We start from the raw sequence: 112995 nt of genomic DNA, 5'->3' as shown, positions 1-112995 counted from the left end.
TCCAAACGGCCGGGCTGAAGCCGAGCGGATCGTTCGCGATTCTGCGGCGGTGCTCGGCATCGTAGCTTTCGGCCACGAATCGTTCCGCGCTCTCGCGCAGCAACTTTTGCTCGTCACTGAGATTGAGATCCATCGCGTCTACTCCGCGGCGGCCGGCGGCTTGCGTACGGAGGGATGCAGGCCGGATGGATCGACGATCATGCCGAACTCCTGGAGATTGTGCGCGTGGCAGAGCTGATGCAGCGCGAAGGCCTGGTCGATCGCGGCCGGCTGGCCCATGACGTCGACCGAGCGGTTGACCGCCTCCTTGGTCAGCTTCAGCGCGAAGGACGGTTTTGTCGCGATCCTTCGCGCCAGCTCCAGCACGCGCGACGAGAGCTCGGCGCGCGGCACGATTTGGTTGACCATGCCGAGCTGGTGCGCCTCCTGCGCGCTCCAGCTGTCGGCGGTGAACAGGAACTCCTTGGCCTTGCGTGGCCCCAGCTCCCAGGGATGCACGAACCATTCGACGCCGCACACGCCCATGGTGACGACGGGATCGCAGAACTCCGCATCGTCGCTGGCGACGATGAGGTCACAGGCCCAGGCCAGCATCAAGCCGCCGGCGATGCACTTGCCGTGGACCTCGGCAACGGTGGGTTTTGCCAGATTGCGCCAGCGCCGGGTGATCTGGAGATAAATTTCCTGCTCGCGCGCGAAGCGTCCGTGGGCGTTCGGCTCGGCGAAACCGCCCCAATTTCCGATCGGCGGGAAATCGACCCCAGCGGTATTCTTGTCTCCGGGGCGCAGGTCGTGGCCGGAGGAGAAGTGCGGCCCGTTCCCGGCGAGAATGATCACCTTGACCGCATCGTCCTGCACCGCCGCGTCGAAGGCGGCGTTGAGGTCGTAGGTCATTTGCAGGTTCTGCGCGTTGCGCGCCTCGGGCCGGTTCATCACGACACGGGCGATCGCCGGCTCAGGCCGTTCCACGAGGATGGTCTCGAACGAGGACATCGCGTTCCCCCTGGTGTTTCCGCTCTTGTTTTGCCGGAGTTGACTATGTCGGCCGGTGCGAGGCAAGAGGCTTGCGTCAGCCGGCTGCTTTTCTCAGGCGCGCAATCTGATAGTTTGCGCCGGATTCCACCGGGAGAAATTTAATGCGCAAGATCCTGACCGTGCTGGCCGCCCTGGCCTCGCTGAGCCTGACCAATTGCGGCTACAACGCGATCCAGAGCGAGGACGAGCAGATCAAGGGCAATTGGTCCGAGGTCGTGAACCAGTATCAGCGCCGCGCCGATCTCGTGCCCAATCTCGTCAACTCGGTGAAAGGCTTTGCCCAGCAGGAGAAGGACGTGCTGCTCGGCGTCACCAATGCACGCGCCAAGGTCGGCAGCATCCAGGCGACGCCGGAGGTGCTGAACGATCCCGCCGCGTTCCAGAAATTCCAGGCCGCCCAAGGCGAGCTTTCCAGCGCGCTGTCGCGCCTCCTGGTCGTCACCGAGAACTATCCGCAGCTGAAGTCCGACGCCCTGTTCAAGGATCTGATGTCGCAGCTCGAGGGCACCGAGAACCGCATCACGGTGGCGCGCAACCGCTACATCAAGGCGGTGCAGGATTATAACGTCACCGTCCGCTCGTTTCCGACCAACCTCACCGCAATGGCGTTCGGTTACAAGGAGAAGCCGAACTTCACGGTCGAGAACGAGAAGGCGATCTCGACCGCACCGAAGGTGGACTTCAATCCGGCACCGTCGCCGTCGAAGTAGTCGCGTTCGGCCCCGATGCGCGTCCCACCCACCACGGTCATTCCCCGCGAAAGCGGGGAATCCAATATGCCGCGGCCTCTCCGTATCCCGCCGGCGTCTCTGGAATACTGGATCGCCCGGTCCCGGCTTCGCCAAGGCTACGCCGAGGCTCGCACGGGTGCTCGGCGCGCCGAAGCTTCAGCGAAGGCGGCAAGCCGGGGGATGACAGCGAGGGTGTGGTGCGCGGTGATCGTTGCAGCCCTCCTCCTCACCTTTGCCTTCCCCGCCCGCGCCGACGTCGCCGTCCCCCAGCTCAGCGGCCGTGTCGTCGATCAGACCGGCACGCTCTCCAGCAGCGACATCGCCACGCTGACGCAAAAGCTGCGCGAGTTCGAGAACCGCAAGGGCAGCCAGATCGCTGTCCTGATCGTCGCGACAACGCAGCCGGAGACGATCGAGCAATTCTCGATTCGGGTCGCCGAGGCCTGGAAGATCGGCCGCAAGAAGGTCGACGACGGCGCGATTCTCGTCGTCGCCAAGAACGACCGGCATTTGCGCATCGAGGTCGGCTACGGTCTCGAAGGCGTGCTCACCGACGTCACCTCCCGGCGCATCATCGACGAGGCTATCACCCCGAAATTCAGGAGCGGCGATTTCGCCGCGGGCATCGGCGCAGGCGTCGACCGCATGATGCGGGTGATCGACGGCGAGCCGTTGCCGGCACCCTCGCGCAGCGTCAACTTCGCCCACAATAATCTGGATGATCTGGTGCCGGTGTTTGCAGTGGCGCTGTTCGCCTCGATCGGCGTTGGCGGGTTCTTCCGCGCGGTCCTGGGGCGGCTGCTCGGCTCATTTGTGACGGGCGGCATCATCGCAGCCGTGACCTGGCTCATCCTCGGCTCCGCCGCGCTCGCGGCGGCTGTCGGCATCCTTGGCTTTATCGTCGGGTTTGTCGCCGATCTGTTTTCGGCGATCACGCCGGGCACGGGCCGTTCGCGCGGCGGTTCGTGGTCGAGCGGCTCCTCCGGCGGATGGAGCAGCGGATCGTCAAGCAGCGACAGCGGCGGCTTCAGCGGCGGCGGGGGTAGTTTCGGCGGCGGCGGCGCCTCGGGGAGCTGGTAGCGGTCATGAGCATCAAGCGCATTGCCAGACATCTCGTGCAGCATCATTGGCGCGCGAAGCAGATCTTTCCGCAAGCGGTGCTCGACCGCATCGAGCAGGCGATCAAGCGCGGCGAAGCCACCCATTCCGGCCAGGTCCGCTTCGTCGTCGAAGGGGCGCTCGACGGCCGTCCGCTGTTCCGCAACCAGCCGGCCCGCGAGCGCGCGCTCGACGTGTTCTCGCATCTGCGCGTCTGGGACACCGCCCACAACAATGGCGTTCTGATCTATCTCCTGCTCGCCGACCGCGACGTCGAGATCATCGCCGATCGCGGCATCGACGCGAAGGTCGGCGCGGAGGGTTGGGAGACGATCTGCCGCGCGATGGAGGCCGAGTTCAGATCGGGCCGGTTCGAACGCGGCGTGATCCATGGCATCGAGGCCGTCTCGCGCGAAATGGCAAAGCATTTTCCCAAGCAAGGGCCGCATGCGAACGAGCTGCCGGATGCTCCCGTCGTGATGTGACGGATAGTGATGTGGTCGGAGCGCGTGCGGCGCGCTCCGTCATTGCGAGGAGCCCTTGCGACGAAGCAATCCAGACTGCCTCCGCGGAGCTGCGCTCGCAATGACGCCATGGGGGGCCATTCCGCCCCCGTTCATCTTCCCCCGATTACGAACTGTTTCACGCCCGCCACACCGGTTCCACTTTCCCGGCCCAATTCGGCCCCGGATGAATTCCTAAAATTTCGGTAAGCGGGTCCCGAGGTAAGGATTTCGCAAGCAATGAAAGTTACCAAAAGGTCAACCGAGACTGGAGTATTTGAGCCGTGAGCGAACCAATGCCCGAGCAGGCTGCCCAGGATTCCGCTGCCGTCGACGCGGCAGCGCCGCAGGCCATCGAGGCTGCCGCGGGTATCGAGGCCCCCTCGATCGCCCCCGATCACGAAGCGCCGCCCAAGCCCGATCCGGTCAAGGCGGACGCCCCGAAGATTGAGCCGCCGCGGATCGAAGTGTCGAAGTTCGAAGCCACTGAGGCCAGGACCGAGGCAAAGGCTGAGCCGAAGCACGGCAAGCTCATCGTCATGCCCCCCGCCGACCGCGCCTGGGAGCGCGAGGAGTTCGCCCCGCATGGGAAGGCGGACGAGCCGCGCGAAGCCGGCAGCAAGCGCCGGCTGTCGGCGATGGCCGCGGTGGTGGCGATTGCCGCCAGCGTCGGCGCGATCAGCGGTGCGCTTGCGACCGCCGGCATGATGCGTTTCGCCGCACCCGCCCCGGCTCCTGTCCAGGTCGCCGACACCAGCGCGCTGGATGCGTCCGTCGCGCGGATCGATGCCGACCTCGTCGCACTCAAGGCCTCTGTCGAGCAGAGCTCGAAGACCGGCCTCACCCAGTTCAACCGGGCCAACGACCGCCTGGACAAGCTCGAGAAGGCGCAGGCCGAGCCGCTGGCCAGGATCGCAAAGCTGTCCGAGACCGTCGACAAGCTCCGCGCCACGCCGCCCGCCGCGCCCGCGCAGGCCGCAGCAGCGGTGCCCAAGGAGACCACCGGCTCGATCGCGCCGACCCAGCCCCAGACTCAGGTCGCGACCGCGGCGGCCGCACCGGCCCCGGTCGGCGCAGCGCCCAAGACCGAAGTCGGACGTCTGCCGACGATTGAAGGCTGGCGGCTGCGCAACGCCAGCAACGGCGGCGCGCTGATCGAGGGCCGCGACGGCCTCTACGAGGTCTATCCCGGCGACCCCATCCCCGGCGTCGGCCGTGTCGATGCGATCCGCCGCCAGGATGGCCGCTGGGTGGTCGTCACCTCAAGGGGGCTGATCGTCGGACGCTGAGCCTCCGATATCCGACTTTCGAAGAGGCGCTTCACCGCGATGTGAAGCGCCTTTTCGCTTGAATAGGCATGCTTGCGCGGTGTTACCTCAGGCATGGGCCGCGCCTTGCGAATTCTCGTTGCTGTTGCCGCATTGCTGGGCGGTGTCGTTTCGCTCCTAGCAGCGGAGAGCACTGCGCTGACGCGCGGTACCGCGATCACCGATCCCGCTCTCCTGCGCAAGCTCGACCAGAACAACACGCTGACGATCTCGCGTCTTTTGTCGCCGCAGCAGAGTTCGGACGTCCCGCTCACGACCGAGCGGATGTTCGCCGCGCTGCCGCAGCTGAAAGCGATTCTGCCCGCGATCGATGCGGAACTCGAACGCTACATCGCCTGGTACAAGACGACCTATCCGGGTGAGACCATCGGCGTCGGCGAGGGCTTCGACGCGCAATTGTTCGATCGGGCCAATCTGAAATCGCGCGAGGCGCGCTTCGTGCTGGCCGGCATCGTCAATCGCATGGACCGTGCCTATGTCTCGGAAGAGTCCTGTGGCGAGATCCGGCTGATCTATCGTCTCGCGCGGTTCGATGGCGGGCCGGATGGCGGCAAAACCGCAACGCGCCTGCCGATGACGTTCAACCTCGTGCTGAAGGCGCGCGACGCGCGCCAGACGGATGCGAGCGGCAAGCCGATCAACTGCGCCGAGATCGCGCGGCGCTGGCTCGACAACGGCGACTGGCAGGGCTTGATCGGCAGTCGCTTCCCGCCTGACGACGCCATGCTCGACAGCATCGAGACCAACATCCAGGTCTCGGTCGCGCCGAAATCGGCGCTGCACGATTTCCGCTCCGACTATCTTCTCAAGGTGTTCAAGTACGACGCCGCCACCAGGACGTTCGAGGAATCGACGCTGGAGAACCAGATCGACCGCGACCGCATTCTTGCCGACGATGCGCTGCGGCGCGACTTCAAGGCTTGGCTGCTCGCGCCGGAGAATTTGCGCGAGTTCGATCGCGGCACCGTGCTGATCCCGGAGAAGTTCCTGGCCAAGGTCGCAATTGTGCCGACCCCCGCCGGCCTCGACGCTTCAGCCTTGCAGCCGGAGTTCGGCTTGATGCAGGGGGAGGGCAAAGGCGATCCCGTCTTCACCGACAATGACGTGGTCGGCGCGCTGAAGCAGGCGGCGGCACGCGGCCTCGACATGCAGAACGTCCGTTCGGTCGCAGGCTTCCAGCGCCGTCTCAACGACATCACCTGCGCCGGCTGTCACCAGGCCCGTGGCATCGGCGGCTTCCATTTTCCGGGCGTCGATTGGCTTGCGGACAGACCGTCGAATGTCGCCATCGTGGCCGCCTCGCCGCACTTCTTCGGCGACCAGCTCCGCCGCCGCGACATCCTGACCGCGTTCGCGGCCGGAAAAACCCCTGATTTCTCACGCGGATTTGCCAGTCGGCCACAGACCCGCGGCAGCAGCGAACTGGCCGGCAGCGAATATCAGGACGGCTGGGGCGCGCATTGTTCCCTGCAAGATGCGGGATCGGGAGCGCCGGACAGGAGTTTTACGTCATGGAGCTGTGCTAACGGTCTGACCTGTCAGGCTGCCGCGGCCTCGCGCCGCATCGGCATGTGCTTCATCAAGACACGTTAGCGCGTGATCCAGGAAAAGTGTGGAGCGGTTCTCCGAAGGATCACGCGCAAGATAAAGTCTCAAGCGATTTGGATGACCCATGACGGATACCGGCGAAGCCAACAAGGCGCGCAATCGCGAGATCGCGCGGAACGAGGAAGCCAAGCAGGTTATCGGCAGCGCCCGCGTGAGCATCTGGGCCGTCGCGGTGGCCGTCATCGTCGGCGGAATTCTGTTCACGCTGGGCTGGCTGTCGCTGAGATAGCTCCGCAAACTCTTCGACCGAAGGCCCGGAGCGAGCCGCGGGTTTACCTCTCCCCGCTTGCGGGGAGAGGTCGAATTCGATCGCCGATCGAATTCGGGTGAGGGGGTACAGATCCCTCGACGAACTCACATGTGGAGAGAGGCCCCTCACCCCAACCCTCTCCCCGTAAGAACGGGGCGAGGGAGAAGAGAGAGTCCTCACGTCGCGTAATTCGTCATCCGTTTTCCCGGCAGCAGCTCGTAGGCCGGCTTCCAGCCGGGTAGCGCGGCCATGCGGCCGAGCCAGGCGTGGATGGCGGGATAGCTCGCCGCAAAATCGAAGCCGTGCTCGTCGCTGGGATAATGCAGATAGGCCATCATCGAGATGTCCGCGACCGTCGGCCTTGCGCCGATCGCGAAAGCATTGTGCTGGAGATGGCCGTCGAGGATGCCGAGAAAGTCCTCGAGCCGCCGGCGGAAATGCTTCAACACCTGCGGGTCGTTCTTCTCGGTGAAGGCGCGCATGAAGCGGTAGGTCGCCATATAGCCGGTGAGCTTGTGGTTGTCCCAGAACAGCCAGCGCAGCAGCTCGAACTTCTCGTCCTCCGTCTCGGCGCCGAAGCGGCCGTATTGCTCGGCCAGCTTCAGCAGCAGCGGTGCGGTCTGCGTCATCTTCACGCCGTCGATCTCGAGCACGGGAATCTCGCCCATCTCGTTGACGGCCTTGCGCCACTCCGCCGTGCGCGTGACGCCGCCGGCGAAATCGGTCCACACCGGCTCGAACGTCTCGCCGCAGAGCGTCAACATTAGCGCCAGCTTGTAGCTGTTGCCGGATTCGGGGAAGTAGTGCAGGCGGTAGCTGGGCATGGGACCTCGCGAAGCGTGTTGTTGCTGCGATTATAAGCGAGATCGCCCACGCCGTCATTGCGAGCGCAGCGAAGCAATCCAGCAATGCGTCCGCGGAGACACTCTGGATTGCTTCGCTGCGCTCGCAATGACGGGGTTAGAGCGCGCGCTCTTAACCGACCGCCCCCGAGCCCCGCAGCTGCTTGATCGCCGCCTCGTCAAATCCCGCCCCGCGCAGAATCTCGTCACTGTGCTCGCCCACCGCGGGCGGCTTGCGCGGCTGCACCTTCTTGGCGCCGTCGATCCAGATCGGACTGTTGATGGTGAGCATGGTGTCGTTCTCGAACGGCACCAGCACCTCGTTGTCGAGCATCTGCTTGTCGTTGGGGATGTCGTCCAGGATGGCGACGACGCCGAACACGAGGCCATTGCCGTCGAGGATTCTTCGCCATTCGGCGAGATCCCTGGTAGCGAAGGTCTCGTCCAGGATCTTGATCAGGTCGACCGAGCGGGCGTGACGGTCGGCCTTGGTGACGAAGCGGGGATCGTTGATCAGATCCTCCCGGCCCAGGCATTTGGCCAGTGTCGGAAACTGCTTCTCCTCGTTGAGCAGCGACAGGATTAGCCAGCGGCCGTCCTTGCATTGGTAGTGGTTAGCGACTGCGTTCAGCGCGCGCTCCCGCGGGCGCCGCTCGCCGAACTTGGCGCCGCAGAGTTTTGCTTGCGCCAGCACGCTCGCCGCCCACACCCCGTTCGCCATCAGGTTGGACGAAACATGCGAGCCCTTGCCGGTCTTCTCGCGCTGATACAGCGCGGTGACGATCGCGCCGTAGAACGCCATGGCGCAAGGGTGGTCGCCCATGCCCGCGACCGAGCGGGCCGGCGTGGTGTCGGTGTCGGCGCGGACGAGATCCATCAGGCCGGAGCGCGCCCAATAGGCATTGCTGTCGAAGCCAGGCTTGTTGGCTTCCTCGCCCTTTTCGCCATAGCCGGTGAAGGAGGCGTAGATCAGCCGGTCGTTGAGATGGGCGAGGTGGTCATAGGTGATGCCGAGCTTGGCGCGCACCGGCGGCGGCATGTTGGTGATGAAGACGTCGGCCTCCGCCACCAGTCTATAGAGCACGGCCTGCGCTTCCGGCTTCGACAGGTCGAGCGCGATGCTCTTCTTGTTGCGTGCCTCCAAGAGCCAGGCGAAATTGTGCTCGCCTGAGGGATAGCCCGGCAGGTTCGGCAGGTTGCGATAGGGGTCGCCAGTGCCGGGCGGCTCGATCTTGATGACGTCGGCGCCGAAATCCGACAGCACGGTCGCGGCCGCGGGCGCTGCGATGAAGCTCGCGCAGTCCAGAACCTTCAGGCCTGCAAAAATGCCCTTCTCCATCGCGGCGTCGCTCCCTTGCTTCAGTCGTTTCCCGCACGCTGGAATTGGCGCGGGCAGGTAGTGGGAGCATTAGACCGATGTTTTGCCGGGATGCAACGGCGCCTGGCGCAGGGCCTCACTCCTCCCCCGCAAGCAATGCGGCATTGCCGCCGGCCGCAGCCGTGTTGATCGTCACGGTCTGCTCGGTGGCAAAGCGCGCGAGGTAGTGCGGGCCGCCGGCCTTGGGGCCGGTTCCGGACAGGCCGCTGCCGCCGAACGGCTGCACGCCGACCACGGCGCCGATCATGTTGCGGTTGACGTAGATGTTGCCGACCTGGACGCGGTCGACGATGGCCTCGATGGTGTCGTCGATGCGCGAATGGATGCCGAGGGTGAGCCCGTAGCCGGTGCGCGCAATCGATTGCAACACACGTTCGAGGTTCTCCGCGCGATAGCGCACGACATGCAGGATCGGGCCGAACACCTCTTCGGTGAGCTGACCGGCCTCCTTGAGCTCGAAGATATGCGGGGCGACGAAACAGCCATCCGGCGCGGCGCCTGCAAAATGCAGCCGCGCCTCGCGCTTCATCCGCGCGATATGCGCATCGAGGCGCTGCTTGGCCTCGTCATCGATCACTGGACCGACATGAGTCGCGACATCCGCGGGATCGCCGATCTTCAGTTCGCGCGCGGCGCCCGCGATCATCTCGATCATGCGGTCGGCGACATCCTCCTGCGCGAACAGGAGCCGCAAGGCCGAGCAGCGCTGGCCTGCGGAGCGGAACGCAGAGGTCACGACATCGTCGGCGACCTGCTCGGGCAGTGCGGTCGCATCCGCGATCATGGCATTGATGCCGCCGGTCTCCGCGATCAGCGGCACGATCGGCCCGTCCTTGGCGGCCAGCGTCCGGTTGATCTGGCGCGCGACGTCGGTCGAGCCGGTGAAGACTACTCCGGCGACATCAGGATGCGCGGTGAGGACGCCGCCGATGCGGCCGTCGCCGGTGACGAGATGCAGCGCGCTTCTGGGGATGCCGGCCTCGTGCAGCAGGGCAACGGCGTCGCGCGCGATGCGCGGCGTCTGCTCGGCGGGTTTCGCCACCACGCTGTTGCCGGCCATCAGCGCCGCCGTGACCTGGCCAAGGAAGATTGCGAGCGGAAAATTCCACGGCGAGATCGCGACGAACACGCCGCGGCCGCGCAGGCCAAGCACATTGCTCTCGCCGGTCGGGCCGGGCATGGCGGCATCGTTTCCGAACAGCTTGCGGCCCTGCGCGGCATAGTAGCGGCAGAAGTCGGCGGCTTCGCGCAGCTCGGACAGAGCGTCGTCGAGCGTCTTGCCGCCCTCGGCTTGCAGCAGCGCGATGAAACGGGCGCCCCGGCTCTCCAGCAGATGCGCGGCCTGCTCCAGCGCCGCTGCGCGTGTGCCTGCAGGTGTCCGGCTCCAGCTGGTAAAGCCGGCGCGCGCAGCCGTCACCGCCGCGTTGGCCTGATCCGGTGTTGCGTCAGCGACAGGCTTAAGCTCGGCCGCCGCGGCCTTCACGTCCGTCAGCAGCCGGTCGAGTGCGGCACGCTCACCGAATTCGACGCCACGCGAATTGCGCCGTTCCGGCGCGAACAGATCTGCCGGCAACGGTATTTTGGCATGAGGCGCCTGTTGCGGCCGGCCAATGGCATCCGCCGGCCGCTGCAGCAGCGCCGTGACAGGCACGCGATAATCGGCCGCCTGCGCCACGAACGAGGAATTGGCGCCGTTCTCCAAAAGCCGCCGCACCAGATAAGCGAGCAGGTCGCGATGGCTGCCGACCGGCGCATAGGTGCGGTAGGCGATGTCAGGATGATCCTTTGCGAGTTGCTCGTAGAGCGCTTCGCCCATGCCGTGCAGGCGCTGGAACTCGAAGCCGCCGCCATCAGTTGCGAGCTCCAGCACGGTCGCGACCGTCAGCGCGTTGTGGGTGGCGAATTGCGGGAAGATGCGCGGCCGCAAGGCGAGAAGCTTCGTCGCGCAGGCGACGAAGTTCAGATCGGTCATCGCCTTGCGCGTGAACACGGGATAGCCGTCGAGCCCGCGCTCCTGCGCGCGCTTGATCTCGGTGTCCCAATAGGCGCCCTTGACGAGGCGCACCATCAGCTTGCGGTCATGCGCGCGGGCGAGTTCATCGACATAGTCAATCACCGCGCTGGCACGCTTCTGATAGGCCTGGATCGCGAGGCCAAATCCGTCCCAGCCGGAAAGCGATGGATCGGCGAGCGTCGCTGCGATCACGTCGAGCGACAGCTCCAGCCGGTCAGCCTCCTCGGCATCGACGGTGAAGTTGAGGTCATGCGCCTTGGCGCGCCGCGCAAGGTCCAGCAATAGCGGCACCAGCTCGGCCATCACGCGGCCGCGGCTGATCGCCTCGAAACGCGGATGCAGCGCCGAAAGCTTGACCGAGATGCCGGGGCGGTCGGGCAGGGGATGGTTGCCCGAAGCCTTGCCGATCGTGTCAATCGCGCTGGCATAGGCGTCGAAATAGCGCTTGGCATCGGCGGCCGTTCGTGCGCCTTCGCCGAGCATGTCGAAGGAATAGCGCGGCTTCTGGCCGGAGCGCGGCCGAGCCCGCTCCAGCGCCTGCCCGATGGTCTCCCCTAACACGAAATGGTTGCCCATCAACCGCATCGCCTGGCGCGTCGCGGTGCGCACCGCCGGTGCGCCGAGCCGCTTCACCAGCCGGCCGATGGTGCCGTCGGGCGTCTCGCCCGGCTGGATCACCCGCGCCGACAGGCCGAGCGCCCAGGCCGAAGCGTTGACCAGGAACGCGGTGGACTTGGTCTCGTGATGGATGAAATCGCCCTCGCCGAGCTTGTCCTCGATGAATTGGTCGGCGGTGCGTGCATCGGGCACGCGCAGCAGCGCTTCGGCCAGCACCATCAGCGCCAGCCCCTCCTTGGTCGAGAGCGCGAACTCCCGCAGCATGTCCTCGACCCCGCCGAGCCGGTCGTCGCGCTTGCGGATCGCCTCGATCAGCCGCGTCGCCGTGCGGTCGATCCGGGCCTCCTGGGCCGGGACGAGATGCGAGGCCGGCAGAAGCTTTGCGGCGATCTCGGGATCATCGGGAGCGTAGGGCGCGGAGAAGGGGGGCGGGATGTTCGGCATGGCGTGTCCTGTGGCTGAAATCCAGGATAAGGCCCGCGTGACCGTAGTTCGATAGACAATTTAGCCAATTTGCCTTAGAAAATGAAGAGCATTAGCCACTTGGCCACATAAGCTATGGAACTGGATCGAACAGACCGGAAAATCCTCTCGATCCTGCAGGAGGATGGGCGCATCGCCAATGTCGAGCTCGCCGAGCGCATCGGGCTGTCGCCGACCTCGATCGGCGAGCGGTTGAAGCGCCTGCAGCGCGAGGGCTTTGTCGAAGGCTATGGCGCGCGGCTCAACCCGCACCGGCTGGGCCTTGGGCTCCTGGTGTTCGTCGAGGTGCTGCTCGACAAGACGACGCCCGAGAATTTCGAGCGGTTCGCCCGAGCCGTGAGGCTCGCCCCTGAAGTGCTGGAGTGTCACATGGTTGCCGGCGGCTTCGACTATCTTGTGAAGGCGCGGCTTGCAGACATGACCGCCTATCGACGCTTTCTCGGCGAGACCCTGCTGTCGATGCCGGGCGTGCGCGAGACGCGAACTTATGCGGTGATGGAGGAGATCAAGCGCGACGCACCGCTGCCGGTGGGTTAGCGAAGTGCAGTCGCGATTGTCATTGCTGTGGTTCGATGAGCGGTCTTCGCAAGGAAAAAATAGCTATCCTTGTGCAATCGCAACGCCTGTCGTCGAATGCACCGGCCGTCTTCTTAAATTTTCTTGGCCCGCTCCCGGACAAATCCGGGAGGCAGCAAAGGCTGGCGCGGGCTTATACTTTGAGGTTTTCCGCGGAGGTCTTGCCCCGGTTTGCGATCTCTTCATATTCCACCGTCTGTCCCTCGTTGAGGGTCGACAGACCGGCCTTCTGCACTGCCGAGATATGCACGAACACATCCTTGCCACCCGACGCAGGCTGGATAAATCCATAACCCTTCGTCGGGTTGAACCACTTGACCGTACCTTTAGCCATCACGACTTCTCCGCGGGTCTTCCTCCGAGATCTCGAACCGCCAGTCCCCGCCAACCGGCCGGTTCGGTCCTAACAGGATACGCGGAATGTGGCAGGCTTGGTAGCTCAAACCACATCGCCATTTCGCCGAATTCCGCTCAACTTCGCGGCGTTTTTGCCGGTTTTGCCCGTTTCGCGGTCAAATGGCCGGCACGCGTGACGGCGTCCGTCAGTAGGTCGCAGCCAGATAATCGACGATCTTGCCGACATCGGCATCGTCGATCGGTGCGCCATAGACCTTGATCATCTTGGTCACCTCGGCCTGCCAGAACGCCCTTTTGTCCTTCATCGGCGGCTGCGTGGCGACGTAGTCGGACGAATGGCAGGCGCTGCAATTGCCCTGCACGACCTCGAGATTGGGACCGGGCTTGAAGGCGGCGACTTCGTCGGGGGTCTTGTAATTGACGGGCGCTGCAACTGACGAGCCCATTAATGCGGCCACGGCGAGCGTGATGGCGAGGCGAACGATGCGCTGCATGGTCAGTCTCCTTCAGGCCACGCTGACGCGGACGGTTTCGACGACGTTGTGTAAGTAACCGGCCGGGTTCCAGCGCGGCATGTCCGGCTGGGTCTCACCGCCATTGCCGGCGGCGCGGACCTTGAGCTCGTGGCTGCCGGCCGCGAGCTTCACCGGCAGCTTCCATTCGCGGAAGGCGTACTTGCCGAGGTCCTTGCCGAGCTTGGCACGGGCCCAGGTCCTGCCGCCGTCGGTGGAGACCTCGACCTGCTTGATGCCCTTGCCGCCATCGAACGCGATGCCGCGCAGGGTCACGGCTCCCGCCTTCAGCTTGGCGCCATCGGGGACGCTGGTGATGAAGGAGCGGATGGTGAAGCGGTTGATCGGAATCGTCGCCTTCGGCGCGGTGCCCGGCTCGACCGCATTGTTCGGCGTGTCGGGGATGCGGTAGGCCGACTTCATCCAGAAGCCGTCATAGACGTTGTCGATGACGATGATCTCGTTGAGGTGCTTGACCCAGTAGGTGCCGTAATAGCCGGGCACGACCAGGCGCAGCGGAAAGCCGTTGAGGAACGGCAGGTCCTCGCCGTTCATGCCATAAGCCAGCATCACCTCGCCGTCAGTGGCGTGATCGATGTCGAGTGCCTTGATGAAATCCGGCGTCTTGTCGTTGACCGGTCCGTCCATGCCGTTGAAGGTGACCTGCCTGGCGCCGCTTTGCACGCCGGCCATCTCCAGCACGTTCTTCAGCGGCACGCCGCGCCAGCGCGCGCAACCCATCGCACCGTTGGCGAGCTGGCCGCCGGCGACGCGCGGCTCGAAGAAGCCGCGGCTGTTGCCGGAGCACTGGTTGACGGCGACGATCTCCGTCGCCTTCATCTTGCGGATGTCCTTCAGCGACAATTTCAGCGGCTTGTCGACCTTGCCCTTGACCTCCAGCGTGAACTTGTCGGGGTCGAGATCGTAGGGCAGGTCGGAGAGGTGGTAGCGCACGAAGAACGCGTTGTTCGGCGTGATCGGGCCGTCATTGAACACCGCAAACGGCGTCTCGAGCTGCGGCGGCCGGCTGGTCAGGCCGATCATCGGCCTCTTCTGCGGATACTTCACCAGCGGCCGTTCGCCGTTGGCGAAGGGCAGGGTCACCGTGTCGAGAGCCAGCGCCTTGGTGGAATTCAGACTGGCCGCCATGGCGGCAAGGCCTGCTCCCTTGAGCAGGTCGCGTCGATCGAACATTCCTTCTCCTCCCGGAGCTTCTCGTTGGATCGGCGGTCATCACCACGATCCTGCGCTCATCTGTCGCAACCATTTGCGTGAAGTCAATTCGCGCTTTCGCGGCAAGCCCATGCCGCTGCGTTGCAGCAGGCCGGTGTTACGCATGTAGGAGATTGTGCCGAGCTGTGGCTGCGACGGCGGTGCGCTCCCTCGCCCCGTTCTTACGGGGAGAGGGTTGGGGTGAGGGGCCTCTCTCCACACCTTCGACTGCCGCGAGACCTGTACCCCCTCACCCGGAATCCGCGCAACGCGCGCATTCCGACCTCTCCCCGCAAGCGGGGAGAGGTGAACAATCACGCCGCCACCCGCTCGCTGCGATCGACCAGCGCCGACAGCTCCCTCGCATTCGCCACCACGCGCACCGCGAGCGGCTGGTCGCGGCCGCGGATGGCGACCTCCTGCTGCGGCAGCGCGTCCTCTGCAATATCAGCGGTACGGCGCACTTCATCCGAGACGACGGCCTCGCAAGCCAGCGTCTTCGTCATGTCCTGCAGGCGGGCGGCGACGTTGACGGCATCGCCGAGCGCTGTGAAGACGATGTGATCGCGATAGCCGATGTCGCCGATGATGACCTCGCCGCCGTGGATGCCGATGCCGAAGCGGATCGGCTGGCGCAGATCGTGGCTCAGGAGATCGTTGAGCTCGTCGATATGCGCAGCGATTCCCGCGGCTGCCTTCATCGCCTGCCGGCAGGCGGTTTGCGGGTCGGCCGCGAGTCCGAACAGCGCCAGCATGCCGTCGCCGACGAACTGGTTCGGCTGGCCGCCGTTCTCGATCACCGCTTGCGACACCGCGCCGAGGAAGCGGTTGACGATGAAGACCGTGTCGAACGGCAGGCGCTTCTCGGCCAGCTGCGTCGAGCCGCGCATGTCCACGAACAGGCTGACGAGATAGCGCTCCTGGCCGATACTGGCCGATGTCGAGGCTCCGTCCGTTGCATGCGTGTGAGCTGCGAAGAGCTGGAAGAAGGAGAGATCGGAGGTCGGACGCAGCTGACAGGCCAATCTGATCGAGGGATCGGCGGTGCCGACGCGGGTGAGCACGAAAGCCTCGCGCTGCGACGGAGTGGGCAGGGCATCATGATCGCCGATGATGCGGATGCGGCAGGTCGAGCAGCGGGCGCGGCCGCCGCAGACGCTGGCGTGCGGCACGTTGTGGCGCAGGCTCGCCTCCAGCACCGACAGGCCCTTGGGGACCCGCACCGTCTTGCCGTTGCCGTAGGACAGCGCGATCATGCCGCCGCGCCGTTCGCGCAAGGCGCGCACGCCGCGCGCCGCCAGCACCAGTCCCAACAGACCGAAATAGCCCATGGTGAGACCGCCCGCGATGCGCTCGAGCGTATCGCCTTCCGCGACCGTGCCGACCTGGCGGCGGGTGAGATGCTGCTTTCGCCATTCGGCATCGTCGCTGTCGACGGCGACGCTGCGGCCGCCCTGGTAGATGCCGAGCAGCGAGAGCGTCGGGATCAGCACGGCGGCCGCGAGCAGATAGGGCGCCGCGCGGGTGAAGAACGGCTTTAGCCGAAGCCAGAAATAGACGCCGATGCAGCCGTGCACCCAGGCAATGAGAAGCAGGATCGTCATCTGCCAGAGCAGACCCGGCGCCGCCACGAAGAACAAATAGAGCTCCTGCGGATAGAGCTTCTCGTGCCCGTACAGCGTCTGCGCGAGCCGCACGCCGATGATGTGGCCCATGACGAGGACGGGGATGCTTAAGCCGAGCACGAGCTGGAGCGGCTCAATCGTTCGCCAGCGGAACTGGCGGCGCTGATACAGCGCGTAGAGGCCGAGGCCCATATGGGTGAGGGCGGCCGTGTAGAACACGATCGCGACCGGGAGGAACTGCCAGAACAGCGTGTGGTAGTAGACCCCGGTCTCCATGGCATCGACCGAGATGTTGCCGAGCGCGTGGTTGAGGAAATGACTGACCACAAAGGCAAACAGGATGATGCCGCAAACGAGGCGCACCTGCCGCACGCCGGCGGCGCGGACGACTGACATCTGTGTGGGAGCGGTGGCCATGATTCGGTTGTGTCAGGTCATGGAGGAGACCAGCCAGCGTAACCTTTAATTCCGGCGGCGGACAGCCTGTCCGATATGCGTCGCAAGGCACCGCTGTCGTTCCCGGGCGAGAACCGTAGGGTGGGCAAAGGCGCGCACTTGCGCGCCGTGCCCACCATTTTTATCCCGATATGCTCACGGTGGGCACGCTTCGCTTTGCCCGCCCTACGACGTCTGCGCTTGTCCGGGACCACCCCCGGGGAGAGAGTTTGCCCCACATTGACTCCCCCTTCCAAGTCGGGGAAAAGCGCCGCCGTGACGATCGCTCCCGACATCTCTGCGAAGCCGGCCGGCGCCGAACGGCGTCTGATCCTCATGGCCGCAGCGATCATCGCCGCGATGACGCTGCTCCGCATCGTCTATGCCTCGGCCATCGAGCTGCGCACCGATGAAGCCTATTACTGGACCTGGTCCAAGGAGGCTGCGCTCAGCTTCCTCGATCATCCGCCCGGCATCGCCTGGCTGATCCGCTTCGGAACCGCGATCTTCGGCGACACCAATCTCGGCGTCCGCTTCGGCGGCATCGTCGCGATGCTGGTGACGCAGCTATTGCTCGCCGACATCGTCCGCCGCCTCACCCATGATGCGCGCGCGATCGTGTTCGCGGTGCTGATGCCGGAGGCCGCGCTTTATTACGGCCTGTTGATGGCCAAGGTTGCGCCCGATGTGGCGATGATCCCGTTCGCGGTGGCGATGATGTGGTCGCTGGTGCGGCTGGCGCAAAGCGGCGATGGCCGCTGGTGGCTGGCGGCCGGCCTGTTCGCGGGCCTCGCGATGCTGTCGAAATTCACCGTGATCTTGTTCGCGCCGGCGGTTGCCGCCTTTCTGCTGGTGCCGGATTGGCGCTGGCGCTGGCTGCGCAGTCCTTACCCCTGTCTCGCCGTGCTGGTCGCGCTAGCGGTGTTCTCGCCGGTGCTGATCTGGAACGCGCAGCACGACTGGGCCTCGTTCCGTTTCCAGGGCGTGCGCGCCACCGCCAATTACGGCGTCTCGCTGCGTACGATCGGCGATTACGTCGGCCTGCAATTCGGTCTGGTCGGTTTCGTCTTGCTGCCGGTGGTGCTGACGGGCCTGGTGCTGACGGCGTGGCGCGGCTATCGCACGCGCGAGCCGGTCGCGATCCTTTTGTCGACGGCGGTGCTGGTGCCGTTCGTCTACTTCTTCTTCAAGTCGCTGACGCTTCGCGTCGGCGACACCTGGCCGATGTTCATGTGGCCGGTCGGTTTTGCCGCCACCGCGGTCAACCTCGTCACGATGAGGAAAGAGGGATGGTCCGCCCGTTTGCTGAGGTCCTCGCTGTTCTGGGCCAGGGCAGCGATCGTCTCGGGCATTCCCTTCGTCGTCATCGTGTTCCTCTACTACGTTGCCGCGCCCTGGAATCTGCTCGGCAAGATCGACCCGATCGGCGCCGAGGCCGGCTACGAGCAGGTCGCCGCGCGGGCCCAGGCCGCCCTCGACGCAACAGGCGCGACCTGGATCGCAACCACGGACTACCGCACCTACGCCATGATGCGCTGGCTGTTCCGGGGCCGCGTGCCCGTGATTGAGATCAACGAGCGCGGCCGCTTCCAGGACTTCCGCGATCCCGGCATGGACCGGATCAAGGGTCATGCCGGCATCTATGTCGGGCGCGAGCCGGACAACCGCGCATCACTGTGGGAGCACATTCCGGCGCAGCGCGAGCAACTTGCCAGGGTCGAACGCCGCTGGCGCGGCGTGGTGATGGACACCTACGCGATCGAAAAGCTCACCGGCTGGACCCCGCAGCTCTCGCCGCCAAAGGACTCGCCGCTGTTCCAGTGGAAGGTGCTGGCGGACGCCGGCGGGCGCTTGCGTTCTCCCTCCGGGCAGCAGGGCAATCGCATATGACGTGTTGCGGCGGCCTGCGCGCACGCCTCGTCCTTCGAGACGGCGCTTACGCGCCTCCTCAGGACGAGGCTAATCAGCGCTTGTGCCCTTTGAAACTGCATCCGCGCGCTTCGTCCTCATCCTGAGGAGCCCGCCTAAGGCGGGCGTCTCGAAGGATGGCCGCACGGAAAACTCTCAAATGCGATAGCCGGCTCCTCCAGGAGCCTGGAGCGGGAGGTAAGCGCGAGCCTACTGCACGAGATCGGCGACGGTGGTTGCGGCCTTGAGGCCGGTGCCGGTGAGAACGGCGACCGTGGTCTCGTTCGCATTGATGGCGCCGGTTGCGGCGAGCTTGTCGAGCGCCGCAGCCGCGCTGGCGCTGGTCGGCTCGGCAAATAGGCCCTGGCGCGCGAGGCGGCGCAGGGCGGCGACGATCTCGTCCTCGGTGAGCGCGATGGTGCCGCCGCCGCTCTCGCGCAGGGCGGCGATGATCTCACGCAGGCGGAGGGGAGTCTTGATCGCGGTGCCCTCGGCAACGGTCTTGCTCACCTCGCGCGCGACCGGCGTATCGACACCGGCCTTGAAGCTTGCATCGATCGGCGAGCAATTGAGCGGCTGCGCCGCGAACAGGCGCGGCAGCTTCGAGATCTGCCCGGCCTTCAACAGCTCGCGGAAGCCGAAGGCGCAACCCAGCAGACTGCTGCCGGCGCCGACGGGAATGATGACGTTGTCGGGCGCGCGGAATCCCAGATCTTCCCAGATCTCGTAGGCCAGCGACTTGGTGCCTTCGAGGAAGAACGGCTGCCAATTGTGGCTGGCGTAGAAGGTCTGGCTCGACTGGCGGATGGCCTCGGCTTCGGATTCCTCGCGCGGGCCCTCCACGAGCTGCACGGTCGCGCCGTAGGCGCGCACCTGCGCGATCTTGGCCGGCGAGGTCGAGGCCGGCGCCAGAATCTTGACGCGCATGCCGCCGGCCGCACCCAGCCCCGCCATCGATGAGCCGCCGTTGCCGGAGGAATCCTCCAGAATGGCGTCGACGCCGATCTGTCGCAGGAACGACAGCATCACCGCCGAGCCGCGGTCCTTGAAGCTGCCGGTCGGGTTGAACCATTCGAGCTTGAACAGCGGGCGCAGCGCGCCCCAGTCCTGCTGGATCAGCGGCGTGCAGCCCTCGCCGAGCGTGATCGGGTCCTTGATCTCGACCGGCAGCGCCGCCCGGTAGCGCCACAGCGAGCGCGTCCGGCCATCGATGTCCTCGCGTGAGATGCCAGCCCCCGGCGTCACCAGCAGCGGCGTGCGCTCGTCCGAGCACCAGCGCGGCTGGTCCAGGGGATAGAGCTTTCCGTTGCGGGGATCGATGTAGCTGGCGGCAGGCATGGCAGTCTCCAAGGCAGGGCAGCACGGTGCGCCGAACTTGAAGCCCACCGCACGAAACGAAGCAACACCTTGAAAACACGAAAAACGGAACTATTTCAATTCCTTAAACTGGCCTCACCGGCAGGCGGCGAGCGCGATGAGCGGCGTCGGCAGGTCCGATGACGAGAATTTGGCCCCGAACGGCCCCTGCGCCCTGCCACGATTAACTTGTCTGTCGTCGCCGGCCGCTACAATATGTTGGATTGAGCTTGCGCCGCCGGTTCGGCGTCGCAAGTGAGCCAGGCCCGTCCGAGCGGCGGGCCGTTGGCTTTTTGGGAGCCTGGACATGAGCCGTGCCAACCGTACCGACCACATCCGCCTGACCTCCCATCCGGAGCCGGGCAGGAAGGCCGCCTTTCCCATCCATTGGGGCGCCGCTGATGCGCGCGCGCGCGGGCCGATCATCGGCACGGTGTCGCGCGCAGGGGATCGCAACGTGATTGGCAGCCATGGCGGGTCCTACGCGATGTACCGCGCGCTCGCGGTCTCCGCCGGCGCGCTTGATCCGATTCGCAGGCCTGACCTCACGAACACCTTTCCGGCCGCGACCATCGGTCCGTTCGAGCAATGGACCGATCCTACAAAAATCGTCGCGCTCGATCCCTGGGGGCATCTGGTCGCCGAGAATTTTCGCCAGGAGATCGCTGAGGGCGCGGACATCCGCCCGAGCATCGCGGTGACGCGGGCGCGGCTCGATCTGCCGGAGATCCGCGAAGCGCTCGCCGCAAAGCGGCTGCGCGCTGACGGCGAGGTCGTGCACGCCAATGGCAGCGTGTCGGTGGTGAAGATCGCGATCGATCCGGTGTGGCACCTGCCGGGCCTTGCGGCGCGATTCGGCACCGGAGAGACCGAGTTGCGGCGCACGCTGTTCGAGCAGACCGCCGGCATGTTCCCGGAGCTGGTGACGCGCCCGGACATGAAGGTGTTCCTGCCGCCGATCGGCGGCACCACGGTGTATCTGTTCGGCGACGTGACAAAACTGCCGGACCATCGCACCAGGATCACCTGCCGCGTGCATGACGAGTGCAACGGGTCCGACGTGTTCGGCTCCGACATCTGCACCTGCCGGCCCTATCTGATCCACGGCATCGAGGAATCCGCGCGCGGCGCACAGGAGGGCGGGCTCGGGCTCGTCGTCTACAACCGCAAAGAAGGCCGCGCGCTCGGCGAGGTTACCAAATTCCTGGTCTACAATGCGCGCAAGCGGCAGGAGGACGGCGATGCGGCCGCCGCTTATTTCGAGCGCACCGAGTGCGTGGCTGGCGTCCAGGACGCGCGCTTCCAGCAATTGATGCCGGATACGATCCACTGGCTCGGCCTCAAGCGCATCGATCGCTTCCTGTCGATGAGCGACATGAAATACGACGCGCTGACTTCGCAAGGCATCGACATCGTCGAGCGCGTGCCGATCCCGCTGGAGCTGATTCCGGCCGATGCCCATGTCGAGATCGCCGCCAAGAAGGCCGCCGGCTATTACTCCACCGACATCGCGCCGGAGCAGTCCGTGAACGGCGTCGTCGGGCGCTCGCTGGAGAAATACTGATCGCGATGGCGGACGCTTTGGACTCGCAGGCGCGCGCGTTGCTCACCGCAAGGGCGGTGCGCGCGCGCGCCGGGCAGATGCTCGAGCTCGGCCTTGCCGGCGGGCTCACTTATTTCACTGTCGATCTCGGCCGCATCGATGGCGTTGCCGATGCCGTGCTCGCGGTGACCCGTAAAGCCTATCCGACGCTCGACATTCCGTTCCATGCGCGCTGGCGGCACTTCGTGCTCGGCGGCGTCGACCGCTGGGCCCGGCTCGCCGATGCTGCGTCCTGGCCGGATCGCGCGGCGCGGGCGCGCGCCGAGTTCGACCTCGCCATCGTCAGCGTGCTGCTCGATGCAGGTGCCGGCGCAGCATGGCGCTATCGCGACAGCGTGACGGGAGCAGACGTAGGGCGATCGGAAGGGCTTGCGATCGCGAGCCTCGACATGTTCGCGAGCGGGCTGTTTTCACACGATGCGCGCGCGCCGTTCAGGGCCGATGCGGAGGTGCTTGAAAGACTGCCTCTTGGCTCACTCACCTCCGCCTTTCAGGTGACCGAGGCCAATCCGCTGCTCGGCCTGGAGGGACGCACCGACCTGCTGCAGCGTCTGGGCAGGCAGGTCTCGGAGCCTGGGGACGTGTTCGGCCTGCACGATACGCCGCGGCCGGGTGGTCTGTTCGATCACATCGCGGCGCAGGCTGTAGATGCCACCATCGCCGCGCCCGCGATCCTGTCCGCGGTGCTGAACCAGCTCGGGCCGATCTGGCCGTCGCGACTTGAGCTTGCGGGCGTGCCGCTCGGCGATTGCTGGCGGCATCCGGCGATCAAAGCGGACGACGGCACGGCAGGCCTCGTGCCGCTGCACAAGCTGTCGCAATGGCTGAGCTATTCGCTGATCGAGCCGCTGCAGCGCGCCGGCTTTGAGGTGACCGACATCGACGGCCTCACGGGCCTTGCCGAATATCGCAATGGCGGCCTGTTCGTCGATCATGACGTGCTGCGCCTGCGCGAGGCCGCCGACGCCGAGCGCGCGCATGCGGTGGATTCGCTGCTCGTCGTGGAGTGGCGCGCGCTCACAATTGCATTGCTCGACAGGTTGGCGGAGCGCATTCGCGCCAAGCTCGGCCGCACGCCCGAGACCTTGCCGCTTGCGAGCATCCTCGAAGGCGGCACCTGGGCGGCGGGCCGCGCCATCGCATTTGCACGCCGCCCCGATGGATCGCCGCCGCTCAAGGTGATCAGCGACGGCACGGTTTTTTAGAGAATGGATAGAGATTTTCGGCCAAGCGCGTCATTGTGAGCGCAGCGAAGCAATCCAGAGTCCCACCGCGGGCAGATTCTGGATTGCTTCGCTGCGCTCGCAATGACGTCTCGGTGATTTCAGGAGCATCCCATCATGGAAGGCGTCACGATCGTCGATCATCCGCTGGTGCAGCACAAGCTGACGCTGGTGCGGGACAAGTCCATCTCGACCAAGTCGTTCCGCGAGCTGATCAAGGAGATCGGCATGCTGCTGTGCTACGAGGTGACGCGCGACCTGCCGCTTACCGATACCGTGATCGAGACGCCGCTGGCGACGATGCACTCGGCCAAGATCGCCGGCAAGAAGCTGGTGTTCGTGCCGATGCTGCGCGCCGGCACCACCTTCGTCGACGGCATGATGGATCTGGTGCCGACCGCGCGCGTCGCCCATATCGGGCTCTACCGCGAGCCGCACAGCTTTGCCGCCGTGGAGTACTTCTTCAAATCGCCGTCCGACCTCAGCGAGCGCCTCGCCATCGTGGTGACGCCGGTGGTCGCCACCGCCAACACCGCCGTCGCCGCCATCGACCGGCTGAAGGAGCGCGGCGCCAGGGACATCCGCCTGGCTTGCCTGATCGCGGCACCGGAAGGGCTCGAGCGGCTGCGCGGATTGCATCCGGACGTGCCGATCTGGACCGCGGCGGTGGATGAAGGGCTCGACGACAACGGGTTCATCCTGCCGGGCCTCGGCGATGCCGGCGACCGCGCCTACGGAACGCGGTAAGTGCTGGGCGCGTTTTAGGAACAGCTTCCGCCGCGCGAGGTTCTCCTGCACCAACAGGGAGAGCACGATGACCTATCAGAATGATGACCCCAGGACTGACCGTGCACGCCGCAACAGCCCGGTCGGCTGGGCAGTCGGCGCGATCTTCGTGATCGCCGTGGTCGCGGCCGTCTTCTTCTACAATGGTCGCGAGTTCGGTCCCCAGACCACGACCTCGAACCCGAACACGGCGCCGAACGTCACCACCGGATCGAATCCACCGGCTGCGCCGGCGAAGTGATGCGCTAGGAGCGGGCCGTCACACCTTCCCGCTGCCGCAGATGCCCTTCAGTGCCTGCCATTCCTTGTCGGTCAGCAGCGGCGGGCCGCTGGCGGGCCGGTCCTCCTTCGTCATGCGCGCGAGGCGATCCTCGGTCAGCGGATGGCTGGCGAGGATATTTGTCAGGCCGGAGCCGCCCTCCTTGCCGGTGATGCGGAACATCAGTTCGGCCGCGGGCTTCGGCGAACGGCCGAGCGCATGCATGATCTCGATCGCGAAAGTGTCGGCGCCGGTCTCGGCTTCGCGCGAATAGGACGCTTCGACCAGACTGCGCGAGGCGAAGATCACGGCCGAGGAGCCGGTAATGTCGCCGAACAAGAGGCCGATCAGGAACGAGGTGCCGCCGTTGTAGATCAGGCCGCGCATGTTGTCGTAATGCTTGAGATGGCCGAGCTCGTGGGCGAGGATGCCGGCAAGCTCGTCGGGACTCTGGGCCTTGTCGAGCAGGCCCTTCAGCACGAACACCTTGCCGCCGGGCAGCGCGAAGGCATTCGGCACCGCGGTCGGCAGCACGCCGGCCGTCATGGTGTCGTCGAGGCCGGCCGCATCGCGCAGCCGGTTGACGAGCTTCGTGAACGCGGCCTTGCCCGCGGGGTCTTCGCACACGCTGCGGCCGAAGATGGTCTTCATCTGGACCTCGGCCGCGTCGCCGATGCGCCGTTCCACGGGCTTAGGCACCAGCGGCGCGAGCCGGTCGGCGGCGAGCGGCACGCCGAACAGGACGACGCAGACGATGGAGACGGCGGCGGCAACCGACCAGCCCACGATCTTCGCGACGCCGCTGCGCGTCGTCCGGTGCTCGTCGAGACGCGTGCAGCGGGCCGCCACGTCCGCGGCGAGCGCCGCATCGCGGATCTCCAGCCGAGCCAGAGGCGGTGCAGACGTCGCAGCCAAGCGCAGGATTCCGGGGGGACTGTCGGCGCGGCGAAGGTCGGCATAGGCCCAGCGAACTGGCGTTGCGCCGTCCTCGGCGATCTCGAGCGCATCACTGAGCGTCAGCGTCACCTGCCGTCTGCGGCTCGACACGCCGTCGAAGAAGATGGTCGGCCTCTCCGACTGCGCCGGGGTCTCGGCAAACACGTCACTCACAGCTCAGAATCCCGCGACATCGAGTCCGTCGGCAAAGCCTTCGCCGAGCGCGCCGGCAAGCTGACCGCTGCCGCGCACGTCCGCCGCGGCCCAGATGTTGTGTACCTCGACGGTCTCCAGCACCTTGGCCCAAAGATCGCGCTGAAGATAGACCCGCATGACGATGTTGATGGCAAGGGCGAGTGCGAAATAGCCGATCACCATCATCACCACCATCGGGATGCTCTTCGTCGCATTGTCGCCGGCGAAGATCTCCTCGGCGGAAACGCCGGTGAGCGAGACGACCAGGAAGGCGCCGCCGGCCATATAGGCCGTAAACGCGACCGTGAGCAGCATCCACCAGCCGATCACCTTCCAGTACAGGCCGTAGAATGCGTCATGCGGCAGCTTTGAGGACAGGCTGACGCCACCGATGCGGATGCCGTCGAGCCACCAGCGCCATTCGCGCGCCTTGAACTCGGCATAGAAGAACGGTGCGAGCGGGAAGACGACGAACGCGATCGGGCTGAGCAGCCACAGCCACCAGCCGCGCTTGAAGAAGGTCCAGCCGTCGGCTTCGAAATCGCCGCGGAGATCACCGTAATGGGTGTGCCGCATCTTGTAGCGTTCGAGCGCCGCCGCGCGCCAGGGCAGCGCAAGACCGAGCGTCAGGAGCACCAGCAAGCCCCACAGCATGGCGCGAAACGCGTAAGCCCAGCCCGAGCCGTCCATCCAGAAACGGACGCCGCGCCAGACCGTGCGCGTCAGGCGGTAGCGCCGCGCGCGAAAAATCGCGAACTGGCCGAAGGCGTAGAAGGCGATGAAGAGCGGCGTCGAGGCAAAGGCCTGCCAGCGCTCGAACTCAATGCCAATGAGAAAATAGGCGAGATAGATCGGCACCAGGATCGCGAGCGCGAACAGGAAGCCGACCAGGAGCTCCTTGGCCCGCCCGGTGTATTCGGCCGCGTCGCCGTCGATCGCGGTGTGCGTCCACAGGTGACGGCGGATGTCGGTGACGAGCCAGAACCGGTAGAAGCCGAAGGTGACGAGCTCGAGCATGGCACCCTTGGTGACCATTTTGCGGAACTCGGAGCGGCTGCCGGAGAAATCGACCCGCGTCGCCGGCAGCGGCGGGGGCAAGGGTTCGGACCCGATCGGGGTCCATTTCATGTCGTTCACGGGCGGCAACCTCGGGATGCGGATGTGTTCCGGCCAAACTATAGATCAGAGGTTAGTCGATCCCCAAGATGGGCGGGTTCGATTTGGCTCGATTCCAGCCGGTTTCTCGCACGATTCTCTGTCGTCCGGCGTGCGGGAGGTCACGTTCTCGTGGCGTCGTGACGATCGTGCGACGCGCTCGTGAAGGCTGGATATGGCAAAACTCTCCCTTGCCCCGGCGCAGACAACCGGCTGTAATTGCAAATCAAATACCGCAGCGCAGAATTCAACGACGCGCGGTTCATGTCCAGGGAGAACGGTCATGCATGGGACCATCGAAAGCGCGGCCAAGCTCGACGCCTTGCGCGAGCGCGCCATGTCGCTGCCGCTGGAGCAGTTCGATCCTGGCGACCCCGAATTGTTCAGGACCGATACGTTCTGGCCCTATTTCGATCGGCTGCGCCGCGAGGATCCCGTGCATTACTGCAAGGACTCGATGTTCGGGCCGTATTGGTCGGTGACGCGCTACAACGACATCATGGAGATCGAGACCAACCACGCGGTGTTCTCCTCGGCCTCCGCGCTCGGCGGCATCACCATCCGCGACATAGATCCGGATCTACGCCGTGAGAGTTTCATCTCGATGGACCCGCCGCGCCATGCCGCCCAGCGCAAGACCGTGGCGCCGATGTTCACGCCGACACACCTCGACAATCTCGCCATCAACATCCGGAAGCGCTCGGCCGAGTGCCTGGACAATCTTCCCCGTGGCGAGGTGTTCGACTGGGTCGATCGCGTCTCGATCGAGCTCACGACGCAGATGCTGGCGGTGCTGTTCGACTTCCCCTGGGAGGATCGCCGCAAGCTGACGCGCTGGTCCGATATCGCGACCACCATTCCCGGTCCCGACGGCCTCGTTGCCACCGAGGACGAGCGGCAGGCCGAGCTGACGGAATGCGCGGTCTATTTCTCGAGGCTGTGGAAGGAGCGCATCGAGCAGCCGCCGAAGAGCGACCTGTTGTCGATGATGGCGCATGGCACTGCTACGCGCGACATGGATGCGAAGAACTTCCTCGGCAATCTCATCCTCCTGATCGTCGGCGGCAACGATACCACGCGCAACACCATGTCGGGCTCGCTTCTCGCGCTGAGCCAGCATCCGGAGCAATATCGCAAGCTGCGCCAGAACCCCGATCTGCTCGACAGCTTCGTGCCGGAGGTGATCCGCTGGCAGACGCCGCTTGCGCATATGCGCCGCACGGCGCTGTCCGATTTCGAGTTCCGCGGCAAGCAGATCAAGAAGGGTGACAAGGTCGTGATGTGGTACGTCTCGGGCAACCGCGACGAGGACGTGATCGACAGGCCCTACGAGTTCATCATCGACCGTGCCCGCCCGCGTACGCACCTGTCCTTCGGCTTCGGCATCCATCGCTGCGTCGGCCTGCGGCTCGCCGAGCTCCAGCTCAAGATTATTTGGGAGGAAATTCTCAAGCGGTTCGACCATATTGATGTGGTCGGCGAACCCACCCGGGTCTATTCGAGTTTTGTAAAGGGTATCGAAACGCTGCCGGTGAAGATTGCTGCGTGAGTCGAACGCAACGGAGCCACGATCATGAACATCCAAGCGCCGGTTAAAGTGGACAAGGCCGAACGCATGCGGAAGGCGCGCGAGGAGGCCTATGCGACGCCGCTGTCGCAATTCCACCCCGGCGCGCCACGGCTGTTCCAGGACGACACGCTGTGGCCCTGGTTCGAGCGGCTGCGCAAGGAAGAGCCAGTGCACTACTGCACCAATGCGCCGATCGAGCCGTACTGGTCGGTGGTGAAGTACAACGACATCATGCATGTCGACACCAATCACGGCATCTTCTCCTCGGATTCCAAGCTCGGCGGCATCTCGATCCGCGACGTGCCGGAAGGCTACGACTATCCGAGCTTCATCGCGATGGACCAGCCCCGGCATTCGGCGCAGCGCAAGACGGTGTCGCCGATGTTCACGCCGACACACCTGGACGAGCTGGCAAAGCTGATCCGCCAGCGCTCGCAGACCGTGCTGGACAATCTGCCGCGCAACGAGACGTTCAACTTCGTCGAACGCGTCTCGATCGAGCTGACCACGCAGATGCTGGCGACCCTGTTCGACTTCCCCTGGGAGGAGCGGCGCAAGTTGACGCGCTGGTCCGACGTCTCCACCGCGCTGCCCAAGAGCGGCATCGTCGCCAGCGCCGAAGAGCGCCGCCGCGAGATGGACGAGTGCTATGCCTACATGTCCAAGCTCTGGAACGAGCGTGTCAACTCCGCGCCGCGCAACGATCTGTTGTCGCTGATGGCGCACAACGAGGCCACGCGCCACATGGACCCCGACAACCTCATGGGCAACATCATCCTGCTCATCGTCGGCGGCAACGACACCACGCGCAACACCATGACCGGCTCGGTGCTGGCGCTGAACGAGAACCCGGAGCAATACGACAAGCTGCGCGCCAATCCGGAGCTGATCGATTCCATGGTGCCGGAGGTGATCCGCTGGCAGACGCCGCTGGCGCATATGCGTCGCACCGCATTGCAGGACACCGAGATCGGCGGCAAGCACATCAGGAAGGGCGACCGGGTCGTGATGTGGTACGTCTCCGGCAATCGCGACGAGGAGATGTTCGACAAGCCGAACGAGTTCATCATCGACCGCCCCCCGCCCGCGCACGCACCTGTCCTTCGGCTTCGGCATCCACCGCTGCGTCGGCATGCGCCTCGCCGAGCTGCAGCTCAAGATCGTCTGGGAGGAGATGCTGAAGCGCTTCGACCGCATCGAGGTGGTCGGCGAGCCCAAGCGGATCTATTCGAGCTTCATCAAGGGATATGAGACGCTGCCGGTGCGGATTCCGGGCTGAGCTCTCTCCTACCGTCATTGCGAGGAGCGAAGCGACGGAGCAATCCAGACTGCCACTGCGGAAAGATTCCTGGATTGCTTCGCTACGCTCGCAATGACGGGGCGACTTCCGCGTATAACACTGGTCGCAGAAAGCTCGGCGGCAGCCCAGCTATAAAATTCCGGCATGACAGCTCGCGCCAGATGCGAAGGCACGACCGCGCGCGGCTGTTCTACCACACGCCATCTAACTCAGCCGGATGTCCCACACGCCTTCCTTGCGGCAGGCGGCGACTTCCTCGCGCAACAGCGAGGTGATGGCGAGCGAGGCCGTCGAGGCCGGGCGGTCGATTGGAGAGGCAAAGATGAGCTCGCGGGTCATCGGCTTCGATACGGGGGCGGTTTCCAGCCGCCCGTCCGCGACCTCGCCATGGACCGAGGACGGCGGCAGCAACGCGAAGCCCAGGCCCTCCTCGACCAGGCTCGTCAGGACGCGAAACGAATCCGCCTCCAGCTGGACGTCGAGCTTGATCTTGCGCTGGGCCGCGGCGTGCTCGATCAGCGCCCGGAGGCCGTGGGAATGAGAGGGCAGCACCAGCCGCTGCCGCAGCAGCCAACCGATGTCCACGCTCTTCTTGCGGGCAAGGCCGCAGCCGCGCGGACCGACCGCGACGATATTGTCGCGCCCGAGGCTCTGCACGTTGAGATGCAGGTCGGCCGAGCGGCCGTAGAGAATGGCGAGGTCCATCTCGCCGCGATGCAGCCATTCGACCAGGTGGCCGCTGTAGCTCTCGACGATGCGCAGCGAGATGCCGGGAAATTTTTCGACGCAGCGCCGTGCAAAGCGCGCCGACAGCACGCAGCTCACGGTCGGAACGAGACCCAGCACGACCTGACCCGAGGGCGGGCCCTTGGCCGACTGGATGTCGTCGCGGATCTGGTCGATCTGCCGCACGATGCCGGAGGTGCGTGCGAGCAGCAGGCGGCCGGCCTCGGTCAGCACCATGCCACGGCCGTTGCGCGTGAAGAGTTCTGTGCGCAGCTCGTGTTCCAGCAGCTTGATCTGCCTGGAGAGCGCCGGCTGCGCCACGCGCAACGTGTCGGAGGCCTTGGACAGGCTGCCGAGCTCCGCCACGCAACTGAAGGTCCTGAGCTGCCGGAAATCCATGCTTGCCAACCCTGGAAGGCTACTCCATACGCTATAACAAATGAGCATAGGGGGCGGGCATTGTTTTCACAACGCCCGTGGGTTGGCCGGCGTTATCTTAACTGCCGCTGAGAATTGGAAACGCCATGAGTCAAGAACACCACACCGAAGATTACGCCGACATCCGCGAGGCCGTTGCCAAGCTCTGCGCGCAGTTTCCCGGTGAATATTGGCGCAAGCTCGACCGCGAGATGGCCTATCCCAAGGCGTTCGTCGATGCGCTGACCGAGGCCGGCTATCTCTCGGTGCTGATCCCCGAGGAATATGGCGGCGCGGGCCTGAAGCTGTCGGCCGCCGCGGCGATCCTGGAAGAGATCCAGCGCGCCGGCTGCAACGGCGGCGGCTGCCATGCCCAGATGTACACGATGGGCACGGTGCTCAGGCATGGCAATGCCGAGCAGAAGGCAAAATACCTGCCGAAGATCGCGAGCGGCGAGTTGCGCCTGCAGGCGTTCGGAGTCACCGAGCCGACCAGCGGCACCGACACCTCCTCGCTGAAGACCTTCGCGCGCAAGGACGGCAACGGCAGCTACATCGTCAACGGCCAGAAGATCTGGACCAGCCGCGCCGAGCATTCCGACCTGATGGTGCTGCTGGCGCGCACCACGCCGAAGGACCAGGTCAAGAAGCGCACCGACGGCCTGTCGGTGTTCATCGTCGACATGCGCGAGGCCAAGAACAACGGTCTCGAGATCCGCCCGATCCGCACCATGATGAACCACGCCACCACCGAAGTGTTCTTCACCGACATGAGGGTGCCGGCGGAGAATCTGATCGGCGAGGAAGGCAAGGGCTTTCGCTACATCCTCTCCGGCATGAATGCCGAGCGCATCCTGATCGCGGCCGAATGCGTCGGCGACGCCAAGTGGTTCATCGCGAAGGCGACGAATTACGCCAAGGAGCGCGCCGTGTTCGGCCGGCCGATCGGCCAAAATCAAGGCATCCAGTTTCCGATCGCTAAGGCCTATGCATCGATGCGCGCGGCCGAGCTGATGGTGAAAGAAGCGACCCGCAAATACGAGGCCGGGCTCGATTGCGGCGCGGAGGCCAACATGGCCAAGATGCTGGCGGCGGATGCGTCGTGGGAAGCAGCGAATGCGTGCATCCAGACCCATGGCGGGTTCGGCTTTGCCGAGGAATACGACGTCGAGCGTAAATTCCGCGAGACGCGGCTCTACCAGGTGGCGCCGATCTCGACCAACCTCGTGCTGTCCTACGTCGCCGAGCACGTGCTCGGCATGCCGCGCTCGTACTGAGGCCACAGCCATGGGAGCATTGGACGGGATCAGGGTGATCGCGGTCGAGCAGGCGGTGGCGGCGCCGTTCTGCTCCTCGCGCCTGGCGGATGCCGGCGCGGAGGTGATCAAGATCGAGCGGCCCGAGGGCGATTTCGCCCGCGGCTATGACGCAGCGGCCAAGGGCCAGAGCAGCTATTTCGTCTGGCTCAACCGCGGCAAGCAATCGGTCGTGGTCGATCTCACGACGAAGGAAGGCCGCGCCGAGCTGGAGACGCTGATCGCAAGCGCCGACGTGCTGATCCAGAACCTGAAACCCGGCTCGATGGACAAGCTCGGCTTCTCGCGCGAGCGGCTCTTGAAGGACTATCCCAAGCTGATTTCCTGCACGATCACCGGCTATGGCGACGAGGGTCCCTACGCCCACCGCAAGGCCTATGATCTCCTGATCCAGGCCGAGAGCGGCCTTGCCTCGATTACCGGCAATCCCGATGGCGCCTCGCGCGTCGGCATGTCGATCGTCGACGTCGCGACCGGCGCCACCGCGCATGCGGCGATCCTGGAGGCGCTGATCGCGCGCGGGCGCACCGGCAAGGGCGCCGACATCCGCATCTCCATGTTCGACGTGATGGCGGACTGGTGCACCGTGCCGCTGCTCAATGCCGAAGCCGGCAATCCGCCCAAGCGCATGGGCCTGCGCCATCCCTCGATCGCACCCTACGGCGTGTTCACCTCCAAGGACGGCAAGGACATCCTGATCTCGATCCAGAGCGAACGCGAGTGGAAGACGCTGTGCGCGAAGGTGCTGGATCAACCGGACCTGCCGGCCGATCCCCGCGTCGCCAACATGGTCGAGCGCGTGCGCAACCGCGACTTCACCGACACCACGGTGGCCGACATCTTCGGCAAGATGACGCGCGACGAGCTGTTGAAGCGGCTCTCGGACGCGGACATCGCATTCGCCGAGGTCAACACCATGGCCGATCTCGCCAATCATCCGCATCTGCGCCGCATCGAGGTCGACACGCCGAACGGCCGCGTCAGCTATCCCGCGCCGGCGCCGATCATCGTCGGCGAGGCTCGCAGCTACGGCGCCGTGCCCGCCATCGGCGAGCGTCCCCAGTCCAAGTAAGAGAGCGAGGCGTCATGACCGAGAAGCTCGATATCGATCATCTCAGGCAATGGATCGGTCGCAGCCAGGAGGCCACCGACATTGTCACCGCGCAGCTCGTGAAGGGCCTGCGCGCGACGCTGTTCCAGGAGGTCGGCGAGCCCAAGGCGGGCGACGCCGCGCCGTTCACGGTGCATTGGTGCTTGGCGCAGCCGGTGTTTCCGATGTCGATGTTGGGGCCCGACGGCCACCCGACCCGCGGCGGCTTCCTGCCCCCGGTGCCGCTGCCGCGCCGGATGTGGGCCGGCGGCGAGATCGAGTTCTTGCAGCCCTTGCGCGTCGGCGATGAATCGACGCGGACTTCGCGCATTGCCGACGTGCAGGTGAAATCGGGATCGACCGGCACGCTGTGCTTCGTCTCGGTCGAGCACAGCATCTCCTCGCCGAGGGGCACGGCGATCCGCGAGCGGCAGGACATCGTCTATCGCGAGATGAGCGGCGCGCCGGCTGGCGGCAAGGCGTCGCCTCCGCCGCCGCAGGCGCAGCATCGCGAAACGCATGTGTCCGATCCCGTGCTGCTGTTCCGCTACTCCGCGCTGACCTTCAACGGCCACCGCATCCATTACGACCGCGACTACGTCACTGAGGTCGAGGGCTATCCGGGCCTGATCTTCCACGGTCCACTACAGGCAGCGCTGATCGTCGAGATGGCGGCCAAGCTTCGTGGCGGCAAGGCGCCGAAGAAGTTTTCGTATCGCGGCGTGCAGCCGCTGTTCGAAGGCACGGAGTTCTCGGTCAACGCCAACGAGACTGAGGCGGGCATGGAGCTGTGGACCGCGAACGCGGAGAGGCAGCCGACGATGAAGGGCACGGCGGTGTGGTGAGCCACCACTGTTAGACCCTCACCCTGAGGAGCCGCGCAGCGGCGTCTCGAAGGGCGAGGCCACCAGCCGGGCCTTCATCCTTCGAGACGCGCGAAGACGCGCTCCTCAGGATGAGGAACTAAGAGGGGATGGAATCGATGTCCAAGAACGGCAAGACCGGCAGCAAGTCCGTCACCGTGAAGCAGGCGACGCTCGACCTGCTGCGATCGTTTGGCATCGACAGGGTGTTCGGCAACCCTGGTTCGACCGAGCTGCCCTTCCTGAGCGACTGGCCCGACGATATCGACTACGTGCTGGCGCTGCAGGAAGCTTCCGCCGTCGGCATGGCCGATGGCTATGCGCAGGCGACGCGCAATGCCGGCTTCGTCAACCTGCATTCGGCGGCCGGCGTCGGCAACGCGCTCGGCAACATCTACACCGCGCATCGCAACCAGACCCCGCTTGTGATCACCGCAGGCCAGCAGGCGCGCTCGATCCTGCCCTTGCAGGCCTTCCTCTATGCCGAGCGCGCCTCCGAGTTTCCGCGGCCTTATGTGAAATACAGCGTCGAGCCGGCAAGGCCGGAGGACGTGCCCGCCGCGATCGCGCGGGCCTATTACACCGCGATGCAGCCGCCGTGCGGGCCGACCTTCGTGTCGATCCCGATCGACGATTGGGCCCATGCCTGCGCGCCGGTCGAGGCGCGCAAAGTGAGCCGCGAGATCGGCCCTGAGCTGGAGCCGATGAAGGCGCTGGTTGCGGCGCTCGCCTCAAGCAAACACCCTGCGCTCGTCGTCGGCCCTGGAATCGATCGCGCCGGCGCGGTGGATCTGATGGTGCGCGTCGCCGAGAAGACCAGGGCGAGCGTCTGGGTTAGTCCGTTCTCTGCACGCTGCTCGTTCCCCGAGAGGCATCCGCAATTCGCGGGCTTTCTGCATGCCTCGCCGGCGCAACTGTCCGACGCGCTGCGCGAGCACGATGTCGTCGTCGTCATCGGCGCGCCGGTGTTCACCTTCCATGTCGAGGGCCATGCCGCGATCTTCGACCGCGGCGCGACCATCTTCCAGATCACGGATGATGCGGATGCCGCCGCGGTGACGCCATCAGGCACCAGCATCATCGCGACGATGAAGCCGGCGCTGAGCCTGCTGCTCGACCTGCTGCCGGAGAGCAAGCGCGCCGCGCCGAAGGGCCGCACGCTGCCGCCGGCGCCGCAGCCTGCCGATCCGCTGCCGGTCGAATTCCTGCTGCATTCGCTGTCGCAGGCGATGCCGGAAGGCGCTTCACTTGTCGAGGAAGTGCCCTCGCACCGGCCGGCGATGCAAAAATTCCTGCCGATGCGCGGCCAGGACAGTTTCTACACCATGTCGAGCGGCGGCCTCGGCTACTCCCTGCCGGCCGCGGTCGGCATGGCGCTGGGCAAGCCGAAGCAGCGCACCGTGTGCCTGATCGGCGACGGCTCGGCGATGTATTCGATCCAGGCGCTCTGGACCGCCGCGCAGCGCAAGCTGCCGCTCACAATCGTCGTCATCAACAATTCCGGCTACGGCGCGATGCGCTCGTTCAGCCAGGTGATGCAGGTGCGCAACGTGCCGGGGCTGGAACTGCCGGGGATCGATTTTGTCCGGCTTGCCGAGGGCATGGGCTGCCATGCGGTGCGGGTGACGAAGGCTGCGGAGCTGGGCGAAGCGCTGAAGCGCGGCATGGCGTATGCGGGCACGAGTCTCGTCGAGGTCGTCGTGGATTCCGCAGTGCCGGTGCTGTACGGGCAGAAGCATTGACGGCGTCATCACGACGCCAAAAAACCTCCGTCCGCCGCGAGCACATGCCCGACGACATACGACGACGCATCCGACGACAACCACACCACCGCCTCGGCGACCTCCTCCGGGCTGCCCATCCGCCGCAGCGGCAATCCCGCACTGACCGTTGCCACATCGCCGACGCCGGCGCGCAGCATCATGTCTGTGACGACGCGGCCGGGCGCGATCGCATTGATGCGAATGCCACGCGGCGCGTTCTCCATCGCCGCCGAGCGCGTCAGCGAGATTGCGGCGGCCTTTGAGGCCGAGTAGAGCGAAAAGCCGGGATTGGGATTGCGCACCCCGCTGACGGAGGTGTTGACGACGATGCTGCCGCGCCCCTGCGCCAGCATCGCCGGCAACTGATGGCGCAGGCAGAGGAACAGCGCGCGGACATTGGTGTCGAACACGCTGTCGTAGATCTCCGTGCCCTGCTCCTCCAGCGGCGCGCGGCGCTCCTGGAAGCCGGCATTATTGAAAGCGACGTCGAGCCGGCCGCAGCGCCCGACGGCTGTGGCTACGAGGCGCGCGACCTCGTCATCCTCAGTGATGTCGGTCTTGAGCGCGATCGCCTCCGTGCCGAGCTCGCGGCACGCGGCGGCGGTGGCCTCGATCTCGGCCTCGCGCCGGCCGGCGACGACGACCGCTTCCGCCCCTTCGGCAGCCATCCGCAGCGCCGTCGCGCGCCCGATGCCGCTGCCGCCGCCCGTGACCAGGCAGACCTTGCCGCTCATCCGCTGACCTGCCGGCAAAGCTCCGCTCATGGTCCGCTCCAAGACACTTGCGCGCGCCGTTGCGCGCATATAGTTGTATGATACAACTATATGCCGGGAGTCAAGATGGCCGAGCTTTCGCTGATCGACGACATCCGCGCCGCCTCGCGCTTGATGGTGCGCGAACTCGGCTTCATGGACGCCACGGTGGCGGCCTCGGGCTATCCGCCCTCGGCGGTCCACACCATCCTGGAGATCGGCATCCGCGGTCCGATGTCGTCGGGCGAGCTCGGGGATTTCCTGCGGCTGGAGAAATCCAGCGTCAGCCGCCTGGTGCGCAAGCTGATCGATTGCGGCGAGCTCAAGGAGACGCCGGACGAGGCGGATGCGCGCAGCAAGCTGCTATCGCTGACGGCGAAGGGCCGGCGCACGCTGGAGGCCCTCCATGCGTTCGGCCGGCAGCAGGTGCGCGGCGCGCTAGCGGCGCTGACGCCGGCCGAGCAGCGCACGGTGTGCGAGGGCATGATGCTCTATGCGCGCGCGCTGCGGGCGAGCCGGGTGGGGGAGACGGTGGCGGTGGTGTGATGCGCGAGGTTGCTGAAGCTGCTCCTACACGCTCGGTGTCATCGCCCGCGAAGGCGGGCGATCCAGTACTCTGAGACGGTTGTGGTTGAGCCGACGGGGGCGGCATACTGGATGCCCCGCCTCCGCGGGGCATGACAGCGTCTAGCGTGGGAGCACCTAACGGTCACTTCCCGAATTCTTCCCGCATCCGCGCCTGGATCTTGGCCATGCCGCCGATCCAGCGGTCGTAATTCTCGGTCTTCTTGCGCATGTAGCCGAGCACTTGCGGGTGCGGCAGGATCAGGAACGTCTCCTGCTCGAGGCCGGCGAGCACGTCTTTCGCCACTTGCTCGGGCGTCAGGTCGCCGTCGCCGGATTGCGGGCCCTTGGGAATCGAGCGCAGCATGTTGGTGTCGACACCCTGCGGGCAGAGGATCGAGACCTTGATGTTGTGGGCCTTGTGCGAGATCGCGAGATTCTCGGCAAAACCGACCGCCGCGTGCTTCGTCGTCGAATAGGCCGGGCTGCCGACCTGCGACAACAGGCCCGCGGCCGAGATGGTGTTGAGGAAATAGCCGCCGCCGCGCGCCCTCATGCGGGGGACGAGATGCCGTGCCGCATAGACATGCGCCATGACGTGGATCGCCCAGCTGCGCTGCCACGGCTCGTCCGAAGCGCCGCCGGCATTCTCCGACATCGGATCGAAGCCGCCACCGATGCCGGCGTTGGAGCAGAACAGCGCGATCGGGCCGAACTGCCGCTCGGTCTCCTCGATGACGTGGACGATGTCCTTTTCCTGCGCGACGTCGCATTTGAACGCGGCGCCATCGACCATGGCCGCGACCGCTCGCGCATTGGCGGCGTCCATGTCCGCGACCACGACCTTGGCCGCACCCGCATTGTGAAAGGCCTCGCACAGCGCCTTGCCGATGCCGTTTGCGCCGCCCGTGACGACCACGACCTTGCCGGTCACCTGCATGCGACGTCTCCTCTCGTCTTATACCGCTTCGCGGAAACTTCTCAGCTCAACACGAGGTCGAGCACCGCGGTATAATGACATGCCGCGCCGGCCAAGACAAAGCCGTGCCAGATCGCATTCTGAAAGCGCAGCCGTCGCCAGGCGTGGAAGATCACGCCGAAGCTGTAGAGCAGGCCGCCGGCAAGGATGAAGCCCAGCACCAGCGTGGGCAACGCCCTGACCACGGCATCGTAGAGCATCATGCCGCTCCAGCCCATCGCGAGATAGATGCCGACCGAGACGCGGTCGAACCGGCCGGGATAGAGCAGCTTCAGCACGATGCCGAGGATTGCCACGCACCAGACGCCGGCCAGCAGCACCAACGCGAACACGCTGTCCTTCAGCTCCAGGATGAACGGCGTGTAGGTCGCGGCGATCAAAAGATAGATCGCGGAATGGTCGAAGCGGCGCAGCAGCCATTTAGCCGGCGAGACCGGCCAGAGATTATAGGTCGCCGACAGCACCAGCATCGAGAGCAGGCCGGCGACATAGACGGAGACGCCGACGATGTCGGTGGCGTCGGCATAGACCGCCGTCAGCACCACCAGCACCGTCGCGGCAATGATGCCCGCGAGCACGCCGATCCCGTGGACGATGCCGTCGGCGATCAGCTCGGCACGATCGTAGTCCCAGCCGATCGCGTCGGCTGCGGCGTGGACGGAAGAGGATGCAAGCTGCTTCAACTGGAAGACGGTCATGGCAATCCGCAAAGGCTCGAGGCAATGCCCTCTCGATGGGTGTTTCGGGACCGGCGGGTCGTTCAAACGGCTGATTTGCCGAGAAAGGCGGTGGAAGTATGAAAGCTTGAATTTCTTCAGGCAATTGCCACTTTTGTGACTAATCCGTTTTGCGTATCCCTCGCCCGAGATCCCCTCACGTTCATATGGCATTCAGTTTCCAGGATATGGTCGAGGAAGCGCGGCTGTCGGCGCGGGCGCTGATCGACTATGGCGAGCATTTCTTCAACCCGACGGTGCGGCTTGGTGTCACCGGTCTGTCGCGCGCCGGTAAGACCGTATTCATCACCGCGCTGATCCATGGACTGACGCGCGGCGGCAGGTTTCCGGTGTTCGAGGCCTATGCCTCGGGCCGGATCGCGCGGGCGCACCTGGCGCCGCAGCCGGACGATGCCGTGCCGCGCTTTGCCTATGAGACCCATCTGCGCGCGCTGATCGAGGAACGGCGCTGGCCGAGCTCGACCGTGGACATCAGCGAGCTCAGGCTCGTGATCGACTACCAGCGCCCGAACGGCGCCGACCGAACGCTGACGCTCGACATCGTCGACTATCCCGGCGAATGGCTGCTGGACCTGCCGCTGCTTCACAAGAGCTACGAGCAATGGTCGGCGGAGAGCCTGGCGCTGTCGCGCGAGGCGCCGCGCGCGCATCTCGCGGCCGAGTGGCACAGTCATCTCGCAACGCTCAAGCCCGAATCGCGCGAGGACGAGCAGGCGACGCTGACGGCCGCAAAGCTCTTCACCGATTATTTGCGCGCCTGCCGCGACGAGCGCTTTGCGATGAGCCTGTTGCCGCCCGGCCGCTTCCTGATGCCTGGCAATCTCGCCGATACGCCGGCGCTGACCTTTGCGCCGCTGGACGTGCCTGCTGTCGGGCAGGCGGGCGAGGGATCGCTGTGGGCGATGATGGTGCGGCGCTTCGAAGCCTACAAGGACGTCGTCGTGCGGCCGTTCTTCCGAGATCATTTCGCGCGGCTCGACCGTCAGATCGTGCTGGCCGACGCGCTCTCCGCTTTCAACTCAGGCCCCGAGGCGCTGCACGATCTCGAAGCCGCGCTATCAGGCATTCTCGACTGCTTCAACACCGGCCGCAGCACGATTCTCTCCAGCCTGTTCCGGCCGCGCATCGACCGCATCCTGTTCGCCGCGACCAAGGCGGATCATCTGCATCATTCGAGCCACGACCGGCTCGAGGCCGTGCTGCGCCGCGCGGTCGCGCGCGCGGTCGCGCGCGCGGAAAACACCGGCGCGGCGATCGACGTCGTGGCGCTGGCCGCGGTGCGCGCCACGCGCGAAGCGCAGGTGGCGCACGGCCGCGACAAGCTGCCGTCGATCCTCGGAACACCCGCCGCGGGCGAAAGCGCCGGGGGCGAGTTCTTCGACGGCAACACCGAGGTTGCGACCTTTCCGGGCGATCTTCCGCTCGATCCCGAACCGCTGTTCAACGGCACGGATGCGTTCCGCGGGCTCGCGACGGCGGCGGCCGGGAACAGCGATTTCCGCTTCCTGCGCTTCCGCCCGCCGAAGCTCGAACGCGAGGGTGCCGAAGAGCCGACGCTGCCACACATCCGCCTCGACCGTGCCTTGCAGTTCCTGATCGGAGACAAGCTGTCATGACCGAGCGATCCAAGCCACGGCGGCCGGCGACGTTCCGGCTCGACGATCCCGGCGTCGTCGTCGCCGAGGCCGATGAGACCGGCCGTCTCGGTCGCGTCACCATCCAGATCACGCCGGAGCCCGATCCGGCGATGCTGCCGGTGCCGGTGCAAGCCGCAGTCCCGGCGCGGCGCGGCTTTCCCTGGGGCACGCTGTTCTGGTCGGGGCTCGCCGGATTGACGCTGCTCGGCACCGGGCTCGGCGTGGTCCACCTGATCGAGGATCTGTTCGCGCGCAACGAGACACTCGGCTTCGTCGGGCTTGCCTTCGCCGCCGTCACCGCGCTGGCGCTTGCCGTGGTGATCGGACGCGAGGCGTTCGGTCTCGCGCGCCTTGCGACCATCGAGAAGCTGCACCAGCGCGCAGCTTCCGTGCTGGCCAGCGACGATCGCAAGGAGAGCCGCGTCATCGTCCAGGACCTGCTCAAGATCGCGCACCAGAATCCGCAGCTGGCGCGCGCCCGCGCGACGCTGGAGAGCCACGCCGGCGAGATCATCGACGGCGCCGACATGATCCGCCTCGCCGAGCGCGAGCTGATGTCGCCGCTGGACGCCGAGGCGCGGCGGCTGGTGTCCTCGGCCGCGCAAAAAGTCTCCATCGTGACGGCGGTGAGCCCGCGCGCCGCCATCGACGTGCTGTTCGTGTTCGTGGCGGCGCTGCGCCTGATCCGCCAGCTCGCTTATCTCTATGGCGGCCGTCCCGGCGCGCTCGGCATGATCCGCCTGCTTCGCCACGTCATCGCCCATCTCGCCATCACCGGCGGCATGGCCGCGAGCGACAGCCTGGTGCAGCAGATGCTCGGCCACGGCATCGCGGCGAAGCTGTCGCAGCGCTTGGGTGAAGGCGTGCTGAACGGGCTGCTGACGGCGCGGCTGGGATTGGCCGCGATCGATGTGACGCGGCCGCTGCCGTTCGCGGCCCTGCCGCCGCCGAAGCTGTCGGATCTGGCGACGGATCTGCTGCGGAAGAAGGACGGGGACGAGTAGATCGCTCCCTTGGACCGCCTCACTCCTTCAGATTATTCGCCCGCTTCACCCAAGCGCGCACGTCCTTGAGGACGGCGGGAAGCACGGCCTTGACCTCCGCCACGGTCATGCCCGCCTTGATGCGGGGATCGTACAGCAGGTTGAGGATGTACTGGTCGTAGACGTCGAAATAGCCCATCGAGACGTTGTCGTTGAACATGGTCCAGGGCACGCTCGTGGTGTCGTTGATCGGCCCGAGCGATTGCAGCAGCTCCTCATAGGCGCAATCGAGGAAGGTGAAATCGCCGTTGTCGACGGTGAGGATGACGTCGGAATGCTCGATCTCGAAATTGTCGTTCTTGCGGAAGCCGGACAGGCATTGCGGATCGAGCGAGGAGCGGATCTCGCGCGCCTTCTCGGCGCCGTAGAAGCTCGAGATGGTGCGGAACAGATCGCGGTCGCGCACCAGCTTCACGCGCACATTCGCCGCTTCGTTGGTGTCGATCATGGCGATGTCGAGATGCTGCACGCGCTTGCCGATGTCGGCCACGACCTTGGCGAGCTGCGTCTTGCGATCCTCGCGGTCGCTCTCGGCGTAGACGCGCACCGGCCCGTCGAACTTGCGGATGCGGTCGACGCGGCCGGCAAGATGGTATTCGGCGCCGAATGCCGTCTTCAGGAAGCCCTCGATGATCTCGCCGTCGGTGAAGCTCTTCTTCTCGGCGCGCTGGCGCGAGGACACCGCGGGCAGCTCGCCGGCGGCAGCCATGGGTGCGATGTCAGGCGCGCAGGCGAGCGTCGCGAGGGCCAGCAGGGCGAAGCGAAAGCCGGGCGAGGGCGGGACGAATGCGCTCATCGTGCTGTGACGCTGCCGCATTCGCCCCGCGTGCACAAGAGCGCAAATTCACGCGCCGCGCGGGTTCCTGGTCAGTTGTTCAGCACCACCACCGGGGTGCCGATCGAGACGCGGCTATAGAGGTCGGTGACGTCGTCGTTGGTCATGCGGAAGCAGCCCGAGGAGACGGCCTGACCGATCGTCTCCGGCTCGTTGGAGCCGTGGATGCGATACAGCGTCGAGCCCAGATACATGGCGCGGGCGCCGAGCGGGTTGTCGATGCCGCCCTTCATGTGGCGCGGCAGGTCCGGCCGGCGCGCCAGCATCTGCGAGGGCGGCGTCCAGTCCGGCCATTCCTTCTTGGCGGTGATCCTGTGCACCCCGGCCCAGCGGAAGCCGTCGCGGCCGACGCCGATGCCGTAGCGCAGCGCCTGCCCGTTCCCGAGCACCAAATAGAGCCGCCGCTCGGCGGTGTTCACCACGACGGTGCCCGGGGCGTAGGTGCCGTTATACATGACGGTGGTGCGGGGGATCGGGCTCGCGCCGCCGCGGCCGATATAGCTGGTGGAACTGGTGCCCGTGAAGTCTATCATCCCCGTCGCGGACGCGTCGGTTGCGCCAGCCAGCAGCAGCGCCATTGCGGCCATCGGAGCGGCAAAAAACCGGATCATCATCTCCCCCAGAAAAAATCGATTCAACCGGACCCAGAGGCCATATTTGCGCGCGTTTCGCAAGCCACGGGCCCGTGAGGGTCGCATCGTTAACGACTGACGTTACCAAATCGCAACTGCGCCAATTTGCTGGAAAGCGTTAGCCAAATCCGCGTCTCACCACGCGGGGCAGGGCCGCAATGCCCGCTATTGCTTTGACGGGCGGCGCGAACAATGATTGATCGAACGGATTGCTGGAAATGCCGGTTGCGGGAGCAGACAGAATGAACGGTGCGGAAAGCCTGGTGCGGACGATGGTCAAGGGCGGGGTGGACGTCTGCTTCACCAACCCCGGCACCTCCGAGATGCATTTCGTCGCGGCGCTCGACCGTGTCCCCGGCATGCGCTGCGTGCTCGGCCTGTTCGAAGGCGTGGTGACGGGCGCGGCCGACGGCTATTTCCGCATGAAGGGCACGCCGGCCTCGACCCTGCTGCATCTCGGCCCCGGCCTCGCCAACGGCCTTGCCAATCTGCACAATGCCAAGAAGGCCAATTCCGGCATCGTCAACATCGTCGGCCAGCACGCCGTCTACCACATCGGCTACAATGCCCCGCTGACCTCGGACATCGAAGGCCTGGCCCGGCCGATGTCGTCCTGGGTCCGCACCTCGCCGGATGCCAAATCGGTCGCCGCCGACGGCGCCGCGGCAATTGCCGCCGCCAAAAGCGCGCCGCCGCAGATCGCGACCCTGATCCTGCCCGCCGATACCGCCTGGAACGAGGCCGACGGCATCGCCGAGGTTCCGGCCGAGCAGCAGCGCGCCAGCTATTCGCCGCAGGCGGTCGAGCAGGCCGCAAAGATCCTGCATGGCGACGGCGAAGGCACGCTGCTCCTGATGACCGGCAGCGCGCTGAGCGCGCAGGGTCTGGCCCTGGCCGAGCGCATCGCCGGCAAGACCGGCTGCACGGTGATGGGCCCGACCTTCCGTCCGAAGATGGCGCGCGGCCGTGGCCGTTTCTCGATCGACCGCATCCACTACGTCATCGATCAGGCCCTGCCGATGCTGGCGAAATTCCGTCACATCGTGCTGGTCGAGTCCGACGACCCCGTGGCGTTCTTCGCCTATCCGAACAAGCCGAGCATGCTCAAGCCGCAGGGCTGCGAGGTGCATCGCATGACCTCCTGGGGCGAGAATTCGGTCGCCGCGCTCGAGGCGCTCGCTGGCGCCGTGAAGGCCAGCACCAGGGACGTCAAGCCGCAGGCGCTGCAGGAGCTGGTCAAGCCGACGGGCGCGCTCACCTTCGCCTCCATCGCGCAGGCCATTGCCTGTGCGATCCCCGAGAACGCGATCATGGTCGACGAATCCCTCACCACCGGCCGCGGCTTCTTCCCGCCGACGGCGGCGGCCGCCCCGCACGACTGGCTGCAGAACATGGGCGGCTCGATCGGCTTCTCGACGCCGCTGTCGATCGGTGCCGCGATCGCCTGCCCGGACCGCAAGGTGATCACCATGGTGGGCGACGGCAGCGCGATGTACACGATCCAGTCGCTGTGGACCCAGGCACGCGAGAACCTCGACATCGTCACCATCGTGTTCGCCAACCGCATCTACCAGATCCTGCGCGGTGAGTTCGACAATGTCGGCGCCGGCGAGCCCGGCCAGCGCGCCAACGACATGCTCCGCCTCGACCGCCCGACCTTGGACTTCGTGGCGCTGGCCAAAGGCATGGGCGTTCCCGGCCGCGCCGTCACCAACGCCGACGAGTTCAACAAGGCGCTGGCAGAGGCCGTCGCCGAGCCCGGCCCGCGCCTGATCGAAGTTCAGATGTAGGGCGGCAGCAGACAGAGCGCCGTGAGCCCGGAGGCACGATGCAGACCGAGCTGAACAAGGTGATCGCTTCTGTCAGGGACTTCTACGCCCACGAGGGCTTCCTGTTCGAGAAGGACGTCGGCGAGCGGGCGGTCACGCACCGTTTCGCCGTGCATCTGGAGAAGCAGTTTTCGGGCTGGTCGGTCGACTGCAATTACGACCGGCTCGGCGAGCGCACGCTGCATCTGCCGCACGGCACCATCATCTCGACCGACGACCATCTCGGTAAGTCGATCTACCCCGATGTCGTCGTGCATCAGCGCGAGATCCCGAACAATCTGCTCGCCGTGGAGATCCGCAAGGCGAGCAACCACACACCGCTCGATCACGACCAGCACAAGCTGCGGGCGCTGACCGACGTCCATGTCTGGTTTCCCTATTGGATCGGCCTGCTCCTGGTGCTGGACAGGCAACATGTGACGATGTCGGAGGTCTATGTCAGCGGTGCCGTCGACGAGCCGCTGTCACGCTGGTTCGCCTCGCGACTGGAGGAGGCCGGCCGCGCAGCTCGCGCATAGCCGAGCGCGCCATTGCGCACCTGCGCGCGCTGCGAGGTCGTGAGGCAGACCATGCCGGGAGTGTGACCCCCACCACAGTTTCGGCGTGCGATCAGGCCTATCTTGGGCGGACTTGCACGCGTCGATGCCGGAGGCCTACGCTGGCTCATTCGGATCAGGCACTTTGGAGGTTCTGATGCAGAAATCATATTTGCTGGCTGCGACGGCAGCGCTGATGCTCATGATGCAATCGCCGCTCGCGCTGGCGCAGGGCGCGCCGGCCACGGGCGGAACCGCTGCGCCTGCCGCGACAAGCACTGCGCCGGCTGCGACGACCACAGCGCCAAGCGCGACCACCGACACGTCCAGCCAGCCTACTGACGGCAAGAAGAGCGCGTCGAAGAAGCCGGCGAAGAAGAAGATGACCCGCCAGCAGGAGATCGATCATTCGGTCGACACCGGCACCGTGCCGGCGCGCTACCGCAGCTCGGTGCCCAAGCGATACCACCAATACATTCCGTTCGCTAAGCAGTAACGGATCGCACGCTATCGCCTATGACTTGTGGCGCGGCCGGCGCGCACGCCTCGTCCTTCGAGACGGCGCTTACGCGCCTCCTCAGGATGAGGCTCTGCGGCACCAGCGCTCGTTGAAGCTGCTGCCGCGCACTCCGACCTCATCCTGAGGAGCCCGCCAAAGCGGGCGTCTCGAAGGATGGCCGCAAGGGAAGAGCTCCCATGTGCGATAGCCCTGCCACATCGCCGGTGGCGGTCTGCGCGAGCGGTGCTAGAGTAGGCCGAAGCCCGGGGGGAATGATGAGCGACGAGGTGAAGGATGCCGGCCTTGTGGCCATGATCAGCAGCATCCTGGGAGGCAACAAGCGCGCAGACCCTGTTGCACCGCCTCCGCTCGCCGAGGTCCCGCCGATCGTTCCGGCGGATCCCGTGGAGCCGGCCGCGACGTCCAGGTCCGAGTCCAAGTCCGAGTCCAAGTCCGAGTCCGGATCCGATGCGGCCAAAGCCGAGAGCGCGCCCGATGCCGCAGCGGCGGCCGCCGAGCCGGCCGAGCCGCCCGCGCAAATCGCAACCACGCGTGACGGCAAGCGGCTGCTGCCGGCGGAGGCGATCGCCGATCTCGTGCTCGGCGAGCTGCGCAAGCTGGACAACTTCCCGAGTTCCGGCGTCTCGGTCACGGTCTATGGTTACCGGCACTGGAACGCGATGCTCACTTTCGCGCCGTTCTCCACCAGTTTCCAGAACGCAACCCGGTTCCGCCAGGCCGTGCCGGACCTCGTCTTCAAGCTCCGCCGTTTCGTCGAACTTGAGATATAATCTCGTCGTCGGCGCCATGGCGTCGCATGCGAAACAGTTCGACAGGATATTCAATTGAGCGTCGCCTTCACCAAGGAAGAGAGCGCCGAAACCGCGTCCGAGACGCTGTTGCCGGACCGCCCGATCTCGCCGCATCCGAACCTCGTGACGGAAGCAGGCCTCAACGCATTGCAGGCGCAGCTCGCCGAAGCGCGGGCGGCCTATGAAGCCGCGCAAGCCATCGAGGACGTCAACGAGAAGCGCCGGCAGTCCGCCGTGCCCCTGCGCGATCTCCGCTATCTCACCGAACGCTTGCGCACGGCGCAGGTGATGCCCGATCCTGTCGCGACCGAGATCGTCGCCTTCGGCAGCACCGTGAGCTTCAGCCGCGCCGACGGCCGCGTCCAGACCTACCGCATCGTCGGCGAGGACGAAGCCGATCCCAAGGCCGGCTCGATCTCGTTCGTCGCGCCGGTCGCGCGGTCGCTGATGGGCAAGGCGGTCGGCGACGTCGTCGGCTCTGGCGCGCAGGAGATCGAGATTCTGTCGATTGCCTAGAGGCGGGCACCCCGGGGAAGTTCGCGTGGCAAAGAGCGCCATCGACAGCAGCAATCCCATTCGCCTAAAGCATGATCCGGAACAGCGCGAGGCCGTCGTCTCCGCCAAACGAAGTTGATGATTGGATGAGACGGTTTTTGTCTGGAGCCTTGCCGTTCTATGCGCTGGCGGGCCTCGCCATGTGCATGTACCTCGTTCTCTACAGGACGAGCCTGTTCGACCTGAACGCCATCGTCCATGGCGCGGCCGGGTCGGCATGGTTTCCAGCCTTCATGTTCGCCTGCGTGCTGGTGGAAGCGGTCTTCCCGTATTTCGGCTATTTTCCCGGCACCGCCCTCATTCTGATGTCCGTGGCGCTCAGTCCGAAGGCCGTGGATGGCTCCGTCTTCCTCGCGGCGTGGCTCGCCATCATCCTGGGCGCCGTTCTCAGCTATGGACAGGCGCGTTTCTTCAGGCCGTTTCTGCAGCGGGTGGCCTCGAAGGCGGCCCTGCGCCGATGCGAGTCGCTGTTTGACGCCTATGGCCGCTATGCGCGCATTGCCTTGTTCGTTCATCCCAACGCCTGCTCGATGTATTTCACCGCGCTCGGACTGCTCGGCCGCAGCCTGACGCGCGAGCTCGCTTATCTCTGCGTGGGGGCCGCGGCCGCAGTGGGCATTCTGTTCGTCATCGTATCCCGGCTGGTGTCGTCCATCGGCCCCACCGATGATGGCGAATTGCAGGTGCTGCTGGCGGCCGCGCTGGTCGCCATGGGGACACTGATCGGTCTCTACACGGCCTGGCGGCCACAGCGCGCGATGTGAGGCGCCGCTCTCTCCACCGTCATTGCGAGGAGCCCTTGCGACGAAGCAATCCAGAGTCTTTCCGCGAAGGATTCTGGATTGCTTCGTGGAGCCTGTCATCGGGGCCGCGCTTCGCGCGGACCCGTTGGCTCGCAATGACGAGGATACATCGAACGTCACACCTCCGGCAGCTCGACGCCCGTCAGCTCACTCAGTTTGCCGATGAGCCGGTCCTGAAATCTCGAATCCGTCGCCTCACGGGCCGGCGCTTGCTGCTCGAGGTGATGCCAGTAGCGCCCGCTCACGAGGGCCGCGGGCTCGTCGCTGACTGCCAGCCAGGTCTGGGTGCGTTGCCCGGTGTCGATATCGACCGGGGCGCCTGCGCCCCCCATTTTCGTCCGCACCCAACCGGGATCGACGGCGTTGCAGAGGACGTTGGGCCAGCGTCGCGCCAGTGCGAAGGCGAGCGCGACGACGTGCAGCTTGCTCTCGGCATAGGCCGTGCCCGCGTCCCACGTCCGCTTGGTCCAATCGAGATCGTCGAGCGAGCCCTCTCCACCGCGGTGCAATCCGCTGCTGAGATAGACCAATCGGGCCGGCCGCGCGATCAGGGCCGTCAGCATGAACGGCGCTAGCGTGTTGATGGCGAGCGTCTCCGCATGGCCTTCCGGCGTCGACCCGCGGCTCGGCCGCATGTAGACGCCTGCATTGTGGATGACCGCATCCATGCGCCCGATCGCATTGACCTGGTCGGCGATGCTCCGCGTCTCCGCCGCGCTCCTGAGATCGCCGACCACCAATCCCTTCGCACGCGACGCGAGCCCGCCGAGGGCTGCCCCACGATCGGCCGAACGCGCGTGCAGCACGACGCGGTGCCCCTGATCGAGCAGCGATTGCGCCGCCGCCCGGCCGAGGCCATCCGTGCTGCCCGTGATGAATATGGTCGCCATGCGGTTCTCCCAGGCTGTTTCAGGACGCAATCTACCGCCCCCGCGGATCATTTCAGATACGGCTCGTCGCTCACCATTTCCAGCCGCCCCCCTTTGTCCTTGCCGCAGATCGTGGAGGCGAATCGACGCGCAGTCGATTGAAAATCAACTCACGATAGGTCTGGTCGGAAGCACCTGATGGTGGAATAATCCCGACGCTTTCTTGATTGAATTTTGACGTCGGCCGCGAACCGGCTGGCGACGTGGATTTTCATCATGGCCGCGCTTCCTCAGGACGTTGTGGCGGAATTGCAGCAGGAGAACGCGCGGCTCCTGGCCGAGTTGCGCGCCGCACAAGATCGCGAGACCGCCACTGCGGACATTCTCAAGATCATTGCCAGTTCGCCATCGGAGGTAAAGCCGGTATTCGATGCTATCGCGAGGCGCGCAAATGCCTTGCTCGGCGGCTTTTCGACGACCGTATTCCGCTTCATCGACGGCAATGCCCACTTGGCGGCGTTCACGCCGACGAATTCTGCCGCCGATGAAGCCTTGAAGAAGATGTTTCCGCGTCCGATCGCCGATTTCGAGAGTTTTGCGAGGACAGAGGCCGGCAAGGTGGTGCCGACCCCCGATACGGAAGCGCTGACGAATGACATCAAGTTCATCGCGCGTGCCCGCGGCTTTCGCAGCATGTTGTTCGTTCCGCTCGCGACAGGCGGCACGGTGATCGGCATGATCAGCGTCACGCGAGCGGAGCCGGGGGCCTTCGCTCCGCATCACGTGCAGCTTCTGCAGACCTTCGCCGACCAGGCTGTCATCGCCATAGAGAACGCGCGGCTGTTCGACGAGCTGCAGGCGCGTACCGACGATTTGCGGGAATCCCTGCAGCAGCAGACCGCGACCGCGGATGTGTTGAAGGTCATCAGCCGCTCCGCGTTCGATCTGCAGACGGTTCTCGACACGCTGACGGAATCGGCGGCGTCGCTGTGTGGCGCCGACATGGCGGCAATCGTCCGGCAGGACGCCGATGGTGCCTACTCTCATGCAACTCGGTACAATTTCTCGCCCGAATGGGCCAAGGTCTCGGCGGGCATTCGGCTCAATCCCGGACGCGGTAGCCTGGTCGGGCGCGTCCTGCTGTGCGGCAAGGCCGTTCAGATCCCGGATGTCCTGGTCGATCCCGACTATGCCTATCCCGAGCAACAGAGGGCCGGCGGTTACCGCACCCTTCTGGGCGTACCCCTGCTTCGGTCCGGAGAAGTGATCGGCGTGCTATTCCTGGGCCGCAAGACCGCGAACTCGTTCACGGACAAGCAGATCGACCTTGTCTCCACTTTCGCTGATCAGGCCGTGATCGCGATCGAAAATGTGCGGCTGTTCGATGAGGTCCAGGCGAAGACGCGCGACCTCGCCGAGTCGCTCCAGCAGCAAACTGCGACGGCCGATGTGCTGAAAGTGATCAGCCGCTCGACCTTCGATCTGCAAACCGTGCTCGACACGCTGGTCGAGTCGGCGGCACGGCTGTGCGAAGCGGAGATGGCATTCATCATGCGCCGCGAGGGCGATGAATATCAGGCCGGAGCGGCGGTCGGGTTTTCCGAGGACTACATTGCCTTTCTGCAGGCTCATCCGATCGCCCCCGGACGGGCCACGGTCACGGGTCGGGCCGTCCTCGAACGCCGTCCGGTGCAAATCCTCGACGTCGCTGCCGATCCCGAATACGGCCTGCAGGCGTCGATCACGATCGCTGGTCAACGCACGGCGCTCGGTGTTCCCCTTCTGCGCGAGAATGAGCCGATCGGCGCAATCGTGATTGCCCGCAAGCGCGTGCAGCCCTTCACCGAAAAGCAGATCGAGCTCGTCGCCACATTTGCCGACCAGGCGGTGATCGCCATCGAGAATGCGCGGTTGCTCAAGGAGTTGCGCGAACGTACTGAGGATCTCAGCGAGTCGCTGCGCCAGCAGACCGCAACGGCCGACGTGCTGAAGGTGATCAGCCGTTCGGCGTTCGATTTGCCCAATGTTCTCGAGACGCTTGTCAGCTCGGCCGCACGGCTCTGCGGCGACCCCAGAGCCGCGATCTATCTCATTCGCGATGGGTTGCTGCACCTGGAAGCCTCCCATAACAACCCACCGGAATGGGTCGCGCTACGCAAGAGCCAGCCGCTTGCGCCGAGCCGCGACACGCCGAGCGGCCGGGCAGCGCTCACTGGCCGCGTCGACCATGTCGCCGATCTCATGAAAGACCCCGACTTCTCGCGGCACGACCTCGCGAGAATCGGCGGCTATCGCGCGACCCTCAACATACCGCTAATACGCGAGGGCACCTCGATCGGGGTTCTCAGTTTGGCGCGACCGGAGCCGGGCCCATTTACCCAGCGACAGATCGAGATCGTGCAGACCTTTGCCGACCAGGCGGTGATCGCCATCGAGAATGTCCGGCTCTTCGAACAATTGCAAACCAGGACGCGAGATCTATCCGAGGCGCTGACGTACCAGACCGGCAGCGCCAATATCTTGCGGGTCATCGCTTCCTCTCCGACTGAAGTCGGACCGGTGCTCAAGGCGATCGTGGAAAGCGCATGCGGGCTTTGCGAGGCATATGATGCGCTGGTCGTTCTGAGGGATGGCGACGATATCGTCATCGAGGCGCATCATGGCCAAGTTCCCGTGGTGTGGAGCCGGCGGGCGATCAGTGTCAAATCGCCCACCGGCCGGGCAATTGTCGATCGTCGCACCGTTCAAGTGCACGACTTGCTTGGGCCCGATGGAGAGGAATACCCGATAGGACGCGAATATGCGGCTCGCTCGAACGTTCGGACTGTTTTGAGTGTGCCGCTCTTGCGCGAAGGCGAGAGCATGGGGGCGATCGTGCTGCGTCGTATGGAGGTGCGCCCATTCGACGACAAGCAGATCACGTTGCTGCAGACCTTTGCCGATCAGGCTGTTATCGCCATCGGCAATGTGCGTCTGTTCGAGCAATTGAATGAATCGCTCGAGCGGCAGACGGCAACGTCGGAGGTGCTGGAAATCATAAGCGCTTCATCGGGCGCACTCACCCCTGTCTTTCACAAGATGCTGGAGAATGCGACGCGAATTTGCGGCGCCGGCTTTGGCACCATGAATCTCTACGAGGAGGGCGGTTTTCGCACGGTCGCATTGCACAACGCGCCGCAAGCTTATGTCGATACCCGGCTGTACCAGAACATTCGCCCGCATCCCGCGAGCGGGCTCGGCACCGTCGAGAAGACTCATCAGACGGTTCATATCGACGACATCAGGACGCAGCCGCCCTATATTGAAGGCAACCCCAATGTTCGCGCGCTCGCTGACCTCGCCGGCGCAAGGACCCTCGTCATCGTGCCCATGCTCAAGGAAGATGAGCTGATTGGCACCATCACGATCTTCCGCCAGGAAGTGAAACCGTTCACAGACAAGCAGATCGAGCTCGTGTCCAACTTCGCACATCAGGGCGTGATCGCGATCGAGAATGCACGCCTGCTGAATGAACTGCGCGAGCGCACCATGGAATTGTCGCAATCGCTCGAGGAATTGCGAAATGCGCAGGATCGTCTGATCCAGACCGAGAAACTTGCCTCGCTCGGGCAACTCACCGCCGGCATTGCGCACGAGATCAAGAACCCGCTCAATTTCGTCAACAATTTTGCTGCGCTGTCCTCCGAACTCACCGACGAGCTCGGCGAAGCGCTGCGCTCAGCCAGCCTGGGCGAGGCGGAAAGGCAGGACATCGATGCGCTGATCCACATGCTGCAAGGTAACCTGGAAAAGATCGTGCAGCACGGAACGCGCGCCGATTCCATTGTCAAGAATATGCTTCTGCACTCCCGCGAAGGGTCTGGCGAACGCCGCGCGGCGGACATCAACGCCATCCTCGAGGAAAGTCTTAACCTGGCCTATCACGGAGCCCGCGCGGAAAGAGCCGGCTTCAACATCACGCTTGAAAGACAACTCGATCCGTCTGCGGGAGCGCTCGAGCTGTATCCGCAGGAAATCACCCGGGTGTTCCTCAATCTGGTGTCAAACGGTTTCTACGCAGCCAGCAAGCAAAGGGACGCCGCCGGCGACGGCTTCGAGCCAAGGCTGCGCGCGACGACCACAGACCTCGGCGGCGCCGTCGAAATCCGCATCCGCGACAATGGCACCGGCATCCCGGCCGACGTCAGAGAGAAGATATTCAATCCATTCTTCACGACCAAGCCGGCCGGCGAAGGAACTGGCCTTGGGCTTTCGATCTGCCACGACATCATCGTGAAGCAGCACGGCGGCAGCATCGAGGTCGATACCGAGCCGGGCGAGTATACCGAGTTCATCATTACGCTGCCACGTACGCGGGCGGCACCATTGCAGAGCGGAGGCAGAAGTTGAGCGTCTATATCATGGTGGTCGACGACGAGCCCGATGTCGAGGCGCTGTTCCGGCAGCAGTTTCGGCGCGATCTGCGCGCCGGTCGTTTTCTGATGGAGTTTGTATCCTCGGCGCCCCTGGCATTGCAGCGCGCGGCCGAGATTGCGGATGCCACCCTGATTCTGATCCTGTCCGACATCAACATGCCCGGAATGAGCGGACTGGAGATGCTGCCTATCGTGCGCTCGGCCCGCCCCGATGTACCGGTTATCATGATCACGGCCTACGGTGATGCCGAGACCAAGCGCAAGGCGCTGGAGAAGGGCGCCGCCGACCTGTTGACCAAGCCAATCGACTTCGCCGCGCTGCGCCAGGAGATCGATGCGAGGCTTGAGCAGGCCGCATGATTGCAACCGTTGCCGGTGGTAAACCAGAGCGGCTCGCAAAGTGAAGCTGTTGCAGACGCCGCCCCAATTGAGAGCATGCATCCACCGTCAATCTTCGTCAGAAAATCGGAGATTCGAAATGAAGACGCTCCTGGTCCCGCTTCAGAATATTCCGATGATGACAGCCACGCTCGCTGTGGCCGTAGGCCTAGCGCGTCGCTCCGGCGCCTATATCGAAGGTTTTCCACTCCGGTTCGGCATCCCACAATATGCGGCCGCCGAATTGGCCACCGGCATTCTCCTGGATTCGTATCAAGTGAAGAGCGAAGCCGAACTGAACGACATGCGCAACTTTTTTGAAGCATTCATGCTGAAGCATGATGTTCCCCGCGCCACCGCAGGGTCGAACCCGCCTTGCTTCGGCTGGCTGGAGACCGCGCCTGAGGGCGAAGACTTTGTCGGAAGTTATGGGCGCGCTTTCGATCTGATCGTGATGGCGCGGTCTGATATTGATGCTGCGGGCCCTCACCGCCGCGCGATTGAGTCCGCGCTGTTTGAGAGCGGCAGGCCCGTTCTACTGGCGCCGTCGAATGGACCAAGAAGCGTCGCAACAAACATTATGATCCACTGGAACGGGAGTACCGAGCAAGCTCGGGCAAACGCATTTGCCATGCCGCTGCTTCGTCTGGCCGAAAGGGTATCGGTCCTAACCGTTGTCGGCGGCCAAGCGGTGCCAGGACCGTCTGCCGGTCAGATCGCTCGGCAACTCCAATACAATGGCATTGCGGCCAGCTTGATCAGCGTTGAGCTGGACGGGCGCGAAACTGGTGAGGCGGTCCTCGATGCCGCCAGGGCACACGGTTGCGATCTATTGATCAAAGGAGCCTTCACCCGCACGCGGCTACGGCAGATGATATTCGGTGGAGCGACCAGCTATATCATGGAGCACGCGGATATCCCCGTCCTTATGGCTCACTAGCGCACAAAAGGCCTGGTTTTGTCGCCATTGGTGAGGCAAAAATCCATTGCCTCACAGAGCGACCGGCGCATGGCTTTGGCTATCAACATTCGGTCCGACGATTCCTCCGCAGAGCGGATCGAAGCCTTGTGGGATGAAGTTGCCGCGTTTGAGAGCCAGCCTTCGATGAGGGGTCTCGGCTATCGGCCGCATTTTACATTCGCCATTTATGATGCGCCCGAGATTGCCGCCAAGACCGCGTGGGAGACCATGCTCCGCGCAGTTGGAGGCGAAGGGCCATTGCAGGTCGGGTTCAAGCGAATTCGTTGGTTCGCAGGTCCGCCACTCGTGCTCTGGGCGGAGCCGGAGTTCGATGAAACGCTCGTCCGGTGGCACGCTTCCATCAGCGCTGCAATCGATCCAGCCTTGTGTCGGCTGCATTATCGGCCGGAAAACTGGCGACCTCATTGCACGCTCGGCACACAAATCGCCGATGCAAAGCGCGATGACGCGATCGCTTTCGCGGAGTCATTCAGCGGCAGCATCAGCGTGCTGTTCGACGTCGTGGATTGCGTTTCTTTTCCGCCAGTGCGCGTGGTTGCGGAGCAGAGATTGCCGGTTCGGGCTCCGTGAGCCAACGTCCCGCTCATCGATGCGTCCGGCCGCCCAGGCGATGATCATCTGTGCACTCTCCCGATGATGCCATCATGCCCCTGTTTTGCCCGACGGAGCAAGAAAAATTCGGAAAAATCGTAACCCATTGATCCGACTGAGGTCGGCTACTGTGCATGGGGTTGTTTTCGGGTTTTTGACAGAGCGGAAAGACCCGCAGTCCGGCTACGCTCTTCGAGCTACGCCGGACACGCTTCGCTGCCATTGGGGGTGGCTGCGCCACGCGAAGCCTTTTTTGGCGAAGCGTGGTGGGCGCACAAGGGATCGAACCTTGGACCTCTCCCGTGTGAAGGGAACGCTCTCCCGCTGAGCTATGCGCCCGGGACCATCATGCAGGCGGCCGCAGCCTAGGCCGGCCGGCACATCGGAGCCCGCGATTTAGAAGTGCCGGTCGAAGGTGTCAAGTTTTCAAGGCGTCGCCGGGGCGGAAAACCTTCGGCAGGTCGCAGGAAGCCGGATTTCGGCCGGCTTACGCGCCCTGCTGGCGGGCGCGGGAGGCGTGGGCCTGGAGCGCACGGATGCGCTCGGCCAGCGTTCCACCGCCTTCGGGCAGGCGGGGCGCTGGAGCGCCGTTGGTTGCCGCGTCGTTGGCCGGGCGCGGCGCCGGCTTCGGCGGCTGGCCGGCCTCGGCTGCGAGCAGCGCCTCGATCGGCGAGTTCGGGCCTTCGAGCTGCATCGCCAGCTTGGCGACTTCGGCCGCGATGTCGTTGATGCGCTCGCGCAGCAGCGCGTTCTCCATGCGCTCGGTCGCCCAGGAACTCTCGGCCTGCTGCTGAATCGCGTTGATGTCGCGCTGGAGTTTCGCGCGTTCGTCGCGTGCGCTGCGCAGCTGCTCCTCCAGCGCGGCCTTTTCCGCGCGCAGCTGATCCATCGCAGCCGACGACTTGCCGCCGCTGAGGCCCGCGATCTCGACGCGCAGCTCCTTGATGGTGCGCTCATTGGCCTCGTTGGCCTGGCGCAGCTGGTTGTTCTCGTAGTCGCGCTCGGCGAGCAGCTTGCCCTGCGTGGCAAGGCGTCCCTCGAGATCGGCGACGCGGCTCGACAGCATCTCGGCCTCCTTGACCTGCACGATGAGCTGGCGGTCGAGCTCGGTGACGCGCTGGCTCAGATTCTCGACGCGGCCGCGCGCCTCGCCGAGCTCGCGCGAGGCGGTCTCGGATTCGGTGCGCTCCTGTGCGAGGCGCGCTTGCGTGGCGGCAAATTCCTTCTCGGCATCGCCGACCCGGTGCTTCAATTCCTCGATCTGCGCGCGCACTGCGACCAGCTCGACCTGGCGGCTCTCCGCCATCATCGAGCGGTCGGACAGTTCGGAGTTGATCTTGGCGAGCTCGGCCTGCTTGTCCGTCAACGCGATCTCGGCTTCGCGCAAGGACGCCGTCTTGGCGGCGAATTCCTCCTCGGTGGCGCGGAGCTGCTCCTTCACCGCCTTCTCGCGCGCCTCCAGCGCGAAGATGGTGGCGTTCTTCTCGCCGAGCTCGATCTTCATGCGGTTGATGGCGTCGCTCTTCTTGCCGAGCTCGGCGAGCTGGCTCGTGGTCTTGTTCTTGAGCTGCTCGACGCTCATCTCCAGCCGCCGGGCGGACATGGCGAATTCGGCGCGGAGCTGGTCCTTGTCGGCCTGGATCTCGGCCATCGATAGCGGGGTGGCGGCTTCTAACCGGCGCGTGGTCAGGCGCACCGCGCGGTTATGCACCAGCGGCAGGATCGCAAGCCCGCACAGCATCGAGAGCAGGAAACCGATCGCCAGGTACATGATCGGTTCGACCATGGGCCAGAACTCCCAAGCTTAAGGAAAAATTCACCAACGACAATGCCATGGCGGGCCGGCAGAAAGCCAGCCCCGCTCTGTCGTTAACCTTGATCGGTGGGCAGTGGGGAGGACGCGGGCCTAGAACGGGTTCCAGGTCGCCCGCGGGGTGTATTTGAGATAGCCGATATTGGCGCCGAGGCGCAGGCCGAGCCCGGAGCGGATCGGCACCAGCACAATGTTGTTGGCGGTGAGCGCCGTCATGCCGAAGCCGCCGATGATGTAGGCTGAGCCGTCGATGCCGCCGAAGCGCTGGTAGATCGCGTTGGTGGCGGGCAGGTTGTAGACCAGCGTCATGGTGCGGGCGCCGTCGCCGCCCCAGTCGAAGCCGAGCGAGGGGCCCTGCCAGTAGACGCGCAAGTCGCCGGCGTTCTTGGTGTAGAGCGTGCCCTCGCCGTAGCGCAGGCCGGCGACGAAGGCGCCGGAGCCTTCCTCACCCAGGATGTAGCCGTTCGGCAGGCCCCATTGGCTGACCGCCTTCTCGATGATCGAGGCAAGCCCGCGCGAGACGTTGCCGAAGAAGCGATGGCCGGCGGTAACGAGCTCGTCCGGCCCATAGGTATTGGGCGTCGGGGTCCGCTGCGGCGGCGGCAGGTCAGGCGGCGGCGCCTGCTGGGCGGAGGCCGGCACGATCCAGCCGATCATCGCGGCAAGCGCGAGCGCAGCAAGGCGTGATGCAAAAGTCATAAAAGAACCCCTGGTACCGAATCCGGTCGCTTCCTTAACCTCACGCCAACAGGCATGGCCCTAGGTTGCGCCGGGTGTCCCCTCGACTCGGATGTTATCCGCAGCAACTATGACGGCACAACGGCAGGAAGATAGCCCTTTGCGCCCCGGAATTGCCTTGATCGCCCGCCGCCTCTGCCTGCTGGCCGGCATTTGGATCCTCGGTGCCGGCGGACCGACAGGGGCCGCCACCACTGAGCGGATCGTCGTCAATCGCTTCAGCGGCGTCGCCATCGAGGGTTTCGACCCCGTCGCCTATTTCGTCGCCGGTGCGGCCGTGCAGGGGACGGCGGAGTTCGAGGCGAACCTCGGGGGGGCCGTCTGGCGCTTCCGGAACGAGGGCAACCGCGCCTCTTTCCAGGCCCATCCCGAAATCTACGGACCGCAATTCGGCGGTTATGATCCTGTCGATATCGCCCGCGGCATCACCGTCGCCGCCAATCCGCATTTCTTCGCGATCGTGGCGCAGCGGCTCTATTTGTTCAGCCGGGAAGACAATCGCGACGCCTTCGTCGCCGATCCCGAGCGCTTCCTCTATGAGGTGGGTAAGCGCTGGCCGGCCCTGCAGGAGAAGCTCGGGCAGTAACGCGCCCGGTCAGTAGCAGCCTACCGCCTGCTTGTCGCCCCAAGCGATGAATTCCGGGATGATGAAGCCGGTATCGCTACGCTGGCCGAATCGGAGCTCGCCGCCCTTGCCGTCTGTCACCTTGCCGCCGGCCGCGGTCACGACCGCGCAGCCGGCCCCGACGTCCCATTCCGAGGTCGGCCCGAAACGGGGATAGATGTCGGCGCTGCCTTCCGCGATGCGGCCGAATTTCACGGCCGAGCCGCACGTCATCCTGACGGCATGAGGCCTGTCGGCGATGAACGCCTCGCTTCTGGCATCGCCGTGCGAACGGCTCACTGCGGCGATCCAGGGCTCCCCGCGCGTCGGCAGCTTGCGGGTGCGGATCAACTCGGCGGCGGCGATCGTCGCGCCGTTGAACCTCACGCGCTCGGCGCCGCGGCCGACGATGCCGCGCCAGAGCAGGCCGAGTGCGGGTGCGGAGACGATGCCGAGCAGCGGCACGCCGTCCGTCACCAAGGCGAGGTTGACGGTGAACTCGTCGCGGCCGGCGAGGAACTCCTTGGTGCCGTCAAGCGGATCGATCAGGAAGAAGCTGCCCTGGAACGGCGGGGAGGCGAGCTGGGTCCGCTCCTCCGACAGCGTCGGAACGTCGCCCGCGAGCTGCGCGAGTCCGTCCGCGATGATGCGGTCGGCGGCAAGGTCGGCCTCGGTCACCGGCGAGCCATCCTGCTTGCCGTCGATCCGCATGGCCGCGCGGTTGACGGCGAGGATCGCTTCGCCCGCCTCCACCACCAGCGCAGTGAGCGGCTCCATCAGGCCGGCAGCGGCCGCTCCGTCAATGATCCGCTTCACCTGGATGCCTCATCTGTCAGCAATATCGTTCCTCATCCACTGATTCGCCCCGATCGATTCGCTTGGGGCTTAGGGCCGCCTCGAACCGATCGCAAGCTAGCTGCCGCGGGGTTGCGAATGTTAGAACCCGCAGCATCCGTCAAGCATGCGTGATTCGCGGCGTCCAGCGCCGTGCAAGGAACCCTCCAGGACCCCATTATATGTCTGACGCTTCGTCGCCCGCGACCACTGCCGCTCCCGATATGCTCGAACTCGCCGCGCTGCTGTGCTCGCGGGTCTGCCACGATCTCATCAGCCCCGTCGGCGCCATCGTCAACGGGCTCGAAGTGCTCGACGACGATCCAAAGCCCGAGGATCGCGAGTTCGCGCTCGATCTGATTCGCAAGAGCGCCAAGACGGCCTCCGCCCGGCTCCAGTTCTGCCGTCTTGCCTTCGGCGCGGCCGGCTCCTCCGGCGCGCAGATCGATCTCGGCGATGCCCAGACCATGGCGAAGGGCCATATCGAGGACGGCAAGTGCTCGATCACCTGGAATCTGCCGCGGCTGCTGCTGCCGAAGAACCGCGTCAAGCTGCTGCTCAACATGCTGGTCGTCGCCCAGCACACGATCCCGCGCGGCGGCATGCTGACGGTCGATCCGGTCGGCGAGGGCGAGGCGATGAGCTTCCGCATCACCGCGACCGGACACAATGCACGCCTGCCGCAGAACATCTCCGAGCTCCTGAGCGGCGAGCGCGGGCCGGCTGCCGATGCGCATGCGATCCAGCCTTACTATACGCGGCTGCTGGCGCAGGCCTGCGGGCTCACGGTGACGCTCAAGCCGGAAGGCGAAGCCATCATCGTTACCGCTTCGTAAACGGCGCGTCGCGCCCGACCTCTTAATCTATTCTTTACGAGGCGCTTCGGCTTGTCCGGAGCGCCTTATCTCTTTGTTGGTGCCGTTCTTTTGCACATACTCAACCAATATTAAACGCTTTGCGGTGAAGCTGGCCCCATTCCGAAATGGCGCATCACGCCTCGTGCGCGCCTTTCCTGTATGAAGGCCTGTTTTCATGGATGATCTGTTGCGGGAGTTTCTGACGGAGACCAGCGAGAGCCTGGACACCGTGGACAATCAGCTGGTGAAGTTCGAGCAGGAGCCGAACAACGCCAAGATCCTGGATAACATCTTCCGCCTGGTCCACACCATCAAGGGCACCTGCGGCTTCCTCGGCCTGCCGCGGCTGGAAGCGCTGGCCCATGCCGGCGAGACCCTCATGGGCAAGTTCCGCGACGGCATGCCTGTGACTGCCGAGGCGGTGACGGTGATCCTGTCCTCGATCGACCGCATCAAGGAGATTTTGGCTGGCTTGGAGGCGACCGAGGCCGAGCCGGAGGGGAACGACCGCGATCTCATCGACAAGCTGGAGGCAATGGTCGAGCAGGGCATGGCCGCCATGTCAGGCTCGGCGCAGCCGATGCCGACTGCCGGCACTGCTGCTCCCGTCACTGAAGCTCCGCCGCTGGCGCCGGAAGCGCCCACCGCTGCAGCCGCCCCCGCCAAGGAGATGACCATGGGCACGCTGGTCGATCAGACCCTGGAGCGCCCCTTGCGTCCGGGCGAGGTCTCGCTCGACGAGCTCGAGCGTGCCTTCCGCGAGACCGCGATCGAAGCGCCGGTGCCCGCGCCCGTGGCCAAGGCTGAGGTCAAGGCCGAGCCCGCGCCGGCTGCTGAAGCGCCCGTTGCCGCAAAACCCGCCAGGGAAAAGGCCGCGCCGAAGAAGTCGATGGCCGACGAGATGGCGGGCGAGGGCGACCGCATCGCCAACCAGTCGATCCGCGTCAACGTGGATACGCTGGAGCACCTGATGACTATGGTCTCCGAGCTGGTCCTGACCCGCAACCAGCTCTTGGAGATCTCCCGCCGCAACGAGGACACCGAGTTCAAGGTGCCCTTGCAGCGCCTCTCCAACGTCACCGCCGAGCTGCAGGAAGGCGTCATGAAGACGCGCATGCAGCCGATCGGCAATGCCTGGCAGAAGCTGCCCCGCATCGTCCGCGACCTCTCATCCGAACTCGGCAAGCAGATCGAGCTCGAGATGCACGGCGCCGACACCGAGCTCGACCGCCAGGTGCTCGACCTGATCAAGGACCCGCTCACCCACATGGTGCGCAACTCCGCCGATCACGGCCTCGAGACCCCCGCCGAGCGCCTCGCCAGCGGCAAGGGCGAGCAGGGCACCATTCGCCTGTCCGCCTATCACGAGGGCGGCCACATCATCATCTGCATCGCCGACAACGGCCGCGGCCTCAACACCGAGAAGATCAAGGCCAAGGCGCTCTCGTCCGGTCTCGTCACCGAGGCCGAGCTCGAGAAGATGAGCGAAGCCCAGATCCACAAGTTCATCTTCGCGCCGGGCTTCTCCACTGCCGCTGCCATCACCTCGGTCTCGGGCCGCGGCGTCGGCATGGACGTGGTCCGCACCAATATCGACCAGATCGGCGGCACCATCGACATCAAGAGCGTGGCGGGCGAAGGAAGCTCCGTCACCATCAAGATCCCGCTGACGCTCGCCATCGTCTCGGCGCTGATCGTCGAAGCCGCCGGCGACCGCTTCGCGATCCCGCAGCTCTCGGTCGTGGAATTGGTCCGCGCCCGCGCCAACTCCGAGCACCGCATCGAGCGCATCAAGGACACCGCGGTGCTCAGGTTGCGCAACAAGCTGCTGCCGCTGATCCATCTGAAGAAGCTCCTGAAGATCGACGACGGCGCGGCCTCCGATCCCGAGAACGGCTTCATCGTGGTGACGCAAGTCGGCAGCCAGACGTTTGGCATCGTCGTCGACGGCGTGTTCCACACCGAAGAAATCGTGGTCAAGCCGATGTCGACAAAACTGCGTCACATCGACATGTTCTCCGGCAACACCATTCTGGGCGATGGCGCGGTCATCATGATCATCGATCCCAACGGCATCGCCAAGGCGCTCGGCGCCGCCGGCTCCTCGGCCCATGACATGGGCGACGAAGCGGCCGGCCATCACATCGGAAGTGGCGAGCAGACCACCTCGCTGCTGGTGTTCCGCGCCGGCTCGTCGCAGCCCAAGGCGGTCCCGCTCGGCCTCGTCACGCGCCTGGAAGAGCTGCCCGCCGACAAGATCGAGTTCTCGAACGGCCGCTACATGGTGCAGTACCGCGAGCAGCTGATGCCGCTGGTGGCCATGGAAGGCGTCACCATTGCTTCCCAGGGCGCCCAGCCGATCCTGGTGTTCGCCGACGACGGCCGCTCCATGGGCCTCGTCGTCGACGAGATCATCGACATCGTCGAGGAACGGCTCAACATCGAGGTCGGCGGCTCCTCCTCCGGCATTCTCGGCTCGGCCGTGATCAAGGGCCAGGCCACCGAGGTGATCGACGTCGGCCACTTCCTGCCGATGGCGTTCGCCGACTGGTTCACCCGCAAGGAGATGAAGCCGTCGCTGCATTCGCAGTCGGTGCTGCTGGTCGACGACTCGGCCTTCTTCCGCAACATGCTGGCGCCGGTGCTGAAGGCCGCCGGCTACCGCGTCCGCACCGCGCCGACCGCGCAGGAGGGCCTCGCAGCACTGCGCGCCCAAAGCTTCGACGTGATCCTGACCGACATCGAGATGCCCGACATGAACGGGTTCGAGTTCGCGGAAGTCGTCCGCTCCGACAACAACCTCGCCGCGACGCCGATCATCGGCCTCTCGGCGCTGGTGTCGCCGGCGGCGATCGAGCGCGGCCGTCAGGCCGGCTTCCACGATTATGTCGCCAAGTTCGACCGTCCCGGCCTGATCGCGGCGCTGAAGGAGCAGACCGCGGGCGCCGCCGGCGCCTCCGAGCTGAGCCGGGCGGCCGCGGCTTAAACCTTAAGCGGCATGGACCAGGAGACACTGAAATGAGCAAGAAGACCCAGTCCGCTGAAGGCGCCATGGTCGAGTACGTCACCGCGATGATCGGCGGCCAGCTGTTCGGCCTGCCGATCTCCCGCGTCCAGGACGTGTTCATGCCCGAGCGCGTCACCCGCGTGCCGCTGGCCTCGCGCGAGATCGCGGGCGTTTTGAACCTGCGCGGCCGCATCGTCACCGTGGTCGATATGCGCTCGCGCCTCGGCCTGCCCAAGGACGAGGACGGCAAGACCGCGATGGCGGTCGGCGTCGACCTGCGCGGCGAATCCTATGGCCTCCTGATCGACCAGATCGGCGAGGTGCTGCGCCTGCCCGAGGACGGCAAGGAAGAAAACCCCGTCAACCTCGACCCCCGCATGGCCAAGCTCGCCGGCGGCGTCCACCGCCTCGACGGCCAGCTCATGGTCGTCCTCGACGTCGACCGTGTCCTCGAGCTCGCGCCCGAGATGATGGCGGCCTGATACGGCGGCATTGCCGCCGAGGGACTTGCGATTGGAAGTGCCCCAGCAAAGGGGGGAAGGAAGCAGAGGTTCACATGCGAACTTGTCTCGTCGTTGATGATTCCAGCGTCATCCGAAAGGTTGCGCGCCGGATCCTGGAGGGGCTCGACTTCCAAATCCTCGAAGCCGAGGACGGTGAGAAGGCGCTGGAGGCCTGTAAGCGCGGCCTGCCGGACGCGGTGCTGCTCGACTGGAACATGCCGGTCATGGATGGCTACGAGTTCCTCGGCCATCTCAGGCGAATGCCCGGCGGCGACCAGCCCAAGGTGGTGTTCTGCACCACCGAGAACGACGTCGCGCATATCGCGCGCGCTCTGCACGCCGGCGCCAACGAATACATCATGAAGCCGTTCGACAAGGACATCGTGACGGCGAAATTTCAGGAAGTCGGCCTGATCTGAGCGATCGCCCGGAGGCTGAACGGATCCTTCGGCGCTTGTTTTCAACTGAACCGTTTCAGTCTGAGTTGGTGGGTAATGAGTGTTGCGTTCGCAGGTAATTCGACCATGGGCACGTCGCGCGAAACCGGGCCGCTGCGGGTGATGATCGTCGACGATTCCGTCGTCATCCGCGGTCTGATCTCGCGCTGGATCGGCGCCGAGCACGACATGGAGGTCGCGGCCTCGCTGCGCACCGGGCTCGAGGCGGTCAACCAGCTCGATCGCATCAATCCCGATGTTGCCGTGCTCGACATCGAAATGCCTGAGCTCGATGGCCTCTCGGCGCTGCCGCAACTGCTCGCCAAGAAGCGCGATCTCGTCATCATCATGGCTTCGACCCTGACCCGCCGCAACGCGGAGATCAGCTTCAAGGCCTTGTCGCTCGGCGCGGCCGATTACATTCCCAAGCCGGAATCGACGCGTGAGGCGTCGGCCGCGGATATCTTCCATCACGACCTGATCCAGAAGATCCGCCATCTCGGCGCGCGGCTGCGTCGCAAGTCTGCGGTTGCGAGCCCGCCGCTGGCGCCCGCGAGCCCGGCTCCCGTCGCGCGCAGTCCTGTCGCGCGGCCTGCCGCGCCTGCGCCCGCTCCGGCCCCCTCGTCAGGCTCGGTGTCAACGCGTCCGTTCTCGACCCAGGCGCCCAAGGTGCTGCTGATCGGCTCATCGACCGGCGGGCCTCAGGCGCTGATGGCGCTCGTCACCGAGCTCGGCCCGGTGATCGATCGCTTCCCGGTGCTGATCACCCAGCACATGCCGCCGACCTTCACCACCATCCTGGCCGAGCATCTGGCGCGCTCGAGCCGCCGGCCGGCGGCTGAGGCGGTCGACGGCGAGCCGGTGAAGCCGGGACGGATCTACCTCGCACCGGGCGGCAAGCACATGCGCGTCACGCGCAGCGGCGCCGATCCGGTGATCGCGCTCGATGACGGCCCCGCCGTCAATTTCTGCAAGCCTGCGGTCGATCCGCTCTTCACCTCCGCCATCGACGTCTGGCACGGCAACATCCTCTCGGTGATCCTGACCGGCATGGGCTCGGACGGCATGCGCGGTGGCAAGGACATCGTCGCGGCCGGCGGCAGCGTGATCGCGCAGGACGAAGCCTCCAGCGTGGTCTGGGGCATGCCCGGCGCGGCGGCCAATGCCGGCATCTGCGCGGCGATCCTGCCGCTCAACCAGATCGGCGCCAAGGTCAACCGCCTGTTCGCGGGAGACCGTTCGTGACGCCCGCCGATTACGACTATCTGCGCAAGTTCCTGAAAGAGCGCTCCGGTCTCGATCTCTCCGCCGACAAGCAATATCTGGTCGAAAGCCGGCTGCTGCCGCTCGCCCGCAAGGCAAGCCTTCCCGGCATCCCCGACCTCGTCCTGAAGATCAGGAACGGCGACGGCCGGCTTGCGACCGACGTGGTCGAAGCGATGACCACCAACGAGACGTTCTTCTACCGCGACAAGATTCCGTTCGATCACTTGCGCGACACCATCCTGCCGGGCCTGATCCAGGCGCGTGCGGCGCGCAAGTCGCTTCGCATCTGGTCGGCGGCCGCCTCGACCGGGCAGGAGCCCTATTCGATCGCGATGTGCGTGAAGGAGATGGGCGCGGCGCTCGCGGGGTGGCGCATCGAGATCGTCGCCACCGATCTGTCGCAGGAGGTGCTGGAGAAATCCAAGGCCGGCCTCTACAGCCAGTTCGAGGTGCAGCGCGGTCTTCCGATCCAGCATCTGGTGAAATACTTCACGCAAACCGGCGAGCTCTGGCAGCTCAACGCCGACATTCGCGCCATGGTGCAGTTCCGCCAGCTCAATCTGCTGCAGGACTTCTCCCATCTCGGCACGTTCGACGTGATCTTCTGCCGCAACGTGCTGATCTATTTCGACCAGGACACCAAGGCGGTGATTTTCGAGCGCCTGGCGAAGGCGATGGAGGCCGACGGCACGTTGCTGCTCGGGGCGGCCGAATCCGTCGTCGGCATCACGGACGCGTTCCGCCCCATCGCCGATCGCCGCGGCCTCTATCAGCTCAACCCCGCGCGCTCCGGCCGTCCGATGGGCGGATTGATGCCGCCGTCGCTCAAGATCGCCGCGGCGAGGTGAGTTCTCTTTGTCATTCCGGGGCCGCGCATTAGCGCGGAGCCCGGAATCCATAACCACAGGCCATCGAAATAGGCAGGCGGTTAGACCAGGGCCATTTCATCCGACTGTGGTTATGGATTCCGGGCTTGCGACTTTGTCGCGCCCCGGAATGACAAAATCACAAAATCGCATGCGGCAAGAAGCGCGAGCGGTTGCCCGTGATCGGGCTCTCGTCCTCGCGGATCGACAGCCCGCAGGCCTCGTGGTTCACGAGCCAGCTTCCGATCACCGGATAGAAGCCCGAAAAGTTCGGCAGCGGAGCGAGCGCCTGGCGCACGAAGCCTTCGGCGCCGTAAGGCCCCGTCTGCTCGTCGAGCGGCAGGCCGCCGGACACGATCGTGACATTGGCGCCTTCGCGCGACAGCAGCGGCTTGCGCACATAGGACGTGCCGAGCTCGGCGGCGCGCGGATCATCCTCGAAGAAGGCCGGCAGCAGATTGGGATGGTTCGGAAACATCTCCCAGAGCAGCGGCAAGATGCCCTTGTTGGAGATCACCGCCTTCCACGGCGGTTCGATCCAGCGCGTCGGAGCATCCTTCAGCTTTGCGCCGAAGGTGTCCTGGAACATCCATTCCCAGGGGTAGAGCTTGAAGGCGAGCGCGATGTCGTTCTCGCCGAGATCGACGAAGCCGCCGGCCCCGTCGCGCCAGCCGACCTGCTCGATGTCGAGCAGCGTCGTCGAGAGTCCGGCCTGGCGCGCGGTGTCTTCGAGATAAGCGAGCGTGCCGGCGTCCTCTTCGTTGCCGGTGATCCCTGTGAGATGGACGTGGCTCCCAGCGATCTCCTTCCATGCCGCGATCAGCCGCTCGTGGATGGAGTTGAATTGGTCGGCACGCGAGGGGATGACGCGGCGTTCGATCGCCTGTTCGAGCCAGGTCCATTGGAACACCGCGGCCTCGAAGATCGAGGTCGGCGTGTCCGCGTTGTATTCGAGCAGCTTTGCCGGCGACTTGCCGTCGAACCTCAGATCGAGCCGGCCATAGAGGCTGCGGTCGTGGCGCTTCCAGCTCTCCGCGATCAGGCCCCAGAACGCTTCCGGAATCTTCAAGCGCCGCAGATGCCGCTCGTCGCCGATGACGCGGCCGGCAAGCTCCAGGCACATCGCATCGATATCGCCGGTCGGCGCCTCGATGCCACGCTCGATCTCGTCCAGCGTGAAGCCGTAATAGGCGCGCTCGTCCCAATAGCGCTCGCCGTCGATGGTGTGAAAGACGAAGCCGCATCGTGCCGCGGTCTCTCGCCAGTCGTCGCGCTCCAGGCAGGTGATGCGCTGCATGGATCAGCCGCCGCCCGAGAAGCCGTGGCCGAACGAGCCGAAGCCGCCGCGGCTCACGCTGCTGTGGCTGATATCGGACGACGTTCCCGACGAGGTATGGCTGGAGGAATCGCCGCTGAACAGGCTCGATCGCGACGACCAACGCGAGCTGCTGCCGCCCGACGAACTGCTGCTGCTGCTGGTGCAGGTCGTGGTCGTCTGCCCCGGCACGGCGCCGGGCGTGGGCTCGCAGTTCTGCCGCGGCATCAAGGTGTAGGCGGTGGTGCCGACGGCGATCGTGCCCATCACCAGCAGCGCGACGTGGCCGGAGCGCTTCACCGGCGGTCGCGGCGGCGGCTCGGCGACTGGCCGGCGCTTGCCGAACTCCTTCTTGGCGGGTTTGTCGGCCATGTCAGTAGATCATGCTGGCGGCGTTGAGCAGGCCCGCGGCGAGCGAGGACAGGCCGAGCCAGATCGCGGGGGCAAGCTCGCCGTCATCGATGCGCCTCGACAAGTCCGGCACCGGAACCTTGACGAGATAGAACACGATGACCTGCACGATCAGCGCGATCGTCGCCCAGATCAGGCAGTCCAGCACGTTGGCCGAATGCGCGATGGCGCTGACCAGCGGCGCCACGAAGCCGAGCAGGCTGAGCCCGAGCGCGATCGCCGCGGCCGGCTGGTTGTCGCGAATGAGCTGGAATTCGTTATGCGCCGTGATGCGGGTGTAGACGAACAGATAGGCCACGATCGCGATCAGCCCGGTGCAGAAATAGACCAGGAAGGCGGGCAGGCCGGCGAGTGATTGCAGGATCATCGTTCCCCCATCGTGCAGCGACCATTCGTCGGCAGGGGAAGGCTAGTGGTTCAAACGTTAAGCTTCCGATGAAGCGTCCCCCAAAAACGAAAACCCCGCCATTTGCGGCGGGGTCCAGGCTGGGAGGATCGAGCCTGACTGGGCTCGCGACGTAAACCCCAGGGATCAGGCGGGGATGCGCTCGTCGGCCTCGTGCGGCTCGCGCAGCACGTAGCCGCGGCCCCAGACGGTCTCGATGAAGTTGCGGCCCTCGGAGGCGTTGGCGAGCTTCTTGCGGAGCTTGCAGATGAAGACGTCGATGATCTTCAGCTCGGGCTCGTCCATGCCGCCATAGAGGTGGTTGAGGAACATTTCCTTGGTGAGGGTCGTGCCTTTGCGGAGCGAGAGCAGCTCCAGCATCTGATACTCCTTGCCGGTCAGATGCACGCGCTGGCCGCCGACTTCCACCGTCTTGGTGTCGAGGTTGACGACGAGGTCGCCGGTCTGGATGACCGACTGGGCATGGCCCTTGGAGCGGCGCACGATGGCGTGGATGCGGGCCACCAGCTCGTCCTTGTGGAAGGGCTTGGTCATGTAGTCGTCGGCACCGACGCCGAGACCCTTGACCTTGTCCTCGATGCCGGCGAGGCCGGAGAGGATCAGAATCGGTGTCTTGATCTTGGAGACCCGGAGCTGCTTGAGCACATCGTAGCCGGACATGTCGGGCAGGTTGAGGTCGAGGAGAATAATGTCGTAATCGTATAGTTTACCGAGATCGACGCCTTCTTCCCCCAAATCGGTCGTGTAGACGTTGAAGCTCTCCGACTTCAGCATCAGCTCGATCGACTGCGCGACGGCGCTGTCATCTTCAATCAGCAAAACGCGCATGCCAGTTCCCCATAGTCGCCGCTCCTGGGCGTCAGGTCGGCCGCATTCGCGGCACTCAACAAAACGCCTTTGAACAACTGATTCGGATCCTGACAACAGATGGTTAACAAAGTCTGATTCTGGAACGCAAGTCCCCCCGGTGCAATTTTTGTCGAATCGCCCTAAGGTCTTGCGGAAGAAGCAGCTTTCGTTACCCGATTCCGTTCAAGCTCCACTTTAAGAGACGGGCCTAACCGACTCCCGCGACTCGGCCTTCTTCTGAAGGGGAGTCACGCTCAGTCTCAAAGACAGTGACGCAATGATTAATGATGCGGGTAAACACGAAGTTAAGCGCCGTTCAGAAATATGGCGAAACTTAAGGTTTTCACCGTGATGTCCCGGGATCACCGAAGGCGGCCATCTCATGAGGACCCTCATATGAAGGCGCGCTGCTGATGAAGGCCCCCCTATGAAGGCGCTGGCCGAACAGATCGGCGACATCGACGGCATCAACATCTATGGCCGCGTGGTCGGCGTTCGCGGTCTGATGGTCGAGGTGGCCGGCCCGATCCACGCGATGTCGGTCGGCGCGCGGCTGGTGATCGAGACCGGCGCCAACCGCACCATTCCGTGCGAGGTGATCGGCTTCTCCGGCAACAATGCCGTGGTGATGCCGTTCGCCGGCCTCGAGGGCGTGCGCCGCGGCTGCAAGGCGGTCATCGCCAATGCCGCCAACCAGGTGCGGCCGTCCGCGGCCTGGCTCGGACGCGTCGTCAATGCGCTGGGCGAGCCGATCGACGGCAAGGGGCCGCTGCCGCAGGGCTCTTCGCCGATGCCGTTCCGCAATACGCCGCCGCCCGCACATTCGCGCAAGCGCGTCGGCAGCCCGCTCGATCTCGGCGTGCGCGCCATGAACACCTTTCTCACCTGCTGCCGCGGTCAGCGCATGGGCATCTTCGCAGGCTCCGGCGTCGGCAAGTCGGTGCTGCTGTCGATGCTGGCGCGCAACGTCGATGCCGATGTCAGCGTCATCGGGCTGATCGGCGAACGCGGCCGCGAGGTGCAGGAATTCCTGCAGGACGATCTCGGCGAGGAGGGCCTCGCGCGCTCGGTCGTGGTGGTCGCGACCTCCGACGAGCCGGCGCTGATGCGCCGCCAGGCGGCCTACCTGACGCTCGCGGTCGCCGAATATTTTCGCGACGAGGACAAGGACGTGCTCTGCCTGATGGACTCGGTGACGCGCTTTGCCATGGCCCAGCGCGAGATCGGCCTGTCTGCCGGCGAGCCGCCGACGGCCAAGGGTTACACGCCGACCGTCTTCACCGAGTTGCCGAAGCTGCTGGAGCGTGCCGGGCCGGGATTGGGCGAGGGCGCCATCACGGCGATCTTCACGGTGCTGGTCGACGGCGACGACCATAACGAGCCGATCGCCGATGCCGTGCGCGGCATCCTCGACGGCCACATCGTGATGCAGCGCTCGATCGCCGAGCGCGGCCGCTATCCTGCGATCAACATCCTCAAATCCGTCTCGCGCACGATGCCGAAATCGGCCGATCCGCAGTTCTGGCCGGTCATCCAGCGTGCCCGCCAGGTGATGGCGACCTATGCCGACATGGAGGAATTGATCCGTCTCGGCGCCTACCGCGCCGGCTCCAGTCCCGAGGTCGACGAGGCCATCCGCCTCAACGAGCCGCTGGAAGCCTTCCTGCGCCAGCGCAAGGACGAAAAGGCATCGCTCGCGGAGGGCTATCGCCAATTGGCGCAAATCCTCGGCAATTTGGAAACGGAACGCTAACTTTGTCCGGTCATCATCCGATCCCACAGAGTAGCAGAGCCGGTCTGGGCCCCCATCGGGCCTGTGGGGTGACCGGTATCGTCCCACGTGCAGCGGGGGGACTTCTGGGGAGTACGAGTCGATGAAGTCACGAGATACCCTCATCCGCCTGAAGAAGTTTCAGGTCGACGAGAAGCGCCGCCGGGTCACCCAGATCGAGACCATGATCGCCGACTTCCAGCGCATGTCGGTCGATCTCGAACGCGAGATCCAGACCGAGCAGGAGCGCGCCGGGATCAACGATCCCTCGCACTTCGCCTACCCGACCTACGCCAAAGCCGCGATCCAGCGCCGCGAGAACCTGACCCGTTCGGCCGACGAACTCAAGGGCCAGCTCGAGGAAGCCAAGGCCGCACTGGCCGAGGCCTTCGAGGAGCTGAAAAAGGTCGAGCTGCTCGACGAGCGCGACCAGGCCCGCGAGCGTGCCGAGGAGAACGCCCGCGAGCAGGCCGACCTCGACAGCATCGGCCTGATGCGTGCCCGCATCGGCGCCGTCGCCTGAGCCGCTAGCCGCCCCTCCAGGAATTGCCAAAACCCGGACCCGCAAGGTCCGGGTTTTCGCATGTGCTGTCCACAGTGTGGCGCCGCGCCCCTTGGTGGTCGGCTTGGCCCGGCGCTATGGTGGCGGGAATGAATGCTGTGTCAGCGACGGCGGTGCCCGCCTCTCCCTTGGGAGAGGTCGGCGCGGAGCGCCGGGTGAGGGGTGACGGTTTCCCGTTGGCCCTGCGCCCCCTCACCCGATTTGCTGCGCAAATCGACCTCTCCCCGTCGGGGAGAGGTGAAGGGAAGCGACGGACCGCGGTCCAGGGGGCTGAATGCTGACGCCAGCGGAGCTGGTCGGGTTGATTGAGGCGGTGGCGAAGGGCGATCAGGCCGCGTTCGAGCGCCTCTACGCCGCCACGCGCGCGAAACTCTACGGCGTCGTGCTCCGTATCTTGCGCAGGCAGGATCTCGCGGAGGAGGTCATTCAGGAGACTTACGTCAAGATCTGGAGCAGCGCCGGCCAGTTCAATCCGGCCCTGTCCTCGCCGATCACGTGGATGGCCTCGATCGCGCGCAACCGCGCCATCGACATCGTCCGCAAGAAGTCGGAAGCCTCCATCGAGGAAGAGCCTCAGGCGATGGAGGTCGCGGCCGAAAGTCCCGATCCGCTGGCGCGCCGCGAGATGACCGAGGAGCTGAAGCGGCTCCTGGAATGCATCGGCCGGCTCGAGCCGGACCGTCAGAGGCTCGTGCTGCTCGCCTATTACAACGGCTGGAGCCGCGAGCAATTGGCGGAGAAATTCGCCGCGCCCGTCAACACGGTGAAGACGTGGCTGCGGCGCAGCATGCTGGATATCCGGGAGTGCCTCGGACTGTGAGCGCTAGGATGATGAGGGTGGTTCTGGACTGCAATTGATGGCCTACACGGAGGACCATATCGCGCTCGCCGCGGAATATGCGCTCGGAACGCTCGGCGCCGACGAGCGCGCGCAGGTCGAGACCATGATGGCGGTGGACCCGGCGTTCGCCGAGATCGTGCAGGCCTGGGCCTATCGGCTCGGCGTGCTCAACCAGATGGTCGGCTCGGTCGAGCCGCGTCCGATCGTGTGGGAGAACATCAGGGCGGAGATCGCGCGCACGACCGCCGCGCAGGAGCCGCCTGCGCCTGCCGAAGCTTCGGCGCCACCACAGCCGCCTGTGCCCGAGACGTTCTCGCGTCGACCTGCGGAGTCTCCGCCCGAGAGTTCGCAGCCGCCGGAGATGCTGCAGCCCGAAGACGGGCCGCCTGAGGCGCCGCGTCCCGATCCTGATGCTCTTCCGGACATCGCGCCGCAATTCATCCCGCAAGTCCATGCGCCGGATGCCAACGTCGTCCGTGCGCCCCAAGCGCCGCTCGCCGACGACAGCAATGTGATTCGACTCGAGGGCCGGGTGAAGCGCTGGCGCACCGTCGCATCGGTGCTCAGTGCGCTCGCGGCTGCGCTGCTCGTGACGCTGTCGCTGCAGATCTTCCTGCCCGATGCGCTGCCGGGCGCCTTGCGTCCTCCGCCGCGCATCCAGACGGTGGAGGTGAAGACGCCGGCCGCGCCGCTCGCCGCCTCCGCGCAATATGTCGCGCTGTTGCAGGGCTCGGGCGGCGGTCCCGCCTTCATCCTCACCATCGACGGCGCGACGCGGAATTTCACGGTGCGGAAGGTCGGCGCGACGCCGGAGCCCGGCAAGAGCTTCGAGCTCTGGCTGATCTCGGACAAGCTGCCGCGCCCGCGCTCGCTCGGCGTGATCGGCGCCGGCGATTTCACCGCGCGTCCACTGCTCGCCTCCTACGATGCCGAGGTCGTCAATAGCGCGACCTTCGCCGTCACCGTCGAGCAGGCGGGCGGCTCGCCGAACGGCCAGCCGACCTCCGCCCCGGTGTTTTCCGGCAAGCTGATCGAGACCGTGCCGCCGTCCCAACCGCAGGCGCCCGCGCAGAAATAGGTGCCACGGCGACTGTCGCCACGGTCCATCCCGCTGTCGCAGCCCGACAAGTGCCCCCGAATCCGCTCCCGATTTGAACCTCCGCTCGCTGCGCGGCGTCAAATCCCCGGAATTTGAAGTCGGTGATGCCGGAAAGGGCGAGAAAATCAGATGGATGCAGCGAGAACGCCGGGCATCTTCCTTCACCAATATGCAGGCCTGCCGCACGGTCCGGCCTTCGAGCATTGGCGCGAGCGGGCCGTCGGTCGCTGCGGCCTCGATATCGGGCCGAGCCATGGCGACAGCATCGATTGCCGGCTGCAGATCAGCGTCGTCGACAACATCACGCTCGCCATTCCGGAAGGCGCCTCGGCGCAATATTCCCGCACGCAGAGCCAACTTGCCGACGGCAGCGACGATCTCGTCCTGATCGCGGCCCACGCAGGGCTCGTCCGCGTCGGGCAGAACGGCCACACCGTCGAGCTCGCGCCCGCCCAGATGGTGCTCGTCGACATGAGCGTGACCGGGACCGTCGGCCACACCGAGGCCGACCGCTTCACCAGCATTCGCATGCCGCGCCGTGCACTGCTCGACATCAATCCGCGCGCCGAGGACAAGCTCTCGCAGGTGCTCGTCGACGGCGCGGTCGCCGAGACCATCTTCCGCTACCACGCGATCGCCGCCAATCACGCGCCGCATCTCGATGCGGTCGGCCAGCGCCTGACCGCGCAGCACATGGTCGATCTCGTCGGTCTCCTGCTCGGCACCGATGCCGAGCACGCAAGCCGCGCACGCGGTCGCGGGCAGGCGGCGGCGCGCCTCGATCTCATGCGCGCCGACGTGATGGCCGCGCTCGGCCGCAACGATCTCTGCCTCGCCGAAATTGCGACGCGCTCCGGCTTGAGCCCGCGCCAGGCCCAGCGCCTGTTCGAGCAGGCCGGCACGACCTTCACCGAATTCGTGCTGGAGCAGCGCCTGCTCCATGCGCGCAAGCTGCTCGGCGATCCCCGCGCCAGGATGCGCAAGATCAGCGACATCGCGCATTCCTCCGGCTTCTCCGATCTGTCCTACTTCAACCGCGCCTTCCGCAAGCGCTTTGGCGCGACGCCGTCGGAGTTGCGCGAGGCGTAAATCGCGATTTTGTGCAGCGGCGCGGACGCTGCCGCATTTGGTCGGCGCCTGTTGTTGAGCTAGTCTGTCTCCGCGGGCAGGCCGCAGGTTTTCTCTGGAAAGCGCAGTAGGCGGAGATGGCGCGTATAGTCGTGCTCGGCGCCGGGTTTGCGGGCTTGTGGGCGGCCATCGGCGCCGCGCGCAAGCGCGAGGAGATCGGTGCGAGCGAGCGCGACATCGAGATCCGTCTCGTCGACCGAAACCCCTATCACAATATCCGCGTGCGCAATTACGAGGCCGATCTCGCCGAGGTCGCGCTTCCGCTTCCGCAATTGCTCGATCCGATCGGCGTCAGCCACGGCCTTGGCGAGGTCGAGGCGATCGATCCGGCCCGGCGCGAAATCTCGCTCGTCACCAGCGCCGGCAAGGAGACGCTGCACTATGACCGCCTCGTGCTGGCGCTCGGCAGCGCGGTGATGCGCCCCGACATTCCCGGCCTGGCCGCACACGCCTTCGACGTCGACACCTATGCCGCGGCGCTCCGCCTTGAAGATCATCTGGTTTCGCTCGGACGCAGCGCGCCGTCTCCAGGCCATTCAACGGTGGTTGTGGTCGGCGCCGGCTTCACCGGCATCGAAGTCGCAGCTGAGATGCCGGACCAGTTGGCGCGCGCAGGGATCACCGGCCGCCGCCGCATCATCCTCGTCGATCCCAATCCGAGCGTCGGCGCCAGCATCGGCGCGAACGCGCGCCCGGTGATCGAGACGGCCCTGGCTTCGCTCGACATCGAGACGCGGCTCGGCGTGCGTGTCGCCGCGATCGAGGCCGCGGGCATGCGCCTGAGCTCGGGCGAATTCATTCCGACACGGACGGTGATCTGGTGCGCGGGCATGCGGGCAAGCCCTTTGGCGGCGAACTTTCCGGGCGGGCGCGATTCCCTCGGGCGTCTCCTCGTCGATCCCTTCATGCGCGTGGCCGATGTCGACGGCGTGTTCGCGGCCGGCGACGTCGCCTCGAGCGTGATCGACGGGCTGCATCCGACGGTGATGTCCTGTCAGTTCGCCCGTCCCATGGGCCGCTTCGCCGGCCACAACGTGGTCGCCGATCTCGTCGGCTTGCCCATGCTGCCGCTGCGGATCGACTGGTACGTCACTGTGCTCGATCTCGGCGGCTGGGGCGCGCTCTATACGGAAGGATGGAATCGCGAGGTCCGTGCCACAGGCGCGGAGGCAAAGGCGACCAAAGAGACCATCAACCGCAAGCGCATCTATCCGCCGCTCTCGGGGCGCAAGGACGAGCTGTTTGCCGCGGCCGCTCCGACCGTGCAGGCGCCGCCGCCGACGTATGGGGGAAGGTAGTTGGCAGGCAGGGCCGTGGCGCTTGCTCCGTCATTGCGAGCGCAGCGAAGCAATCCAGAGTCTTTCCGCGGAGGCAGTCTGGATTGCTTCGCTGCGCTCGCAATGACGAACTGGACGCGCGTGCGCTCGCAATGACGAGGTACCAGAAATGGGAAAGCGCCCGTGGGGGGCGGGCGCTTTCTGTAGTCGACTTGGGGTTGGGGTCGTCTACATATCCACGTGGCGACTTTGGGGGGCTGGTAAAGAGCCGCGTGAATTCACAAAACTCGTCAGATCTCCTTAGCGAACGAGGGACGCGTTCGAACTGGTGACAACGACCGGCTTGCCGGCCTTGATGACGTGGGCGGTCTGGGTCAGGCCTTCATCCGAACCCGAGCGTGCCGTGATGCCGAGGCCAGCCACCGCAACCCCTGCGACGAGGGCGACGACCACGATTTTCAAATGGGTCGCGCGATCTGCGCTGTAGATCGAGTGGTTCATGGAAGCCTCCTGCCGCCATCTACCCGAAGTAGTCGCCGGCCGTTTGAGGCAGGTTCATGCTTCCGGTGCCCATCAACCTAGTATTGGGGGGATTCGTTCCCAAGGGGCCATCACAAGGGCGTGATATGACGTGATAGATCGCGATCAAAGGCGGCCCTTGATCGTTCTTTTATATAATTATTTCAATGCTGTAATGAGCCTATTGCCGGGCTTTTGAGGCCTTGGTCGACAAGGCGCCAGGAACTCAAAAACCATTTGCCTGTGGCTGAAAAACACACGGCTTCTTAAGGCAAATCAGATGCTTCCGACGGTTTTCAGCCTCGCCCTGGGGTGGATTTCCGCCTGCGACAGCACGGTGGTCTGGGCCCGGAACCGTTCCACCAGGGAGCGCACGAAGGGCCGTATGGAAGCGGAGGTGACCAGCACCGGCGCCTCGCCTTCGCGGGCGGCGCGCTCAAAGGCCTCGCGCACGGCAGTCATGAATTCCGAGAGTTTCGAGGGTTGCATGGCAAGGCTCCGCTCCTCGCCCTGGCCGATGATGGATTCGGCAAAAGCCTGCTCCCATTTCGCCGACAGCGCGATCAGCGGCAGATAGCCGGCATACGAGGTGTTCTGCGCGCAAATCTGCCGCGCCAGGCGGGCGCGGACGTGCTCGACCATGGTCGCGGGGTTGCGCGAGAAGGCGAGCGAATCCGCGATGCCTTCGAGGATGGTCGAGAGGTCGCGGATCGAGATGCGCTCGGCGAGCAGCAGCTGCAGCACGCGCTGGATGCCGGAGACCGTGACCTGGCCGGGGACGATGTCCTTGACCAGCTCGCTCTGCTCCTTCGGCAGCTCCTTGAGCAGCTTCTGCACCTCGCCGTAGGATAACAGGTCCGACATGTTGGCCTTGAGCAGCTCGGTGAGATGGGTCGAGAGCACGGTCGCGGCGTCGACGACGGTGTAGCCCTTGAGCGAGGCCTCTTCCTTGAGGCTGGCATCGACCCAGGTCGCGGGCAGGCCGAAGGTCGGCTCGGTGGTGTGGATGCCGGGCACCTGCACCTGGCTGCCACCGGGGTCCATGACCATGAACTGGTTCGGCCAGATCTTGCCGGTGCCGGCGTCGACCTCCTTGATCTTGATGATGTAGGTGTTGGCCTCGAGTTGGACGTTGTCGAGGATGCGCACCGCCGGCATGACGAAACCCATCTCGATCGCGAGCGAACGGCGCAGCGCCTTGATCTGCTCGGTGAGTCGGTCGGTGCCGTCCGGGCCGTTGACCAGCGGCAGCAGGGCGTAGCCGAGTTCGATCTTGAGGTCGTCGATCTTGAGCGCGGCCGAGATCGGCTCTTCCGTCGCGGCAGCCCCTGGCGCACCCGGCGTTCCCGGAGCGGGCGCGGCCTGGGCGGCCGCTTCGGCCTTGGCCGTCACCCGGTTGCGGTTGCGCGCGTTCCAGGCCAGCGCGCCGGCGCCGGCGCCGAGCGCGAGGAAGGGAAGGGTCGGAATGCCCGGCAGCGCCGCCAGCACCAGCATCACCGCCGAGGACATCGCCAGCGCCTGCGGATAGCCGGAGAACTGCTTCATCAGCGCCTTGTCGGCGGCGCCGGAGACGCCGGCCTTGGAGACGAGCAGGCCGGCCGCGGTCGAGACGATCAGCGCCGGCACCTGGGTGACGAGACCGTCACCGACGGTCAGCAGCGTGTAGGTGCGGCCGGCGTCGGCGAAGGACATGCCCTGCTGCGCGACGCCGATGATCATGCCGCCGACGACGTTGATGAAGACGATCAGGAGGCCGGCGATCGCGTCGCCCCGGACGAACTTGGAGGCACCGTCCATGGCGCCGAAGAAGCCGCTCTCGTCCTCCAGCTCTTTGCGCCGCTCCTTGGCGACCTTCTCGTCGATCAGGCCGGCGGAGAGGTCGGCGTCGATCGCCATCTGCTTGCCGGGCATGGCATCGAGGTGGAAGCGCGCGGCGACCTCGGCGATGCGGCCCGAACCCTTGGTGATGACGACGAAGTTGACGATGATCAGGATGGCGAAGACGATGATGCCGATGACGAAATTGCCGCCCATCACGAAGTTGCCGAAGGCTTCGATGACGTGACCGGCCGCGGCCGTGCCCTCGTGCCCGTGCGACAGGATCAGGCGGGTCGAGGCCATGTTGAGCGACAGCCGCAGCATGGTCGAGATCAGCAGGACGGTCGGGAAGGCCGAGAACTCCAGCGGCGTCTGGATGAACAGCGACGTCATCAGGATCAGGATCGACAGGGTGATCGAGATCGCCAGGAACACGTCGAGCACGATCGCCGGCAGGGGCAGGATCAGCACCACCAGGATAGTGAGGATGCCGAGCGCCAGCGCGATGTCGCCGCGCTTGAGGACGGTGACGATGTCGTTGAGGGAGGGGATGCCGGGCTTCGCGCCGCCTACGCCCTGTCCCGCGGTGACGTCGACCATGGTAGCTGCCTCCCCGCGCGCCTGCCGTCCGCGCGCCCCAAACGTCTGCGCGGCGGCCGACGGGCCGCCGTTCCGAAAGTGAGGCACCGCACTGGCGTCCACGGGAGCTCCCGTTCTACGCGGCTGACGACACTCGACTTCACCCGGCAATTTTTGCCCGGTGTATGGTTAGCAAAGGGTTAACAGAGGGCGTGGGAGGGGTGGCCCCGGGGATGTTTCGGAGACCTAAGGTCGTCATTCCGGGGCGCCCGGAGGGCGAACCCGGAATCCATCGTGCGGCGGAGTAGGTGGTTGAATGGATTCCGGGCTCGCGCTGCGCGCGCCCCGGAATGACAGAGGGACCTCTACTTCGCCTTCTGCATCTTGGTCACCGTGTAGCCCGACGCCGCTTCCTCGGCCTCGAAGGTGATCTTGTCGCCGACCTTCACCTGCTTGAGCATCGCCGCGTCCTTGACGCGATAGACCATGGTCATGGGGTCCTCCATGCCGAGGCTCTTCGCCGGTCCGTGCTTGAGCGTGATCTTGCCGGCGCCTTCGTCGATCTTCTTCACCTCGCCGCTGATCGCGGCGCCCTCGGCGGCGAGGGTCGCAGTCGCAAGGCCGAGGGTCAGCGCCAGCGCCGAACCGATACGGATGATGCGGTTCATGTGGATCTCCTTTCGCGTTACTTCACGGTGACCTGGCCGACCATGCCGTACTCGCGATGGTCGGGAATGAGGCACGAATATTCGAACGTGCCGGCTTTGCTGAACTTCCAGAGGATCTCTGTCGTCTTTTTTGGGGCAAGCCGCGCCGCATTGGGCTCGTCGTGCTCCATGTGCGGATGCTTCTTCATCTGCTCCGCATGCGCGAGATTCTCCTTAGGTGTGGCCAGCAGGAATTCGTGGTCCTCCTTGCCGACATTGCGCAGCACGAATCGGATCTGCTCGCCGCGCTTCACCTCGATTTTCGCGGGCGTGTAGTCCATCTCGTTCATCAGGATCTCGATGGTGCGCGCGGGCTTCTTGGGATCGCCGGGCTCGCCGGCTGAATAGTTTCCGTGCCCGTGCTTGTCGTGCGCAAAGGCCGGCGCGATCGAAAGTGCAGCCAGCGCGAGGGCGAGCTTGATCGTGGTCTTCATCGTAGTCTCCGGTTGGTGGTTCATCGAAACGCTCACATCTTGTGCTTCATCGGCGGACTGCCGGATTTCTGTCGCGCCGGCTCCGGGGCGGGTGCGGCGACTTCGTAGGCGACGGTGCCCGGCGGGAATTTGTACGGACCGGGGTCGCGGTAATCGTCGCGCGCGAGGTCTTCGCGGATCTTCATCACGGTGAACATGCCGCCCATCTCGATCGGCCCGAACTGGCCGGTGCCTGTCATCATCGGCAGCGTGTTGTCGGGCGCGGGCATCTCCATGTTGCCCATCGCCATGCCGGTCGAGCCCATGGCCATACCGTCGGGCGCGAGCTTGCCGACGGCTTTGGCGAGATCCTTGCGCGACACGCCGATCAGGTTGCGCACGTCGTGTCCCATCGAATTCATGGTGTGGTGCGATTTGTGGCAGTGGAACGCCCAGTCGCCGGGATTGTCGGCGAGCACGTCGAACACCCTGATGGCGCCGACCGGGACGTCGGTGGTCGTCTCCGGGATCTGCGCGCTCTCCTGAATCCAGCCGCCATCGGTGCATGTCACCGCGAAGCTGTGGCCATGCAAATGGATCGGATGGTTGGTCATGCTGAGATTGCCGATGCGCGCGCGCACCTTGTCGCCGAGCCTGACCGGCAGCGGATCGATGCCAGGAAAGACCCGCGCGTTCCAGGTCCACATGTTGAAATCCGTCATCTCGTTGACGTGCGGCAGATAGGTGCCGGGGTCGACGCGATAGGTGCTCATCACGAACACGAAGTCGCGGTCGACGGCGCGGAAGTTCGGGTCGCGCGGGTGCACGATGAACATGCCCATCATGCCCATCGCCATCTGCACCATCTCGTCGGAATGCGGATGGTACATGAAGGTTCCGCTCTTCTTCATCTCGAACTCGTAGACGAAGGTCTTGCCGGGCTGGATGTGCGGCTGGGTCAATCCGCCGACGCCGTCCATGCCGCTCGGGATGATCATGCCGTGCCAGTGCACCGTGGTGTATTCGGGCAGTCTGTTGGTGACGAAGATGCGGACCTTGTCGCCCTCGACCGCCTCGATGGTCGGGCCCGGCGATTGCCCGTTGTAGCCCCACAAATTCACCTTCATTCCTTCCGCGAACTCGCGCACCACCGGCTCGGCGACGAGATGGAATTCCTTCCAGTCGCCGTTCATGCGGAACGGCAGCGACCAGCCGTTCAGCGTGACCACGGGTCGATAGTCCGGGCCGCTGCTCGGATGCAGCGGCGGCTGCATCACCACCTTGTCCATGGTGGGTGCTTCCGGAATCGACGCGGCCTGGACACGGCCTTGAATGGCGGATGCGCCAACAAGCGCGGCGGTGCCTAAAAATCCTCGGCGGGAAAACATCTTGGCCTCCGTCTCAGTGGCCGCCGCCTTCGGCAGGAGCTGCCGCGGCAACGGTGGTTGGATTGTCGCCAACGGCGGCGGGCAGACCGCCGCCGTTGACGGCGGTCTGCAGGTCGGCCTGGGCGAGGAAGAATCTCTGCCTGGCGTCGATCGCGCTGCGCAGCGCCGCGAGGCGCTGTCGCGCTTCGGTGAGCAACGCGAAGATGTCGACCTGCATGCTGGAGAAGCGCAGCTGCATCTCCTCGGTGATGATCTTGCGCAACGGGATGATCTCGCGCTGGTAGTGGCCGGCGATGTCGTAGGTGGAGCGGTAGACGCGATAGGCGTCGCGCGCCTCGGACCGAACATTGACGGCCCGCTCGGTCAGGCGGTTGAAGGCGAGGTTGTAGGTCTCCGCCGCCTGGCGCACGCGCACCTCGCCGCCGTCGAAGATCGGAATTTGGAACGTCAGGTCGAAGCCGCGCTCGCGAAACGGCGGCCCTTCCGGATCCTGGGTGCGACGGGAGATGCCGGCGACATCGAGCAGCGTCACGAAGCGCGTCGCCTCGGTTAGGTTCAGCGCCTTCGCCAGCGCCGCCAGCTCCAGCCGCGCGATCTGCAGGTCGAGGCGATGCGCCACCGCATCGGCTTCGATCGTGGGCAGCGCCAGCGGCCGGCGCGGCAATGGCGGCAGTTGATTGGGCAGGCGGAAGTCGAGACCGTCGTCCCACAGCCCCATCAGGCGCGCCAGCCTTTCGCGCGCGCTTCCCGCCATCTGCCGCGCGGTGGCGAGGTCGGCGGTGGTCTCGGCATAGAACACCTGCTCACGGGCCTGATCGAGCTTGTTGAGCGAGCCGGTCTCGCCGAGCTTGAGCGCGAGCTGTGCGGTCGATTCCGCCGTCGCCTTCGCGTCGGTCAGCAGCCCCACCATCTCGTTGGCGGCAACCGCACGGACATAGGCGCGGCGCACGTCCGAGGCGAGCCGTAGCGTCGCCAGCGCCGCGCGCAGCTGCGCTCCGCGGAAGCGTTCGCGGGCGATCTCGGACCGGAACGGCAGGGTGGCGAGCGCGAGGATGTCGCCGACCACCTGGCGCTCGATCTCGCTGGCGCCATTGCCGGTGATGCGGGAGATTGCGAACACCGGATTGGCCGGCAGGCTCTGCTCGACCAGCTCGGTCTCCGCCAGCGCCAGCTCGTTGTAGGCGGCCTGCAGTCCCTTGTTGTTGAGCAGCGCGATCTCCACGGCGGCGTCAACGCTGAGCGTGCGCGAGAGCAGCGGGCGGACGCGGGCATCGACCGCGGCGGCGCCCTCGGCCGAGCGCACGAAGGCGACGTCCTTGTTGATGGCCTGGCTCGTCAGATCCGAGACCGCGCTCATGCCGCTGTCGGGCGAGAACGCGGCGCAGCCGGAAAGACCGAGCGCGGCGAGCACGAGCAGGCCTCGCGCAAAATGCTGTGTCATGGCGCGCTCCTACCGCTCTTGCTTCGGCTGCGGCGTCACCGCCTCGTTGCGGCCACGCCATGGTGCCGGGGTCGCAGGCCGCAGGCTGGTATAGGGCGCGATGGTCGAGCGATAGCCGATGGGGGCCACCTTCGCCGCCGGATCTGCGGGATCCGCGCTGGCCATGTGCGTCGTTGCCGGCATGCAGCCGGACAGCGTCGGCCCGGCAAAGGCCAGCAGCAGCCAAGTGAAACGTGAGTGTCGATCATCCACCGAGGATGCGGCAGATTTCGCCCCGGAAAGCGCAACCATGTCTTAATTCCTGATCTGGAGACCACAGGTTCGCGCGCGCAAAAGCGCGCATCGAAACCGACGCCGTCATGTCAGATCAGGCGATGGGAGGACGGTAGCGCTGGGGCGGCGCCGCGCTGTGCAGGCTGGGCACGATCTCGGGTGCACAGGTCGACATCGGCCGGAGCGGCGTGGCGACGCTGGGCAGATCGGCCGGCAGCGCACTGACGCACATCATCGCACAGCACGGGCCCACTGTTCCCTTGCCGTCGTGATGATTCGGGGCAGGTGCGTCCTTCGCGGCGGTCTGCGAAGGCGTTCCCGCGTGCTCGTGCGGAACATCGCCAGGGTTCGCAGCCATATCATGGCTCGCAGCCATATGGTGATGCGCCGGAACGAGGTCAGCCTGGGCATCGTCGCCAAGGCAGGGCGCAGCATTGCCCCAGGCGAGGCTTGCGGCCGGCGCGAGCACGCAGAACAAATAGGCGAGGGCGATGATCCGCCCCACCCTGATCCGCATCGATCGCGTCAATCGCATCAACATTCCGCCGATAGGCTCCTCGCGCGGCAATGTTGCACACGCTTGTTGCAAACTAATGGCAAAAGACGCATTCGCCAAGAGCTTATTACCGCAGCGCACCGCGCATGCCCAATATCGCAGCAAGATGGTTGACCATGCGGCGATCCGCGAACATGGTCCTGCCCGTGCACGCGCCAAATCATCCAGGGCAAACACCTGACGCCTTCACCCCTGATTCCCGTCAGGCCTGGGTGCGGCTCGTCATTGCGCTCCTGATCGGCTCGATCGGGGCCGTCGGCATGTGGGCGGTCGTGGTCGTGATTCCCGTGGTGCAGACCGAATTCGCTGCCACGCGCGGCGCGGTGTCGCTGGCTTTCACCCTCATGATGTTCGGCTTCGGGCTTGGCGGCGTGATCGCCGGCAAGATCACCGACCGGTTCGGCATCGTTCCGGCGATGGCGATCAGCATCGCCTTTCTCGGCGTCTCCAATGTGCTCGCGGGCCTGTCGGGCCAGCTCTGGCAGTTCGTGACGGCTTATTTCTTCATCGGGCTCGGGACGTCGGCGACCTTCGCGCCACTGATGGCCGAAGCCTCGCACTGGTTCGAGCGCTATCGCGGATTGGCGGTGACCATCGTCGCCAGCGGCAATTACGTCGCCGGCGCGATGTGGCCGCCGATCGTGAGCTGGGGCACGCAGGACATCGGCTGGCGCTACACCCATATCGGCATCGGCATCGTCTGCGCCGGCCTGATGACGGTGCTGGTGCTGATCCTGCGCGCGCAGATGGGCCGCGACACTGTCCACGACCATGCCAACGCGCCGCCGCCGCGGGTCGATCTCAGGCTGTCGACGAATACGCTGACGGTGCTGCTCTCGATCGCCAGCATCTCCTGCTGCGTGGCGATGGCGATGCCGCAGGTGCACATCGTCGCCTATTGCGGCGATCTCGGTTATGGAGTCGCGCGCGGCGCCGAGATGCTGTCCCTGATGATGGGCTGCGGCATCGTCAGCCGGATCGGCTCGGGCTACCTCGCCGACAAGATCGGCGGCATCTACACGCTGCTGGTGGGATCGCTGGCGCAGGGCTTTGCGCTTGTGTTCTATCTGTTCTTCGACAGCCTGACCTCGCTCTATCTGATCTCCGCGATGTTCGGCCTGTTCCAGGGCGGCATCGTGCCGAGCTATGCCATCATCGTGCGCGAGGCGATGCCGGCGAGCGAGGCCGCGACCCGCGTCGGCATCGTGATCTTTGCGTCCGTGTTCGGCATGTCCTTCGGCGGCTGGGTGTCCGGCGTCATCTTCGATGCCACCGGCTCGTATGCGGCGGCATTCGCCAACGGCGTCGCCTGGAACGCGCTGAACATCGGCATCGTCGTGCTGCTCTTGATCCGCGCGCGGACGGGCTCGGTCAAGACCGGCCCGGGCTTTGCCACTTAAAGTTCGGAAAACCGCTACACACTTTGCGCTAACGCGGCCCTCCGGGTCCGGATCATGCTTTAAACCGATTGTCCCGCCTTCAGCAGCGAGCAGCCGGTGATCTTGTAGCTGCCGTCGCCCTGCTGCTCGAGCGTGTAGAGTGCCACCCAGGCCTCGCCATTGGCATCGATGATATGAACGCGCTGGGCGATCCAGCCGCCATCGGTCTTGCTCTCGCCAAATTCGAAACTCTTGTGACGATAGACCGGCGCGTAGCCGTTCTGCACCATGGACATGAAGATGTCGGGTGCGGGAAAGATCTCCTTGATCGCCGGTGCCGCATAGGAATAGGCCGCCGCCGCATCGTCGCGAACGAAGGCCTGCTCCTGGGCGCGGATAACGCTTTGGGCCGCCGCGACATCGCCGGCAAACGCTGCGTGATGACAGGCAGCGATAAGAGCGATCAGCAAGGCTGCGATGCGCATGGCAGGCTCCGCGTTGAGATCCCGGCGGAGGCGATGCTAGCACATCTGTGCCGCCAGGGCGTGTACTCAGATATCACGCGCTGGATTTGAATGCTCCCAGATGCCCACTCATCCGGGACAGCGGCGCAACACCAGGCAGCTGCGACATGTTCTCCTAAGGCAGGAACGGCTCCGCGATGGCCGAGTTAAGCCGGCAAAACCACCTTACCAAGGAGCAAAGTCATGGCCCGTGCAACAGCACATCCGGATCATCACTGCATCTCAAGCGAGGACATTGAGGGAACCGAGGTCTATGGAGCAGATGGGACGAATATCGGCGAGATTGATCACCTCATCATCGACAAGGTGTCAGGCCGCGTGGCTTATGCGGTCATGAGCTTTGGTGGATTTGTGGGCTTGGGTCACAGCCACTACCCGATTCCCTGGGGCGCTCTGAAATATGACACGTCGCTTGACGGTTTTCGAACCAATATCACCGAGCAACAACTGAGGGATGCGCCTGAGTTCAGCGATGACTCCTGGGAAGATCGGGATTGGGAAACGCGAACCCATCGGTATTATGGGACGCCAACTTACTGGGAAGGGCGAGGTGGCCTATAGCGCCAGCGGCGCGTCAGGACAGCTGAACTGATTGACCGGCCCTCATTGGATGCTGTCGGGTTTGATCCGGCCGACTGGGGGCTTGGTGCTCGATGGCCTCAGTCGCCGCGCCATGTCGCGGCGACTGCGATGAATCGCGGTCATTGGCTCAGTCGAGGCGAAACCAGCGATAGCCATATCCATCAAGCGCGATAGCAGTGCCGTCGGCGCTGGACTTCGAATCGTAAATTCGGTTGCCGAATATATCGGTCAGCTTGCGGCCTTGCATTCTTCGGGCTTTTGTTGGTGGCGCGCCGCAAAAGCACGCGACGAGCCGCTGAACTCGCAGCAACGGGACTGGCCACTCGCCGTTGTATTGGGTGTCGAACGAGCTGGTTACTGTCCTGTTGGGCCTCGTGTTGTACATTGCCCACATCCACGATCAGTCGCCCGTTCCAGCTTTGCTCTGGCTCGCCGACCTCCCAATCATTGTGGCTTTGCTGTTCCTGCGACGCGCGTTGAAATGGCGCTACCCTGTTTAGTGCCGATGGCCGAAATCATCCTGCCCAGCATTGGCGTTTTAATTGAAGGGTTGATCGGGCCAATAGCCGGCCCGCCGCATCACAGATTTTTCACCAAGCGTCGGTGCAGCGTTGCGGCGTTGGGCTGCCTGGCGGCCCACTCCAGATTACGTTCGCCATCGATCTTCACCCAAAATGTACGAGTCGGCGCATCGCTGCCAGTGAGCGAGTTGAATGTACATGATGCCCTTTCTCGCATGATGGCGCCGACGGAATCCTGAGCTTGGTAATCGATCACCGCCTCATACTGAACCGGCAGGTGGCGTGCTGATTGCATCATGAATCTTCTGGTTGACTCGGGTACGGCCCGTTCCGGCTCGGCGAAAAATTCGTCCCACGTGATCTTCTTCTGGAGTCTTCCAGGTCGATCCGTTGATAGGTGGAGGGATCCGTCAGCCGCTCTTGAATCGCGTTTTCGCAGGTTTGCACAAATTGAGACGTGAACGGCGGATAGCTACGCACGTAAGCATAACCGAGAACAGCGACACCGAGGACTGCAAATGCTGCAATGGCAAGTTTGATTTTCATATCCGACTCTTACAAGAAAGACCACAGACTCATACGGCCTCGGGTGCAAGCAGCAACGAGCGGACTAAACTGGACTAAGGCTAAGCGTGTATTAACTGGCGCGCACAACCCTACACTCTAGAGTGTGGTACTTTGCCGCTGGCGTGTGACGAGGAGTTGTCCGATTTTGGCTCTGGCCAGAATGTTTGGGTCACAAGCCACGATGCTCCGGCCGATCAGCAGATTTCCGCTCCGCCCGCAGGACCCGACTTTCCTTTTATGAGTACACGCGCCTAGCGCTTCCGCTTCATCGCGGGCTTCGTCGCCTTGGCTGCGCGCGCCTTGGCCTTGCCGGGCGGTGGCACGCGCAAGCCGTCGACGAACACGTCGAGCAGGCGCAGCGCCGTCGCTTGCCAGCCGGGCTGGTCGTGCACATAGCACATGCCGAAGAAGGCGCGCAGCAGATCCTCCGGGTTGATGTCGGCGCGCATCTCGCCGGCTGCGACCGCCCGGTCCAGCAGCGAGCCGATCGCCTTGGTCAGACGCTCGAAGGAGAAGGCATGCAACTCCGACCCGCTCTGCACCGCGAGCGCGAGCGCTGCCATCATCCCCTTCTTGGTCGCAACGAACTCGACCCCTGAGCGCAGCCAGCGCCGCAGCGCCTCGACCGGGTCCCTGGCATTCTTCAACTGCTCGGCCAGCTCGCTGAGCTGCTCGACCTCGCGGCGGTACACCGCCTCGAACAAGGCCTCGCGCGTCGGAAAATGCCGGTACAGCGTGCCGATGCCGACGCCGGCCCGCTTCGCCACCGCTTCCATGCTCGCCTCCGAACCGCCGGCGCTGAACACCAGCTTGGCCGCTTCGAGCACGCGCTCGCGATTGCGCACGGCGTCGGCGCGGGGTTTGCGGGTCTGCTCGGTGTGGTCGTCCATGGCGCGCAATGTAGATCACGAATTGGTTAGATTGAACCCTCGCCGGACCCGTGCAGGGCTGCATCGCGTTGGTGGCGCAAGGGCTTTTGACCAATTCCAAATATTTCCGGGCAGCTCTTGTTAAGCGGAGGGTGCCTCCGTATCTTCGATCGAGCGTCGGCCGCATCGTGATCGGAAGGCGCGCAATCGACGGCGGCCACGGCGGTGGCCGCTGCGCGATGACTCATGTCCATTTCTGATCGGAGCCTTGTATGAACCACTCCATCAGCCTCACCGTGAACGGTGCACGGCGCGACTTCGTCCTCGACGATCCGCGCGTCACGCTGCTCGATCTCCTGCGTGAGCGCCTCGATCTGACCGGAACCAAGAAGGGGTGCGACCGCGGCCAGTGCGGCGCCTGCACCATTCTCGTCGACGGCAAGCGCATCAATTCCTGTCTCGCGCTCGCCATCAGCCATGACGGCGCCGACATCCTCACCATCGAAGGCCTCGCGCGCGGCGACCAGCTGCATCCGGTGCAGGCCGCCTTCATCGCCCATGACGGCTTCCAGTGCGGCTTCTGCACGCCTGGCCAGATCATGAGCGCGATCGGCATGATCAAGGAGGCGCAAGCCGGCAACGATCCGGAACGCATCCGCGAATGCATGAGCGGCAATCTGTGCCGCTGCGGCGCTTACGTCGGCATCGTCGATGCCGTGCTGGAAGCGCAAGGGCAGATGGACGAGACCAATCAGAGGCGCTCCGCATGAAACAGTTCGATTATGTCAGGCCGGCCACGGTCACTGAAGCCGTTGCTGCCGCGGCCCAGCCGGGCGCGGTCTACCTCGCCGCGGGCACCAACCTGCTCGACCTAATGAAGGGCGGCGTCAGCCGTCCGGACCGGCTGGTCGACGTCACACATCTCGATGGGCTCGACGGAATCGAGACTCTCGCGGACGGGTCCTTGCGCATCGGCGCCTTGGTGCGCAATGCCGATCTCGCCCATGATGCGGAGTTCGCGCGGTCCTATCCGGCGGTGGCCGAAGCGCTGCTCTCGGGAGCGTCGGCTCAATTGCGCAATGCCGCCACCGTCGGCGGCAATTTGTTGCAGCGGACGCGCTGCGCGTATTTCTACGACACCGCCAGCCGCTGCAACAAGCGCGAGTCGGGCTCCGGCTGCGACGCGCGCGACGGTGAGAACCGCAGCCATGCCGTGCTCGGCTGGAGCGAGAGCTGCATCGCTACGCACCCCTCCGACTTCTGCGTGCCGCTGGTCGCGCTCGATGCCATCGTCGAGATCGAGGGCAGGGGCGGCCGGCGCGATGTCGCGCTCGACGAGCTGCATCGCCTGCCCGGCGATGCGCCCGAGCGTGAGTCCGTGCTCGAGCCTGGCGATCTCATCGTCGCGGTGCGCCTGCCGCCTGCCGCACGCGGATTTTCCGCGCATGCGCGTTACCTCAAGGTCCGCGAGCGCACCTCCTATGCCTTTGCCGTCGTCTCGGCCGCTTCTGCGCTGCGGATCGAGAACGGCAGAATCGCACAGGCGCGGCTCGCGCTCGGCGGCGTCGCTGCAAAGCCCTGGCGCGCACGCGGAGCGGAAGACGTCCTCAAGGGCGTCGCGCCGACCGCCGACGCGTTCCAGGAGGCAGCCCGGCGTGCGCTCGAGGGCGCGAAGCCATCGGGCGACAACGCCTTCAAGATCGAGCTCGCGCGCCGCATCGTCGTGCGCGCGCTGACCTTGGCCGCCGCCGGGACGCCTGCGCGTATCCCCGCGCTGCCGGCCTCTCCCTTTGCCACGACCTCCGGAGCCCTCCATGTCTGAGCTCAATTTGACCAGTGCGCCCGCGCATCTGCGGCACGGCTCGAATATCGGCCAGCCGCTGACCCGCCGTGACGGCATCCTCAAGGTGACGGGGCAGGCGACTTACGCCGCCGACAACCATCCACCCGGCATGTTGTTTGCGGTGATGGCCGTCTCGAGCATCGCGCGAGGCCGTGTGGTCTCGCTCGATGTCGCTGCCGCAAAGCGCCATCCCGGCGTCGTCGACGTCATGACGCCCGACCACAAACCAGCGCTCGCGATCGACCCCGACCTCAAGACCAATCCGTTCGTGTTCCGGATGGAGGTGTTGCAGAGCAACGATATCCGCTACGCCAATCAGGCGATTGCGGTCGTGATCGCCGAGACGCTGGAGGCCGCGACGGAAGGTGCGGCGCTGCTGGCCCCGGCTTACGAGGTGCAGCCTGCGCTCGTCGGCCTCGATGCCGGCGAGAGCTTCGTGCCGCCGGTCGTCGGCGTCGGTAATCCCACGGAAAGCCATCGCGGCGATGTCGAGGCGGGCCTCGCCGCGGCCGACAAGCAGATCGACGCGATCTACGAGACGCCGCCGCAATATCACAATGCCATGGAGCCGCACGCGATCGTGGCGCGCTGGGATGGTGACAAGCTCTTCTTGGACACGCCGAGCCAGGCCATGGTGATGGCTCGCGGCCGCGTCGCCGAGCTGTTCGGCCTCGCGCCGGAGAAGATTCACATCCGCAGCCCGTTCCTCGGCGGCGGTTTCGGTTCGAAGGGCTTCCTGACCGGGCCGCAGATCCTCGGCGTCATGGCCGCGAAGCTGGTCGGCAGGCCGGTCAAGCTGGTGCTGCGCCGCGAGCAGATGTATGGCCCGGTCGGCCACCGCGCGCCGACGCGCCAGCGCCTCCGCCTCGGCGCCGATGGCGAGGGGCGTCTGACTGCGCTCGATCATCACGCCCGAACTGTGTCGAGCACCTTCGACGATTTCTACGAGCCTGCCGCCGACGCCTCGCACACGCTCTATGCGGCGCCCGCGATCCGCACTTCGCACGATGCCGTGCGCGTCAACACCGGCACGCCGCTGTTCATGCGAGCGCCGGGCGAGGCGACCGGCTCGATCGCGCTCGAGAGCGCGATCGATGAGATGGCGTGGGCCTGCGGCATGGATCCGCTCGCCTTCCGCCTCGCAAACTACACCGAGGTCGAGCCGATGACGGGCCGGCCTTTCTCCTCCAAGGCGCTGCGGGCCTGCTACGAGCAGGGCGCCGCGCGCTTCGGCTGGGCCAAGCGTCCGCTGCAGCCGCGGCAGATGCGCGACGATGCCGGCCTCCTGGTCGGCTGGGGCATGGGCACGGCGACCTTCCCGGCGCTGATGTTCCAAGCCGAGGCGCGCGCGGCGATCCGCCGCGACGGCTCCGGCGTGATGGAGATCGGCGCGCACGACATGGGGCAGGGCGCCTGGACGGCGCTGGCGCAGATCGCGGCCGATGCCGTCGGCCTCGACATCGACCGGCTCGACTTCAAGTCCGGCACGTCCGACCTGCCCGACGCCGGCATCGCGGGCGGCTCGGCGCACACCGCAACGGCGGGCGCTGCGATCCACAGCGCCGGCGCGGCCGTGATCGGAAAGCTCGCCGATCTCGCCACCAGCGACGAGCGCTCGCCGCTGTTCGGCGCCGGCAATGCCGGCGTGATCGCGCGCGACGGCAGGCTGATCCGCCGCGACGACGAGAGCCGCAGCGAGAGCTATGCCGGGATTCTGGCGCGCGCGGGCGTTGCCGAGGTCGAGGCCCGCGGCACCGGCGCGGCGAACCCTGCGGCGATGGAGCAATATGCGATGCATGCCCACGGCGCAGTGTTCGCCGAGGTAAAGGTCGATCCCGAGCTGGGCCAAGTCCGCGTCAGTCGCATGGTCGGCGCCTTCGCCGCCGGCCGCATCATCAATCCGCGCATGGTGCAGAGCCAGCTGTTCGGCGGCATGATCTGGGGCATGTCCTTCGCGCTGCATGAGGAGGCCGTCACAGACCGGCGCAGCGGACGGATCATGAATTCCAATCTCGGCGAGTACCACATCCCGGTGAATGCCGATGTGCCGCCGCTCGACGTCATCACCGTCGAGGAGCACGATCCGCACGTGAATGCGCTTGGCATCAAGGGTGTCGGCGAGATCGGCATCACCGGCAGCGCCGGCGCGGTCGCCAATGCGGTCTGGCACGCAACTGGCGTGCGCGTGCGCAAATTCCCGATCCGGATCGAGGAGCTGCTGACGCAGCTCTGAAGCGCGATGAAATGAGGCCAAATCGCTGCAACGCCGGAGGTGCGCTCCCTCTCCCGCAAGCGGGAGAGGGAGCGAGCCGCGCCGGGTGCGCCGGTCTCGCCTTCAGAACGTCGGCGGCGTGCAGGCCGAGATCACCTCGCAGGGCTTGCCGCCGACGCAGCGGAAACGGTGCGGGCGGCGGCTCTCGAAATAATAGGCATCGCCGGGATTGAGGATGCGGCGCTCGTCCTCGACGGTGACCTCTAACTTGCCTGAGATCACGATGCCGCCCTCCTCGCCGTCATGGACGAGATGCACGCGCCCGGTGTCGCTGCCGGGCTCGTAGCGCTCTTTGAGGATCTGCAGGCTGCGGCCGAACAGATTGTCGCCGATTTGCCGGTACGAGATCGGTTTCTTGCCCACTTCAGTCAGCTCCTCGGCGCGGTAGAAGATCTTGCGCCTGGACTCCGGCTCCAGCGCGAAGAACTCGGCGAGCCCCATCGGGATGCCGTCGAGGATGCGCTTGAGCGCGCCGACCGACGGGTTCATCTGGTTGGATTCGATCAGCGAGATGGTCGAATTGGTGACGCCGGCCCGCTTGGCCAGCTCGCGCTGCGACAGCTTGTGGCGCGCCCGGATGAATCGCAGCCGTCCACCGATGTCGACGCTCATGTCCTGTCCCGTGTTGCAGGTGTTGCGGATCGCGCAAATATGGACCTGGAGCCCCAACTAAATCAATGGCTTGCAGGCTACCAGAAAAGGACTTGTTGCGCTTTCCAAGCCGTGGCTCTGCTAGCGGGTCAGCAAAGGAGCGCGGCCGTGACCCTTCATCAGATTCCGAACACTATCAAGACCGACTCGTTCTGGATGCCGTTCACGGCCAATCGACAGTTCAAGAAGGCGCCGCGCCTGTTCTCCTCGGCCGAGGGCATGCATTACACCACCGTCGACGGCCGCAAGGTGATCGACGGCTCCGCCGGGCTCTGGTGCGTCAATGCCGGCCACGGCCGCAAGCAGATCGCCGCCGCGGTCGAGCGGCAGCTGATGACGCTGGACTTCGCGCCCACGTTCCAGATGGGCCATCCGCTGGCGTTCGACTTCGCCGAGCGTCTTGCCGAGATCGCGCCGAAGGGCCTCGACCGCGTCTTCTTCACCAATTCCGGCTCCGAATCGGTCGACACCGCACTGAAGATCGCGCTGGCCTATCACCGCGCCAACGGCCAGGCCAGCCGCACCCGCCTGATCGGCCGCGAGCGCGGCTATCACGGCGTCGGCTTCGGCGGCACCTCGGTCGGTGGCATGGTCGCCAACCGCCGCGCCTTCGCCACCCTGCTGCCGGGCGTCGACCACATCCGCCATACCCACGATCTCACCCGTAACGCCTTCGCCAAGGACCAGCCCGAGCACGGCGCCGAGCTCGCCGACGATCTCGAGCGTCTGGTCGCGCTGCACGGCGCCGAGACCATCGCCGCCGTCATCGTCGAGCCGGTGCCGGGCTCGACCGCGGTGCTGCCACCGCCGAAGGGCTATCTGCAGCGCCTGCGCGAGATCTGCGACAAGCACGGCATCCTCCTGATCTTCGACGAGGTCATCACCGGCTTCGGCCGCCTCGGCACGCCGTTCGCCGCCAACTTCTTCGGCGTCACGCCGGACCTGATGACCACTGCGAAGGGCATCACCAACGGCACCATTCCCTGCGGCGCCGTGTTCGCGAGCCGCAAGGTGCATGACGGATTGATGGTCGGTCCCGAGAACCAGATGGAGCTGTTCCACGGCTACACCTATTCTGCGCATCCGACCGCCTGTGCCGCCGGCATCGCGACCCTCGACATCTACAAGGACGAGGGCCTGCTCACGCGCGGTGCCTCGATCGCCGAATACTGGCGCGATGCGCTGCATTCGCTCAAAGGCCTGCCGAACGTCGTCGACATCCGCAATTGCGGGCTGATGGGCGCGGTCGAGCTGGCGCCGCGCGACGGCGTCGTCGGCGCGCGCGGCTATGACGTGATGGTCGATTGCTTCAACACCGGCCTCTACTTGCGCATGAGTGGCGACAGCTTCGCGATGTCGCCGCCGCTCATCGTCGAGAAGAGCCACATCGACCAGATGGTCTCGATGCTCGGCGACGCCATCAAGAAGGTGGCCTGATAATTGCTCTCGCCGCCAGCGAGTTGTGTCCTTGCAGCGGCGAGCCCCGCGGGAGTTTGACGAAGCGTGAAAGTTCTGACCCTCGGCAGCGGTGTCATCGGTGTCACCTCTGCCTACTACCTCGCGCGTGCCGGCCATGAGGTGACGGTCGTCGACCGCCAGCCGGAGCCGGCACTGGAGACCTCCTTCGCCAATGCCGGCGAGGTGTCGCCCGGCTATTCCTCGCCCTGGGCCGGCCCCGGCGTGCCGGTGAAGGCGATCAAGTGGCTGTTGATGAAGCACGGCCCGCTGGTGATCCGGCCGAAGCTCGATCCGGTCATGTGGGTCTGGCTGCTCAAGATGCTGCGCAACTGCACCAGCGCGCGCTACGCAGTCAACAAGAGCCGGATGATCCCGATCGCGGAATACAGCCGCGACTCTTTACGCGATCTGCGCCGCGACATCGGCATTCAGTATGACGAGCGCTCGCAGGGCACGCTGCAGCTGTTTCGCTACCAGGCCCAGCTCGACGGCACGGCCGAAGACATCGCCGTGCTCAAGCAATACGGCGTTCCCTTCGAAGTGCTGAACCGCGAGGGCTGCATTGCGGTCGAGCCGGCACTTGCCGGCGTGAAGGAGAAGTTCGTCGGCGGGCTCCGCCTGCCGCAGGACGAGACCGGTGACTGCCACATGTTCACGCAGGCGCTGGCGAGGCACGCCCAGGCGCTCGGCGTGCGCTTCCTGTTCAACACCTCGATCGACCGTATCGTCACCGATGGCGCGCGCGTCAGCGGTGTCGCCACCAGCGCCGGCCTGCTGCAGGCGGACGCTTACGTGCTCGCGCTCGGCAGCTGGTCGTCGCGGCTCCTGGCGCCGCTCGGTATTTCGCTGCCGGTCTATCCGGTGAAGGGCTATTCGATCACGGTGCCGATCAAGGACGCCTCCGGCGCGCCAGAATCGACTGTGATGGACGAGAGCTACAAGGTCGCGATCACCCGGCTCGGCAATCGCATCCGCGTCGGCGGCACCGCCGAAATCTCCGGCTATTCCGACAAGCTCTACGACGCACGCCGCGCCACGCTCGATCATTCGCTGACCGACCTGTTCCCGCGCGGCGGCGATCTGTCCAAGGCGACATTCTGGAGCGGACTGCGTCCGATGACGCCGGATGGACCGCCCGTGATCGGCCGGACCCACTACGCCAACCTCCACCTCAACACCGGCCACGGCACGCTGGGCTGGACCATGTCCTGCGGCTCGGGCCGCGTGCTCGCCGACATGCTCTCGGGCAAGAAGCCGGACATCGACGTCAGTGCGCTATCGGTGGAGCGGTACAAGCACCGGTTCGGCTAAGGCTCTATCCGCGTCATTGCGAGGAGCCCTTGCGACGAAGCAATCCAGGCTGTCTCCGCGGTGAGTCTCTGGATTGCTTCGCTACGTTCGCAATGACGGCGATGGAGTTGCGTTCGCGGTCTGATAACAGAGCTACCCCGCCCCCGTCACGCAATTCACCCACAGCACCACGGCCTTCGCATCCTGCGCCGGATTGGAAAACCGGTGTGGCCTGCGGCTCGCAAATCTAAAACTGTCGCCCGTCTTCAGCGACCACGTCTGACTGTCCACCGTCAGCATCATCTCGCCTTCCAGCACGAGCCCGGCCTCTTCGCCGTCGTGGGTGTAGAGCTCATCGCCGGTGGAGCCGCCGGGCTCCAGATGCACCAGAAACAGATTGAGCTTGTTGTCGCTGCTCGCCGGGCTCAGCAATTGCTTGGACACGCCGGTGCGCCACAGTTTCAATTCGGGCCGCTGCACTCCGCGCGTCACCACCTGATCCGACGCGCCGTCGGCGCTCGGGCTCGCGCCGAACAATGCGGCGATGCCGACACCGAGCACGTCGGCAAGCGTCGCCAGCACCCGCAGCGACGGCGACGACAGCCCGCGCTCGATCTGGCTGAGGAAGCCGATCGACAGCTCCGTGCGCGCGGCGACCGTCTCCAGCGAGAATTGCCTGACCCGCCGGAGATCCCGGATGCGGCGGCCGACTGCGACGTCCATCGCCGGCTCGGCCGGTTTGGCTTTCACCCTGGCCGGCTTTTTCATGGCCGGCTTCGCGGCGGCCGGTTTGCGCATTCTTTTGCCACCGCTCACGTCAAACCGCTTCCTTCATGTGCATGAAAACTGCTTGCATCGTTCGCAAAAGTGTGACCAAATTTTCATATTGGTGAAAATAGGCCGAAAACGGGCCGGCCCGCAACGTCTGATCGCGACATGTGTGCGCCGCCGCCGGCCAGGCCCAACAGGGGGATGCGATGAAGCGTTTTGTTCAGGCCGCAATTGCGGCGCTCGCCATCGCCGCAGTCGCACCGGCTTCGGCGCAACAGACTCTGAAGGTCGGCTCGACTCCGACCGGCATTCCCTTCACCTTCCTCGACACCAAGACCAACACCATCCAGGGCATCATGGTCGACCTCATCACCGAGGTCGGCAAGGATGCCGGCTTCAACGTGCAGATCGAGCCGATGCAGTTCTCGGCACTGATCCCCTCGCTGACCTCGAGCAAGATCGACATCATTGCGGCTGCGATGTTCATCACGCCGCCGCGCAAGGAGGTCGTCGACTTCTCCGACCCGATCTACACCTATGGCGAAGGCCTGGTGGTGCCGAAGGCCGACACCAAGACTTACGCCACGCAGGAGGACCTGAAGGGCGAGACCGTCGGCGCCCAGGTCGGCACCGCCTTTGTCGACGCGCTGAAGAAGACCGGGCTGTTCGCCGAGGTGAAGGCCTATGACACCATCCCGGACATCCTGCGCGACGTGAACACTGGCCGCCTCAAGGCAGGCTACGCCGATTATCCGATCCTCGCCTACAATCTGAAGCAGGGCGGCTTCCCCGAGGTGCGCCTGGTCGACGGCTACAAGCCGGTCACGGTCGGCTCTGTCGGCATCGGCGTGCGCAAGGGCGAGAGCGCACTGCTCGGCAAGATCAACGCTTCGCTGGCGAAGCTGAAAGCCAACGGCACCATCGACAAGATCCTCGATAAATGGGGCCTGAAGGCACAAGGTTGATCGTCAGCGTCTGATCGATGAAGGCTCCTTAGTGAAGGCTTGCCGATGAAAGGCTTCTGGCGCGACGCCGTCGAGTTCTTCCCGATCCTGCTGAACGGCGTCGCGCTGACGATCATCGTCACGATCGGCTCGCTGCTGCTGTCGACGGTGCTGGGCCTCGTCTGGGCGATGATGCGGGTCTCCGGCATCAAGGCGCTGTCGATGCTCAGCGCCAGCCTGATCAACGTGATCCGCGGCATCCCGATCATCGTGCTGTTGTTCTACCTCTACTTCGTGATGCCCGATCTCGGCGTTACGCTCAGCGCGTTGCAGGCCGCGATTCTCGGGCTCGGCATCGCCTATTCGGCCTACCAGGCCGAAAACTTCCGCGCCGGCATCGAGGCGATCGACAAGGGGCAGATCGAGGCGGCGCAGTCGATCGGCATGGGCTGGTGGCTCACCATGCGCCGCGTGGTGCTGCCGCAGGCGGTGCGCATCGTGCTGCCTCCTTACGGCAACGTGATGATCATGATGCTGAAGGATTCCTCGCAGGCCTCGACCATCACGGTCGCCGAGCTCGCGCTGCAGGGCAAGCTGATCGCGTCCTCGACGTTCAAGAACACCAGCGTGTTCACCCTGGTCGCCCTGATGTATCTCACCATGAGCATTCCGCTGATCCTCTTGGTCCGTCACTTCGAGAAGCGGGCCGGCAAGCGATGATCGAGCTGAACGACGTCCACAAGAGCTTTGGCAAGGTCGAGGTGCTCAAGGGCATCACGGCCTCGGTCGAGAAGGGCGAGGTGGTCTGCATCATCGGCCCCTCCGGCTCCGGCAAGTCGACCATCCTGCGCTGTATCAACGGTCTCGAAAGCTACGACCGCGGCGAGATCAGCGTCGAAAGCTTGAAGGTCGACCGCGACGCGCCGTCAATCGTGAACATCCGCACCCAGGTCTCGATGGTGTTTCAGCGCTTCAATTTGTTTCCACATCGCACCGCGCTGGAGAACGTCGTCGAAGGTCCGCTCTACGTGAAGAAGGAGCCGCGCGCCCAGGTGCTCGAGCGCGGCCGCGCGCTGCTCGCTCAGGTCGGGCTTGCGGAAAAGGCCGACGCGCATCCGCCGCAGCTTTCCGGCGGGCAGCAGCAGCGCGTCGCCATCGCGCGGGCGTTGGCGATGCAGCCGAAGGCGATCCTGTTCGACGAGCCGACTTCGGCGCTCGACCCAGAGCTGGTCGGCGACGTGCTCGGCGTCATGCGCAAGCTCGCCGACGACGGCATGACCATGGTCGTCGTCACCCACGAGATGGGCTTTGCCCGCGATGTTGCCGACCGCGTGCTGTTCATCGATGGCGGCGTCATTGTCGAGCAGGGTCCGGCAAAATCGGTGCTCAATCAACCGCAGCACGCGCGGACGCAGGACTTCTTGCGCCGCGTGCTGCATCCGCTCTGACCGGACTCGCCATGACGCGCCTGCCTCTGCCGCCCTCGCTCTATGCCGACACTGCCGTCGCGCCGGTTGCCACGCCGCCGCTCGATGTCGACAAGAGCGTCTCGGTCGCAATCGTCGGCGGCGGCTACACCGGCCTTTCCACCGCGCTGCATCTGGCCGAACAGGGCGTCGAGGCGCTGGTGCTGGAGGCGCAGGAGCCGGGCTGGGGCGCGTCGGGCAACAATGGCGGCCACACCAATCCCGGCCTGAAGCACGACCCCGACAAGATCGAGGCCGATTTCGGCACCGAGCTCGGCCGCCGCATGATCGCGTTCGCCTACGGCACGACCAACTTCACACACGATCTGATCCGCCGCTACCAGATCCCGTGCGAGGCGCGGCAGAACGGCACGTTGCGCGCAGCTTACAATGAGAGCAGCGCCGCTGCGATCGAGAAGACCGCGCAGCAATGCATCCGCCGCGGCATGCCGGTGACTTATCTGAACCGCGAGCAGCTCCGCGACATGACCGGCACCGATCGTTACATCGGCGCGATGTTGGACACGCGCGGCGGCGATCTGCATCCTCTCAGCTACGCCCGTGGTCTTGCGCGCGCTGCGATGTCGGCGGGCGCGAAGGTTCATGGCGAGACGCCGGCGCTATCGCTCCGCCGCGAGGGAACGCGCTGGCGCATCGAGACGCCGCGGGCGGTTGTTCACGCCGACAAGGTCCTGCTCGCCACCAACGGCTTCACCGACGATCTCTGGCCGGCCCTCCGCCGCACCATCGTGCCGGTGTTTTCCTCGATCGCCGCCACCGCGCCGCTGTCCGACGCAGTCGCCCGTTCGATCATGCCGACGCGCCCCGTCCTCTACGAGAGCGGCCACATCACGGTCTACTATCGCATCGATCAGCAGAACCGTCTGTTGATGGGCGGGCGCGGCCCGATGCGCTGGATCAAGTCGCCGCATGACGTCGCCTATCTCATGCGTTATGCGGAGCGACTCTGGCCGCAGCTCAAGGGCGTCGTCTGGACCCACGGCTGGAACAGCCGGCTCGCCATCACCGGGGATCATTACCCCCACGTGCACGAGCCCGCCGAGAGCGTTTTGATCTCGCTCGGCTGCAATGGCCGCGGTGTCGCGCTTTCGACTGCGATGGGCGCGCAACTCGCCCGCCGCCTGATCGGCGGCGCCAAGGCCGAGATCGACATGCCCATCACGGGCATCAAGCCGATCCCGATGCACGCTTTCTGGCCGGTCGGCGTGACCACCGCCGTGATCGCGGGCCGGGTCCGGGACCGGCTCGGCATATGAAGAAGGCGCCGCTCGGTGAGGAGCGACGCCTTGCTTGAATCCTGGATCGGCTTTAGCAGCGACCCTGCTTCCAAAGTCCGGGCGGGCACGCGTGACCGCGCCAGCCGACCTTGCGACCGTGGTACCATCCGAATGACTTGCCATGGTGATGATGGCCGATCTTGTGGCCATGTCCGTGGCCATGACCATGCCCACCCTTCGCCAGCGCGGGGCTCGTCAATGTGAAGCCGGCCGCAATGATCAGCGAGGCGGCGAGCGCAAGTTTCTTCATGATGTCCTCCAGTGGGCGAGCGCATTTGTCCGTTCAGTGAACGAACGGTGGGAGAGTAAGTTCCCTGCGAATGTGGAGGAGTCGTGACGCTCGCCTGGATGCGTAATCGCGCTCGCGCTCAACGCGCGCTGGCATGTCGAGCGGAGTCAAGCCTCCGCCACCGCATCGGCCCAAGGTTGGAAAATCTCGACCGCACCGGAATTGATCTCGCCCTCGCGCATCACGACGCTCGGGAAGGCGAACTTCTGCGGTACCGCCTGCAGCCGGGTCTCTTCATAGTCGAAGCGCGCGGCCAGCGCCTCGCGCACCTCCGCCGGCAGGCGCGCATCGCCAATCACCACCGCGCCTTCACTGGCGTCGATGCGCGGCTGGTGGATGGCAGCGTCGAGGTCCATGCCGTAATCCATCGCGAAGGATACAAGCTGCATCACCGCGGGGAGGATGCGGCGGCCGCCGGAGGCGCCGATTGCGAGGCGCTTGCCGTCCTTTGTCTCTGCGATGACGGGCGTGTAGTTGCAGAGGCAGCGCTTGCCCGGTGCCAGCGAGTTGGTGGTATCAGGCGTCGGGTCGAACCACATGATGCCGTTGTTCATGGTGATGCCGGTGTGCGGTGTCACATATCGCGAGCCAAAGGACGAGAGCAGCGTCTGCGTCACCGCCGCGATGTTGCCGTGGCGGTCGACCGCCGAGAAATGCGTGGTGCAGGCCGGCGCCAGATATTCGGCGCCGAGCGAGCGCTTGCCGTCGGCATCGCCCATATCCTTGAGACGCTCGCGGAAGGCGGCCTGCAGGGCGAGCGCATATTCGACATAGGCGCCGGCATCCGGCGCGTCTGCCGGCGTCAAGCTCTGCTGCAACAGCCGCAGCGCATGCGCCATGGTCGGGCCCGCGGTGAGCTCGGGGGTCGCGAACACCTTGCCTTCGCGATAGGGGATCGCCAGCGGCCCGCGCAGATGGGCGCGGAATGCAGCGAGATCCTCCACCGACAGCGAGCCGCCGTCGGCTTTGATGTCGGAAGCAATGCTCATGGCGAGATCGCCCTGATAGAAATCACGCGCGCCCGCGTCCGCAAGATGTGACAGCGTCGCCTTCAGGGCGTCCTGCGGCAGCCGCGTCTCGAATTTGATGCCCCAGGGCGCGGTCGGCGGCAGGCCGTCCTTCAGATATGCGGCCGCGCTCGCGGGGTAGCGCCTGAGATCGGCGGCCGAGCCCGCGATCGTCACCGTCGTCCACCAATCGACCAGCAGGCCTTCGCCGGCGAGCCGAGCTGCCGGCGCGACCAGATCCTTCCACGGCATTTTGGCATGGCGGCGGTGCGCCTCTTCCATTCCGGCGACGACGCCGGGCACGGCGATCGAGCCGGGGCCGTGGATGTTGCGATCGTCCTTCACCCTTGGCCAGGGAAACAGGTCGGACGATGGACCTTCGCCGCTGAGCGGATAATCGGCCGTGCGCAGGCTTTGCGGCGCGCACATGCCGTAGTCGATCACCTCATGGCGATTTTCCTTGGCGCGGTAGAGCACCATCGCACCGCCGCCGCCGATGCCGCTGTTCCAGGGCTCCAGGACGTTGAGGGCAAACGTGGTCGCAACGATCGCGTCGACGCAATCGCCGCCCGCGGCCAGCACCTGCGCCCCGACTTCGGCCGCCCGCCGCGATTGCGAGGCGACGATGCCGCCCTTGGAGGTGACGGCGGGCTTGCGGACGGTCTGGTTGAGGCTGAACTGGTGAGGCATGGTGTCGTCTTGATGCTCGTCGATGGATTCGCTGCGTTGAATGCGAGGCTCCGCGACTGGCGAAGCGCACGGACAATGGCACATTGCCGCCAACGAGAACATCCAAAGGCAGGCGCGGCATGGCTGGTGTGAAACAGGCGCGGGATGAGAGCTTTTCGCTGCGGCCATCCTTCGAGACGCCCGCTTGAGGCGGGCTCCTCAGGATGAGGGCGGAGTGCGCGGCAGCAGTTTCACGGGACACTGATGCCAAGGAGCCTCATCCTGAGGAGGCGCGTCAGCGCCGTCGCGAAGGACGAGGCGTGCACGCAGGCGCCCTCGCGAGTCATATGCGATACTCTTGGCAGTGAGGTGCGGGGCTGCCCCCAAGCCCGTCATGCCCGGGGCTTGATCCGCCTGTGCGGCCGAAGCCGCTTCGGCGAGGCGAGGCCCGAGCATCCACGTCTTCGTCTCCGCGCCCCAAAACGTGAATGGCCGGGACAAGCCCGGCCATGACGGAAGATACAAATGTCCGAAAAAGCGCGGTAAGCGCCGCCTCAGTGCGAGCGATCCAGCCGGCTGGCCTGGTACTTGGCGCGCCATTTCGGGCCGGGTCCGCGCATGTAGTGCAGCTCGGGCCGATAGGGGTTGCCCGCGACGCGGATCAGCGTCTGCCATCGGGTGGCGACGAAGCTGAGGGGCTGGCGCAGCAGGGTCAGGGAAGCGAGCAACATGGCATCACCTCAATGCGGCTTGCCGAGCAGGGCGGTGAAGGGGAGGTCGAACAGATCCTCGCCGTCGGAGCCGCTGACATGGATCACCCAGTCGCGCCAGTCTTCTGCGCCGGGGGTCTGGATCATCGAGTTCATGATCTGAGCGGCGCGGTCGCGCGCCTCGGTCAGATTGGCGACTGCGGCGCCGTAGCGGTCGATCAGCGTGCCCTCGGTGTTGGAGCAGTGAAAATAGACCTGGACCATAGGCGCCTCCTGTAGAAAGCGATTGGGGACGGCAAACGGATACCACCCCAAGCATTCGCGAAACATTCGGGTCGAGCCCGGTAAGGGAATCTACGGATATTGGTCGGGCCCAAGGCCGTTACAGGTTTAATCACAGGCGGGTGATGACTGGACGGCGCGGCGGCGGCATGGAACAACGCCGGCGGGAAGGCGGGGGCACCGTGAACGAGTTCACATTCGCGCGCGAACGGCGAAATCTGCGCTTGCCTGCAGCGGCCGTTGTTGCAGCGGGCTTGGCTGCCGCGCTGCTCGGCTTCGCCCCGGCCTCGTCCGAGCCGGCCAGGAAGAGCGGCTACGCGATCGGCACCGAAGCCTGCGGCAGCGGCGATCTCGCCTTTCCCAGGATCCAGATCGACATGAAGGCGGGATTTTGCGCCGGCCTCGTTGCCGACGAAGAGGATCGCCTCAAATTTCCGCGTTCGATCGTCCAGGTGCCCGGCCGCGACCTTTTGGTGGTCGCCGACATGGGCGGCTGGGGCCACACCGACGGGCGGCTGCTGCTGCTCGATCCGCGCGCCCCGCAGGGGCAACGCCTCAAGGAGCTGCTGACGGGGATAGAATATCCGTTCGCTCTCGTCATCGGCCCGGACAAAAAGCTCTACGCCTCGACCGCGGAGACGATCTTCCGGTTCGACCCGCTCGCGGACAATCCAGGCAGCACGGTCGAGACCATCATCCGCCACATGCCCGGCCGCCGGATCACGCTGCCCGATGGTAAGAGGCTCGATGAGAGCGCGCATCCGCTCAAGCAGTTCGTGTTCGACCGGAACGGCCGGCTGTTCGTCAATGTCGGCTCGCACAGCGACGATTGCATCACGCCGGCGCCGATCACAAAACCCTGTGCGGCGGCCGAGGGCGCGTCCGCGCTGGCATCGATCTGGCTGTTCACGCCGCCCGCAGGCGGCGTCTTCCCGGCATTGAAACCCAGCGATCCCGACCCGCCGCACAGCGTCTATGCGCGCGGCTTGCGCAACTCGATGGCGCTGGCGCTGCACCCGAAGTTTCCGGATGCCGGCTACGCCTTTCTCCAGGGCGAGAACGCCCGCGACCTCCCTGATCTCTTCAAGCCGAACGAGGAGATCAACGCCATCGAGCAGGGCAGGCACTATGGTTGGCCCTATTGCTACGATTTGTCGACGCCGAGCCCCGAATTCAGGCTCGTGCTGCAATCGGGCGCGTACAAGTCGTTCTGCTCGGCCAATGCGCTTTACAAGGCGCCGCTCTCGCTGCTGCCGCCGCACGGCGCGCCGCTCGCGATGCTGTATTACCACGGGGCGAAATTCCCCGAGCTGGAGGGCAAGCTCCTGGTCGGCCTGCACGGCTATCGGCCGACCGGCAGCCGGCTGCTGGTCTATGACGTCGACGATCACGGCTTTCCAGAGCCCAGCGCGGCACCGGTGCGCTATCACGTCAGCTGCGCGGCCGAGCCGACCCGCAGTTTCCGGACCGATGCCGGCGAGGTCGCCGCCGCGCCGTTCGAAGAGCTGATCGCCGGTTGGCACCGCGTCAACGGCGCGCGGCCGCAAGGTGCGCCGGTCGGCATGACGGTGACGGAGGACGGCGCGATCTGGCTGGTCGAGGACAAGAACAAGACCGTGATCCGGATCGATCGCACGGCCGGCGAGCGACCTCAGCCGCTCCCCTGCGATACCCGCAGCCAGGCGATGATCGACCAGCTCGCAGCCTTCGTCGCCAGAGACGCGCAGAACAGCGTTCGCCTCACCACCTTACGCAAGGGCCTCGTCGAGAAGCATTGCACCGGCTGCCATTCGGATTTCGGCCTGAGCGCGGCGCAATCGGATGCGGAGAAGGACAGGGCGGTGTTGCACTTCATGCTGGCGCAGGACGGCTGGATCCATCCTGGCGATCCCGACGCCGGCAGGCTGCGGACGCGCCTGCGCGGCCTTGGCGCCGAGAAGCTGATGCCGCCGGGCGGCGAGAGCCTGCCGAAGCTGGAACCCGGTTACACGCGCCTGCTCGATACCGCGGACCTGTTCGTCGCCAAAATGGTTCCGGGCACGCGCATGCGGATCAAGCCGGGCCCGCCGCAGCGGAAGTTTTTCAGCAAGGCCAACAAGGAATGCGGCGAAATACCGGCCGGAAAGGTCGTCGTCGTGACACAAAGGAACGCTGTAGACAGACCCGGCTTCAGTCGATTCTTCCGGCCAGCTGATCCCTATCTGAACGGCGAGTGCACCGACGGCGATGGCTATTACATCCGGCAGGAACTTCTGGTGCCTGTGCAGTAGCATCCTGCTGGTCACGCTGCCGGCCGCGGCCGAAACAAAGCTGTTCGAAAGCGCACAGGTGACGCCCGCTGGCGAATACACCTTCGGCATCGAAGGGCCCGCCGCCGATCTCGACGGCAATCTGTTCGTCGTCAATCTCGGCAAGCCCGGCACAATAGGCAAATTGCCCGCGGGCGGCGCCGCCTCGGAGCTGTTCACGACGCTCCCCGAAGGCAGCGTCGGCAATGCGATTCGTTTCGATCGCAGCGGCACCATGTTCATCGCCGACTACAAGAAGCACAACATCTTCGCGATTCCCAAGGGTGCGACCGAACCCGCGGTGTGGTTTCATTCCGGCGAGATGAGCCAGCCCAACGACATCGCGATCGCGCCGGACGGCACGATCTATGCGAGCGATCCGAACTGGAAGGGGCGCGAAGGCCACATCTGGCGCATCGCCAGGGGAGCGGACGGTACGGTGCGAGGGCAGGTGATGCCGGCGCCGCGCGCGATGGGCACCACCAACGGCATCGACCTCAGCCCTGACGGCAAGACGCTCTATGTCGGCGAATCCAGCAGCGGCCAGATCTGGTCCTATGCGATCAGCGGCAACGAGCTGACGGCTGCAAAACTCGTCAAGGCGTTTCAGCCCGACACCATCGACGGCCTGCGCACCGACGTTGCCGGCCGCCTCTACGTCGCGCGCATTCTCAAGGGCACGATCGCGCTGATGAAGCCGACCGGCGCGGTCGAGCGCGAGATCCCGCTGAAGGCCAAGGAGCCGACCAACATTGCCTTCGGCGGCAGCGACGGCAAGACCATCTTCGTCACCCAGCGTCAGGGTGGCTTCATCGAGTCCTTCCGCACCGACCAGCCGGGCCGCGAGCACTGTCTTCAGCGAGGCCGTTGCTGAGCTTCGCAAGCGCTCTGCTTTCGGCGCAGGGCAGCGCGACGCTGGGCGGCATTCTTCTTGCTTGCATCCGGCGGCCGTGGCGATCAAGACTCTGCGGCACGTCCATGCGACCACGGAGTGTTTGAGTGAAAGCCGTCCATACCGAGCTGCACCGCAGCCACGATCCGCAATTCTTTCTGGTGCGCGGTGTCGTCAAGCGCACCACTGAGCAGCCCGAGCGCGCCGACCGCCTGCTCAGGGGATTGCGGGATGGCAAGCACCAGCTGGTCGAGCCAACCAAGTTCGGGCCCGGGCCGCGCGCACGCATTCACAGCCCGGAATACCTGTCGTTCCTCAGCGAAGCCTGGGACGCTTGGACGGCGCTCGGCGATTCCGGCCCGGAGATGATCGGCAATATCCATCCCGTGCGCCATGCCGCGACCTATCCGACCCACATCGTCGGCAAACTCGGCTGGCATACCGCCGACACCGCAGCGCCGATCGGCCCGGGCACGTGGGCCGCGGCCTGCGCCGCCACCGATGTTGCGGTGACCGCAGCGCAGATGGTGATGGACGGCGAGGACGCAACTTACGCGCTCTGCCGTCCGCCCGGCCATCACGCCTATCGCGACATGGCCGGCGGCTTCTGCTTCCTCAACAACAGCGCGATCGCGGCGGCGCATCTGCGGCAGAAGCACGAGCGCGTCGTGATCCTCGACGTCGACGTCCATCACGGCAACGGCACGCAAGGCATTTTTTACGCCCGGCCCGACGTCTACACGATCTCGATCCATGCCGACCCCGTTGCGTATTATCCCTACGTATGGGGCTATGCGCATGAGCGCGGCGAAGGACCCGGCCTCGGCACCAATCTCAACATTCCGCTTCCCATCGGCACCGGCGATGACGGCTATCTCCAGGCGCTGGACATCGCGCGCAAGGCGATCGAATCCTTTGCCCCCGGCGCCCTCGTCATCGCACTCGGCCTCGATGCTTCCGAGCACGATCCGCTGAAGGGATTGGCCGTCACCACACCTGGCTTCCGCCGCATCGGCCAGGCCATCGCGAAGCTGGGCCTGCCGACCGTACTCGTGCAGGAAGGCGGCTATCTCTCGGATATCCTCGGCGCCAACCTGACCTCGGTGCTGGCGGGCTTCGAAGAAGCGCGCTGAGATCGCTTCGCCTCTCCGCTTGCGCGCTTCATTCAGCCGCTTGACGGAGGGGCCAGGCATGGCGGCTGATGGGAAGGCCGCCGCCCGCGCGGGAGCCGTCGGCGATCGCGAGGCGATGCGCGGGCGATGGCGAGCACAGCGAGAAGCGCCAGGCGTCCGGATCGTCGACGATGTCGGGCTTGAAGCTGATTTCGATGGCCTCGCGTGACACCTGCATGGCGAAGGCGTCGAGCGGCAGATTGAGCCCGAAGCCCCTGGCCTTCAGATAGGCCTCCTTGAGCGTCCAATAGTCGAAGAAGCGCTCGATCGCCGCGGGCTCCGGCAGTCCGCGCAAGGTTTCGACCTCTTCCGGCGCAAAGAAGCGAAGCGCGGTGGACAGCGGCGCGACGCGCCGCGACACGGTTTCGACGTCGACCCCGACGGCCTCATGCCGCGACACTACGCAGGCGACGCAGCCGTCGGCATGCGACAGGCTGAAATGCAGCGCGGTCGAGGTAGCCGGTGCTGCGACGAACGGCCGGCCATAGCGGCCCGCGCCAAACGTCCAGTCGGTCGGCGCCACGTTGGAAGCGACCTGCGACAGCGCGAGGCGCAACATCGCATGTGCGAAGATGTACTGCCGCCGATGCCGCTCGAACACGAAGCGATCGGCCCGGGCCCGCTCGTCGACCGAGAGCAGGCGTCGGCACGCCTCGGCCGCGCCCGGCACGTCAATGGTCTCGATCAGTCCGACAAAGAGTTCGATTCTGTCGTCTGCCATCAATTGGGCCCATGGCGTCGGGCGAGGCCAAATCCCTCGGTCCCGACGGAAGAAACAACTGCGCAAGAATCAGCCGAGAGGACCGTTCCTAGCGGTCCACCCGGGCGAATTCTTGTCGATTTGCAGGCCGGTTTACAGGCGCAAGCTTGTGCGAGACCCCAAACTCGACAAGCAAGCGGTCGATCCGCAAAGACTCGTACGGCGTACCCGACCGACGGATCTTACTTCTTCTTCTTCTTGGATTTCTTCTTGGGCGCTCGCAGAGCCTTGAGGCTCGCTTCGACATCGTCTAGCTGCTTCTGGAGCTGCTTCTTCTCGTAATTGAGCAGCTCTTGCAGAGCCTTGCGGTCCTCCGCGCTGAGCGAGGTCTTCTTGGTAAATTTGATGAAACCCATAACACTCCCCCGGTTGAAAATGATCATCCTAATCAAAACCCGAGAATAATCTTGCGCGACGACGCCAAATAATCAAGCTGCAACTTGATCATTCACAGCTTTGGGGCGTGAACCCGTATTCCGGCGCGATGTCGCGGCATCAAGCGGCCCTGCGCGTGAGCAATCTGCCGAGTGGTGCGTTGGGCTGGGCGATCGCCGCCGTCAGCAGGGCGACGAGGTCCTCCATCCATTCGCCGACCGCTCGGCCCTCGAGCAAATCGCGCTTGTAATTGCAGGAGCCGGTAATGCCGGTCGGGCGCTCCTTGAGCATCAGCGACAGCCAGGTCTGGTCGATCGGCAGCACCGGCTGGCCTTCGCGCGCGACGTTGCCGATCGATTCCGTCGCGAGATCCGGGAGATCGAGCGGCCGGCGCAACGGATTCTGCAGCGTGAAATAGACCTGGAGCAGCGAGGCCGGATCGATCCCCTCCTGCTCCAGTCGATCGGCCAGGACGTTGAACGGCAGCTCCTGCCGCGCATGCGCCTCGAGCACGCTCTGGCGCACCCGCAGCAGAGCCTGCGCGAAAGACAGGTCCGGCGTGATTGTCGTGCGGACGATCACCGTGTTCTCGAACGGGCCGATGATCCGGTCGGTGTCCGGCTGGGCACGATTGGCCATCGCGGTCGCGACCGCGATGTCGGTGCGGCCCGTCCGGGCCAGCAGCATGGCCTTCAGGCCGGTGAGCATGCACATGAACAGCGTGCAATTGTGCTGACCGGCAAGCGCCGTCAGCCGGTCGATCAGCTCGCGCTCGAGGCAGACCGGATGATGCCCGGTGGAGGCGCCCGGGCTCGCTTCGCCGTCGAAAAGGGGACCCGCTCCGCGCAAATTCAGGATCCAGTCGGAAGCCTGGCGGCGCGCCGCGTCAGTGCCGCACCACCAGCGCTGCCAGCGTGCCACGTCCGAAAAGGCCGGCGGCGGGCTCGGCAGCGGCGCAGACGGATATCCGGCCAGCGCGGCATAGCGGCTCGACAATTCCTCGAACAGCACGCCGATCGACCAGCCGTCGACGACGGCGTGATGCAACGTCAGCAGCAGCACGTGGTCGTCGTCGTGGAGCCGCAACAGCCGGGCGCGCAACAGCGGCGCGCGCCTGGTGTCGATCGGGGTATAGGCCTCCTGCTCGATCAGGAGATCGATCTTCCTGAGCTCGAGCGCCTTGCGGCGCTTGTTGTCGTGGGGATGACCGTCGCCGATCGTCTCGACCGTCATGATTCGGCCGATCGTGCGTGGCGCGGCGATGCGGCTTTCCGGCTCATCGCCGTTCCAGGCGAACGCGGTGCGCAGCGATTCGTGTCGGCGCACCACGTCGTCGATCGCCTTTGCCAGGGCGGCCGAATCGAGCGGGCCCTGCAGGCGGAAGGCGAAGGGCAGATTGAACTGCGGCAGCCCCGGCAGATTCCGCTCGATCTGCAGCATCTGGTCCTGCCCGATGGAAGGCGCCGGCGGCCCGCCCGCAGCCGATCGCGGCAGGCTTGCGGCAGGCTTGTGCGGCTTCGTGGCCACGGTCTGTTCGACCCGCCGCGCCAACCCCTCGATCGTCGGCGCCTCGAAGATGGCCTTGATCGGCAGCGACACGCCGAGCGCCCGCGCGATGCGCGCCATCACCTGGCCGGCCAGCAGCGAATGGCCGCCGAGGTCGAAGAAATTGTCGGTAACACCGATGCGTTCGACGTTCAGCAGGTCGATCCAGATGTCGGAGAGCACCTTTTCGGTGAAGCGCCGCGCCGGGACGACCGCATCCGCGCCGGACGTTTCCGGCGGGACGGACGCCAGCAGCGCCGAGCGGTCGATCTTGCCATGGGCGTTGAGCGGCACCTGATCCAGGAACAGGAAGGCGGAGGGGACGGCGTGGACGGAGAGGCGGCTCTTCAGGAAATCGCGCAGCTCGCTGGCGCTGCTCCGGCTGCCGGGCTTGGCGACGACATGGGCGATCAGCCTGATGTCGCCGCTCGCCTCGCGGCGCGGTTCGACGATGGCGGCGCGCACGCTTGGATGCTCGGCCAGCGCGTTCTCGATCTCCTTGAGCTCGATACGATAGCCACGGACCTTGACCTGATGGTCGGCGCGGCCGAGGCATTCGATCGTCCCGTCGGCGCGGCGCCGGGCCAGATCGCCGGTCCGGTAGAGCCGGCTGCCGGCCTGGCGCGAGAACGGATCGGGCAGAAAACGCTGCCGGCTCTGCGCGGGATCGTTGATATAGCCGCGGCCGATTCCGGCGCCGCCGATGCAGAGCTCGCCGGTCACGCCGATCGGTTGCGGCTGGAGCTGCGCGTCGAGCACGTAAAGCTGCGTGTTCGGCAGCGGCGCCCCGATCGGAACGTTGGCCGTCGCGATCGCCGGCGCCTTGGTCAGGCGATGCAGGGAGACGTCGTCGGAGCATTCCGAGGCGCCATAGGCATTGATTAGCGGCACCCTCGGGCAGCGCGCAAACCAGGCGCGGCAGCGCTCGACGGGCAACGGCTCGCCGGTCGAGATCAGCAGCCGCAGCTTCGCGAAGGCGCGCCGGATCGGCGCCTCGTCCATACGCTCGAGAATGAGGCGCAGCAGCGAGGGCACGATCTCGAGCACCGTGATGCCCTCGCCCTCGATCTCGCGCGCTAGCAGCATCGGGTCCTGCACGATCGCGCTGCCGCAGACATGGACGCGCGCGCCGACCATGGGACCGGCGAGGAATTGCCAGACCGAGATCACGAAGCTCTGCGGCGCGGTCTGCGCGATCACGTCCTTAGGCGAGAGGCCGAGCTCGGAGATGAGCGAGGCCAGATGGTTCGACAGGCCGCGCTGCTCGATCATGACGCCCTTCGGCGCGCCGGAGGAGCCGGACGTATAGACGAGATAGGCAAGGCTCGAGGCGGCGCGCCGTGCGGCGTGGGCCGGCTTGTCTGCCCTTGTCGCGACCACGTCGTCAAGCTCGGCCACCGGGATGCGCTCGACCAGCGGTTCGAGCAAGGCCTCGACCATGGCAGACTGAGCCCGCCCGGTCAGCAGCACGCGGGCACAGCTCGATCCGAGGATGGTCGAGAGCCGTGCCGTCGGCTGGTCGGGATCGAGATTGAGGAAGGCCGCGCCAACACGCTGCACCGCGATCATCGCGGCGAGCAGGTCGGGCCCGCGCTCCGCGAGCAGGGCAACCACGCTCTCCGCGCCGACGCCCTCACGGGCCAGCCAGCGCGCGGCCGCTCCACTGCGGCGCGCCAGCTCGCGATAGGTCAGGGACGTGCGATCGTCCGAGACCGCGACGGCGTTCGGCGTCTTCCTCGCCTGGCGCTCGAAGCGTTCGCTCAAGTTGCCGCGTGTGGTGAAATTGGCCGGCATGCCCCGGCCTTTTGCCAGCGCTTGCCGGCGTTCGGCCTCGGTCAGGAGCGGCAGGCGCGAGATGCGCTGCTCCGGATTGGTGATGACGGCCTTGAGCAGCGTCTTGAACTGGGCCGCCATGGCTTCGATCGTCGCGGCCTCGAACAGATCGGTGGCGTATTCGAAGAAGCCGGTGAAGCGGCCATCGGCCTCGACCAGTTCGAGCGTGATGTCGAACCGCGCCACCCTGGGATCGACTTCCAGCCGCCGGGTCGACAGGCCAGGAAAGCGCGCCGCCTCGATCGAGGCGTTCTGGAGGATGAACATGGTCCGGAACAGCGGATTGCCGTCGCTGCGGCGCGCCACCTGCAATGCACGCAACACCTCCTCGATCGGAAGGTCCTGGTTGCGGTAGGCGTCCAGCGTGACCTGCCGCACCCGCCGCAACATCTCGCCGAAGCTCGGATCGCCGCTGAAATCGTTGCGCAGGACGAGGGTGTTGGCGAACAGCCCGATCAGGCGTTCGCTCTCGATCTGGTTGCGATTGGCGATCAGCGATCCCGTGGCGACGTCCTCATGCGAGGTGTGGCGGAACAACAGGCACTGGAAGGCGGCGAGCAGCGTCATGAACGGCGTGACGCCCTGGTTCTGGCTCAGCGCGCGCAGCTCGGACGAGAGGGACTTTGAGAATTCAAGGTAGTGACGCGCGCCGTGTCCGCTCCAGATCTCAGGTCTCGGCCTGTCGGTTCGCAGCGGCAGCATGGTGACGCCGTCGAGCTGGGTCCGCCAATAATCGAGCTGCTCCCTGGCCGCGGGCGTCTGCGCCCAGTTTTGCTGCCAGAGTGCGAAGTCGCGATATTGGAAAGCGGGCGGCGGCAGTGCGGCCGAATGCTTCTTGCGCGCCGCGGCATAATGGACGGCGAGCTCCTGCCAGAACAGCTGCTGCGACCAGCCATCGGTGGCGAGGTGATGGACGTTGACCACCAGCGCATGGTTGTTCCTGTCGAACGACAGCAGTGTCGTCTTCAGGGGCGGCGCGTGGGCCAGGTCGAACTGATGTTGCGCAAGCCTGAGCGCCTCGCGCCGGATTGCCGCAGGCCGCCTGCCCGCAGGGCATGGCTTGAGCTTGATGCGCTCCAGCCGCGGCGCCGATGACAGCACAAGCTGCATCGGCTCGCCCTGGCGCTCGACGAACACCGAGCGCAGCGCCTCATGGCGCGTTGAGATCGCAGCGAGGCTCGCAGACAGCGCGGCGGCGTCGACCGGGCCCTTGAGGACGGCGATCTCGACGACGTTATAATTGTACCGGGTCGGGTCCAGTCGCGAGAGCACGTACATCCGCTGCTGCTGGAACGACAGCGGTGCGTCCGTGCCCGCAAGCCGGCGCCAGCCCGGCAGCGCCGTCTCGCGCCGGCTTGCGGCGGTCTCGATCCGGGCCGCAAGCGCTGCGATCGTCGGGCAATCGAAGATGTCCTCGAACGAGAAGTCGACATCGAAGCGGTCGCGCAAGCGCGAGCGCATCTGTGTCACCGCGAGCGAATCCGCGCCGAGCGCGAAGACGTCCTGGTCGGCGCCGACCTGCGGCAGCTCCAACAGGCCGGCCCAGATCTCGGCGAGCTGGCTCTCGATCGCATTGCGCAACAGCCGGGTCTCGTCGCCCGCGTCGACCGTTGCAATCAGACCGGCGAGGGCGTTGCGCTTGACCTTGCCGCTGGCGCCCTTCGGCAGCGCCGCCACGCTGCGGATCAGGCTCGGCACCTTGTAGGCCGCAAGGCGCTTTCGCGCGAATTGGCGCAGCTGGTCCGAGGTCGCCTCGGCGTTCGGCCGCAGCACCACGACGGCCGCGACGTTCTCGCCGAGCTTGTCGTGCGGGACCGCGAACACGCCGGCTTCCAGCACCGCCGGATGGCTGAGCAGGACGTCTTCCACCTCCAGCGGCGATATCTTCTGCCCGCCGCGGTTGATGACGTCCTTGATGCGGCCGACGATGAAGAGATAGCC

106 protein-coding genes, 1 tRNA gene and 1 pseudogene (2 of these 108 only partly in view) are annotated in these 112995 nt (G+C 65.5%); 59 read left to right on the top strand and 49 right to left on the bottom strand.

What is annotated here, in order from left to right:
* Both ABIA45_RS22310 and ABIA45_RS22305 read right to left on the bottom strand, forming a co-directional pair.
* Window positions 1-133, bottom strand: the beginning of a protein-coding gene (locus ABIA45_RS22310; protein WP_404653650.1) for an acyl-CoA dehydrogenase family protein. The gene continues 1016 nt to the left of window position 1, outside the view; 133 of the gene's 1149 nt are visible here — the first part of the coding sequence; the start codon lies at window positions 131-133; the stop codon falls past the left edge of the window.
* Between the two features lie 5 nt (window positions 134-138).
* Entirely contained in the window at window positions 139-993 is an 855-nt protein-coding gene (locus ABIA45_RS22305; RefSeq protein ID WP_271541420.1) for an enoyl-CoA hydratase, read from the bottom strand.
* A gap of 143 nt (window positions 994-1136) precedes the next feature.
* Here ABIA45_RS22305 and ABIA45_RS22300 point away from each other — a divergent pair, with 143 nt between their 5' ends.
* The 6 genes from ABIA45_RS22300 to ABIA45_RS22275 all read left to right on the top strand — a co-directional run bounded on the left by ABIA45_RS22300 (window position 1137) and on the right by ABIA45_RS22275 (window position 6532).
* Window positions 1137-1745, top strand: a complete 609-nt coding sequence (locus ABIA45_RS22300) for a LemA family protein (RefSeq protein ID WP_128264016.1) — start codon at window positions 1137-1139, stop codon at window positions 1743-1745.
* Window positions 1746-1946: 201 nt separating this feature from the next.
* Window positions 1947-2846 (top strand): YgcG family protein, encoded by a 900-nt coding sequence (locus ABIA45_RS22295; protein WP_271541423.1) that lies wholly within the window; start codon window positions 1947-1949, stop codon window positions 2844-2846.
* Window positions 2847-2851: 5 nt separating this feature from the next.
* Window positions 2852-3349 (top strand): TPM domain-containing protein, encoded by a 498-nt coding sequence (locus tag ABIA45_RS22290; RefSeq protein ID WP_157284980.1) that lies wholly within the window; start codon window positions 2852-2854, stop codon window positions 3347-3349.
* 314 nt (window positions 3350-3663) lie between these two features.
* The gene (locus tag ABIA45_RS22285) at window positions 3664-4656 is read left to right on the top strand and encodes a hypothetical protein (RefSeq protein ID WP_271541507.1); all 993 of its coding nucleotides are present in this window, start codon (window positions 3664-3666) and stop codon (window positions 4654-4656) included.
* Between the two features lie 93 nt (window positions 4657-4749).
* Window positions 4750-6288 carry a hypothetical protein gene (locus ABIA45_RS22280; protein ID WP_404655731.1) on the top strand — a complete coding sequence of 513 codons (1539 nt, stop codon included), beginning with the start codon at window positions 4750-4752 and terminating at the stop codon, window positions 6286-6288.
* Between the two features lie 79 nt (window positions 6289-6367).
* Window positions 6368-6532 carry a hypothetical protein gene (locus tag ABIA45_RS22275; RefSeq protein ID WP_198399824.1) on the top strand — a complete coding sequence of 55 codons (165 nt, stop codon included), beginning with the start codon at window positions 6368-6370 and terminating at the stop codon, window positions 6530-6532.
* A 197-nt stretch (window positions 6533-6729) separates the two neighbouring features.
* On the opposite strand, the gene ABIA45_RS22270 is transcribed toward ABIA45_RS22275, so the two are convergent.
* The 3 genes from ABIA45_RS22270 to putA form a co-directional block, all read right to left on the bottom strand.
* Window positions 6730-7377, bottom strand: a complete 648-nt coding sequence (locus ABIA45_RS22270; RefSeq protein ID WP_157284979.1) for a glutathione S-transferase family protein — start codon at window positions 7375-7377, stop codon at window positions 6730-6732.
* Between the two features lie 151 nt (window positions 7378-7528).
* Window positions 7529-8734: a CaiB/BaiF CoA-transferase family protein gene (locus ABIA45_RS22265; protein WP_271541428.1), complete on the bottom strand. Its 1206-nt coding sequence runs from the start codon at window positions 8732-8734 to the stop codon at window positions 7529-7531.
* 115 nt (window positions 8735-8849) lie between these two features.
* Window positions 8850-11849, bottom strand: a complete 3000-nt coding sequence (gene putA / locus ABIA45_RS22260) for a bifunctional proline dehydrogenase/L-glutamate gamma-semialdehyde dehydrogenase PutA (RefSeq protein WP_404653648.1) — start codon at window positions 11847-11849, stop codon at window positions 8850-8852.
* 114 nt (window positions 11850-11963) lie between these two features.
* Between putA and ABIA45_RS22255 the strand changes: the two genes are divergently transcribed.
* Window positions 11964-12425, top strand: a complete 462-nt coding sequence (locus tag ABIA45_RS22255) for an Lrp/AsnC ligand binding domain-containing protein (RefSeq protein ID WP_057027770.1) — start codon at window positions 11964-11966, stop codon at window positions 12423-12425.
* 172 nt (window positions 12426-12597) lie between these two features.
* On the opposite strand, the gene ABIA45_RS22250 is transcribed toward ABIA45_RS22255, so the two are convergent.
* The 4 genes from ABIA45_RS22250 to ABIA45_RS22235 form a co-directional block, all read right to left on the bottom strand.
* A complete protein-coding gene (locus tag ABIA45_RS22250; RefSeq protein WP_008563500.1) occupies window positions 12598-12798 on the bottom strand; it encodes a cold-shock protein in 201 nt (66 codons plus the stop codon).
* Between the two features lie 208 nt (window positions 12799-13006).
* A complete protein-coding gene (locus ABIA45_RS22245) occupies window positions 13007-13315 on the bottom strand; it encodes a cytochrome c (RefSeq protein WP_404653647.1) in 309 nt (102 codons plus the stop codon).
* 12 nt (window positions 13316-13327) lie between these two features.
* Window positions 13328-14527, bottom strand: coding sequence for a molybdopterin-dependent oxidoreductase (locus ABIA45_RS22240; RefSeq protein WP_404653646.1), 1200 nt, complete (start codon window positions 14525-14527; stop codon window positions 13328-13330).
* Between the two features lie 332 nt (window positions 14528-14859).
* On the bottom strand, window positions 14860-16587 hold the full coding sequence (locus ABIA45_RS22235) for an adenylate/guanylate cyclase domain-containing protein (RefSeq protein ID WP_404653644.1): 1728 nt from the start codon (window positions 16585-16587) through the stop codon (window positions 14860-14862).
* Window positions 16588-16941: 354 nt separating this feature from the next.
* Between ABIA45_RS22235 and ABIA45_RS22230 the strand changes: the two genes are divergently transcribed.
* Window positions 16942-18495 carry a glycosyltransferase family 39 protein gene (locus ABIA45_RS22230; protein ID WP_404655730.1) on the top strand — a complete coding sequence of 518 codons (1554 nt, stop codon included), beginning with the start codon at window positions 16942-16944 and terminating at the stop codon, window positions 18493-18495.
* Window positions 18496-18723: 228 nt separating this feature from the next.
* Here ABIA45_RS22230 and ABIA45_RS22225 read toward each other — a convergent pair whose 3' ends face one another.
* Window positions 18724-19851 carry a pyridoxal-phosphate dependent enzyme gene (locus ABIA45_RS22225; protein WP_404653643.1) on the bottom strand — a complete coding sequence of 376 codons (1128 nt, stop codon included), beginning with the start codon at window positions 19849-19851 and terminating at the stop codon, window positions 18724-18726.
* A 325-nt stretch (window positions 19852-20176) separates the two neighbouring features.
* Here ABIA45_RS22225 and ABIA45_RS22220 point away from each other — a divergent pair, with 325 nt between their 5' ends.
* From ABIA45_RS22220 to ABIA45_RS22205, 4 genes are all read left to right on the top strand, one after another.
* Window positions 20177-21433: a GTP cyclohydrolase II gene (locus ABIA45_RS22220; RefSeq protein ID WP_404653642.1), complete on the top strand. Its 1257-nt coding sequence runs from the start codon at window positions 20177-20179 to the stop codon at window positions 21431-21433.
* A gap of 5 nt (window positions 21434-21438) precedes the next feature.
* Window positions 21439-22677 (top strand): URC4/urg3 family protein, encoded by a 1239-nt coding sequence (locus tag ABIA45_RS22215; protein ID WP_404653641.1) that lies wholly within the window; start codon window positions 21439-21441, stop codon window positions 22675-22677.
* A 135-nt stretch (window positions 22678-22812) separates the two neighbouring features.
* On the top strand, window positions 22813-23442 hold the full coding sequence (gene upp, locus ABIA45_RS22210; protein WP_036009715.1) for a uracil phosphoribosyltransferase: 630 nt from the start codon (window positions 22813-22815) through the stop codon (window positions 23440-23442).
* 67 nt (window positions 23443-23509) lie between these two features.
* Window positions 23510-23722, top strand: coding sequence for a hypothetical protein (locus ABIA45_RS22205; RefSeq protein ID WP_036009716.1), 213 nt, complete (start codon window positions 23510-23512; stop codon window positions 23720-23722).
* Between the two features lie 18 nt (window positions 23723-23740).
* Here ABIA45_RS22205 and ABIA45_RS22200 read toward each other — a convergent pair whose 3' ends face one another.
* Both ABIA45_RS22200 and ABIA45_RS22195 read right to left on the bottom strand, forming a co-directional pair.
* Entirely contained in the window at window positions 23741-24850 is a 1110-nt protein-coding gene (locus ABIA45_RS22200) for a M48 family metallopeptidase (RefSeq protein ID WP_404653640.1), read from the bottom strand.
* A 3-nt stretch (window positions 24851-24853) separates the two neighbouring features.
* The gene (locus tag ABIA45_RS22195) at window positions 24854-25999 is read right to left on the bottom strand and encodes a DUF898 family protein (protein ID WP_404655728.1); all 1146 of its coding nucleotides are present in this window, start codon (window positions 25997-25999) and stop codon (window positions 24854-24856) included.
* Window positions 26000-26309: 310 nt separating this feature from the next.
* Between ABIA45_RS22195 and ABIA45_RS22190 the strand changes: the two genes are divergently transcribed.
* Window positions 26310-27575: a cytochrome P450 gene (locus tag ABIA45_RS22190; RefSeq protein WP_275502809.1), complete on the top strand. Its 1266-nt coding sequence runs from the start codon at window positions 26310-26312 to the stop codon at window positions 27573-27575.
* Between the two features lie 24 nt (window positions 27576-27599).
* Window positions 27600-28875 (top strand): annotated as a pseudogene (locus ABIA45_RS22185) (cytochrome P450).
* A gap of 225 nt (window positions 28876-29100) precedes the next feature.
* Here the strand turns inward: ABIA45_RS22185 and ABIA45_RS22180 are convergent.
* Window positions 29101-30021 carry a LysR substrate-binding domain-containing protein gene (locus tag ABIA45_RS22180; RefSeq protein ID WP_404543767.1) on the bottom strand — a complete coding sequence of 307 codons (921 nt, stop codon included), beginning with the start codon at window positions 30019-30021 and terminating at the stop codon, window positions 29101-29103.
* A 125-nt stretch (window positions 30022-30146) separates the two neighbouring features.
* On the opposite strand from ABIA45_RS22180, the gene ABIA45_RS22175 reads away from it, so the two are divergent.
* From ABIA45_RS22175 to mdlC, 4 genes are all read left to right on the top strand, one after another.
* Window positions 30147-31316, top strand: a complete 1170-nt coding sequence (locus ABIA45_RS22175) for an acyl-CoA dehydrogenase family protein (RefSeq protein ID WP_404653638.1) — start codon at window positions 30147-30149, stop codon at window positions 31314-31316.
* Window positions 31317-31326: 10 nt separating this feature from the next.
* Window positions 31327-32427: a CaiB/BaiF CoA transferase family protein gene (locus ABIA45_RS22170; RefSeq protein WP_404653636.1), complete on the top strand. Its 1101-nt coding sequence runs from the start codon at window positions 31327-31329 to the stop codon at window positions 32425-32427.
* A 14-nt stretch (window positions 32428-32441) separates the two neighbouring features.
* Window positions 32442-33290: a MaoC family dehydratase N-terminal domain-containing protein gene (locus ABIA45_RS22165; protein ID WP_404653634.1), complete on the top strand. Its 849-nt coding sequence runs from the start codon at window positions 32442-32444 to the stop codon at window positions 33288-33290.
* Window positions 33291-33427: 137 nt separating this feature from the next.
* Entirely contained in the window at window positions 33428-35050 is a 1623-nt protein-coding gene (mdlC, locus tag ABIA45_RS22160; RefSeq protein WP_404653632.1) for a benzoylformate decarboxylase, read from the top strand.
* Window positions 35051-35058: 8 nt separating this feature from the next.
* Here the strand turns inward: mdlC and ABIA45_RS22155 are convergent, their stop codons facing one another.
* Window positions 35059-35835 carry an SDR family NAD(P)-dependent oxidoreductase gene (locus ABIA45_RS22155; RefSeq protein WP_404653631.1) on the bottom strand — a complete coding sequence of 259 codons (777 nt, stop codon included), beginning with the start codon at window positions 35833-35835 and terminating at the stop codon, window positions 35059-35061.
* Window positions 35836-35910: 75 nt separating this feature from the next.
* On the opposite strand from ABIA45_RS22155, the gene ABIA45_RS22150 reads away from it, so the two are divergent.
* On the top strand, window positions 35911-36369 hold the full coding sequence (locus ABIA45_RS22150) for a MarR family winged helix-turn-helix transcriptional regulator (protein WP_404653629.1): 459 nt from the start codon (window positions 35911-35913) through the stop codon (window positions 36367-36369).
* Window positions 36370-36532: 163 nt separating this feature from the next.
* Here ABIA45_RS22150 and ABIA45_RS22145 read toward each other — a convergent pair whose 3' ends face one another.
* Window positions 36533-37327 (bottom strand): SDR family oxidoreductase, encoded by a 795-nt coding sequence (locus ABIA45_RS22145; RefSeq protein WP_128266575.1) that lies wholly within the window; start codon window positions 37325-37327, stop codon window positions 36533-36535.
* A gap of 41 nt (window positions 37328-37368) precedes the next feature.
* Window positions 37369-38064, bottom strand: coding sequence for a hemolysin III family protein (locus ABIA45_RS22140; RefSeq protein ID WP_036009743.1), 696 nt, complete (start codon window positions 38062-38064; stop codon window positions 37369-37371).
* A gap of 185 nt (window positions 38065-38249) precedes the next feature.
* On the opposite strand from ABIA45_RS22140, the gene ABIA45_RS22135 reads away from it, so the two are divergent.
* The gene (locus ABIA45_RS22135; protein WP_271541471.1) at window positions 38250-39719 is read left to right on the top strand and encodes a YcjX family protein; all 1470 of its coding nucleotides are present in this window, start codon (window positions 38250-38252) and stop codon (window positions 39717-39719) included.
* On the top strand, window positions 39716-40744 hold the full coding sequence (locus ABIA45_RS22130) for a YcjF family protein (RefSeq protein WP_271541473.1): 1029 nt from the start codon (window positions 39716-39718) through the stop codon (window positions 40742-40744). The genes ABIA45_RS22135 and ABIA45_RS22130 overlap by 4 nt, the downstream gene beginning before the upstream one ends.
* A gap of 19 nt (window positions 40745-40763) precedes the next feature.
* Here ABIA45_RS22130 and ABIA45_RS22125 read toward each other — a convergent pair whose 3' ends face one another.
* On the bottom strand, window positions 40764-41579 hold the full coding sequence (locus ABIA45_RS22125; protein ID WP_036036088.1) for a DUF2927 domain-containing protein: 816 nt from the start codon (window positions 41577-41579) through the stop codon (window positions 40764-40766).
* 71 nt (window positions 41580-41650) lie between these two features.
* The gene (locus ABIA45_RS22120; protein ID WP_404546346.1) at window positions 41651-42151 is read right to left on the bottom strand and encodes a L,D-transpeptidase; all 501 of its coding nucleotides are present in this window, start codon (window positions 42149-42151) and stop codon (window positions 41651-41653) included.
* 341 nt (window positions 42152-42492) lie between these two features.
* On the opposite strand from ABIA45_RS22120, the gene ABIA45_RS22115 reads away from it, so the two are divergent.
* From ABIA45_RS22115 to ABIA45_RS22090, 6 genes are all read left to right on the top strand, one after another.
* Window positions 42493-44040, top strand: a complete 1548-nt coding sequence (locus tag ABIA45_RS22115) for an acetolactate synthase large subunit (RefSeq protein ID WP_157284959.1) — start codon at window positions 42493-42495, stop codon at window positions 44038-44040.
* A gap of 38 nt (window positions 44041-44078) precedes the next feature.
* Complete coding sequence (locus ABIA45_RS22110) at window positions 44079-44597, top strand: hypothetical protein (protein WP_271541478.1); 519 nt, start codon at window positions 44079-44081, stop codon at window positions 44595-44597.
* Between the two features lie 175 nt (window positions 44598-44772).
* The gene (locus tag ABIA45_RS22105) at window positions 44773-45111 is read left to right on the top strand and encodes a hypothetical protein (RefSeq protein WP_036009769.1); all 339 of its coding nucleotides are present in this window, start codon (window positions 44773-44775) and stop codon (window positions 45109-45111) included.
* 278 nt (window positions 45112-45389) lie between these two features.
* A complete protein-coding gene (locus tag ABIA45_RS22100; RefSeq protein ID WP_404653624.1) occupies window positions 45390-45905 on the top strand; it encodes a hypothetical protein in 516 nt (171 codons plus the stop codon).
* Between the two features lie 54 nt (window positions 45906-45959).
* Window positions 45960-46442: a transcription elongation factor GreA gene (greA, locus tag ABIA45_RS22095; RefSeq protein ID WP_157284957.1), complete on the top strand. Its 483-nt coding sequence runs from the start codon at window positions 45960-45962 to the stop codon at window positions 46440-46442.
* Between the two features lie 125 nt (window positions 46443-46567).
* A complete protein-coding gene (locus ABIA45_RS22090; protein ID WP_157284956.1) occupies window positions 46568-47245 on the top strand; it encodes a hypothetical protein in 678 nt (225 codons plus the stop codon).
* A 155-nt stretch (window positions 47246-47400) separates the two neighbouring features.
* Here the strand turns inward: ABIA45_RS22090 and ABIA45_RS22085 are convergent, their stop codons facing one another.
* Window positions 47401-48174 (bottom strand): SDR family NAD(P)-dependent oxidoreductase, encoded by a 774-nt coding sequence (locus ABIA45_RS22085; RefSeq protein WP_404653622.1) that lies wholly within the window; start codon window positions 48172-48174, stop codon window positions 47401-47403.
* A 255-nt stretch (window positions 48175-48429) separates the two neighbouring features.
* Here ABIA45_RS22085 and ABIA45_RS22080 point away from each other — a divergent pair, with 255 nt between their 5' ends.
* The 4 genes from ABIA45_RS22080 (at window position 48430) to ABIA45_RS22065 (ending at window position 54498) form a co-directional block, all read left to right on the top strand.
* The gene (locus ABIA45_RS22080; RefSeq protein WP_404653620.1) at window positions 48430-52542 is read left to right on the top strand and encodes a GAF domain-containing protein; all 4113 of its coding nucleotides are present in this window, start codon (window positions 48430-48432) and stop codon (window positions 52540-52542) included.
* Complete coding sequence (locus ABIA45_RS22075) at window positions 52539-52928, top strand: response regulator (RefSeq protein WP_036009791.1); 390 nt, start codon at window positions 52539-52541, stop codon at window positions 52926-52928. The genes ABIA45_RS22080 and ABIA45_RS22075 overlap by 4 nt, the downstream gene beginning before the upstream one ends.
* 118 nt (window positions 52929-53046) lie before the next feature.
* Complete coding sequence (locus ABIA45_RS22070) at window positions 53047-53886, top strand: universal stress protein (protein ID WP_271541490.1); 840 nt, start codon at window positions 53047-53049, stop codon at window positions 53884-53886.
* Window positions 53887-53955: 69 nt separating this feature from the next.
* Window positions 53956-54498 (top strand): 2'-5' RNA ligase family protein, encoded by a 543-nt coding sequence (locus ABIA45_RS22065; RefSeq protein WP_271541492.1) that lies wholly within the window; start codon window positions 53956-53958, stop codon window positions 54496-54498.
* 285 nt (window positions 54499-54783) lie between these two features.
* On the opposite strand, the gene ABIA45_RS22060 is transcribed toward ABIA45_RS22065, so the two are convergent.
* The 3 genes from ABIA45_RS22060 to ABIA45_RS22050 all read right to left on the bottom strand — a co-directional run bounded on the left by ABIA45_RS22060 (window position 54784) and on the right by ABIA45_RS22050 (window position 57031).
* Window positions 54784-54858, bottom strand: a tRNA-Val gene (locus ABIA45_RS22060).
* A gap of 148 nt (window positions 54859-55006) precedes the next feature.
* Window positions 55007-56305, bottom strand: a complete 1299-nt coding sequence (locus ABIA45_RS22055) for a hypothetical protein (protein WP_404653617.1) — start codon at window positions 56303-56305, stop codon at window positions 55007-55009.
* A gap of 120 nt (window positions 56306-56425) precedes the next feature.
* Window positions 56426-57031 carry a DUF1134 domain-containing protein gene (locus ABIA45_RS22050; RefSeq protein ID WP_157284949.1) on the bottom strand — a complete coding sequence of 202 codons (606 nt, stop codon included), beginning with the start codon at window positions 57029-57031 and terminating at the stop codon, window positions 56426-56428.
* A 139-nt stretch (window positions 57032-57170) separates the two neighbouring features.
* On the opposite strand from ABIA45_RS22050, the gene ABIA45_RS22045 reads away from it, so the two are divergent.
* Window positions 57171-57656: a YHS domain-containing (seleno)protein gene (locus tag ABIA45_RS22045; protein ID WP_404653615.1), complete on the top strand. Its 486-nt coding sequence runs from the start codon at window positions 57171-57173 to the stop codon at window positions 57654-57656.
* 9 nt (window positions 57657-57665) lie between these two features.
* Here the strand turns inward: ABIA45_RS22045 and ABIA45_RS22040 are convergent, their stop codons facing one another.
* On the bottom strand, window positions 57666-58490 hold the full coding sequence (locus ABIA45_RS22040) for a 3'(2'),5'-bisphosphate nucleotidase CysQ (RefSeq protein WP_404653613.1): 825 nt from the start codon (window positions 58488-58490) through the stop codon (window positions 57666-57668).
* A gap of 200 nt (window positions 58491-58690) precedes the next feature.
* On the opposite strand from ABIA45_RS22040, the gene chpT reads away from it, so the two are divergent.
* The 6 genes from chpT (at window position 58691) to ABIA45_RS22010 (ending at window position 65426) form a co-directional block, all read left to right on the top strand.
* Window positions 58691-59344 carry a histidine phosphotransferase ChpT gene (gene chpT / locus ABIA45_RS22035; RefSeq protein WP_271541498.1) on the top strand — a complete coding sequence of 218 codons (654 nt, stop codon included), beginning with the start codon at window positions 58691-58693 and terminating at the stop codon, window positions 59342-59344.
* Window positions 59345-59540: 196 nt separating this feature from the next.
* Entirely contained in the window at window positions 59541-62351 is a 2811-nt protein-coding gene (locus ABIA45_RS22030) for a chemotaxis protein CheW (protein WP_404653612.1), read from the top strand.
* Window positions 62352-62383: 32 nt separating this feature from the next.
* Window positions 62384-62854 carry a chemotaxis protein CheW gene (locus ABIA45_RS22025; RefSeq protein ID WP_036036030.1) on the top strand — a complete coding sequence of 157 codons (471 nt, stop codon included), beginning with the start codon at window positions 62384-62386 and terminating at the stop codon, window positions 62852-62854.
* 74 nt (window positions 62855-62928) lie between these two features.
* Window positions 62929-63294 carry a PleD family two-component system response regulator gene (locus ABIA45_RS22020; RefSeq protein ID WP_007600538.1) on the top strand — a complete coding sequence of 122 codons (366 nt, stop codon included), beginning with the start codon at window positions 62929-62931 and terminating at the stop codon, window positions 63292-63294.
* A gap of 75 nt (window positions 63295-63369) precedes the next feature.
* Window positions 63370-64557 carry a chemotaxis response regulator protein-glutamate methylesterase gene (locus ABIA45_RS22015; protein WP_271538830.1) on the top strand — a complete coding sequence of 396 codons (1188 nt, stop codon included), beginning with the start codon at window positions 63370-63372 and terminating at the stop codon, window positions 64555-64557.
* Window positions 64554-65426 (top strand): protein-glutamate O-methyltransferase CheR, encoded by an 873-nt coding sequence (locus ABIA45_RS22010; protein ID WP_275508147.1) that lies wholly within the window; start codon window positions 64554-64556, stop codon window positions 65424-65426. Before ABIA45_RS22015 ends, ABIA45_RS22010 begins: the two co-directional genes overlap by 4 nt.
* Window positions 65427-65583: 157 nt before the next feature.
* Here ABIA45_RS22010 and ABIA45_RS22005 read toward each other — a convergent pair whose 3' ends face one another.
* The 4 genes from ABIA45_RS22005 to ctrA form a co-directional block, all read right to left on the bottom strand.
* A complete protein-coding gene (locus ABIA45_RS22005) occupies window positions 65584-66741 on the bottom strand; it encodes a glutathionylspermidine synthase family protein (RefSeq protein WP_271538826.1) in 1158 nt (385 codons plus the stop codon).
* Between the two features lie 3 nt (window positions 66742-66744).
* Window positions 66745-67131, bottom strand: a complete 387-nt coding sequence (locus tag ABIA45_RS22000; protein ID WP_271538824.1) for a hypothetical protein — start codon at window positions 67129-67131, stop codon at window positions 66745-66747.
* A gap of 1 nt (window position 67132) precedes the next feature.
* Complete coding sequence (locus ABIA45_RS21995) at window positions 67133-67537, bottom strand: DUF350 domain-containing protein (protein ID WP_128262757.1); 405 nt, start codon at window positions 67535-67537, stop codon at window positions 67133-67135.
* 165 nt (window positions 67538-67702) lie between these two features.
* Window positions 67703-68404 (bottom strand): response regulator transcription factor CtrA, encoded by a 702-nt coding sequence (gene ctrA, locus ABIA45_RS21990; protein ID WP_016848562.1) that lies wholly within the window; start codon window positions 68402-68404, stop codon window positions 67703-67705.
* A gap of 448 nt (window positions 68405-68852) precedes the next feature.
* Between ctrA and fliI the strand changes: the two genes are divergently transcribed.
* The 6 genes from fliI (at window position 68853) to ABIA45_RS21960 (ending at window position 75124) form a co-directional block, all read left to right on the top strand.
* Window positions 68853-70178: a flagellar protein export ATPase FliI gene (fliI, locus tag ABIA45_RS21985; RefSeq protein ID WP_036011877.1), complete on the top strand. Its 1326-nt coding sequence runs from the start codon at window positions 68853-68855 to the stop codon at window positions 70176-70178.
* A 121-nt stretch (window positions 70179-70299) separates the two neighbouring features.
* The gene (fliJ, locus tag ABIA45_RS21980) at window positions 70300-70719 is read left to right on the top strand and encodes a flagellar export protein FliJ (protein ID WP_025032035.1); all 420 of its coding nucleotides are present in this window, start codon (window positions 70300-70302) and stop codon (window positions 70717-70719) included.
* 313 nt (window positions 70720-71032) lie between these two features.
* The gene (locus ABIA45_RS21975; RefSeq protein WP_157285283.1) at window positions 71033-71578 is read left to right on the top strand and encodes a sigma-70 family RNA polymerase sigma factor; all 546 of its coding nucleotides are present in this window, start codon (window positions 71033-71035) and stop codon (window positions 71576-71578) included.
* A 37-nt stretch (window positions 71579-71615) separates the two neighbouring features.
* Window positions 71616-72677 (top strand): anti-sigma factor domain-containing protein, encoded by a 1062-nt coding sequence (locus tag ABIA45_RS21970; RefSeq protein ID WP_404653606.1) that lies wholly within the window; start codon window positions 71616-71618, stop codon window positions 72675-72677.
* A 150-nt stretch (window positions 72678-72827) separates the two neighbouring features.
* A complete protein-coding gene (locus tag ABIA45_RS21965; RefSeq protein WP_404653604.1) occupies window positions 72828-73787 on the top strand; it encodes an AraC family transcriptional regulator in 960 nt (319 codons plus the stop codon).
* A gap of 116 nt (window positions 73788-73903) precedes the next feature.
* The gene (locus ABIA45_RS21960; protein WP_404653603.1) at window positions 73904-75124 is read left to right on the top strand and encodes an NAD(P)/FAD-dependent oxidoreductase; all 1221 of its coding nucleotides are present in this window, start codon (window positions 73904-73906) and stop codon (window positions 75122-75124) included.
* Between the two features lie 279 nt (window positions 75125-75403).
* Here ABIA45_RS21960 and ABIA45_RS21955 read toward each other — a convergent pair whose 3' ends face one another.
* From ABIA45_RS21955 to ABIA45_RS21920, 8 genes are all read right to left on the bottom strand, one after another.
* The gene (locus ABIA45_RS21955) at window positions 75404-75604 is read right to left on the bottom strand and encodes a hypothetical protein (protein ID WP_057027387.1); all 201 of its coding nucleotides are present in this window, start codon (window positions 75602-75604) and stop codon (window positions 75404-75406) included.
* A gap of 294 nt (window positions 75605-75898) precedes the next feature.
* Window positions 75899-78040, bottom strand: a complete 2142-nt coding sequence (flhA, locus tag ABIA45_RS21950; RefSeq protein ID WP_271538810.1) for a flagellar biosynthesis protein FlhA — start codon at window positions 78038-78040, stop codon at window positions 75899-75901.
* 344 nt (window positions 78041-78384) lie between these two features.
* A complete protein-coding gene (locus ABIA45_RS21945; RefSeq protein WP_404653601.1) occupies window positions 78385-78687 on the bottom strand; it encodes a copper-binding protein in 303 nt (100 codons plus the stop codon).
* Window positions 78688-78704: 17 nt separating this feature from the next.
* Window positions 78705-79160, bottom strand: coding sequence for a cupredoxin family protein (locus tag ABIA45_RS21940; protein WP_275497274.1), 456 nt, complete (start codon window positions 79158-79160; stop codon window positions 78705-78707).
* 32 nt (window positions 79161-79192) lie between these two features.
* Window positions 79193-80527, bottom strand: a complete 1335-nt coding sequence (locus ABIA45_RS21935) for a multicopper oxidase family protein (protein ID WP_404653599.1) — start codon at window positions 80525-80527, stop codon at window positions 79193-79195.
* A gap of 13 nt (window positions 80528-80540) precedes the next feature.
* The gene (locus ABIA45_RS21930) at window positions 80541-81968 is read right to left on the bottom strand and encodes a TolC family protein (RefSeq protein WP_404653598.1); all 1428 of its coding nucleotides are present in this window, start codon (window positions 81966-81968) and stop codon (window positions 80541-80543) included.
* Window positions 81969-81977: 9 nt separating this feature from the next.
* The gene (locus ABIA45_RS21925) at window positions 81978-82259 is read right to left on the bottom strand and encodes a hypothetical protein (RefSeq protein WP_271538801.1); all 282 of its coding nucleotides are present in this window, start codon (window positions 82257-82259) and stop codon (window positions 81978-81980) included.
* A 76-nt stretch (window positions 82260-82335) separates the two neighbouring features.
* Complete coding sequence (locus ABIA45_RS21920; RefSeq protein ID WP_404653597.1) at window positions 82336-82758, bottom strand: hypothetical protein; 423 nt, start codon at window positions 82756-82758, stop codon at window positions 82336-82338.
* Between ABIA45_RS21920 and ABIA45_RS21915 the strand changes: the two genes are divergently transcribed.
* On the top strand, window positions 82733-82978 hold the full coding sequence (locus ABIA45_RS21915) for a hypothetical protein (protein ID WP_197424407.1): 246 nt from the start codon (window positions 82733-82735) through the stop codon (window positions 82976-82978). The two genes, ABIA45_RS21920 and ABIA45_RS21915, sit on opposite strands and share 26 nt — an antisense overlap.
* A complete protein-coding gene (locus ABIA45_RS21910; protein WP_404653596.1) occupies window positions 82932-84197 on the top strand; it encodes an MFS transporter in 1266 nt (421 codons plus the stop codon). The genes ABIA45_RS21915 and ABIA45_RS21910 overlap by 47 nt, the downstream gene beginning before the upstream one ends.
* A gap of 59 nt (window positions 84198-84256) precedes the next feature.
* On the opposite strand, the gene ABIA45_RS21905 is transcribed toward ABIA45_RS21910, so the two are convergent.
* Window positions 84257-84661 carry a DUF4864 domain-containing protein gene (locus ABIA45_RS21905; protein WP_404653594.1) on the bottom strand — a complete coding sequence of 135 codons (405 nt, stop codon included), beginning with the start codon at window positions 84659-84661 and terminating at the stop codon, window positions 84257-84259.
* A gap of 222 nt (window positions 84662-84883) precedes the next feature.
* Here ABIA45_RS21905 and ABIA45_RS21900 point away from each other — a divergent pair, with 222 nt between their 5' ends.
* Complete coding sequence (locus ABIA45_RS21900) at window positions 84884-85261, top strand: PRC-barrel domain-containing protein (RefSeq protein WP_074448090.1); 378 nt, start codon at window positions 84884-84886, stop codon at window positions 85259-85261.
* A 148-nt stretch (window positions 85262-85409) separates the two neighbouring features.
* On the opposite strand, the gene ABIA45_RS21895 is transcribed toward ABIA45_RS21900, so the two are convergent.
* From ABIA45_RS21895 to ABIA45_RS21880, 4 genes are all read right to left on the bottom strand, one after another.
* Window positions 85410-85667 (bottom strand): hypothetical protein, encoded by a 258-nt coding sequence (locus ABIA45_RS21895; protein ID WP_404653593.1) that lies wholly within the window; start codon window positions 85665-85667, stop codon window positions 85410-85412.
* Window positions 85668-85861: 194 nt separating this feature from the next.
* Window positions 85862-86101 carry a hypothetical protein gene (locus ABIA45_RS21890; RefSeq protein WP_404653591.1) on the bottom strand — a complete coding sequence of 80 codons (240 nt, stop codon included), beginning with the start codon at window positions 86099-86101 and terminating at the stop codon, window positions 85862-85864.
* Window positions 86098-86349, bottom strand: a complete 252-nt coding sequence (locus ABIA45_RS21885) for a hypothetical protein (RefSeq protein WP_404653590.1) — start codon at window positions 86347-86349, stop codon at window positions 86098-86100. Before ABIA45_RS21885 ends, ABIA45_RS21890 begins: the two co-directional genes overlap by 4 nt.
* 272 nt (window positions 86350-86621) lie before the next feature.
* Window positions 86622-87260: a TetR/AcrR family transcriptional regulator gene (locus ABIA45_RS21880; RefSeq protein ID WP_404653589.1), complete on the bottom strand. Its 639-nt coding sequence runs from the start codon at window positions 87258-87260 to the stop codon at window positions 86622-86624.
* Window positions 87261-87511: 251 nt separating this feature from the next.
* On the opposite strand from ABIA45_RS21880, the gene ABIA45_RS21875 reads away from it, so the two are divergent.
* Genes ABIA45_RS21875 through ABIA45_RS21865 form a run of 3 tightly spaced genes read left to right on the top strand, consistent with a single transcriptional unit; the run spans window position 87512 to window position 91315 of the window.
* Window positions 87512-88009, top strand: coding sequence for a (2Fe-2S)-binding protein (locus ABIA45_RS21875; RefSeq protein ID WP_271538792.1), 498 nt, complete (start codon window positions 87512-87514; stop codon window positions 88007-88009).
* Window positions 88006-89061 (top strand): xanthine dehydrogenase family protein subunit M, encoded by a 1056-nt coding sequence (locus tag ABIA45_RS21870; protein WP_271538790.1) that lies wholly within the window; start codon window positions 88006-88008, stop codon window positions 89059-89061. Before ABIA45_RS21875 ends, ABIA45_RS21870 begins: the two co-directional genes overlap by 4 nt.
* A complete protein-coding gene (locus tag ABIA45_RS21865; RefSeq protein ID WP_404653587.1) occupies window positions 89054-91315 on the top strand; it encodes a xanthine dehydrogenase family protein molybdopterin-binding subunit in 2262 nt (753 codons plus the stop codon). Before ABIA45_RS21870 ends, ABIA45_RS21865 begins: the two co-directional genes overlap by 8 nt.
* 102 nt (window positions 91316-91417) lie before the next feature.
* Here the strand turns inward: ABIA45_RS21865 and ABIA45_RS21860 are convergent, their stop codons facing one another.
* Window positions 91418-91966 (bottom strand): cupin domain-containing protein, encoded by a 549-nt coding sequence (locus ABIA45_RS21860; protein ID WP_008561958.1) that lies wholly within the window; start codon window positions 91964-91966, stop codon window positions 91418-91420.
* A 147-nt stretch (window positions 91967-92113) separates the two neighbouring features.
* Here ABIA45_RS21860 and ABIA45_RS21855 point away from each other — a divergent pair, with 147 nt between their 5' ends.
* A complete protein-coding gene (locus tag ABIA45_RS21855) occupies window positions 92114-93442 on the top strand; it encodes an aspartate aminotransferase family protein (RefSeq protein WP_404653585.1) in 1329 nt (442 codons plus the stop codon).
* A 66-nt stretch (window positions 93443-93508) separates the two neighbouring features.
* Window positions 93509-94774: a D-amino acid dehydrogenase gene (locus ABIA45_RS21850; RefSeq protein WP_404653584.1), complete on the top strand. Its 1266-nt coding sequence runs from the start codon at window positions 93509-93511 to the stop codon at window positions 94772-94774.
* Between the two features lie 132 nt (window positions 94775-94906).
* Here ABIA45_RS21850 and ABIA45_RS21845 read toward each other — a convergent pair whose 3' ends face one another.
* On the bottom strand, window positions 94907-95551 hold the full coding sequence (locus ABIA45_RS21845; RefSeq protein WP_271538780.1) for a helix-turn-helix domain-containing protein: 645 nt from the start codon (window positions 95549-95551) through the stop codon (window positions 94907-94909).
* Between the two features lie 179 nt (window positions 95552-95730).
* Here ABIA45_RS21845 and ABIA45_RS21840 point away from each other — a divergent pair, with 179 nt between their 5' ends.
* From ABIA45_RS21840 to ABIA45_RS21825, 4 genes are read left to right on the top strand one after another with little or no spacing between them, the layout of a single operon-like run.
* The gene (locus ABIA45_RS21840; protein ID WP_404543697.1) at window positions 95731-96489 is read left to right on the top strand and encodes an ABC transporter substrate-binding protein; all 759 of its coding nucleotides are present in this window, start codon (window positions 95731-95733) and stop codon (window positions 96487-96489) included.
* Between the two features lie 45 nt (window positions 96490-96534).
* Entirely contained in the window at window positions 96535-97188 is a 654-nt protein-coding gene (locus tag ABIA45_RS21835; RefSeq protein ID WP_024341720.1) for an amino acid ABC transporter permease, read from the top strand.
* Window positions 97185-97916 (top strand): amino acid ABC transporter ATP-binding protein, encoded by a 732-nt coding sequence (locus ABIA45_RS21830; RefSeq protein WP_271538775.1) that lies wholly within the window; start codon window positions 97185-97187, stop codon window positions 97914-97916. Before ABIA45_RS21835 ends, ABIA45_RS21830 begins: the two co-directional genes overlap by 4 nt.
* A gap of 11 nt (window positions 97917-97927) precedes the next feature.
* Complete coding sequence (locus tag ABIA45_RS21825; protein ID WP_404653581.1) at window positions 97928-99211, top strand: NAD(P)/FAD-dependent oxidoreductase; 1284 nt, start codon at window positions 97928-97930, stop codon at window positions 99209-99211.
* Window positions 99212-99263: 52 nt separating this feature from the next.
* On the opposite strand, the gene ABIA45_RS21820 is transcribed toward ABIA45_RS21825, so the two are convergent.
* From ABIA45_RS21820 to ABIA45_RS21805, 4 genes are all read right to left on the bottom strand, one after another.
* Entirely contained in the window at window positions 99264-99482 is a 219-nt protein-coding gene (locus ABIA45_RS21820) for a hypothetical protein (protein WP_198399845.1), read from the bottom strand.
* 146 nt (window positions 99483-99628) lie between these two features.
* Complete coding sequence (locus ABIA45_RS21815) at window positions 99629-101218, bottom strand: gamma-glutamyltransferase family protein (protein WP_404653578.1); 1590 nt, start codon at window positions 101216-101218, stop codon at window positions 99629-99631.
* Window positions 101219-101751: 533 nt separating this feature from the next.
* Complete coding sequence (locus ABIA45_RS21810) at window positions 101752-101928, bottom strand: hypothetical protein (protein ID WP_198399843.1); 177 nt, start codon at window positions 101926-101928, stop codon at window positions 101752-101754.
* 9 nt (window positions 101929-101937) lie between these two features.
* On the bottom strand, window positions 101938-102171 hold the full coding sequence (locus tag ABIA45_RS21805) for a DUF6894 family protein (protein ID WP_157285260.1): 234 nt from the start codon (window positions 102169-102171) through the stop codon (window positions 101938-101940).
* A gap of 200 nt (window positions 102172-102371) precedes the next feature.
* On the opposite strand from ABIA45_RS21805, the gene ABIA45_RS21800 reads away from it, so the two are divergent.
* The 3 genes from ABIA45_RS21800 (at window position 102372) to ABIA45_RS21790 (ending at window position 106502) form a co-directional block, all read left to right on the top strand.
* Window positions 102372-104459 carry a PQQ-dependent sugar dehydrogenase gene (locus ABIA45_RS21800; protein WP_404655727.1) on the top strand — a complete coding sequence of 696 codons (2088 nt, stop codon included), beginning with the start codon at window positions 102372-102374 and terminating at the stop codon, window positions 104457-104459.
* Entirely contained in the window at window positions 104416-105351 is a 936-nt protein-coding gene (locus ABIA45_RS21795) for an SMP-30/gluconolactonase/LRE family protein (protein ID WP_157285259.1), read from the top strand. Before ABIA45_RS21800 ends, ABIA45_RS21795 begins: the two co-directional genes overlap by 44 nt.
* 125 nt (window positions 105352-105476) lie before the next feature.
* Window positions 105477-106502 (top strand): histone deacetylase family protein, encoded by a 1026-nt coding sequence (locus tag ABIA45_RS21790; RefSeq protein WP_404653577.1) that lies wholly within the window; start codon window positions 105477-105479, stop codon window positions 106500-106502.
* 28 nt (window positions 106503-106530) lie between these two features.
* On the opposite strand, the gene ABIA45_RS21785 is transcribed toward ABIA45_RS21790, so the two are convergent.
* The 3 genes from ABIA45_RS21785 to ABIA45_RS21775 all read right to left on the bottom strand — a co-directional run.
* Window positions 106531-107262 (bottom strand): 4'-phosphopantetheinyl transferase family protein, encoded by a 732-nt coding sequence (locus tag ABIA45_RS21785; RefSeq protein ID WP_404653576.1) that lies wholly within the window; start codon window positions 107260-107262, stop codon window positions 106531-106533.
* A gap of 221 nt (window positions 107263-107483) precedes the next feature.
* Window positions 107484-107657, bottom strand: coding sequence for a hypothetical protein (locus ABIA45_RS21780; protein ID WP_404653575.1), 174 nt, complete (start codon window positions 107655-107657; stop codon window positions 107484-107486).
* A 139-nt stretch (window positions 107658-107796) separates the two neighbouring features.
* A protein-coding gene (locus ABIA45_RS21775; RefSeq protein WP_404653573.1) for an amino acid adenylation domain-containing protein crosses the window boundary here: on the bottom strand, window positions 107797-112995 show its 3' portion. It continues 1245 nt past the right edge of the window; 5199 of the gene's 6444 nt are visible here — the last part of the coding sequence; the start codon falls outside the window, past its right edge — the gene reads right to left on this strand; the stop codon is at window positions 107797-107799.

Source organism: Bradyrhizobium sp. USDA 336 (assembly GCF_044908355.1).
GTDB lineage: Bacteria > Pseudomonadota > Alphaproteobacteria > Rhizobiales > Xanthobacteraceae > Bradyrhizobium > Bradyrhizobium yuanmingense.
The sequence above is the reverse complement of the archived record's forward strand: the minus strand, read 5'-3'. Positions and strand labels throughout refer to the sequence as shown.

Bases quoted from the DNA above. Each gene is read 5' to 3' on its own strand.
- ABIA45_RS22305 (WP_271541420.1), bottom strand. From the start codon at position 993: ATGTCCTCGTTCGAGACCATCCTCGTGGAACGGCCTGAGCCGGCGATC.
- ABIA45_RS22300 (WP_128264016.1), top strand. From the start codon at position 1,137: ATGCGCAAGATCCTGACCGTGCTGGCCGCCCTGGCCTCGCTGAGCCTG.
- ABIA45_RS22295 (WP_271541423.1), top strand. From the start codon at position 1,947: ATGACAGCGAGGGTGTGGTGCGCGGTGATCGTTGCAGCCCTCCTCCTC.
- ABIA45_RS22290 (WP_157284980.1), top strand. From the start codon at position 2,852: ATGAGCATCAAGCGCATTGCCAGACATCTCGTGCAGCATCATTGGCGC.
- ABIA45_RS22285 (WP_271541507.1), top strand. From the start codon at position 3,664: ATGCCCGAGCAGGCTGCCCAGGATTCCGCTGCCGTCGACGCGGCAGCG.
- ABIA45_RS22280 (WP_404655731.1), top strand. From the start codon at position 4,750: ATGGGCCGCGCCTTGCGAATTCTCGTTGCTGTTGCCGCATTGCTGGGC.
- ABIA45_RS22275 (WP_198399824.1), top strand. From the start codon at position 6,368: ATGACGGATACCGGCGAAGCCAACAAGGCGCGCAATCGCGAGATCGCG.
- ABIA45_RS22270 (WP_157284979.1), bottom strand. From the start codon at position 7,377: ATGCCCAGCTACCGCCTGCACTACTTCCCCGAATCCGGCAACAGCTAC.
- ABIA45_RS22265 (WP_271541428.1), bottom strand. From the start codon at position 8,734: ATGGAGAAGGGCATTTTTGCAGGCCTGAAGGTTCTGGACTGCGCGAGC.
- putA (WP_404653648.1), bottom strand. From the start codon at position 11,849: ATGCCGAACATCCCGCCCCCCTTCTCCGCGCCCTACGCTCCCGATGAT.
- ABIA45_RS22255 (WP_057027770.1), top strand. From the start codon at position 11,964: ATGGAACTGGATCGAACAGACCGGAAAATCCTCTCGATCCTGCAGGAG.
- ABIA45_RS22250 (WP_008563500.1), bottom strand. From the start codon at position 12,798: ATGGCTAAAGGTACGGTCAAGTGGTTCAACCCGACGAAGGGTTATGGA.
- ABIA45_RS22245 (WP_404653647.1), bottom strand. From the start codon at position 13,315: ATGCAGCGCATCGTTCGCCTCGCCATCACGCTCGCCGTGGCCGCATTA.
- ABIA45_RS22240 (WP_404653646.1), bottom strand. From the start codon at position 14,527: ATGTTCGATCGACGCGACCTGCTCAAGGGAGCAGGCCTTGCCGCCATG.
- ABIA45_RS22235 (WP_404653644.1), bottom strand. From the start codon at position 16,587: ATGGCCACCGCTCCCACACAGATGTCAGTCGTCCGCGCCGCCGGCGTG.
- ABIA45_RS22230 (WP_404655730.1), top strand. From the start codon at position 16,942: ATGGCCGCAGCGATCATCGCCGCGATGACGCTGCTCCGCATCGTCTAT.
- ABIA45_RS22225 (WP_404653643.1), bottom strand. From the start codon at position 19,851: ATGCCTGCCGCCAGCTACATCGATCCCCGCAACGGAAAGCTCTATCCC.
- ABIA45_RS22220 (WP_404653642.1), top strand. From the start codon at position 20,177: ATGAGCCGTGCCAACCGTACCGACCACATCCGCCTGACCTCCCATCCG.
- ABIA45_RS22215 (WP_404653641.1), top strand. From the start codon at position 21,439: ATGGCGGACGCTTTGGACTCGCAGGCGCGCGCGTTGCTCACCGCAAGG.
- upp (WP_036009715.1), top strand. From the start codon at position 22,813: ATGGAAGGCGTCACGATCGTCGATCATCCGCTGGTGCAGCACAAGCTG.
- ABIA45_RS22205 (WP_036009716.1), top strand. From the start codon at position 23,510: ATGACCTATCAGAATGATGACCCCAGGACTGACCGTGCACGCCGCAAC.
- ABIA45_RS22195 (WP_404655728.1), bottom strand. From the start codon at position 25,999: ATGAAATGGACCCCGATCGGGTCCGAACCCTTGCCCCCGCCGCTGCCG.
- ABIA45_RS22190 (WP_275502809.1), top strand. From the start codon at position 26,310: ATGCATGGGACCATCGAAAGCGCGGCCAAGCTCGACGCCTTGCGCGAG.
- ABIA45_RS22180 (WP_404543767.1), bottom strand. From the start codon at position 30,021: ATGGATTTCCGGCAGCTCAGGACCTTCAGTTGCGTGGCGGAGCTCGGC.
- ABIA45_RS22175 (WP_404653638.1), top strand. From the start codon at position 30,147: ATGAGTCAAGAACACCACACCGAAGATTACGCCGACATCCGCGAGGCC.
- ABIA45_RS22170 (WP_404653636.1), top strand. From the start codon at position 31,327: ATGGGAGCATTGGACGGGATCAGGGTGATCGCGGTCGAGCAGGCGGTG.
- ABIA45_RS22165 (WP_404653634.1), top strand. From the start codon at position 32,442: ATGACCGAGAAGCTCGATATCGATCATCTCAGGCAATGGATCGGTCGC.
- mdlC (WP_404653632.1), top strand. From the start codon at position 33,428: ATGTCCAAGAACGGCAAGACCGGCAGCAAGTCCGTCACCGTGAAGCAG.
- ABIA45_RS22155 (WP_404653631.1), bottom strand. From the start codon at position 35,835: ATGAGCGGAGCTTTGCCGGCAGGTCAGCGGATGAGCGGCAAGGTCTGC.
- ABIA45_RS22150 (WP_404653629.1), top strand. From the start codon at position 35,911: ATGGCCGAGCTTTCGCTGATCGACGACATCCGCGCCGCCTCGCGCTTG.
- ABIA45_RS22145 (WP_128266575.1), bottom strand. From the start codon at position 37,327: ATGCAGGTGACCGGCAAGGTCGTGGTCGTCACGGGCGGCGCAAACGGC.
- ABIA45_RS22140 (WP_036009743.1), bottom strand. From the start codon at position 38,064: ATGACCGTCTTCCAGTTGAAGCAGCTTGCATCCTCTTCCGTCCACGCC.
- ABIA45_RS22135 (WP_271541471.1), top strand. From the start codon at position 38,250: ATGGCATTCAGTTTCCAGGATATGGTCGAGGAAGCGCGGCTGTCGGCG.
- ABIA45_RS22130 (WP_271541473.1), top strand. From the start codon at position 39,716: ATGACCGAGCGATCCAAGCCACGGCGGCCGGCGACGTTCCGGCTCGAC.
- ABIA45_RS22125 (WP_036036088.1), bottom strand. From the start codon at position 41,579: ATGAGCGCATTCGTCCCGCCCTCGCCCGGCTTTCGCTTCGCCCTGCTG.
- ABIA45_RS22120 (WP_404546346.1), bottom strand. From the start codon at position 42,151: ATGATAGACTTCACGGGCACCAGTTCCACCAGCTATATCGGCCGCGGC.
- ABIA45_RS22115 (WP_157284959.1), top strand. From the start codon at position 42,493: ATGAACGGTGCGGAAAGCCTGGTGCGGACGATGGTCAAGGGCGGGGTG.
- ABIA45_RS22110 (WP_271541478.1), top strand. From the start codon at position 44,079: ATGCAGACCGAGCTGAACAAGGTGATCGCTTCTGTCAGGGACTTCTAC.
- ABIA45_RS22105 (WP_036009769.1), top strand. From the start codon at position 44,773: ATGCAGAAATCATATTTGCTGGCTGCGACGGCAGCGCTGATGCTCATG.
- ABIA45_RS22100 (WP_404653624.1), top strand. From the start codon at position 45,390: ATGAGCGACGAGGTGAAGGATGCCGGCCTTGTGGCCATGATCAGCAGC.
- ABIA45_RS22090 (WP_157284956.1), top strand. From the start codon at position 46,568: ATGAGACGGTTTTTGTCTGGAGCCTTGCCGTTCTATGCGCTGGCGGGC.
- ABIA45_RS22085 (WP_404653622.1), bottom strand. From the start codon at position 48,174: ATGGCGACCATATTCATCACGGGCAGCACGGATGGCCTCGGCCGGGCG.
- ABIA45_RS22080 (WP_404653620.1), top strand. From the start codon at position 48,430: ATGGCCGCGCTTCCTCAGGACGTTGTGGCGGAATTGCAGCAGGAGAAC.
- ABIA45_RS22070 (WP_271541490.1), top strand. From the start codon at position 53,047: ATGAAGACGCTCCTGGTCCCGCTTCAGAATATTCCGATGATGACAGCC.
- ABIA45_RS22065 (WP_271541492.1), top strand. From the start codon at position 53,956: ATGGCTTTGGCTATCAACATTCGGTCCGACGATTCCTCCGCAGAGCGG.
- ABIA45_RS22055 (WP_404653617.1), bottom strand. From the start codon at position 56,305: ATGGTCGAACCGATCATGTACCTGGCGATCGGTTTCCTGCTCTCGATG.
- ABIA45_RS22050 (WP_157284949.1), bottom strand. From the start codon at position 57,031: ATGACTTTTGCATCACGCCTTGCTGCGCTCGCGCTTGCCGCGATGATC.
- chpT (WP_271541498.1), top strand. From the start codon at position 58,691: ATGTCTGACGCTTCGTCGCCCGCGACCACTGCCGCTCCCGATATGCTC.
- ABIA45_RS22030 (WP_404653612.1), top strand. From the start codon at position 59,541: ATGGATGATCTGTTGCGGGAGTTTCTGACGGAGACCAGCGAGAGCCTG.
- ABIA45_RS22025 (WP_036036030.1), top strand. From the start codon at position 62,384: ATGAGCAAGAAGACCCAGTCCGCTGAAGGCGCCATGGTCGAGTACGTC.
- ABIA45_RS22020 (WP_007600538.1), top strand. From the start codon at position 62,929: ATGCGAACTTGTCTCGTCGTTGATGATTCCAGCGTCATCCGAAAGGTT.
- ABIA45_RS22015 (WP_271538830.1), top strand. From the start codon at position 63,370: ATGAGTGTTGCGTTCGCAGGTAATTCGACCATGGGCACGTCGCGCGAA.
- ABIA45_RS22005 (WP_271538826.1), bottom strand. From the start codon at position 66,741: ATGCAGCGCATCACCTGCCTGGAGCGCGACGACTGGCGAGAGACCGCG.
- ABIA45_RS22000 (WP_271538824.1), bottom strand. From the start codon at position 67,131: ATGGCCGACAAACCCGCCAAGAAGGAGTTCGGCAAGCGCCGGCCAGTC.
- ABIA45_RS21995 (WP_128262757.1), bottom strand. From the start codon at position 67,537: ATGATCCTGCAATCACTCGCCGGCCTGCCCGCCTTCCTGGTCTATTTC.
- ctrA (WP_016848562.1), bottom strand. From the start codon at position 68,404: ATGCGCGTTTTGCTGATTGAAGATGACAGCGCCGTCGCGCAGTCGATC.
- fliI (WP_036011877.1), top strand. From the start codon at position 68,853: ATGAAGGCGCTGGCCGAACAGATCGGCGACATCGACGGCATCAACATC.
- fliJ (WP_025032035.1), top strand. From the start codon at position 70,300: ATGAAGTCACGAGATACCCTCATCCGCCTGAAGAAGTTTCAGGTCGAC.
- ABIA45_RS21975 (WP_157285283.1), top strand. From the start codon at position 71,033: ATGCTGACGCCAGCGGAGCTGGTCGGGTTGATTGAGGCGGTGGCGAAG.
- ABIA45_RS21970 (WP_404653606.1), top strand. From the start codon at position 71,616: ATGGCCTACACGGAGGACCATATCGCGCTCGCCGCGGAATATGCGCTC.
- ABIA45_RS21965 (WP_404653604.1), top strand. From the start codon at position 72,828: ATGGATGCAGCGAGAACGCCGGGCATCTTCCTTCACCAATATGCAGGC.
- ABIA45_RS21960 (WP_404653603.1), top strand. From the start codon at position 73,904: ATGGCGCGTATAGTCGTGCTCGGCGCCGGGTTTGCGGGCTTGTGGGCG.
- ABIA45_RS21955 (WP_057027387.1), bottom strand. From the start codon at position 75,604: ATGAACCACTCGATCTACAGCGCAGATCGCGCGACCCATTTGAAAATC.
- flhA (WP_271538810.1), bottom strand. From the start codon at position 78,040: ATGGTCGACGTCACCGCGGGACAGGGCGTAGGCGGCGCGAAGCCCGGC.
- ABIA45_RS21945 (WP_404653601.1), bottom strand. From the start codon at position 78,687: ATGAACCGCATCATCCGTATCGGTTCGGCGCTGGCGCTGACCCTCGGC.
- ABIA45_RS21940 (WP_275497274.1), bottom strand. From the start codon at position 79,160: ATGAAGACCACGATCAAGCTCGCCCTCGCGCTGGCTGCACTTTCGATC.
- ABIA45_RS21935 (WP_404653599.1), bottom strand. From the start codon at position 80,527: ATGTTTTCCCGCCGAGGATTTTTAGGCACCGCCGCGCTTGTTGGCGCA.
- ABIA45_RS21930 (WP_404653598.1), bottom strand. From the start codon at position 81,968: ATGACACAGCATTTTGCGCGAGGCCTGCTCGTGCTCGCCGCGCTCGGT.
- ABIA45_RS21925 (WP_271538801.1), bottom strand. From the start codon at position 82,259: ATGGTTGCGCTTTCCGGGGCGAAATCTGCCGCATCCTCGGTGGATGAT.
- ABIA45_RS21915 (WP_197424407.1), top strand. From the start codon at position 82,733: ATGATCCGCCCCACCCTGATCCGCATCGATCGCGTCAATCGCATCAAC.
- ABIA45_RS21920 (WP_404653597.1), bottom strand. From the start codon at position 82,758: ATGCGGATCAGGGTGGGGCGGATCATCGCCCTCGCCTATTTGTTCTGC.
- ABIA45_RS21910 (WP_404653596.1), top strand. From the start codon at position 82,932: ATGGTCCTGCCCGTGCACGCGCCAAATCATCCAGGGCAAACACCTGAC.
- ABIA45_RS21905 (WP_404653594.1), bottom strand. From the start codon at position 84,661: ATGCGCATCGCAGCCTTGCTGATCGCTCTTATCGCTGCCTGTCATCAC.
- ABIA45_RS21900 (WP_074448090.1), top strand. From the start codon at position 84,884: ATGGCCCGTGCAACAGCACATCCGGATCATCACTGCATCTCAAGCGAG.
- ABIA45_RS21895 (WP_404653593.1), bottom strand. From the start codon at position 85,667: ATGTACAACACGAGGCCCAACAGGACAGTAACCAGCTCGTTCGACACC.
- ABIA45_RS21890 (WP_404653591.1), bottom strand. From the start codon at position 86,101: ATGATGCAATCAGCACGCCACCTGCCGGTTCAGTATGAGGCGGTGATC.
- ABIA45_RS21885 (WP_404653590.1), bottom strand. From the start codon at position 86,349: ATGAAAATCAAACTTGCCATTGCAGCATTTGCAGTCCTCGGTGTCGCT.
- ABIA45_RS21880 (WP_404653589.1), bottom strand. From the start codon at position 87,260: ATGGACGACCACACCGAGCAGACCCGCAAACCCCGCGCCGACGCCGTG.
- ABIA45_RS21875 (WP_271538792.1), top strand. From the start codon at position 87,512: ATGAACCACTCCATCAGCCTCACCGTGAACGGTGCACGGCGCGACTTC.
- ABIA45_RS21870 (WP_271538790.1), top strand. From the start codon at position 88,006: ATGAAACAGTTCGATTATGTCAGGCCGGCCACGGTCACTGAAGCCGTT.
- ABIA45_RS21865 (WP_404653587.1), top strand. From the start codon at position 89,054: ATGTCTGAGCTCAATTTGACCAGTGCGCCCGCGCATCTGCGGCACGGC.
- ABIA45_RS21860 (WP_008561958.1), bottom strand. From the start codon at position 91,966: ATGAGCGTCGACATCGGTGGACGGCTGCGATTCATCCGGGCGCGCCAC.
- ABIA45_RS21845 (WP_271538780.1), bottom strand. From the start codon at position 95,551: ATGCGCAAACCGGCCGCCGCGAAGCCGGCCATGAAAAAGCCGGCCAGG.
- ABIA45_RS21840 (WP_404543697.1), top strand. From the start codon at position 95,731: ATGAAGCGTTTTGTTCAGGCCGCAATTGCGGCGCTCGCCATCGCCGCA.
- ABIA45_RS21835 (WP_024341720.1), top strand. From the start codon at position 96,535: ATGAAAGGCTTCTGGCGCGACGCCGTCGAGTTCTTCCCGATCCTGCTG.
- ABIA45_RS21830 (WP_271538775.1), top strand. From the start codon at position 97,185: ATGATCGAGCTGAACGACGTCCACAAGAGCTTTGGCAAGGTCGAGGTG.
- ABIA45_RS21825 (WP_404653581.1), top strand. From the start codon at position 97,928: ATGACGCGCCTGCCTCTGCCGCCCTCGCTCTATGCCGACACTGCCGTC.
- ABIA45_RS21820 (WP_198399845.1), bottom strand. From the start codon at position 99,482: ATGAAGAAACTTGCGCTCGCCGCCTCGCTGATCATTGCGGCCGGCTTC.
- ABIA45_RS21815 (WP_404653578.1), bottom strand. From the start codon at position 101,218: ATGCCTCACCAGTTCAGCCTCAACCAGACCGTCCGCAAGCCCGCCGTC.
- ABIA45_RS21810 (WP_198399843.1), bottom strand. From the start codon at position 101,928: ATGTTGCTCGCTTCCCTGACCCTGCTGCGCCAGCCCCTCAGCTTCGTC.
- ABIA45_RS21805 (WP_157285260.1), bottom strand. From the start codon at position 102,171: ATGGTCCAGGTCTATTTTCACTGCTCCAACACCGAGGGCACGCTGATC.
- ABIA45_RS21795 (WP_157285259.1), top strand. From the start codon at position 104,416: ATGGCTATTACATCCGGCAGGAACTTCTGGTGCCTGTGCAGTAGCATC.
- ABIA45_RS21785 (WP_404653576.1), bottom strand. From the start codon at position 107,262: ATGGCAGACGACAGAATCGAACTCTTTGTCGGACTGATCGAGACCATT.
- ABIA45_RS21780 (WP_404653575.1), bottom strand. From the start codon at position 107,657: ATGGGTTTCATCAAATTTACCAAGAAGACCTCGCTCAGCGCGGAGGAC.